Source organism: Psychrobacter sp. WY6, assembly GCF_018448495.1.
GTDB lineage: Bacteria > Pseudomonadota > Gammaproteobacteria > Pseudomonadales > Moraxellaceae > Psychrobacter.
Genome location: NZ_CP049902.1, coordinates 1,384,116 through 1,499,458 on the forward strand (window position 1 = coordinate 1,384,116; position 115,343 = coordinate 1,499,458).

At 42.7% G+C, this 115,343-nt stretch carries 109 protein-coding genes, 2 tRNA genes, 30 pseudogenes and 1 other annotated feature (1 of these 142 only partly in view); of the genes and pseudogenes, 105 read left to right on the top strand and 36 right to left on the bottom strand.

The features are described 5' to 3' along the window. Positions 1-368: 368 nt before the first annotated feature. From G7Y90_RS06865 to G7Y90_RS06890, 6 genes and pseudogenes are all read left to right on the top strand, one after another. Positions 369-1,000 (top strand): annotated as a pseudogene (locus G7Y90_RS06865) (LemA family protein). Positions 1,001-1,260: 260 nt separating this feature from the next. Beyond that, complete coding sequence (locus G7Y90_RS06870; RefSeq protein ID WP_250163748.1) at positions 1,261-1,479, top strand: hypothetical protein; 219 nt, start codon at positions 1,261-1,263, stop codon at positions 1,477-1,479. 325 nt (positions 1,480-1,804) lie between these two features. Beyond that, positions 1,805-2,092 carry a TPM domain-containing protein gene (locus G7Y90_RS06875; RefSeq protein ID WP_250163749.1) on the top strand — a complete coding sequence of 96 codons (288 nt, stop codon included), beginning with the start codon at positions 1,805-1,807 and terminating at the stop codon, positions 2,090-2,092. Between the two features lie 109 nt (positions 2,093-2,201). Next, the gene (locus G7Y90_RS06880) at positions 2,202-2,414 is read left to right on the top strand and encodes a hypothetical protein (protein ID WP_250163750.1); all 213 of its coding nucleotides are present in this window, start codon (positions 2,202-2,204) and stop codon (positions 2,412-2,414) included. 181 nt (positions 2,415-2,595) lie between these two features. After that, complete coding sequence (locus G7Y90_RS06885; RefSeq protein ID WP_250163751.1) at positions 2,596-2,901, top strand: TPM domain-containing protein; 306 nt, start codon at positions 2,596-2,598, stop codon at positions 2,899-2,901. Between the two features lie 303 nt (positions 2,902-3,204). Further along, a pseudogene (locus G7Y90_RS06890) lies at positions 3,205-4,202 on the top strand (adenosine deaminase). Between the two features lie 127 nt (positions 4,203-4,329). On the opposite strand, the gene G7Y90_RS06895 reads toward G7Y90_RS06890, so the two are convergent. Then, on the bottom strand, positions 4,330-4,887 hold the full coding sequence (locus G7Y90_RS06895) for an SIR2 family NAD-dependent protein deacylase (RefSeq protein WP_284143846.1): 558 nt from the start codon (positions 4,885-4,887) through the stop codon (positions 4,330-4,332). Further along, entirely contained in the window at positions 4,874-5,071 is a 198-nt protein-coding gene (locus tag G7Y90_RS17785; RefSeq protein ID WP_284143847.1) for a Sir2 family NAD-dependent protein deacetylase, read from the bottom strand. The genes G7Y90_RS06895 and G7Y90_RS17785 overlap by 14 nt, the downstream gene beginning before the upstream one ends. Positions 5,072-5,161: 90 nt before the next feature. Here G7Y90_RS17785 and G7Y90_RS17790 point away from each other — a divergent pair, with 90 nt between their 5' ends. Next, positions 5,162-5,284 (top strand): hypothetical protein, encoded by a 123-nt coding sequence (locus G7Y90_RS17790; protein ID WP_284143848.1) that lies wholly within the window; start codon positions 5,162-5,164, stop codon positions 5,282-5,284. Beyond that, positions 5,281-5,529, top strand: coding sequence for a hypothetical protein (locus tag G7Y90_RS06900; RefSeq protein ID WP_250163752.1), 249 nt, complete (start codon positions 5,281-5,283; stop codon positions 5,527-5,529). Before G7Y90_RS17790 ends, G7Y90_RS06900 begins: the two co-directional genes overlap by 4 nt. 137 nt (positions 5,530-5,666) lie before the next feature. Here the strand turns inward: G7Y90_RS06900 and G7Y90_RS06905 are convergent. Further along, a tRNA-Arg gene (locus G7Y90_RS06905) sits at positions 5,667-5,743 on the bottom strand. A gap of 358 nt (positions 5,744-6,101) precedes the next feature. Between G7Y90_RS06905 and G7Y90_RS06910 the strand changes: the two genes are divergently transcribed. The 10 genes and pseudogenes from G7Y90_RS06910 to G7Y90_RS06955 all read left to right on the top strand — a co-directional run bounded on the left by G7Y90_RS06910 (position 6,102) and on the right by G7Y90_RS06955 (position 12,800). Next, positions 6,102-6,734, top strand: a complete 633-nt coding sequence (locus G7Y90_RS06910) for a c-type cytochrome (protein ID WP_201540400.1) — start codon at positions 6,102-6,104, stop codon at positions 6,732-6,734. Positions 6,735-6,966: 232 nt separating this feature from the next. Then, positions 6,967-7,928, top strand: a pseudogene (locus G7Y90_RS06915) (ABC transporter ATP-binding protein). Between the two features lie 29 nt (positions 7,929-7,957). Next, positions 7,958-8,729, top strand: a pseudogene (locus G7Y90_RS06920) (ABC transporter permease). Between the two features lie 116 nt (positions 8,730-8,845). Then, the gene (locus tag G7Y90_RS06925) at positions 8,846-9,310 is read left to right on the top strand and encodes a hypothetical protein (protein ID WP_250163753.1); all 465 of its coding nucleotides are present in this window, start codon (positions 8,846-8,848) and stop codon (positions 9,308-9,310) included. Between the two features lies 1 nt (position 9,311). Beyond that, positions 9,312-9,650, top strand: a complete 339-nt coding sequence (locus tag G7Y90_RS06930; RefSeq protein WP_250163754.1) for a hypothetical protein — start codon at positions 9,312-9,314, stop codon at positions 9,648-9,650. 340 nt (positions 9,651-9,990) lie between these two features. Then, positions 9,991-10,530 (top strand): hypothetical protein, encoded by a 540-nt coding sequence (locus tag G7Y90_RS06935; RefSeq protein ID WP_250163755.1) that lies wholly within the window; start codon positions 9,991-9,993, stop codon positions 10,528-10,530. Positions 10,531-10,609: 79 nt separating this feature from the next. Further along, positions 10,610-10,993: a hypothetical protein gene (locus tag G7Y90_RS06940; RefSeq protein WP_250163756.1), complete on the top strand. Its 384-nt coding sequence runs from the start codon at positions 10,610-10,612 to the stop codon at positions 10,991-10,993. After that, the gene (locus G7Y90_RS06945) at positions 10,953-11,366 is read left to right on the top strand and encodes a hypothetical protein (RefSeq protein WP_250163757.1); all 414 of its coding nucleotides are present in this window, start codon (positions 10,953-10,955) and stop codon (positions 11,364-11,366) included. Before G7Y90_RS06940 ends, G7Y90_RS06945 begins: the two co-directional genes overlap by 41 nt. Positions 11,367-11,429: 63 nt before the next feature. Further along, positions 11,430-12,314, top strand: a complete 885-nt coding sequence (gene queF, locus G7Y90_RS06950) for an NADPH-dependent 7-cyano-7-deazaguanine reductase QueF (RefSeq protein ID WP_250163758.1) — start codon at positions 11,430-11,432, stop codon at positions 12,312-12,314. Between the two features lie 84 nt (positions 12,315-12,398). Then, complete coding sequence (locus tag G7Y90_RS06955) at positions 12,399-12,800, top strand: lysozyme inhibitor LprI family protein (protein ID WP_250163759.1); 402 nt, start codon at positions 12,399-12,401, stop codon at positions 12,798-12,800. 86 nt (positions 12,801-12,886) lie between these two features. Here G7Y90_RS06955 and G7Y90_RS06960 read toward each other — a convergent pair whose 3' ends face one another. Continuing rightward, positions 12,887-14,605: a proline--tRNA ligase gene (locus G7Y90_RS06960; RefSeq protein ID WP_250163760.1), complete on the bottom strand. Its 1,719-nt coding sequence runs from the start codon at positions 14,603-14,605 to the stop codon at positions 12,887-12,889. A gap of 569 nt (positions 14,606-15,174) precedes the next feature. Between G7Y90_RS06960 and G7Y90_RS06965 the strand changes: the two genes are divergently transcribed. Both G7Y90_RS06965 and G7Y90_RS06970 read left to right on the top strand, forming a co-directional pair. Next, on the top strand, positions 15,175-15,798 hold the full coding sequence (locus G7Y90_RS06965) for a DUF4230 domain-containing protein (protein WP_250163761.1): 624 nt from the start codon (positions 15,175-15,177) through the stop codon (positions 15,796-15,798). A 279-nt stretch (positions 15,799-16,077) separates the two neighbouring features. After that, positions 16,078-16,239 (top strand): hypothetical protein, encoded by a 162-nt coding sequence (locus G7Y90_RS06970; RefSeq protein ID WP_201540393.1) that lies wholly within the window; start codon positions 16,078-16,080, stop codon positions 16,237-16,239. Positions 16,240-16,354: 115 nt separating this feature from the next. Here the strand turns inward: G7Y90_RS06970 and G7Y90_RS06975 are convergent, their stop codons facing one another. After that, positions 16,355-18,052, bottom strand: coding sequence for a cryptochrome/photolyase family protein (locus G7Y90_RS06975; protein WP_250163762.1), 1,698 nt, complete (start codon positions 18,050-18,052; stop codon positions 16,355-16,357). A 210-nt stretch (positions 18,053-18,262) separates the two neighbouring features. Here G7Y90_RS06975 and G7Y90_RS06980 point away from each other — a divergent pair, with 210 nt between their 5' ends. The 10 genes and pseudogenes from G7Y90_RS06980 (at position 18,263) to G7Y90_RS07040 (ending at position 27,507) form a co-directional block, all read left to right on the top strand. Continuing rightward, entirely contained in the window at positions 18,263-18,946 is a 684-nt protein-coding gene (locus G7Y90_RS06980) for a phosphoribosylanthranilate isomerase (protein WP_250163763.1), read from the top strand. A 102-nt stretch (positions 18,947-19,048) separates the two neighbouring features. Beyond that, positions 19,049-20,323 carry a tryptophan synthase subunit beta gene (trpB, locus tag G7Y90_RS06985; RefSeq protein ID WP_250163764.1) on the top strand — a complete coding sequence of 425 codons (1,275 nt, stop codon included), beginning with the start codon at positions 19,049-19,051 and terminating at the stop codon, positions 20,321-20,323. Between the two features lie 129 nt (positions 20,324-20,452). After that, entirely contained in the window at positions 20,453-20,941 is a 489-nt protein-coding gene (locus tag G7Y90_RS06990; protein ID WP_250163765.1) for an HNH endonuclease, read from the top strand. A gap of 23 nt (positions 20,942-20,964) precedes the next feature. Beyond that, the gene (trpA, locus tag G7Y90_RS06995) at positions 20,965-21,789 is read left to right on the top strand and encodes a tryptophan synthase subunit alpha (RefSeq protein WP_250163766.1); all 825 of its coding nucleotides are present in this window, start codon (positions 20,965-20,967) and stop codon (positions 21,787-21,789) included. A gap of 269 nt (positions 21,790-22,058) precedes the next feature. Next, positions 22,059-23,021, top strand: a complete 963-nt coding sequence (accD, locus tag G7Y90_RS07000; protein WP_250163948.1) for an acetyl-CoA carboxylase, carboxyltransferase subunit beta — start codon at positions 22,059-22,061, stop codon at positions 23,019-23,021. 231 nt (positions 23,022-23,252) lie between these two features. Continuing rightward, positions 23,253-24,651: pseudogene (locus tag G7Y90_RS18440) on the top strand (bifunctional folylpolyglutamate synthase/dihydrofolate synthase). A 258-nt stretch (positions 24,652-24,909) separates the two neighbouring features. Next, positions 24,910-26,084 (top strand): annotated as a pseudogene (locus tag G7Y90_RS07025) (SPOR and LysM peptidoglycan-binding domain-containing protein). Between the two features lie 295 nt (positions 26,085-26,379). Further along, positions 26,380-26,703 (top strand): hypothetical protein, encoded by a 324-nt coding sequence (locus G7Y90_RS07030; RefSeq protein ID WP_250163772.1) that lies wholly within the window; start codon positions 26,380-26,382, stop codon positions 26,701-26,703. After that, positions 26,625-26,813: a PDDEXK family nuclease gene (locus tag G7Y90_RS07035; RefSeq protein ID WP_250163949.1), complete on the top strand. Its 189-nt coding sequence runs from the start codon at positions 26,625-26,627 to the stop codon at positions 26,811-26,813. The genes G7Y90_RS07030 and G7Y90_RS07035 overlap by 79 nt, the downstream gene beginning before the upstream one ends. A 340-nt stretch (positions 26,814-27,153) precedes the next feature. Then, the gene (locus G7Y90_RS07040) at positions 27,154-27,507 is read left to right on the top strand and encodes a hypothetical protein (protein ID WP_250163773.1); all 354 of its coding nucleotides are present in this window, start codon (positions 27,154-27,156) and stop codon (positions 27,505-27,507) included. Here G7Y90_RS07040 and G7Y90_RS07045 read toward each other — a convergent pair. Beyond that, positions 27,471-28,686: pseudogene (locus G7Y90_RS07045) on the bottom strand (IS3 family transposase). The gene G7Y90_RS07040 and the pseudogene G7Y90_RS07045 sit on opposite strands and share 37 nt — an antisense overlap. After that, positions 28,295-28,411 (bottom strand) — a sequence feature (AL1L pseudoknot). It overlaps the preceding pseudogene by 117 nt. A gap of 176 nt (positions 28,687-28,862) precedes the next feature. Here G7Y90_RS07045 and G7Y90_RS07050 point away from each other — a divergent pair. From G7Y90_RS07050 to G7Y90_RS07070, 5 genes are all read left to right on the top strand, one after another. Beyond that, positions 28,863-29,240: a hypothetical protein gene (locus tag G7Y90_RS07050; RefSeq protein ID WP_250163774.1), complete on the top strand. Its 378-nt coding sequence runs from the start codon at positions 28,863-28,865 to the stop codon at positions 29,238-29,240. A 176-nt stretch (positions 29,241-29,416) separates the two neighbouring features. Beyond that, complete coding sequence (locus G7Y90_RS07055) at positions 29,417-29,647, top strand: hypothetical protein (RefSeq protein ID WP_250163775.1); 231 nt, start codon at positions 29,417-29,419, stop codon at positions 29,645-29,647. A 57-nt stretch (positions 29,648-29,704) separates the two neighbouring features. Continuing rightward, positions 29,705-29,902, top strand: coding sequence for a hypothetical protein (locus G7Y90_RS07060; protein WP_250163776.1), 198 nt, complete (start codon positions 29,705-29,707; stop codon positions 29,900-29,902). A 115-nt stretch (positions 29,903-30,017) separates the two neighbouring features. After that, on the top strand, positions 30,018-30,359 hold the full coding sequence (locus G7Y90_RS07065; protein WP_250163777.1) for a hypothetical protein: 342 nt from the start codon (positions 30,018-30,020) through the stop codon (positions 30,357-30,359). Next, a complete protein-coding gene (locus G7Y90_RS07070; RefSeq protein WP_250163778.1) occupies positions 30,313-31,272 on the top strand; it encodes a DUF5723 family protein in 960 nt (319 codons plus the stop codon). The genes G7Y90_RS07065 and G7Y90_RS07070 overlap by 47 nt, the downstream gene beginning before the upstream one ends. A gap of 67 nt (positions 31,273-31,339) precedes the next feature. Here G7Y90_RS07070 and G7Y90_RS07075 read toward each other — a convergent pair whose 3' ends face one another. The 3 genes from G7Y90_RS07075 to G7Y90_RS07080 are packed head-to-tail and all read right to left on the bottom strand — an operon-like array spanning position 31,340 to position 32,327. Further along, positions 31,340-31,636: a hypothetical protein gene (locus G7Y90_RS07075; protein WP_250163779.1), complete on the bottom strand. Its 297-nt coding sequence runs from the start codon at positions 31,634-31,636 to the stop codon at positions 31,340-31,342. Further along, entirely contained in the window at positions 31,594-31,812 is a 219-nt protein-coding gene (locus G7Y90_RS17795; RefSeq protein WP_284143849.1) for a hypothetical protein, read from the bottom strand. Before G7Y90_RS17795 ends, G7Y90_RS07075 begins: the two co-directional genes overlap by 43 nt. Then, positions 31,740-32,327, bottom strand: coding sequence for a DUF1853 family protein (locus G7Y90_RS07080; RefSeq protein ID WP_502937420.1), 588 nt, complete (start codon positions 32,325-32,327; stop codon positions 31,740-31,742). The genes G7Y90_RS17795 and G7Y90_RS07080 overlap by 73 nt, the downstream gene beginning before the upstream one ends. A gap of 113 nt (positions 32,328-32,440) precedes the next feature. Here G7Y90_RS07080 and G7Y90_RS07085 point away from each other — a divergent pair, with 113 nt between their 5' ends. Next, positions 32,441-32,743, top strand: a complete 303-nt coding sequence (locus G7Y90_RS07085; protein WP_238049739.1) for a monooxygenase — start codon at positions 32,441-32,443, stop codon at positions 32,741-32,743. A gap of 389 nt (positions 32,744-33,132) precedes the next feature. Here G7Y90_RS07085 and G7Y90_RS07090 read toward each other — a convergent pair whose 3' ends face one another. After that, complete coding sequence (locus tag G7Y90_RS07090; protein ID WP_250163780.1) at positions 33,133-34,194, bottom strand: hypothetical protein; 1,062 nt, start codon at positions 34,192-34,194, stop codon at positions 33,133-33,135. A gap of 338 nt (positions 34,195-34,532) precedes the next feature. Between G7Y90_RS07090 and G7Y90_RS07095 the strand changes: the two are divergent. Together G7Y90_RS07095 and G7Y90_RS07100 are read left to right on the top strand one after the other, a co-directional pair. Continuing rightward, a pseudogene (locus G7Y90_RS07095) lies at positions 34,533-35,280 on the top strand (IS5 family transposase). A 233-nt stretch (positions 35,281-35,513) separates the two neighbouring features. Next, positions 35,514-35,888 carry a hypothetical protein gene (locus G7Y90_RS07100; protein ID WP_250163781.1) on the top strand — a complete coding sequence of 125 codons (375 nt, stop codon included), beginning with the start codon at positions 35,514-35,516 and terminating at the stop codon, positions 35,886-35,888. A gap of 1,511 nt (positions 35,889-37,399) precedes the next feature. On the opposite strand, the pseudogene G7Y90_RS18920 reads toward G7Y90_RS07100, so the two are convergent. The 13 genes and pseudogenes from G7Y90_RS18920 to gatC all read right to left on the bottom strand — a co-directional run bounded on the left by G7Y90_RS18920 (position 37,400) and on the right by gatC (position 48,399). Beyond that, positions 37,400-39,942: pseudogene (locus G7Y90_RS18920) on the bottom strand (DUF927 domain-containing protein). 234 nt (positions 39,943-40,176) lie between these two features. Further along, positions 40,177-40,650, bottom strand: coding sequence for a hypothetical protein (locus G7Y90_RS07115; protein ID WP_250163783.1), 474 nt, complete (start codon positions 40,648-40,650; stop codon positions 40,177-40,179). Further along, on the bottom strand, positions 40,643-41,179 hold the full coding sequence (locus G7Y90_RS07120) for a hypothetical protein (protein WP_250163784.1): 537 nt from the start codon (positions 41,177-41,179) through the stop codon (positions 40,643-40,645). Before G7Y90_RS07120 ends, G7Y90_RS07115 begins: the two co-directional genes overlap by 8 nt. Then, complete coding sequence (locus tag G7Y90_RS07125; RefSeq protein WP_250163785.1) at positions 41,166-41,441, bottom strand: hypothetical protein; 276 nt, start codon at positions 41,439-41,441, stop codon at positions 41,166-41,168. The genes G7Y90_RS07120 and G7Y90_RS07125 overlap by 14 nt, the downstream gene beginning before the upstream one ends. Further along, complete coding sequence (locus G7Y90_RS07130) at positions 41,434-41,709, bottom strand: hypothetical protein (RefSeq protein ID WP_250163786.1); 276 nt, start codon at positions 41,707-41,709, stop codon at positions 41,434-41,436. Before G7Y90_RS07130 ends, G7Y90_RS07125 begins: the two co-directional genes overlap by 8 nt. Then, positions 41,710-41,997, bottom strand: coding sequence for a helix-turn-helix domain-containing protein (locus G7Y90_RS07135; protein ID WP_250163787.1), 288 nt, complete (start codon positions 41,995-41,997; stop codon positions 41,710-41,712). It abuts the gene before it with no gap. After that, complete coding sequence (locus G7Y90_RS07140) at positions 41,994-42,296, bottom strand: helix-turn-helix transcriptional regulator (protein WP_250163788.1); 303 nt, start codon at positions 42,294-42,296, stop codon at positions 41,994-41,996. The genes G7Y90_RS07135 and G7Y90_RS07140 overlap by 4 nt, the downstream gene beginning before the upstream one ends. A gap of 251 nt (positions 42,297-42,547) precedes the next feature. Then, a complete protein-coding gene (locus G7Y90_RS07145) occupies positions 42,548-43,282 on the bottom strand; it encodes a hypothetical protein (RefSeq protein ID WP_250163789.1) in 735 nt (244 codons plus the stop codon). A gap of 117 nt (positions 43,283-43,399) precedes the next feature. After that, positions 43,400-44,641, bottom strand: a complete 1,242-nt coding sequence (locus G7Y90_RS07150; protein ID WP_250163790.1) for a tyrosine-type recombinase/integrase — start codon at positions 44,639-44,641, stop codon at positions 43,400-43,402. 162 nt (positions 44,642-44,803) lie between these two features. Next, positions 44,804-44,880: transfer RNA gene (locus tag G7Y90_RS07155), tRNA-Pro, on the bottom strand. Between the two features lie 114 nt (positions 44,881-44,994). Then, positions 44,995-46,522: pseudogene (gene gatB / locus G7Y90_RS07160) on the bottom strand (Asp-tRNA(Asn)/Glu-tRNA(Gln) amidotransferase subunit GatB). Further along, complete coding sequence (gatA, locus tag G7Y90_RS07165; RefSeq protein WP_250163791.1) at positions 46,522-48,018, bottom strand: Asp-tRNA(Asn)/Glu-tRNA(Gln) amidotransferase subunit GatA; 1,497 nt, start codon at positions 48,016-48,018, stop codon at positions 46,522-46,524. The pseudogene gatB and the gene gatA overlap by 1 nt, the downstream one beginning before the upstream one ends. A gap of 68 nt (positions 48,019-48,086) precedes the next feature. After that, a pseudogene (gene gatC, locus G7Y90_RS07170) lies at positions 48,087-48,399 on the bottom strand (Asp-tRNA(Asn)/Glu-tRNA(Gln) amidotransferase subunit GatC). A gap of 633 nt (positions 48,400-49,032) precedes the next feature. On the opposite strand from gatC, the pseudogene G7Y90_RS07175 reads away from it, so the two are divergent. The 33 genes and pseudogenes from G7Y90_RS07175 to rplQ all read left to right on the top strand — a co-directional run bounded on the left by G7Y90_RS07175 (position 49,033) and on the right by rplQ (position 68,883). Beyond that, positions 49,033-50,068, top strand: a pseudogene (locus G7Y90_RS07175) (rod shape-determining protein). Between the two features lie 189 nt (positions 50,069-50,257). After that, positions 50,258-51,096 (top strand): annotated as a pseudogene (gene mreC, locus G7Y90_RS07180) (rod shape-determining protein MreC). Between the two features lie 178 nt (positions 51,097-51,274). Further along, positions 51,275-51,760, top strand: coding sequence for a rod shape-determining protein MreD (mreD, locus tag G7Y90_RS07185; RefSeq protein ID WP_045446600.1), 486 nt, complete (start codon positions 51,275-51,277; stop codon positions 51,758-51,760). A gap of 131 nt (positions 51,761-51,891) precedes the next feature. Continuing rightward, positions 51,892-52,557, top strand: a complete 666-nt coding sequence (locus G7Y90_RS07190) for a Maf family protein (protein WP_201603769.1) — start codon at positions 51,892-51,894, stop codon at positions 52,555-52,557. A 178-nt stretch (positions 52,558-52,735) separates the two neighbouring features. Continuing rightward, entirely contained in the window at positions 52,736-54,346 is a 1,611-nt protein-coding gene (locus tag G7Y90_RS07195) for an Rne/Rng family ribonuclease (protein WP_201603771.1), read from the top strand. 436 nt (positions 54,347-54,782) lie between these two features. Next, positions 54,783-55,094, top strand: a complete 312-nt coding sequence (gene rpsJ, locus G7Y90_RS07200) for a 30S ribosomal protein S10 (RefSeq protein ID WP_010196670.1) — start codon at positions 54,783-54,785, stop codon at positions 55,092-55,094. 48 nt (positions 55,095-55,142) lie between these two features. Next, a pseudogene (gene rplC, locus G7Y90_RS07205) lies at positions 55,143-55,780 on the top strand (50S ribosomal protein L3). 14 nt (positions 55,781-55,794) lie between these two features. Continuing rightward, positions 55,795-56,395: pseudogene (gene rplD, locus G7Y90_RS07210) on the top strand (50S ribosomal protein L4). After that, positions 56,392-56,742, top strand: a complete 351-nt coding sequence (gene rplW, locus G7Y90_RS07215) for a 50S ribosomal protein L23 (protein ID WP_010196677.1) — start codon at positions 56,392-56,394, stop codon at positions 56,740-56,742. The pseudogene rplD and the gene rplW overlap by 4 nt, the downstream one beginning before the upstream one ends. An 11-nt stretch (positions 56,743-56,753) precedes the next feature. Next, a complete protein-coding gene (gene rplB, locus G7Y90_RS07220) occupies positions 56,754-57,578 on the top strand; it encodes a 50S ribosomal protein L2 (protein WP_250163792.1) in 825 nt (274 codons plus the stop codon). Positions 57,579-57,590: 12 nt separating this feature from the next. Beyond that, a complete protein-coding gene (gene rpsS, locus G7Y90_RS07225; protein WP_010196682.1) occupies positions 57,591-57,866 on the top strand; it encodes a 30S ribosomal protein S19 in 276 nt (91 codons plus the stop codon). A 10-nt stretch (positions 57,867-57,876) separates the two neighbouring features. After that, positions 57,877-58,206: a 50S ribosomal protein L22 gene (gene rplV, locus G7Y90_RS07230; protein ID WP_045446615.1), complete on the top strand. Its 330-nt coding sequence runs from the start codon at positions 57,877-57,879 to the stop codon at positions 58,204-58,206. Between the two features lie 3 nt (positions 58,207-58,209). Beyond that, the gene (gene rpsC, locus G7Y90_RS07235; RefSeq protein ID WP_045446618.1) at positions 58,210-58,938 is read left to right on the top strand and encodes a 30S ribosomal protein S3; all 729 of its coding nucleotides are present in this window, start codon (positions 58,210-58,212) and stop codon (positions 58,936-58,938) included. A gap of 3 nt (positions 58,939-58,941) precedes the next feature. Beyond that, entirely contained in the window at positions 58,942-59,355 is a 414-nt protein-coding gene (gene rplP, locus G7Y90_RS07240; RefSeq protein ID WP_055125273.1) for a 50S ribosomal protein L16, read from the top strand. After that, the gene (gene rpmC, locus G7Y90_RS07245) at positions 59,355-59,552 is read left to right on the top strand and encodes a 50S ribosomal protein L29 (RefSeq protein ID WP_011279794.1); all 198 of its coding nucleotides are present in this window, start codon (positions 59,355-59,357) and stop codon (positions 59,550-59,552) included. Before rplP ends, rpmC begins: the two co-directional genes overlap by 1 nt. Next, positions 59,549-59,821, top strand: coding sequence for a 30S ribosomal protein S17 (gene rpsQ / locus G7Y90_RS07250; protein ID WP_045446623.1), 273 nt, complete (start codon positions 59,549-59,551; stop codon positions 59,819-59,821). The genes rpmC and rpsQ overlap by 4 nt, the downstream gene beginning before the upstream one ends. A 181-nt stretch (positions 59,822-60,002) precedes the next feature. Then, positions 60,003-60,371 (top strand): 50S ribosomal protein L14, encoded by a 369-nt coding sequence (gene rplN, locus G7Y90_RS07255; RefSeq protein WP_010196702.1) that lies wholly within the window; start codon positions 60,003-60,005, stop codon positions 60,369-60,371. 8 nt (positions 60,372-60,379) lie between these two features. Further along, a pseudogene (rplX, locus tag G7Y90_RS07260) lies at positions 60,380-60,696 on the top strand (50S ribosomal protein L24). Positions 60,697-60,717: 21 nt separating this feature from the next. After that, a complete protein-coding gene (gene rplE / locus G7Y90_RS07265) occupies positions 60,718-61,254 on the top strand; it encodes a 50S ribosomal protein L5 (protein WP_011512858.1) in 537 nt (178 codons plus the stop codon). A gap of 12 nt (positions 61,255-61,266) precedes the next feature. After that, the gene (rpsN, locus tag G7Y90_RS07270; RefSeq protein ID WP_021813378.1) at positions 61,267-61,572 is read left to right on the top strand and encodes a 30S ribosomal protein S14; all 306 of its coding nucleotides are present in this window, start codon (positions 61,267-61,269) and stop codon (positions 61,570-61,572) included. Positions 61,573-61,583: 11 nt separating this feature from the next. Continuing rightward, a complete protein-coding gene (gene rpsH, locus G7Y90_RS07275; RefSeq protein ID WP_250163793.1) occupies positions 61,584-61,982 on the top strand; it encodes a 30S ribosomal protein S8 in 399 nt (132 codons plus the stop codon). A 175-nt stretch (positions 61,983-62,157) separates the two neighbouring features. Further along, positions 62,158-62,691 (top strand): 50S ribosomal protein L6, encoded by a 534-nt coding sequence (gene rplF, locus G7Y90_RS07280; RefSeq protein WP_045446634.1) that lies wholly within the window; start codon positions 62,158-62,160, stop codon positions 62,689-62,691. A gap of 11 nt (positions 62,692-62,702) precedes the next feature. Continuing rightward, positions 62,703-63,051, top strand: a pseudogene (gene rplR / locus G7Y90_RS07285) (50S ribosomal protein L18). 2 nt (positions 63,052-63,053) lie between these two features. Then, positions 63,054-63,569: a 30S ribosomal protein S5 gene (gene rpsE / locus G7Y90_RS07290; RefSeq protein WP_010196711.1), complete on the top strand. Its 516-nt coding sequence runs from the start codon at positions 63,054-63,056 to the stop codon at positions 63,567-63,569. A 20-nt stretch (positions 63,570-63,589) separates the two neighbouring features. Then, entirely contained in the window at positions 63,590-63,769 is a 180-nt protein-coding gene (gene rpmD / locus G7Y90_RS07295) for a 50S ribosomal protein L30 (protein ID WP_010196714.1), read from the top strand. Further along, entirely contained in the window at positions 63,769-64,209 is a 441-nt protein-coding gene (rplO, locus tag G7Y90_RS07300) for a 50S ribosomal protein L15 (protein WP_045446637.1), read from the top strand. Before rpmD ends, rplO begins: the two co-directional genes overlap by 1 nt. Positions 64,210-64,228: 19 nt before the next feature. Then, positions 64,229-65,559 (top strand): annotated as a pseudogene (secY, locus tag G7Y90_RS07305) (preprotein translocase subunit SecY). Positions 65,560-65,591: 32 nt separating this feature from the next. Then, complete coding sequence (gene rpmJ, locus G7Y90_RS07310; RefSeq protein ID WP_010196721.1) at positions 65,592-65,708, top strand: 50S ribosomal protein L36; 117 nt, start codon at positions 65,592-65,594, stop codon at positions 65,706-65,708. A gap of 253 nt (positions 65,709-65,961) precedes the next feature. Further along, on the top strand, positions 65,962-66,318 hold the full coding sequence (gene rpsM, locus G7Y90_RS07315) for a 30S ribosomal protein S13 (RefSeq protein WP_021813384.1): 357 nt from the start codon (positions 65,962-65,964) through the stop codon (positions 66,316-66,318). A 20-nt stretch (positions 66,319-66,338) separates the two neighbouring features. After that, positions 66,339-66,728 (top strand): 30S ribosomal protein S11, encoded by a 390-nt coding sequence (gene rpsK / locus G7Y90_RS07320; protein ID WP_045454458.1) that lies wholly within the window; start codon positions 66,339-66,341, stop codon positions 66,726-66,728. 48 nt (positions 66,729-66,776) lie between these two features. Continuing rightward, a pseudogene (gene rpsD, locus G7Y90_RS07325) lies at positions 66,777-67,416 on the top strand (30S ribosomal protein S4). An 80-nt stretch (positions 67,417-67,496) separates the two neighbouring features. Continuing rightward, positions 67,497-68,504: a DNA-directed RNA polymerase subunit alpha gene (locus G7Y90_RS07330; protein ID WP_045446643.1), complete on the top strand. Its 1,008-nt coding sequence runs from the start codon at positions 67,497-67,499 to the stop codon at positions 68,502-68,504. 19 nt (positions 68,505-68,523) lie between these two features. Continuing rightward, a complete protein-coding gene (gene rplQ, locus G7Y90_RS07335) occupies positions 68,524-68,883 on the top strand; it encodes a 50S ribosomal protein L17 (RefSeq protein WP_021813387.1) in 360 nt (119 codons plus the stop codon). Positions 68,884-68,961: 78 nt separating this feature from the next. Here the strand turns inward: rplQ and G7Y90_RS07340 are convergent, their stop codons facing one another. Beyond that, positions 68,962-69,582 carry an L-threonylcarbamoyladenylate synthase gene (locus G7Y90_RS07340; RefSeq protein ID WP_201553310.1) on the bottom strand — a complete coding sequence of 207 codons (621 nt, stop codon included), beginning with the start codon at positions 69,580-69,582 and terminating at the stop codon, positions 68,962-68,964. Positions 69,583-69,800: 218 nt separating this feature from the next. Beyond that, positions 69,801-70,533 (bottom strand): annotated as a pseudogene (locus G7Y90_RS07345) (elongation factor P hydroxylase). Between the two features lie 185 nt (positions 70,534-70,718). Between G7Y90_RS07345 and G7Y90_RS07350 the strand changes: the two are divergent. From G7Y90_RS07350 to lysM, 6 genes and pseudogenes are all read left to right on the top strand, one after another. Beyond that, a complete protein-coding gene (locus tag G7Y90_RS07350) occupies positions 70,719-71,312 on the top strand; it encodes a YceD family protein (RefSeq protein ID WP_201553341.1) in 594 nt (197 codons plus the stop codon). Positions 71,313-71,649: 337 nt separating this feature from the next. Beyond that, positions 71,650-71,830 (top strand): annotated as a pseudogene (rpmF, locus tag G7Y90_RS07355) (50S ribosomal protein L32). 436 nt (positions 71,831-72,266) lie between these two features. Then, a complete protein-coding gene (gene fabD / locus G7Y90_RS07360; protein ID WP_201553358.1) occupies positions 72,267-73,235 on the top strand; it encodes an ACP S-malonyltransferase in 969 nt (322 codons plus the stop codon). Further along, a pseudogene (gene fabG, locus G7Y90_RS07365) lies at positions 73,232-73,958 on the top strand (3-oxoacyl-ACP reductase FabG). The gene fabD and the pseudogene fabG overlap by 4 nt, the downstream one beginning before the upstream one ends. A gap of 281 nt (positions 73,959-74,239) precedes the next feature. Continuing rightward, positions 74,240-74,476, top strand: coding sequence for an acyl carrier protein (gene acpP / locus G7Y90_RS07370; protein ID WP_025652201.1), 237 nt, complete (start codon positions 74,240-74,242; stop codon positions 74,474-74,476). A 301-nt stretch (positions 74,477-74,777) separates the two neighbouring features. Further along, positions 74,778-75,287 carry a peptidoglycan-binding protein LysM gene (gene lysM, locus G7Y90_RS07375; RefSeq protein WP_055125278.1) on the top strand — a complete coding sequence of 170 codons (510 nt, stop codon included), beginning with the start codon at positions 74,778-74,780 and terminating at the stop codon, positions 75,285-75,287. Between the two features lie 101 nt (positions 75,288-75,388). On the opposite strand, the pseudogene queG reads toward lysM, so the two are convergent. Beyond that, positions 75,389-76,619: pseudogene (queG, locus tag G7Y90_RS07380) on the bottom strand (tRNA epoxyqueuosine(34) reductase QueG). Between the two features lie 189 nt (positions 76,620-76,808). Here queG and G7Y90_RS07385 point away from each other — a divergent pair. Then, positions 76,809-78,548 carry an NAD(P)H-hydrate dehydratase gene (locus G7Y90_RS07385; RefSeq protein WP_250163794.1) on the top strand — a complete coding sequence of 580 codons (1,740 nt, stop codon included), beginning with the start codon at positions 76,809-76,811 and terminating at the stop codon, positions 78,546-78,548. An 8-nt stretch (positions 78,549-78,556) separates the two neighbouring features. Here the strand turns inward: G7Y90_RS07385 and G7Y90_RS07390 are convergent, their stop codons facing one another. Beyond that, positions 78,557-79,054, bottom strand: coding sequence for a DUF4124 domain-containing protein (locus G7Y90_RS07390; RefSeq protein ID WP_045446657.1), 498 nt, complete (start codon positions 79,052-79,054; stop codon positions 78,557-78,559). A 978-nt stretch (positions 79,055-80,032) separates the two neighbouring features. On the opposite strand from G7Y90_RS07390, the pseudogene G7Y90_RS07395 reads away from it, so the two are divergent. The 9 genes and pseudogenes from G7Y90_RS07395 (at position 80,033) to G7Y90_RS07435 (ending at position 87,771) form a co-directional block, all read left to right on the top strand. Then, a pseudogene (locus G7Y90_RS07395) lies at positions 80,033-81,741 on the top strand (acetolactate synthase 3 large subunit). Beyond that, positions 81,741-82,235: an acetolactate synthase small subunit gene (ilvN, locus tag G7Y90_RS07400; RefSeq protein WP_250163795.1), complete on the top strand. Its 495-nt coding sequence runs from the start codon at positions 81,741-81,743 to the stop codon at positions 82,233-82,235. The pseudogene G7Y90_RS07395 and the gene ilvN overlap by 1 nt, the downstream one beginning before the upstream one ends. Positions 82,236-82,381: 146 nt before the next feature. Further along, positions 82,382-83,397, top strand: a pseudogene (gene ilvC, locus G7Y90_RS07405) (ketol-acid reductoisomerase). Between the two features lie 258 nt (positions 83,398-83,655). Next, positions 83,656-83,943, top strand: a complete 288-nt coding sequence (locus G7Y90_RS07410; protein ID WP_349773403.1) for a hypothetical protein — start codon at positions 83,656-83,658, stop codon at positions 83,941-83,943. 519 nt (positions 83,944-84,462) lie between these two features. Beyond that, positions 84,463-84,675 carry a cold-shock protein gene (locus G7Y90_RS07415; protein WP_010196799.1) on the top strand — a complete coding sequence of 71 codons (213 nt, stop codon included), beginning with the start codon at positions 84,463-84,465 and terminating at the stop codon, positions 84,673-84,675. Between the two features lie 253 nt (positions 84,676-84,928). Then, positions 84,929-85,279 (top strand): DUF421 domain-containing protein, encoded by a 351-nt coding sequence (locus tag G7Y90_RS07420; protein ID WP_250163796.1) that lies wholly within the window; start codon positions 84,929-84,931, stop codon positions 85,277-85,279. Beyond that, the gene (locus tag G7Y90_RS07425) at positions 85,246-85,494 is read left to right on the top strand and encodes a YetF domain-containing protein (RefSeq protein WP_250163797.1); all 249 of its coding nucleotides are present in this window, start codon (positions 85,246-85,248) and stop codon (positions 85,492-85,494) included. The genes G7Y90_RS07420 and G7Y90_RS07425 overlap by 34 nt, the downstream gene beginning before the upstream one ends. Before the next feature lie 443 nt (positions 85,495-85,937). Beyond that, a pseudogene (locus G7Y90_RS07430) lies at positions 85,938-86,686 on the top strand (electron transfer flavoprotein subunit beta/FixA family protein). A gap of 154 nt (positions 86,687-86,840) precedes the next feature. Then, positions 86,841-87,771, top strand: a pseudogene (locus tag G7Y90_RS07435) (electron transfer flavoprotein subunit alpha/FixB family protein). Between the two features lie 95 nt (positions 87,772-87,866). On the opposite strand, the gene G7Y90_RS07440 reads toward G7Y90_RS07435, so the two are convergent. Both G7Y90_RS07440 and G7Y90_RS07445 read right to left on the bottom strand, forming a co-directional pair. Further along, on the bottom strand, positions 87,867-88,661 hold the full coding sequence (locus G7Y90_RS07440; RefSeq protein ID WP_250163798.1) for a TrmH family RNA methyltransferase: 795 nt from the start codon (positions 88,659-88,661) through the stop codon (positions 87,867-87,869). A gap of 104 nt (positions 88,662-88,765) precedes the next feature. Beyond that, entirely contained in the window at positions 88,766-89,749 is a 984-nt protein-coding gene (locus G7Y90_RS07445) for a class 1 fructose-bisphosphatase (protein WP_250163799.1), read from the bottom strand. A 412-nt stretch (positions 89,750-90,161) separates the two neighbouring features. On the opposite strand from G7Y90_RS07445, the gene G7Y90_RS07450 reads away from it, so the two are divergent. From G7Y90_RS07450 to G7Y90_RS17800, 4 genes and pseudogenes are all read left to right on the top strand, one after another. Continuing rightward, the gene (locus G7Y90_RS07450; protein ID WP_250163800.1) at positions 90,162-91,235 is read left to right on the top strand and encodes an aspartate carbamoyltransferase catalytic subunit; all 1,074 of its coding nucleotides are present in this window, start codon (positions 90,162-90,164) and stop codon (positions 91,233-91,235) included. Positions 91,236-91,295: 60 nt separating this feature from the next. Beyond that, positions 91,296-92,508: pseudogene (locus G7Y90_RS07455) on the top strand (dihydroorotase). Next, positions 92,501-92,935, top strand: coding sequence for a DUF2127 domain-containing protein (locus tag G7Y90_RS07460; protein ID WP_284143851.1), 435 nt, complete (start codon positions 92,501-92,503; stop codon positions 92,933-92,935). The pseudogene G7Y90_RS07455 and the gene G7Y90_RS07460 overlap by 8 nt, the downstream one beginning before the upstream one ends. Beyond that, complete coding sequence (locus tag G7Y90_RS17800) at positions 92,859-93,050, top strand: DUF2127 domain-containing protein (protein ID WP_284143852.1); 192 nt, start codon at positions 92,859-92,861, stop codon at positions 93,048-93,050. Before G7Y90_RS07460 ends, G7Y90_RS17800 begins: the two co-directional genes overlap by 77 nt. Before the next feature lie 118 nt (positions 93,051-93,168). Here the strand turns inward: G7Y90_RS17800 and G7Y90_RS07465 are convergent, their stop codons facing one another. The 4 genes from G7Y90_RS07465 to G7Y90_RS07480 all read right to left on the bottom strand — a co-directional run bounded on the left by G7Y90_RS07465 (position 93,169) and on the right by G7Y90_RS07480 (position 101,039). Further along, a complete protein-coding gene (locus G7Y90_RS07465) occupies positions 93,169-94,413 on the bottom strand; it encodes a cation:proton antiporter (RefSeq protein WP_250163801.1) in 1,245 nt (414 codons plus the stop codon). 133 nt (positions 94,414-94,546) lie between these two features. Continuing rightward, positions 94,547-96,121 (bottom strand): DUF2254 domain-containing protein, encoded by a 1,575-nt coding sequence (locus G7Y90_RS07470; RefSeq protein WP_250163802.1) that lies wholly within the window; start codon positions 96,119-96,121, stop codon positions 94,547-94,549. 185 nt (positions 96,122-96,306) lie between these two features. Further along, positions 96,307-99,333 carry a M66 family metalloprotease gene (locus tag G7Y90_RS07475; RefSeq protein ID WP_502937421.1) on the bottom strand — a complete coding sequence of 1,009 codons (3,027 nt, stop codon included), beginning with the start codon at positions 99,331-99,333 and terminating at the stop codon, positions 96,307-96,309. A gap of 164 nt (positions 99,334-99,497) precedes the next feature. Then, positions 99,498-101,039, bottom strand: coding sequence for a YihY family inner membrane protein (locus G7Y90_RS07480; protein ID WP_250163803.1), 1,542 nt, complete (start codon positions 101,037-101,039; stop codon positions 99,498-99,500). Between the two features lie 422 nt (positions 101,040-101,461). On the opposite strand from G7Y90_RS07480, the gene wrbA reads away from it, so the two are divergent. Together wrbA and G7Y90_RS07490 are read left to right on the top strand one after the other, a co-directional pair. Beyond that, on the top strand, positions 101,462-102,079 hold the full coding sequence (gene wrbA / locus G7Y90_RS07485; RefSeq protein ID WP_250163804.1) for an NAD(P)H:quinone oxidoreductase: 618 nt from the start codon (positions 101,462-101,464) through the stop codon (positions 102,077-102,079). 60 nt (positions 102,080-102,139) lie between these two features. Further along, positions 102,140-102,616 (top strand): hypothetical protein, encoded by a 477-nt coding sequence (locus G7Y90_RS07490; RefSeq protein ID WP_055125291.1) that lies wholly within the window; start codon positions 102,140-102,142, stop codon positions 102,614-102,616. Between the two features lie 85 nt (positions 102,617-102,701). On the opposite strand, the gene G7Y90_RS07495 is transcribed toward G7Y90_RS07490, so the two are convergent. Then, complete coding sequence (locus tag G7Y90_RS07495) at positions 102,702-103,472, bottom strand: DUF3108 domain-containing protein (protein WP_250163805.1); 771 nt, start codon at positions 103,470-103,472, stop codon at positions 102,702-102,704. A 562-nt stretch (positions 103,473-104,034) separates the two neighbouring features. Between G7Y90_RS07495 and G7Y90_RS07500 the strand changes: the two genes are divergently transcribed. The 5 genes from G7Y90_RS07500 to G7Y90_RS07520 all read left to right on the top strand — a co-directional run bounded on the left by G7Y90_RS07500 (position 104,035) and on the right by G7Y90_RS07520 (position 108,285). After that, positions 104,035-104,328: a co-chaperone GroES gene (locus G7Y90_RS07500; RefSeq protein WP_041757514.1), complete on the top strand. Its 294-nt coding sequence runs from the start codon at positions 104,035-104,037 to the stop codon at positions 104,326-104,328. 105 nt (positions 104,329-104,433) lie between these two features. Next, the gene (gene groL / locus G7Y90_RS07505; protein WP_250163806.1) at positions 104,434-106,083 is read left to right on the top strand and encodes a chaperonin GroEL; all 1,650 of its coding nucleotides are present in this window, start codon (positions 104,434-104,436) and stop codon (positions 106,081-106,083) included. 547 nt (positions 106,084-106,630) lie between these two features. Continuing rightward, the gene (locus tag G7Y90_RS07510) at positions 106,631-107,056 is read left to right on the top strand and encodes a hypothetical protein (RefSeq protein ID WP_250163807.1); all 426 of its coding nucleotides are present in this window, start codon (positions 106,631-106,633) and stop codon (positions 107,054-107,056) included. Between the two features lie 82 nt (positions 107,057-107,138). Then, positions 107,139-108,020 carry a glucosamine inositolphosphorylceramide transferase family protein gene (locus G7Y90_RS07515; RefSeq protein WP_250163808.1) on the top strand — a complete coding sequence of 294 codons (882 nt, stop codon included), beginning with the start codon at positions 107,139-107,141 and terminating at the stop codon, positions 108,018-108,020. Between the two features lies 1 nt (position 108,021). After that, positions 108,022-108,285, top strand: a complete 264-nt coding sequence (locus tag G7Y90_RS07520; protein WP_045446690.1) for a glucosamine inositolphosphorylceramide transferase family protein — start codon at positions 108,022-108,024, stop codon at positions 108,283-108,285. Positions 108,286-108,388: 103 nt separating this feature from the next. Here the strand turns inward: G7Y90_RS07520 and yaaA are convergent, their stop codons facing one another. Beyond that, positions 108,389-109,189 carry a peroxide stress protein YaaA gene (gene yaaA, locus G7Y90_RS07525; RefSeq protein ID WP_250163809.1) on the bottom strand — a complete coding sequence of 267 codons (801 nt, stop codon included), beginning with the start codon at positions 109,187-109,189 and terminating at the stop codon, positions 108,389-108,391. A 480-nt stretch (positions 109,190-109,669) separates the two neighbouring features. Between yaaA and G7Y90_RS07530 the strand changes: the two genes are divergently transcribed. From G7Y90_RS07530 to G7Y90_RS07560, 7 genes and pseudogenes are all read left to right on the top strand, one after another. Further along, the gene (locus G7Y90_RS07530) at positions 109,670-110,839 is read left to right on the top strand and encodes an NAD(P) transhydrogenase subunit alpha (protein WP_250163810.1); all 1,170 of its coding nucleotides are present in this window, start codon (positions 109,670-109,672) and stop codon (positions 110,837-110,839) included. Between the two features lie 115 nt (positions 110,840-110,954). Next, a complete protein-coding gene (locus G7Y90_RS07535; RefSeq protein WP_250163951.1) occupies positions 110,955-111,302 on the top strand; it encodes a proton-translocating transhydrogenase family protein in 348 nt (115 codons plus the stop codon). Next, positions 111,299-112,698 (top strand): annotated as a pseudogene (locus G7Y90_RS07540) (NAD(P)(+) transhydrogenase (Re/Si-specific) subunit beta). Before G7Y90_RS07535 ends, G7Y90_RS07540 begins: the two are co-directional and overlap by 4 nt. Before the next feature lie 204 nt (positions 112,699-112,902). Then, positions 112,903-113,439: an acyl-CoA thioesterase gene (locus G7Y90_RS07545; RefSeq protein WP_250163811.1), complete on the top strand. Its 537-nt coding sequence runs from the start codon at positions 112,903-112,905 to the stop codon at positions 113,437-113,439. Between the two features lie 130 nt (positions 113,440-113,569). After that, positions 113,570-113,779, top strand: coding sequence for a Fe-S cluster assembly protein IscX (gene iscX / locus G7Y90_RS07550; RefSeq protein WP_021812734.1), 210 nt, complete (start codon positions 113,570-113,572; stop codon positions 113,777-113,779). 72 nt (positions 113,780-113,851) lie between these two features. Further along, positions 113,852-114,037: a GyrI-like domain-containing protein gene (locus G7Y90_RS07555; RefSeq protein ID WP_250163812.1), complete on the top strand. Its 186-nt coding sequence runs from the start codon at positions 113,852-113,854 to the stop codon at positions 114,035-114,037. After that, positions 114,018-114,350 (top strand): GyrI-like domain-containing protein, encoded by a 333-nt coding sequence (locus G7Y90_RS07560; protein ID WP_250163813.1) that lies wholly within the window; start codon positions 114,018-114,020, stop codon positions 114,348-114,350. Before G7Y90_RS07555 ends, G7Y90_RS07560 begins: the two co-directional genes overlap by 20 nt. 90 nt (positions 114,351-114,440) lie before the next feature. Here G7Y90_RS07560 and dapE read toward each other — a convergent pair. Then, positions 114,441-115,343 (bottom strand): annotated as a pseudogene (gene dapE / locus G7Y90_RS07565) (succinyl-diaminopimelate desuccinylase); it runs 309 nt beyond the window's last position.

Below are 115,343 nucleotides of genomic sequence, written 5' to 3' on the forward strand. Positions count from 1 at the left end.
ATAAAAACGAGCAATAGTCATGGGATAGCAGTGTGGTTTTGCGGTTGTGTTTTGGTAACGGCTAATTGTAAAAATAATGAGATAGCGCCATCATTGTGTAAGATATCTTATCCTATAGTTTCGTTTCGTTGATAAGACGAGATCATAGGGCGGCATACGATTGCTATCGTAATCATTAACTGCTGTTTTTTGTTTAGTGTGGCTTTAATATAAGTGATTTGCCTTTATTATAAAAAATATACGGCTTCAATATAAATAGACATACATTTGCATGACCTCATTTATCAGCTTCAAAACACAAGCTTTAAAAAATTATTAAAAAAGTGTTACTGGCTATTTATTATTTACCATTATTAGGAGAAACAATGATGACGCGTCAATCAATTGTAAAACCCATATTGCTCGCGGCCGTGTTAGCGACGTCTACCGTTGGTCTAAGCGGTTGTGGCTACAACAACCTGCAAGCTCAAGATGAGCAAGTTACCGCATCGTGGTCAGAAGTGTGAACCAATATCAACGCCCGCGCTGATTTGGTGCCAAACTTATCAAAGTCGTGCAGCAGTATGCTGAGCAAGAACAAGAAGTGTTTACTCAAGTAGCTGAGGCACGCTCTCGTGCTAGTAGCATTACGGTGACGCCAGAAGTACTGAATGATCCAGAAGCGATGGAGCGTTATGCAGCTGCACAGGAACAGATGACAGGTGCACTATCACGTTTGATGGCTGTCTCTGAACGTTATCCTGAGTTAAAGTCAGATGCTTTGTTCCAAGACTTACAAGCCCAGCTCGAAGGCACTGAAAACCGTATTGCCGTCGCTCGTAACCGTTATATTCAAGAAGTGCAAAGCTATAATACGACGGTGCGCCAGTTCCCAACCAACATTACAGCAAAAGTATTTGGTATGAATGCCAAGCCAAACTTTAGCGTGGCGAATGAAGACGCTATTTCAACCGCACCAAGTGTTGACTTCGGTGATGATAAGTCAGCGACAGCTGAGTAGTGGTGATTAAATAGATGAAAACAGAGCGGGATTTGCCGCTCTGTTTGTTTGCATTTTTATCGTTTAGCTTAGTTAGCCACTAGTTTGCTTAGCCACATTTTTAAAGGTATTGATGGATATGAATGCCTATTAAACTTAATACCAAATCCAAAAAGTACGATTAGCTATGTCAAATTTGGTTTTTTTGCTATGCTAATTTTTGTGAATGGTATCACGTAGATTCACTCAGTACAGATGTCACTTGAGGTGGTATAGATTAGATGAACAATTCAAAAGCAATCCTATCAGTATTACTGTTCACACTCAGCATCAATAGTGCGCCTGTGTTGTATGCTGCGCCTAATGAAGCCATTGATAGCACCTCAGACATGCAAAGTCGTAGTGTTGAGGACTTGGTAGCGATTGCCAAGCGGGCGAGTCTAATGAAGCGATCAATGACGCTGTATTGGGTAATGATGCAATCAATGATGCCTTTTTAGGTAATGAGGCGATCAACCCTAATGTGGCTAATAATGAGGCAACAGTTGGGTCAACAGCCGCAAATCCTTCTCCTATACAGTCGAATGCACCAGTGTCGATGCCAATAAACTTATATTAAATAATCCTGTCGTTGATCAGGCATATTTTAAATCCGCAAGAAAAACAGCGTCTAGAGGCGCAGCTTAGAATATTTATCAGCAAGGTCTTGCGCAAGCAGCGGTGGTTATCGTTCCTACGACCAATGGTGTTCCTATCTTTGACTATGCTCTACAAAGTAGCTGAGAAGTGGCAGCTGGGCAATAAAGACATGATGATGGCTTACTCATGGTAGTCGCCGTCAATGACCGTGATATGTACATTTTGACGGGTTACGGACTAGAGGGTGTTTTACCAGATGCTGCCGTCAATCGTATTATTCGTGAAGATATCACGCCGTTATTTAAGAAAAATAACTATGGCGCTGGGATAATAGCTGGCGTTGACGCGCTCAAAACGCGGCTGACTGCTGATCCTGAGGTATTGGCCCGTGCTGATGCGCAAGCAGCGAGCGTAGTGCACAACAAGGTTCAGACGAGCTACCATCACCCATATTTTTATTTATTATGGCAATGATTTGGAAGCTTTTATTACATATTTTGGTCGTGTATTTGGTTCTATTATTACTGCTGGTGGTTTTTTTGCGGGATCGTTAGCCTTAGGCGGTGGTTTTTTATGACCGTTTATGGCTATCTTCTTATGGCTATTTTTGATTTCACGAGGTGGTGGCGGTGGTGGTAAAGGTGGATCTGGCGGCGGTCGTAGAGGCGGCGGCATGGTATTCCTACCCGGTATGGGCGGCGGCTCTGGAGGTGGGGTTTTGGCGGCGGCGGCTTCGGGGTGGTGGCGGCGGTTTTGGTGGCGGCGGTGCTGGTGGCTCGTGGTAGACGCTTGGTAGATGCTAAGTAAAAACAGATACTAAACGACCGTCAGCAATGACGTATTTGAGGAAATAGTAAAATGTCAGAAAACAACGCGTCAAATCCCAGTTTGCCCGCTGGTGGCGTCAAGTCTTATTTATTCCTATATTGCATAGTAAATGGTTAACAGCAGCAGCCAAAGCACGTTTGACAGACGAGGTGACCCGTGCAGAGCGAGGGCATCGGGGTGAGGTGTTTTTGATTGTAGAAAACCATCTGCCGATTCAAGAGGCGTACTATATTGGCTGTCGCGAACGTGCGATTGAGCTGTTTAGTGAGTATCGAGTTTGGGATACTGAAGAGAATACGGGCGTCTTGGTGTATGTCAATATTTGCGAGCATCAGTTAGAGATCGTAGCTGATCGTGGTATCAGTGCTCATGTCAGCCCCACCGTTTGGCGGGCGATGTGTGATAAAGGCCGTGTCAGGTATTGCCAATCAAAAAAACCGAAGAAAGCTTGCTGAATTGTTAGATGAAGTGGGCAAGTGCTGCGTCAGTATATCATTTGGAGCAGGATCCAGCGGGTAACGAGTTGTCTGATACGTGGTGTTTTTGAAGTAACGTAGATGAGGGAATCTGATGGCTTGTTATTTTGCTAGCATCGTGTCTTTTATGGGGTTCGGCATCAATTACAATATAATAGCGCCTCTAGAAATCGAGGGTGACTGATATATTGCTCAAGCGCTATACGGCTTTGCATTATAAAGGCACTTCTCAAAAGCACTTCTCAAAAGTACTCTACTACAAAAAGCCGTCACTGGAATCCTATGATTGATTTAATAAAGAAATTACCAAAAGCTGAGCTGCATTTACATATGAAGGCTCACTAGAACCTGAGCTGATGTTTAGATTGGCCAAAAAGAACCAGATAGAGATTCCCTATAAAAACATAGAAGATGTGCGCAATGCCTACAACTTTACCAACTTGCAAACCTTTTTAGATATCTACTATGCAGGCGCAAATGTCCTGATCACTAAAGATGATTTTTATGATTTAACGTGGGAATATATACTTAAGTGTGTTGAAGACAACGTCATTCACACAGAGATATTTTTTGACCCGCAGACGCATACTGAACGAGGCATATCTTTTGAAGTGGTGATAACAGGCATCAAAGAAGCGCTTGCAGATGCCAAAGAAAAATATGGTATTACCTCTTGTATTATCATGTGTTTCCTAAGGCATTTATCACAAGAAGAAGCGTTTGAGACGTTGGAGCAAGCACTGGCATTCAAAGATGACATCATCGGTGTCGGTCTTGATTCGTCGGAGCTGGGCAATCCACCATCGAAATTCAAAGATGTCTTCAAAAAAGCTAAAGAAGCAGGTTTTAAGCTGGTCGCCCATGCTGGTGAAGAGGCAGATTTTTCGTACATTTACGAAGCACTGGACTTATTAAATATCAATAGAATCGATCATGGTGTGCAATCGATAAAAAGCCCAGAGTTGATGCAAAGACTGAAAGATGAGCAAATGCCGCTGACCGTTTGCCCGAACTCAAATATTGAGCTAAAAGTCTTTGATAATTACACAGAACACAATATCAAAGAGCTGCTAGATTATGGTCTAAATATCACCATAAACTCAGACGACCCAGCCTATTTCAAAGGTTACATGAATCAGAACTTTATAAATATATGCGCAAATTTACCGCTGACAGAAGATGATGTTGTTACTTTGGTAAAGAACTCCTTTAATGCCTCATTTATTAGTGATGAATTAAAAGCAGCATATTTGGCGAAAGTTGATCTGGCGCTAAAGTAAATCAACTATGACTAGGTTTTAGATCCGAGGCTTAACGGTTGATATCAATCGTTAAGCCTTTTCTTTTTTATACGGTATGCTTTTTAAGTTCAAGCGACTTAGGTTCAGGCGACTTAGGTTCAGGCGACTAGAGCGCAGTGATTTTCTGGATTAATAACGGCATAATCACACCAGCTTTTTCTGCTAAGATGATATCCACAATAGTATTCGGCGTTGGATTGGGATTTATCTCAATAATTTTGGCACCATTTTGCTTCGCTAACTGTGCGAGTCCAGCGGCAGGATAGACGAGACTGGAGGTGCCAATACTGATAAATACCTCGCAGTTCGCCGCCGTATCTTCTGCCGTTTGCCATGCTTGTACTGGTAATGCTTCGCCAAACCAAACGATATCTGGTCTGATATAGCCATCGCAATGGCGACAGGTCATCAGTGTGTCATCAAAATTGATTGTATCCTCGCTATGATACGAACCCCTCGATTGACTTTGGTAGACTGTCTCGCATTGACTACAGCGGTTATGCCACAGATTGCCATGCAAATGAGTTACCGTACTGCCAGCTTGCTCATGTAAATCATCAACATTTTGAGTGATAAGCGTTAATGATTGATTGGACGACTGAGTATGGTATTGCCACTGCGCTAAGGCAAAATGTGCAGGATTCGGTTTTTTATCTGCGACCAATTGCCTGCGCCATTGATACCATGACCACACCAGTTGGATCACGAGTGAAAGCCTCAGGTGTCGCCAAGTCTTCCACACCATAGTTTTCCCACAAGCCTGTTTGCTTATCTCGAAAAGTTGGAATGCCACTTTCGGCTGAAATCCCTGCACCCGTTAAGATGCAAATATGCTGTTTGGATGTCAATAATTTAGCAGCAAGTTCTACTTCTGCTATTAACGCTGGATAATTCTGCTAACATGAGCCAACCCTTGCTAATAATGGATATCTCTTCTAATGATAGATGGAATTTGGTGGCTTGTCATATTGTTTGCCGTTATTGCCGCTTTATGGTTGTTGGCAAAGTCACGCGGCGTAAAAGTGGGTGAGACAATTCATATAAATCGTCTAAAAGCGTGAAAAAACCTATTAATGACGACCTGCAAAAAACCTCCGTGCTGATCAAACAGTATTTTCCTGATTATCGAGTCACACGCAAGACCAATCACTTATTGCTCAGTAAACAAGATAGGAAAATTGCAATGATTACGATGGATAAGAAAATTGCTTCAGGTCAGCGCCTGTTGGGTAACGTGCCTGTGATTAATTATCATCGTGTGCCTAACCGTGCCCAGCTAGCAGCTAATTTGCAGCAAGCAGAATAGGCGAGTGTTATAGGTGAGAGATTCTGAAATCTATAGGCACAGAAAAGCCGCAAATATTTTGAGCGCGGGGTTGATGTATATTTGAGATTTAGGTTAATACTAAGGAAGGATGAAACAAAGATTATAAATACGTTGATTGGTGCGCTCGGCGGGAATCGAACCCACGACCCTCGGCTTCGGAGACCGATACTCTATCCAACTGAGCTACGAGCGCATAATAACAATGGCGTACGGTATTATCAACATCATGCCTAAACGAGCGTTATGAGCAGTAAAGATGTCGAAAAATAAAGACCGCTTAGTCTAACAAATAAAATCCATAAAGCCAATGAATGAAGACAGTGATTGATGTTTTTTAAGAAAAAACAGGATAGTCATTAAACAGGCATGGCAATCTACCTGCCTTTTCCCTTATAATGACAGGGAGAATTCATATTTATAATCACCGATTACAAGTGTGCTAGTACGCGGGATGGCTGTTTGCTATTGATAACTATTTGGTTGTCAAAGGAGGACAAGCAGAATGTCTGAGCCGTATGAGCCTTTGTATATGTAATAAGAGAACGTGACGAATGAGAAAAGTAGTTATGTTATCGGCAGCTGCCATTCTAGGAATCGCTAGTATCGCGGTGAGCCAAGCTGAAAGTGTTGTAGACACTCCTGTAACTGTTTCTGATGTAGCAGCGGCGCAGGAAGTGGTAGCAAATGCGCCTGAGCAGTTGGGTGATGATACCCAAGCTGCTGCAGATACGACTGATGGCGATGCACCTGCCGCAGAAACTGCCGCTGCCGCACCTGCGGTTGATGAAGAGCCTATTCCGCAAGATACGCCGCAAGTGCAAAAGCTGATTGCTTTGTATCCTAACTTAATTGCTCGCATTCAGCCAGTTGCTAAAGTGTGCTTTGAAGACGATGAAGTTTGTGATGTGACGGCACGTGCCGCTGGCCCATCAGCTGGTGATGGTCCTCGTGATGGCAAAGCAGTATACAATGCTGTATGTCAGACTTGTCATGCGGCAGGTCTACTTGGCTCACCAATCTTAGGTGACGCTGGTGCATGGGGACCACGTATCTCCAAAGGTAAAGAAACATTATATACTCATGCTATCAATGGTTTTAACGCCATGCCTGCTAAAGGTGGCGCTGATATCCCTGATGAAGAAGTTCAAAACGCTGTCGATTATATGGTTGGTGAAGCAAGCTAATAGTATTGAATATCTGGCTAAGCCTTTTACCCTATATATCAGTGGAGCGCCTATTTCATTAAATGAGATAGGCGCTTTTTTAATGATGAGTATTATCAATACGGTACTTCTAAGGCATTACAGTTGAAATTCATCGACACTAGCCTCACTTTATGACACTACACAGTATCTTCTGTCTGTTTATATTCTAAAAACATTTTTACATAAATTTATAACCAATAAAGAGGTTTTCATGTCTGAGGTACCAGCACTTGCTATCCAGAATTTATCCAAAACCTATAGCAATGGGTTTTCGGCACTCAAAGATGTCAGTTTAACCGTCCCGCAAGGAGGTTTTTTTGCGTTGCTGGGGCCAAATGGTGCTGGTAAATCAACCATGATTGGTATTATTAGCTCGCTTTTTAAACCAACCACTGGCAGCGTAAAGATCTTTGGCACCGACTTACTAGAGAATCCGTCTGTCGCTAAACAGTATCTTGGTATCGTCCCACAAGAGTTTAATTTTAATATGTTCGAAAAAGTCGAAGATTTTTGATTACACAGGCCGGTTACTTTGGCATTCCTGCCAAAGAAGCACGCCCACGGGCAAAACGATTATTAATGGCGCTAGGTCTATGGGACAAGCGCAATAGCAAGTCACGTGAGCTATCAGGTGGTATGAAGCGCCGGTTGATGATTGCAAGGGCGCTGATTCATAAGCCAAAATTATTGATTTTGGATGAGCCAACCGCTGGGGTAGATATCGAGTTACGCCGCTCTATGTGGGAGTTTATGCAGCAGATTAATATCGAAGAAAACACCACGATTATTCTGACGACTCATTATCTTGAAGAAGCGGAGCAGCTGTGCAAACGCATTGCGATTTTGGATCATGGTGAGATTCGTATTAATACTGAGATGAAGGACTTGCTAGCGCAGCTATCGGTTGAGACCTTTGTGTTTGATTTGGAGACACCGCTTACGCGTCAATTGGTTTTGGCAGGAGTGACAGACACATCGCAGCCTGATGATCAGACGCTTGAAGTCACACTGACTGAAGGCGAATCGTTGAATGGTGTTTTTGACCAGTTATCTGAGCAAGGTATCACGGTAGCCAGTATGCGTAATAAAGCCAATCGACTAGAAGAGCTATTTATGCGCTTAGTAGACAAAAATATCCAAAGTGCAGACAGCATGAAGGAGGCAGGATTGTGAGTCAAGAAATGATAGATCCTAATAAAACCATGTCATGGAATAAAAAGTGGATTGCTTTTCGCACCATTTTGTTAAAAGAGGTTCGCCGAATTCTGCGTATTTGGCCACAGACCTTGCTGCCACCAGTGATTACGATGAGTCTCTATTTTGTCATCTTCGGTAAGATGATTGGCTCGCGTGTCGGTGAAATGGGCGGCGTACCATACATGCAGTTTATCGTGCCTGGCCTCATTATGATGTCGATTATTACCAACAGTTACTCCAATGTGGTATCAAGCTTCTTTAGTGCTAAGTTCACCTCCAGTATCGAGGAGCTATTGGTCTCTCCCGTATCCAAACATGCGATTTTGATGGGCTATATTAGTGGGGGTATCTTTCGTGGACTGGCCATTGGTATCATCGTTTCGATAGTCGCACTATTTTTTACCGACCTTGGCATTGAGCATTTATTTGTGACGGTATTTACGGTACTGGGTACGTCTATCTTATTTTCACTTGGTGGCTTTATAAACGCCGTGTTTGCTCGCTCATTTGATGATATCTCTATCATTCCAAGTTTTGTGCTTACGCCATTGACATATCTTGGCGGTGTGTTTTACTCGATGGAAAACTTGTCACCATTTTGGCAAAATATCTCGCTATTAAATCCTATCGTTTATATGGTGAACTCATTCCGTTACGGTATTCTTGGTTATTCTGATGTGAATGTCTGGTATTCAATGGCCGCTTTTTGTCTTCTGTGCGGTATTCTATACCATCGCCTATCGTTTACTCAGTAATGGCTCACGTGTGCGCTTGTAGATTAGTTTGTAAAATGTAGCTTGTCACCTTATTATAAGAGTCCAACATTGTTGGGCTTTTTTTATGAAAATTTTTTTGTCGTCAGAAGTATGAGTAAGGCTTTTACAGCCACTTTATTGAGTACAATCACGAGCATTGCCATCGCAGCACCATTTGCGGCAATGGATGATTATGATTGGGTCGTCATGGAGACGCCTGTAGATCCTGCAACGTATAAGTATGATTGCCATAATGACTACAAATATGAAACTTATGATGCGCTACAAAACTGTCTGTATAACTTGAGGGAAGATGCAGATAATGCGCTTAGTAAGCAATGGAATATCAGCGATAAAGTCTTTAGAGAGAGAAATGCCATTTATATCAAAGTCGCTAATCGGAAAAATCCACTAGTATTTGTTGACTACTCGAGCCCTTATGAGGAGGATTTCAATCCTTATTATTCGCTACAAGACTACGATAAATCACGGAAATTACTGACAATACATCAAAGATTTTATGAAGGAGAGAGCTTGACGCTAGTCAATTTGGCTACTGGGTTTTGGCAAGATTTTAGTCTCAAAGCTAAGTATCTCTCCTGATATGAGATATATAGTCGGTTTTGAAAGTGAAATGGGAGCGACGGAACACGTCAATATTTTGGAGCGACAAGATAGCGGTTACTATGAAGGCTACTATAAACAAGTCTATAGCAGTAGTGACGATTCAAAAAACTACGACAATCATAAAAAGTTTTATCAAGCAGATAAAGCACAGCAGGTTTATGATAGCGAAATCTTTACTTGGGTAAATGGTGATAAGTTTTATGCAGATTCTTTTTATAAGTTGAATGAAGCGGATTCAGCGGCTTTTAGAGTACGATATACCTTTATTAAAAATGCCTCAACGGATAAGTGGCAACTGTATGAAGGTAGTAGGTAAATGATCGCTATCTCTCATTGTATAACGGTGTTGACTGTCGCAGACTATTTATATTGACCACAATAGCATCCTTAGATGCACAGGCAGCGCCTTTAGCTTTAGAGCCATCGACAAATGAAGAGGTATGGATAAAAGTCCCTGCGCCTGTAGCCATAGACTGATATGAAGACAGCTGTCGATACAATCATACTGAATATCGAACGTTTAAAGATTATGAAAACTGTATTTTTAAATCGTTAGCCCAAGCTGATAATTTTCAAAGCCGAAAATGGGGCTTGAGTGACCGCGTTATTCGAGAAAAAGATACCATTTATATAATACACCCAACCATAAGCAGTCATTGGTATTTAAGGATTATCTTGAACCGTTTGAAGAGGAACATAGCGCTCACTATGAATTGCAGTACTACGATAAAGTGCATCATTTATTACAGTTACTACATACTATGTATGAGACTCAAGCGACTGTCATTGTCGATTTAAACACGGGGAGCTGGCAAGAGCTATATGCGACCAATCTTAAGTTTTCTGACGATATGACTCAAGTGGTAGGGTTTAATGGTAGGCAAGGTATGACCAAAGATATCATGATATGGGAGCGTCAAAAAGGGAATAATGACGGACGCTATGCAACGATATTTGCTAGTAATGAATTATATGAACAAAATGATGATAATAAAAAGCATGAGGTATATGAAGCGCGAGATATCAGTTGGACAAGCGATAATAAAGTTAACGTTGATTTTTATTACAGAGTCAATCCCACTGACACGGTAGCATTTCGCGTGCGCTATATTTATGCGGCTGATAATAAGAGGGTGAATGGCAGAGAGTTTTACCTGATGTTAATACCAACGATTAAAAAAAATAAAAAGGTCTAGCTCTCATATGCAAGTAACTCTACCAGTAGTTAATTCAATTCGCATCTGTATGACGAGTGCAATACTGCTAATGCTATCAATGCCAGCACAAGCAGACCTGCCCCAAGCGACGACGGATGACTATGTTTGGAAAGTACTAGACCCAGCCAGAAAATCAGATTACTTTGATAATGAGTGTGAATACGACAGTCTGGTCTCTTATAGGAAATGCCTTGAGATCAGCTTAGAGAAACATGATAACAAGCTTAGCGGAAAATGGGGATTGAGCAATCGCGTTTCGAGAGAAAAAGATACGATATATATTCAAGTACCCAATCGAAGCTTACCGTTGGTTTTTCGTGATGAGATGTTTGCTCCTGACGGCCAATCCCACTCTTATTTTTCGTTGTATGATCATGACGAAAAGACAACTGCTGTACTTGTTGAGAAGTTTTCCCGAAATAGAAAGTACTGTACTTATTAATCTCAAAACTGGATTTAGTCAAGAATTTGATGGTATCGATTTAAGTGTGTCACCCAACAAAGAACGTATTATTACAGTAGAGCGTTATATAGATGAAGAAAATATTACGATTTGGCAAAAGCAGAAGGAGGGCGACTATCAGATTGTTTACGAGAGTGACCCCAGCGAATTAAAAGCGCATTTGGATTCTTATCAAAATCGAGACCAAAGACATAGTTTTGAAAATGTAGATATTGAATGGCGAAGTAAGAATAGTGTTTTAATCGATTTTTATTATCTTATCAATGAAACAGATGATGTCGGCTATCGAGTACGTTTTAGCTTGGTCAAAAATGCTAGTTCATCAGAGTGGCAAATGATTCCCATAAAATAGCCCATTGCTGTAAAATGACTGGTTTTTATTTCATTATATTTAAGCATGAAAGGTAAGTAACTTATGAGTATTCACGGTATCTTGGGTGAGCAAACCACTGACTATCCAACCGAGTATAGTCCCGAGACTTTATATCCTATCGCTCGCAGTATGGGTCGCGATGTCATTGGCTGGCAAGACGATAAGTTAATGGTTGGCATCGATTGGTGGCAGGCATTTGAGATGTCTTGGTTAAATCAACAGGGTATCTCGCAGGTTGCGATAGCACGCTTTGGTATTCAAGCCAGCTCGCCATTTATCGTTGAGTCAAAGTCACTTAAGCTCTATCTAAACAGTATCAACTTTACTGAATTCGCTAGTTGGAATGATGTGCAAGCGCTGATTGCTAAAGACTTATCAGCCTGTGTACAAGCAGAAGTACAAGTTGAGTTGTTTGGCTTAAATGACGACTTGCATAATAAGACATCAGGATTATTGGTGGCTCAACCTGAGGGTGTTTGTATTGATGACGCGCTTGCTAATAGTAGCGAAAAAGTCGCATTGTGTGAGCATCCTGATGCATCATTGCTAAGTAGTGATAAAGATTTAAACAGTAGCTCTATTTTAGAAAATACTGGCACTGAGCCTTATATTTTCTATTCTAATTTACTACGCAGTAATTGTCCGGTGACCAATCAGCCAGATTGGGGGACGTTGGCGGTTTTGATGACCAGTAATAAAACAGTCGATGAGGTTGGAATGCTGCGTTATATCTTAAGTTTTCGTCAGCATAATGGTTTTCATGAGCAATGTGTGGAGCAAATATTTGCTGATTTGAGTCAATACTATGAGCCAAGTGAGCTGATGGTTCGCGCTTGGTATACACGCCGAGGCGGTATCGATATCAACCCTTGTCGCGTCAGTGATATCCGCTTAATGCCACAGCCAAGCCGCTTGATTCGGCAGTAAATAAATATTAATTTTTAGCTTTCATTGATGCGCGTTCTTTCTTATACTCAATAAACCTTATTTTATGAATATTGAGATGCAGTTATGAAGTTAAAAACCAGCTTTTTAACCGCTCTAGGGACTGCTACTTTGTCTCTAGCTACCTTGCAGTTGGCACAGGCTGCATTTGTGGAAAATCAATATAACTGTGAAGACGCTTATATGGAAGTGGCTTATGATTGTGGTAACGATGCGATTGTAGTCGAAAAAAATCGTCTTAATAAAATCTATATGAGTGCTTATCGTACTTTGAATACGACACAACAACAGCAGTTGGATAAAGAACAGCGTATATGGTTAAAGGATCGTAATGATAAGTGTGACTTTGAATACGAAGGTCCAATGAATAATTCTGTGGTATACGCCCAGATTAGCGCTAATGTTTGCACCGCTAATGAGACACAGAAACGCAGTAAGGTCATTGCTAAAAGATATAATGTTAAGTAGTTTTTTTTAGCTATATTACACGCGAAAAAGCGCCTATCTCATTTAATGAGATAGGCGCTTCTTATGGCATAGTTTTTATTGAAAAACTATTTGCCGCTTACTTTTGCCATGACTTCTTCACGGCTGAGCATTTGCTTTTCTGCTTCACGGCGATTGACGTATTCGTACTTACCTTCAGCAAGGTTGCGGTCAGAAACCACGATACGATGAGGAATACCAATCAATTCAAGATCAGCAAACTTAACGCCGGGACGCTCGTTACGATCATCAAGAAGTACATTGATGCCTTGAGCCTTTAGCTCTTCGTACAGTGCTGTTGCCGTTTCCATTACCGTCTCTTCTTTTGACTTCATCGGTATGATAGCGATTTCAAAAGGAGCGATTGAATCATTAACCGTTGGCGTCTGTGGCCACATGATACCGTTTTCGTCGTTGTTCTGTTCGATAGCAGCGGCAATGATACGGCTCACACCAATACCGTAGCAGCCCATCATTAGGGTCACAGGCTTACCATCTTCACCAGATACGGTAGCATTTAACGCTTGCGAGTACTTATCACCCAACTGGAAGATATGACCGACCTCGATACCACGTTTGATTTTTAGGCTGCCTTTACCATCAGGAGAAGGATCGCCTTCCTGCACATTGCGTACATCAACGACACGAGTAATGCTCGCATCACGCGCCCAGTTCATACCAGTGGTGTGTTTATTGACTTCATTGGCACCGCATACAAAGTCTGACAGAGTTGCTGCCGAACGATCAACAAAGACAGGCATATCCAAATTAACGCCAATATAGCCTTTATGCAGACCAGCAGCTTTCAGTTCTTCGTCAGAAGCCATTGTCAGCGGCACATTGGCCTCTTCGATTTTCTCGGCTTTGATCGTATTTAGCTGATGATCACCGCGTAATACGATAGCGATAAGCTGTGGCTCATCATTTTCGGTATGACCATGGACGATTAACGTTTTGACCGTCGTTTCTAATGGTAAGCCTAAATGTTCAGCAACCATTTTACAGCTGGTCATATTTTCCGTCAGGACGTCTTCGCGTTCCATTTTCGGTGGCTGACGCTCAGCGGTGCTCACTGATTCGGCAAGCTCAACATTGGCTGCATAATCAGAAGAATCAGAGAAGGCAATATCATCTTCGCCGCTGTCTGCCAAGACATGAAATTCATGTGAAGCAAACCCACCAATAGAACCAGTATCCGCTTGTACCGCACGGAAATCTAAGCCCAAACGGGTAAAGATACGCGTATAAGCGTCATACATGTCATGGTAAGTTTTTGCCAACGATGCTTGATCAACGTGGAACGAGTAAGCATCTTTCATGGTAAATTCGCGTGCGCGCATCACACCGAAACGTGGACGAATCTCATCACGGAATTTATTCTGAATTTGGAAAAAGGTGATTGGTAGTTGTTTATAACTACGCAGCTCGCCTTGCGCCAGATTGGTGATGACTTCTTCATGCGTCGGACCAAGCACAAAGTCGCGATCATGACGGTCTTTGAAGCGCAACAGCTCAGGACCATAATCGTTAAAGCGTCCGGTCGTTTGCCAAAGCTCGGCAGGCTGGGTCATCGGCATGAGTACTTCTTGTGCACCAACTTCTTGCATCTCTTCACGAACAATACGTTCGACTTTTTGCAAGATGCGTAGCCCCATGGGCAACCAAATATATAACCCAGAAGCAATCTTTCGAATAAGACCGGCACGCACCATCAATTGGCTTGAGGCGATATCGGCATCACTTGGGGTTTCTTTTAGAGTGGCAAATAAAAATTGACTGGCTTTCATAAATAAAGCGTAACCTTATCAACGATAAAATAAATAAGAAATAGTAGGATGTTGAGCGTGTGCTTTGATGGCCGACGCAAGCTTACCTTTGTATCACTTGGTAATAGTCTAGGACATGCCTAGCTAAAAAGTACTGCGACAAACAGTACATGAATAGAAAGTGCGTTCATAAAACGCCTTACAAAAAGGCTGGAACTTTTCATTTTGTATTAAAACGTTGATGTTGGCAGCGTCATACTTTACGCATAAAGACCAGAAAAATAGATGTACGCCAACATTTTGCTTATACAATCTGACTATGTTAGGTAAAGTTAGCCTAAGACGCAATGACTTTTTGTTTTTTCAGACAGAACGTGACTTAAACGTGACTTAAACGAGCAAATGAGGTCACTACAACTCGATTGTTTGCCAGTTTTTAGGGTATTTATAGTAAATGGTAGCGCTAGTCATTGTGTAGCGTATTGGTAGTTATTACTTGAAGTTGCTGCTCAAAAGTAGCATTTATCATTTAGACAGTTATTTGTTATACGTTTAATAAAAATAAATGATAAAACTCTGAGGGTGTTTATATGAATAATCCTGACAATCGATCTCCTGTTAATAATGATGCGACTCATTCACAAGCGAAAAAACCCATTGCGATGATGTCGTGGATGATATTGCTCATCGGTTTAGCAGCTATCGTTTTTGCTATTTATAGTGTGCAGAATATAACCAAGGAAGAGCCGATAGAAACCATTACTCGTGAAGGCGTGGTCACACAAATCCAAAAATTGAATCGTTTGGAAACGGTGGCGTTTAGTGTCGATACCGTCATTACTAGCCAGCGCCCTGGCAGTTGGATGAAGCTGTGGCAAGATGAGCAAAAGGGTTTGTTTATCGCGCGCGGACGAGTGGAGGCGGGGATTGATTTAAGTGCACTTACCCCTGAGATGGTACAAGTGGTGCAGCCTGAAATTAACGTCGATGAGGTACAAGAAGCGGATGCCAATACGCCAGTCTCAGTGATGCCGCAAATCAATATTACCATCCCACCATCAGAGATATTTTCGGTTTATCTAGACGATATCGAGATTTATGATTGGCAGACTGGTGCTTTTGGCATGATGCAAGTCGATCCAAAATATTGCAACAAGCGCAAAGTATGGCAAAAAAAGAAGTGCTCGAACGCGCTTGTCGCGGTGATGTCATGAATATGGCACTAGAAAATGCGCAAACCCAACTGCAACAGTTATTTTCGTTAACTGGTGCAGTAGTGACGGTGACGACTCAAGGTGCAGGCGCGTGCCAGATGCCAGTAAAATAACGCATACATAATTTTATTAGAGCCATAGACTAGATAGTCATACGTTAGTTTATTAATTGGAAACACTTAAAGTAACGCCATTTATATTGTATAGTAGAGCTTATCTATTATTCATTATCAACTTATGAATTTCGTTGGTAATATAACCCTATAAAAGGTGGCGTATATGACAACTCTTAATAATAAACCGTCTTCTGACTCTGAAGATCAGCTTAATAAGCGCCCTAAAGCGAAGGAATCGCTTTCTTTTGCGACATGGGTGCTGTTAATTATAAGCTTCACTCTACTAGCCTATGCCCTATACATTATCCAAACTCGTATCTTGTAAACTCTAGCTGATACTAGGGCGTGTCCTCAATTCAATCGATTACTTTCTAAATGGGCTAAAAATAGCTAATGAAATTCTTAGTAAATTGAGGTTTTAGTGTTGATGTAATGCGTCGCTATTTTTTAAATTCAGCAATCGCTAATTGGCGAGCCGCTTTATGTTCGACCATCGGTAATGGGTAATCAATGTCAGCAAATTTACCTCCCTTTGCCAGTGCTTGACGCATTTTATCCTCGCTATGCAAGATGGTGGCAGGAACAGCTTTTAGCTCAGGCAGCCACGTCTTGATAAATTCGCCATCGGTATCGTGGGTTTTGGCTTGGCTAAAAGGGTTCATAATGCGAAAGTAAGGTGCAGAGTCGGTGCCAGTCGATGCGCTCCATTGCCAACCCCCATTATTGGAGGCAAAGTCACCATCTATCAGCTGCTGCATAAAGTAGCGCTCACCTAAGCGCCAATCAATCAATAAATCCTTGGTTAAAAACATTGCCGTGACCATCCGCAAGCGATTGTGCATAAAGCCCGTCGCATTCAGGCAGCGCATTGCCGCATCGACTAACGGCACGCCAGTTTTACCTATGCACCATGCCTCAAAATTGTCTTGATTATATGACCAGTTAATTTTGACATCAGTCTCATGTTTATAAGCTTGATGGCGAATCAGCTCGGGCTTATAGTCTAAAACATGGCGATAGAAATCTCGCCAAGCCAGCTCGCTTATCCAGTGGTTAATGTCGTTATTATCAGTGTTGTCAAAGCTATCCTCGCTATCTAAGGCGTCACCGTCACCTTCATTCTCATGTAATTCTCCCAGTGCTTTGCTTAATTGTAGGGTAGCTTGTAAGTAGCAAAGTCTGGGGCTGATTGCGCCAATAGTCAGGTAGGCAGATAGCTGACTGGTGGCATTTAAACTGGGTACATCGCGACTGATATCGTAGTTATCAATATCCTCAGCGATGAAGTCCTCTAAACGCTGGCACGCCGCCGCTTCGCCAGCAGGGTAGGCTGCCCGAGCGTGCTCAAGCTGTACGTCTATATCCATGGGCTCTAATAAACCAGCATTTTGCAGTGCCTTTTGATAATCTTCGACTACTTCTTTACTTACTCTTTCTATATCTTCGATAGTAGCACTGGCGTTCGAGACTTCTAGTTTGACTTTAGTGTTGCCATTTATGGCGGATGCCTCATGCATTTGTATGGTACTGATATCCAAGGTATGCCGCCATTTTTTATAAAATGGGGTAAACACCTGATACATGCTGTCATCGTTCGTGGTGATGGTTTGTGGTGGCAAGATACATTGATCATGCCAGCGGATAAATTCTATATCGTTGTTTGCAAGCTTTTTGGTTAATTGTTCATCACGCTTAATCTCATTGCCTTCGTACTCGTGATTTGCCATCACAGTGCTGATCTGGTTCGCGCTACAGATATCTAGCATCGCCTCAACACAGTCAGTAAAGCTTGGACAGAGCTGTATTGTTAAGTGGATGTTTAATTGTGTTTGCAGAGATTTGGCTAGGATAGGCAAGGTGCGAGCGATATGGTCGAGCTGTGTCAGCGACATGTCATGTGCCTGCCATTGTTCAGGAGTCACGAAGTAAATAGCGCTTACTGAGGCGTTATCCGCATTTGCCTGCTCGCAAAGCGCAGCTAGCGCGGTATTATCATGAACTCGCAGGTCACGACGAAACCACATTAAATAATGTGCTGGGTTTACGCTAGTGGCATCGTCGCTATTGTTGACGTTGCTTGTTTCGGTGTTATCTATGCTATCTGTGCTATGAGACGTTTCCGCCGCCGTTTTAGACATTCAACTATCCCTCTATTAATCAATCGCAATCATAAAAAAAACTGGTAATAAAAGTATGCTAGGATAAGTTTTTGGATGCAATGGATTTACCATTCAATTAACAAATCCTCATATTTACGCTTTAGCGTTGGCAATTGACGTTTACTTGCCGTCAATGTAGCGAAGACAGTCTAATAGTGTCGCACTAAGTGTTATATCTAAGGTCACATCATGCACGTTAAGTTTTGCGGATTTACCCAGCCTAATGATATTAAAATTGCCGCCCAGTTGGGTGTTGATGCGGTTGGCTTGGTATTTTATCCGCCCAGTCCACGCGCTGTCACTATCGAGCAGGCGCAATCGTTAAGTGCGTCTTTGCCAGCTTTTATAAGTATAATGGCTCTAGTGGTGAATATGCCGCGCGCAGAGCTGATAGAATTAGCGAATCAGGTCGCTTTTGATATCATTCAATTCCATGGTGATGAAACACCGGAGCAATGTGCGCAGCTGGCCAGTGCGGTCAATAAACGCTGGATAAAAGCGCTGCGTATCAATGCTGACCAACACACTGCCGCTAGCGTAAGCGCCGAGATTAATGAGTTTGCTGCCGCTGGCGCGAACAGTATCTTATTGGATGCTTACCATCCCCATAAATATGGCGGCACAGGGGCACGTTTTGATTGGAATCTGCTACCGAAAGACAGCTCGCTACCTATTATTTTAGCGGGCGGACTGGATGCCGATAATGTCGCTGCCACTTTAGACTTGCCTATTTATGCGGTCGATGTCAGCGGTGGGATTGAGTCTGACAAAGGCAAAAAAGACGCTGCCAAAATGCGTGCCTTTATGAAAGCGGTAAAACGCGACCGATGGCAAAATGAGACGCTTGGCGAACCTTCGAATATCAGTAACTAGTTTTTTAGCCGTGAACTTTTTATCCGTTACATAGCTAATTACTTGGAAAATTTTCCCCCTTATTTATTTTAAAAAATACCACTTATTATAGTAGGAATTATCATGAGTCATGTCGCGAGCAAAGATGTATCTACCACTGCTAAAGCTATTAATACCTTCACCAATCCAGAAAACGTACAAGATTTCAATCAATATCCTGATGCCCGTGGACATTTCGGCGTGCATGGCGGTCGCTTTGTCTCTGAAACCTTGATGGCAGCACTAGAAGAGCTAGAAACGTTATATAACACAGTAAAAAAAGACCCTGCGTTTTGGGAAGAATATCACAATGATTTGGTCAACTATGTCGGCCGTCCAACGCCTTTATATCATGCCAAGCGATTGAGCGATGAGATTGGTGGTGCGCAAATTTATTTTAAACGTGAAGACTTAAACCATACTGGCGCCCATAAGGTTAATAACACCATTGGGCAGGCGCTACTTGCCAAGATGAGTGGTAAAAAACGCATTATTGCGGAAACTGGCGCAGGGCAACATGGTGTCGCGACGGCGACGATTGCCGCGCGTTTGGGGCTTGAGTGTATCGTTTATATGGGTGCTGATGATGTCGAGCGTCAAAAGATGAACGTCTATCGTATGCGTTTGCTCGGTGCGACGGTTGTGCCAGTGACTTCAGGCTCACGTACCCTAAAAGATGCCATGAATGAAGCGATGCGTGATTGGGTTACTAATGTCGATAGCACCTATTACATCATCGGTACGGTTGCCGGTCCGCATCCTTATCCGTTATTGGTACGCGATTTCCAAGCGATTATCGGCAAAGAAGCACGTATTCAGCATCTGCAAATGACGGGTAAATTACCAGATGCATTAGTCGCTTGTGTGGGTGGTGGCTCAAACGCCATTGGCTTGTTCTTTGATTTCTTAAACGATACTGACGTTAAAATGTATGGCGTTGAAGCAACGGGTGACGGTATCGAAACGGGTCGCCATTCGGCACCATTAGCCGCTGGTCGTATCGGTGTACTGCATGGTAACCGTACCTATCTTATGGCGGATGATGACGGTCAAATTCAAGAGACGCATTCTATCTCAGCAGGTCTTGATTATCCTGGCGTTGGTCCTGAGCACAGCTTCTTAAAAGACATGAAGCGTGTTGAATATGTCGGCTGTACTGATAAAGAATCGCTAGAAGGCTTCCATGAAGTGACGCGTAAAGAAGGTATTATCCCTGCGCTCGAATCTGCGCATGCCGTTGCTTATGCATTGAAGCTAGCTAAGACGATGACCCCTGATCAAACCATTATCGTTAATATGTCTGGTCGTGGGGATAAAGATTTGCATTCAGTGATGAAGGCGGAAGGGATTGAGCTTTAGAGTCATTTTCTGGCTTAAAAATTATTGATGTTTTTTTAATAAGATTGATATGCCCTCTATTAAGCTTAATAGAGGGTTCGCAATATAAATTCATATTATTTAATTTTGAAAGAGCAGAGAATTAGTAAGATGTCAAAAGTCACCCCCTCTATGGCAAAAAATCAGATTAAGCGTAGCCTATTACAAGTTATAGATACTCATCCTAATAAAGCTCAGAAGCAGCAAGTTTGGAACTACTTTGATAATAAATGCGCTTACTGCGAGATAGTCATTGATCCTAACAGTCGCAAAGGTCATCTTGACCACTTGCAAGCTGTAAAAGATGGCGGTACTAATGAAATTTATAACTTTGTGCTGGCATGCAATATTTGTAATGGTGATGAAAAAAGAGAAATGCCTTGGCGAGAATTCTTAGTCAATAAATGCCAGAACCTACCTAATTCGATGTATATAGAACGCTTAGAACGTATTGAGACTTGGCATCAGAAATCTCTTATCAGTCAGTTAGATGCTAACGTAGTGTCTCAAATCGCAGCCATTATAGAAACTGCCCAAGCGAATTTTGACAATTCTATTAAACAGATGCGTGCCTTACGCGATTCAATGACAATGAATTAATTTTAAAATTATAAGAGACCAATATGACCCGAATTGAAAGCACTTTTGAAACTTTAAAATCACAAAACAAAAAAGCCCTGATTCCTTATGTGATGGCAGGTGACCCCAATCCAAGCAACTTCGTTGGTTTGCTTCATGATTTGGTTAAGCATGGCGCGGATATGATCGAAGTTGGCTTGCCGTTCTCTGATCCGATGGCAGATGGCCCAGTCGTCGCTTTAGCTGGAGAGCGTGCATTAGCCGCAGGTACGAGTACACGTGATGCCCTAAAAATGGTCGCGGAATTCCGTCAGCAAGACACGCAGACGCCCATTATTTTGATGGGCTATCTCAATCCCGTTGAAATCATCGGCTATGACAACTTTGTCGCGCTATGTGAGCAGTCAGGTGTCGATGGTATTTTGATGGTTGATTTGCCGCCAAGCGAGGCGGGCAGCTTTACCCAGCATTTGACTGAACATTCGATGAATGAAATTTTCTTATTGTCACCAACCACTTTACCTGAGCGCCGTGAGCAAGTATTGACCCATTGCGGTGGTTATATTTATTATGTGTCATTAAAAGGCGTGACGGGTTCGGCAACACTTGATACTGATGATGTTGCGACTCAAGTGCAAGCGATTAAAGCAGCAACTGATTTGCCAGTATGTGTGGGTTTTGGTATTCGTGATGCGGCTTCTGCTAAAGCGATTGGAGCGCATGCGGATGGTATTATTGTCGGTAGTGCCTTGGTGCAGAATTTTGCTGATATAGATGCCAATGATAGCACTGCGGTTGCCGCCGCTCAGCAAAAAATCATGGCAAAAATGGATGAGCTACGCGGTGCACTTGATAGTTTGAGTGCCTGAGTGAAATAAAGTTAAATTATCGTCACTTAAGTCGTCATGGCAATATGAATAACAATGTTTATAAAGACAGGGTTAAATGACTTTGCTAAAGTTAGTTTACGTGTGTAAACTAACATCACATATAAATTGTTACAGTTTCACGAAAGCGTGCCTTATAACTGCGCTTTATAACTGCGAAAGTTATGAGAATATGTGACGATTAAACTGATCCTTATAAATCGATTCTTAGGGACAAGCGCATGAGCCAGCTTGTCGATAAGCCTTTGATAATGGCGAATAATATGACTGATACGATAATAAAACCTGATATGAAGACTCCGAACCATACTGAAAAAAGTAACGCTGAGCCAAACGGTAATACTGCTGGGCAATCGTGGTTTAATCGCCCGATACCGGGTATCAAGCAGCAATTGACAGCGCCTTTGACAGCAGTAGAGACTGAACCGTCAACCAAGTGCAGTAATTGTCATTCGATGATTACCAATACGGCGCTTATTTTTAACTGCTATGTTTGCCCGCATTGTGATCATCATTTACCGATGAGTGCTCGTGAGCGCTTAAACTGGTTGCTCGATCAAGTAGACGGTGAGCTAGGACAACAATTTACTGCCAAAGATCCATTGAGCTTTGTGGATAGTAAGCCGTATCCGCAGCGTATGATAGAAGCACAGGACAAAACCGGCGAGTCTGAGGCGCTGATTGTGCTGTATGGTAAGCTGCGCAATCTTGATGTAGTGACTTGTGCCTTTGATTTCCGCTTTATGGGCGGTTCTATGGGCTCTGTAGTTGGTGACCGTTTCGTAGAGGCGGCTGAGAAAGCGCTGGCAGACAACGTGCCCTTAGTCTGCTTTGCTGCCTCTGGCGGCGCACGTATGCAAGAAGGTTTACTGTCTTTGATGCAGATGGCACGAACGGCTGCTGCAATTGAGCGTTTGAGAATTGCTGGCGTGCCGTATATCGTGATATTGACCAATCCTGTTTATGGCGGTGTGACTGCGTCGCTCGCTATGTTAGGTGATATTCATTTAGCAGAACCAAAAGCCATGATCGGCTTTGCTGGTAAGCGCGTGATTGAGCAAACGGTTCGTGAGACGCTAGAAGAGCCGTTCCAGCGTGCCGAGTTTTTGTTAGAGCACGGTGTGGTCGATGAAGTGGTACATCGTCATCAAATGATTGATACTATTTATCGTCTGTTGGCAAAGTTAAGCCGCATGCCTAATGTTGATGCCTAGCTTGCTCATCGGCTTGACTAACGGATAACTGAGTTTAATATTCCGCATGACTTATGCTTAGTAGCATGCTCAATTTCTCTGACTAAGTAAGATCAATCAATAGCATTTATCGTCAACAGCGGTAAATGCTTTTTGCTTTTTGGACAGGTAGTTATATACTGTCTGTACTTTCTTAATGAATGCTTTCTCATTGACCATTTTTATTCAAATATTTCAATATAGGCTGTGTCCATGTCCGACTCTCTACTTTTTAACGCTAACACTCCCAACAAGCATTCTAGCTTGACCGAATGGCTCGATTATATGCAGCAGATTCATGTATCGGCAATAGACATGGGGTTGTCGCGAGTTTTGCCAATTGCCGAGGCGTTAGGCGTGGTACAGTCAGCCAAAGACGATGCTTATGTATTTACGGTGGCAGGCACCAATGGTAAAGGCTCAACGACGGCTGTCATCGCGCAGATGTGCCAAGCAGCAGGCTATAAAACGGCTCTGTATCAATCACCGCATCTAAGTTTATTTAATGAGCGCGTGCGTATCAATGGCGAGATGGTCAGTGACGAGACGTTAATTGAAGCCTTTAGCAAGGTAGAAGCAGCGCGATTAGCGTGTGAGCTGACCTTGTCATTTTTTGAGATGACCACACTTGCCGCATTATTAATATTTGCCGAAGCGGACTGTGATGTCTGGGTGTTGGAAGTCGGGCTGGGTGGGCGCTTAGATGTGGTCAATATCATTGATCCTGATATGGCAGTGATTACCAATATCGCTATCGATCATGTCGATTGGCTGGGTGACAATGTGGAAGATATGGCCGTGAGAAAGCAGGTATCTTACGTGATGGTATCAGCGTGGTTTATGGTGCTACTGCAATGCCAGTCAGTGTGCAGCAAGCGATTGATAAGCATCAAGCAACTTGTTATCAAGTTGGGCGAGATTTTGATTATCGTGAGTGGGTGCAAGCGCTTGGCAATATAGCAATGCTGCGGTCACTATGCAGTTACCGTGCCCAGCACTGTCATTGACCAATATGCCACTGCGTTATCAGCAGTGCTCGCAAGTTCGTTAAATGTCGATAGCACTGCTATCGAGCAGGCGCTGCAAACGGTCAGGCTCGCTGGCCGCTTTGATTATCGTGAGATCCACAATCGCCATTGGCTGTTTGATGTGGCGCATAACGAGCAAGGCGTTGAGTTTTTATTGGCGCAATTATTACCGCTTTGGCAACAGCATCTAGCCAATCAAAATAGCTTTGATGCTCTCAATCAAAGCAGTAATCCAAATAGTAAATATCAGTAAAGCTATAGGAAAACCTGCCAGCATTAAAATGCTGTTTTCTATGTTGGGTGATAAAGATATCAATAAAGTCGTGCAGCATTTGACGATAGCGGGCTTACCGATTAGCGATTGGTATATCGCTGAGATTGATTATCCACGTGCTGCGAGCACTGAGCACTTGCAAGGTATCCTATCGAGCTATGTCGACAATGCTCAAATACACGAATTTAAACGTTTATCAGAAGCGACCGATGCGGTTATCAATGCCAGTCAACCGCAAGACCTTATCGTGGTATGTGGCTCCTTTCATACGATCGGCGAGGCACTGGCAGCACTGGCGGTTGATAATTAACATTAAAATGGTGCTTATTTAATGTTAATCTTAGCAGTAGCATGATGGCAGACAGTATGAAAAATATGCTTTATAATCAAAGTGATTTGGCAAGTTGCTCTATAATGGCATTAAACGCTTGGCATAACATTTAAAAACGGATGGACGCAACTGGTGGCAATGACACCTATCAAGGCTATTAAAACTATCTAAACACAGTTTTGAGACGGCAGTTGCGCCGCTCAATCAACCTTATTACCAACTAAGAGACGTAAACGGATGAACTTTTCGAGACAAGCCTTATTGGGCATTGGGATGATTATCGGCGGTAGCGTGATGCTATACGCCATGGTGCAACAGATTGGTGATAGTAATGAACCACAACCAGCGTCAGCAATGGTAGATAAGCCAAGCCCTGAGCAAGAGTCTCCTCAGCCGCTGACGACGGATATCGAGACTGAAAAACGTATCTTGGCAGAAAAACAAAAAGAGCGCGCTGCTCGTGTGCTGAACAAGAAAAACGTGCCCAGCAGTTAACTGAACAGGAAGCCGCTGAGGCGGAAGCATTGGCAAAAGCCCGTGCAGAAAGTCAGCAGTATATGGCCAGTAGTGCGGCAGCTGCTGAAGAGAGTGACAAATCCAAATCCGACGCGGAAAAAGATGCCGCTACAACGCCAATAAAAAAGACTAGCGCTGCTGCGTCAGCTGAAAGTGAGACAAACACTGGCAACCAGCAAAAAGCTGCCCAAGCGCAACAAGAAGCTCAAAGGCAAGCGGCGATTAAAGAGCAGGCTGCTGCAAAGAAACTAGCAGACAGTAAAAAAGAAGCGGATGCTAAGAAACAAGCGGATGCTGCGGCTGAGAAAAAACAAGCGGCAGCCGAAGCGGCTAAAAATGAGCCACCAAAATCGCCTTCTGATTATCAAGTTAAAAGAGGAGATGGGCTGATTAAACTGGCGCGGCAATACAATATGCCAGTAGAAGTATTGGCACAAGCGAATGATCTGTCACCGTCGACATCGCTACAACTGGGTCAAAACATCACCATTCCATCACGTAAGCAAGTAGAGCGATTAGCACGTGAAGCGGCAGCGGCTGAGCAGGCACGCGAAGACAAGCGTCAGAAAGAAGAGGCTTTAGCCAAAAAATCAGCGGATGCTAAACGTGAAGCACAGCAGAAACTCAGCGAAGCCCGTAAAGAAGTCAAAGAAACCGACGCCAAAGGCAGCTTTGGGGTGCAAGTAGCATTGGCAAACGATCAAGCCAAAGCTGACGAACTAGCAAAGAAATTTAAATCCGCAGGCTACCAAGTTAAGACCAGTCCTACCAGCCGCGGGGTTCGCGTCATCGTCGGTCCTGAGCGCGGTAAAGTGGCGGCGTTAGCGTTAAAAGATAAAATCAATAGCGATCCTAAGGTCAGTACGACCAGTGCTTGGGTTTTATACTGGCGCTAAAATAGTGTGAAAATCACTATAATCGGATGACTGTTATTGCTAAATAAACAGCAGAGTCTTGGTTAGTTTATTGTTTTATCTGAGTTTTATTCAAACACGACATTTATTGTCGTGTTTTTGTTTTAGTGTTTGCTGATTGGCGTAAGCTTAGCTACGATGTGCGCCGATTGTCCCTGATTTTTTCTGTATAACGGGTCAGCCTATAAGGGCTGCCCTGTCGCAGTTGAGTATATATGTCACTTTATGGAAGTCGTCATACATATTTGGCTGCCTTAATCATGTATAAGGTAAAACCATGTCATTTGGTGTTATATTTTTAATATTGGCCGTTGGGTTTTTAGGGCTGATTACCGTACCAAAGCTGTTGAAAAGACCTCCAGTTGTTGAGCCTGATCCAAAGCCAGTACGCGGTGATGAGTTGGCTATTTGGCCGTTTGCGCCGATGCCGATTATGACGGATACGGAAGTCATTTTCTTTAATAAGCTAAAAAGTGCGTTGCCGGATATCATATTTTCGTTCAAGTTCAACTGTCACGCATTATCGAAGGCAATAGCAGTGAGGCGTCCGAGCGTAGCTTTTGGTTCAATCGTATCTGTCGTCAAAGCGTCGATTATGTGATTGTGGACATTGATGCGCAGACCACGCTGGTTGCTATCGAGCTTGATGATGGACACATACGAGTAAAGCGCGTCAAAAGGCGGATGACAAAAAGACAAAGCCCTTGCTAGTGCCGGTATTGCTATTGTGCGCTTTCACGCTGAGCGCATGCCAAGCGTAGATATGCTCAGGTACGAGCTGATGCAAGTGATTGAAAATTATTGATAAAGTATCTTTGGTAGACAGTTAAGATTAGTCGCAACAACGGCATTTATTTTTTGTGTAACATTGCTGTTATATCCGTTTACTTTATAGATAAGTTGTTTAAATAAGAGTATTATTATTTATTTTAAAGCAAACTTAAGTTTTCTAAATTAAGAGGCGCTTTTCTGAATTGAGGCATTATTTGCTTAATTAGATAAAGATTTTGGTGCTTCTCGTTTTTAAAATCATTCTATAAAGGACTGTGTTATGAAATTTTTTAAATTGAGCGCATTAGCGTTAGCCAGCACGTTAGCGTTAGCAGGCTGTGGTGATGACAATAATAATAGCTCTTCTGGTAATGGTACTAATACGCCAGATGTGCCAGTTAAGCCGCCTGTCGATAATAGTTTGTCTGAGATCGAGCAAGCGAAAGAGATGATTCGTACCGCCAAGCTATTTGTCAGTGACAATAAAGCGGTTACAGATGCTTACGAAGATGTAAGTGATATCCTTACAGAAAAGCAAGATACGCGACTTGGTTATACTGAACCGCCCCGACTATATCGGAGAGTGATTTACTTGAGTCAGGCAGCCATGCCTGACAGGATTAAATTATCATAATACCGCTTTTCAAACTCAAAGGGTGACACATAACCAATCGTGCTATGCAGTCGTATTTTATTAAACCAATCCACCCATTCAAGGGTTGCCAGTTCAACATCATTGATACCAGTCCAGTTCTCCTTTAAATAGTCAATTACCTCAGATTTATAGAGTCCATTGACCGTTTCAGCCAGTGCATTATCGTATGAATCACCAGTCGTGCCGACAGAAGCGATGATACCAGAGTCACACATTTTGTCAGTATAGCGAATGGATAAGTACTGAACCCCTCGATCGCTGTGATGAATCACATCTTTGGGATGGTTCCTATCTGCTATCGCCTGATTTAGCGCAGCCATAACCATATCGGTATTCATGCGATTAGATACTTTCCAGCCCACAATAGCGCGAGCAAATACATCAATAATAAAAGCGGTATATACCCAGCCGCTAGTTGTTTTTATATAGGTGAAGTCAGCTACCCAAAGCTGATTGGGTTGACGTGCATTAAAGTTACGATTGACTAGGTCATCAGCGCGCTTTTGGTCGTCACGGCTGTTGGTGGTAATCTTGCTTTTGCCACGCCAGACACCTTGCATACCATACTGCTTCATTAAACGCTCTACGGTACACCGAGCAACCTTTAACCCGTCAGCATCTGCTGCCAGACTTTGCGCGCACCGTAACGGCACTTGCTGTCCCGCCAAATACGTTTAATCTCACCGATGTAATAGGCGTCATGCTGACTGCGCAGTGAACGCTTGTGTGGGTTGTCGCTTAAGGCTTGAACACGATAATAAGTTGACGGGGCAATCGGTAGGACTCTACAGATCAGCTCGACCCCATAAAGGTGTTTATTGTCGTCGATGAAGTGAATCATGATTTTAGTCAGCGGTCGAGCTCCGCCTGGGCGAAAAAAGCCGCAGCCTTCCTGATGATTTCATTAGCTTGCTTAAGTTCTTTATTCTCGCGTTCAAGCTCTTTGATGCGTTCTTTATCACTTTGCGCTTGTACTGAGGCAGGAATAGTTTGATCGATGTGCTTTTTATGCCAGGATCGCAGGGTCTCAGGTGTGCAGCCAATCTTAGGGGCGATGGCTTGAATCGCTGACCAGGTAGAGGGGTAGTCGCCTGCCGCTTCAATGAGCATGCGAACGGCGCGTTCTTTAATCTCAGGAGTATAATGTCGTGTTTTCATTGTCGTATTCTCTCAGAATATTAGGTCTCCGACAATCCCGGGGCGGTTCATACCTTCGATATCCCAAGTGATCTAAAATACTATATGGAAGAGAATGATGTATCACAGCTCACTGCAGCTGACATTATTGCACTGGCTAATGATGAAGAGTTTGAAACAGCATTGGGAATATAGTCTTGACCCCAGAAAAAGACTTTTTAGCGACGCTAAATGCTGATGGGAAGTTTACCTTAACTGGTAGCACCAAGGTTGATATTGAAGAATACGATTATGTGTATAACCCACAAACAGGTTTGTACGGACCTGTTGTCGTCAATCAAGACAGTTTTAAGGTAGCATTTGATGGCTTTGAAGATGCGTTAAGCTCAAACACCAGTACAGATAACTTTAACGGCAGCTTGGGTTTCAAGAGTATTAAAATTGGTACTGGCACTGATATCGTTGCCCTCAACTCAAGTACTAAAGGCGCAACAGTCAGTGGTCAATTCAGTGATAAAGTCGTGGTCAATGATGAGTTTGACATCAATGATGCAATAAAGAAGGCATCACGCTAGAAAAGGCAGTCATCAAATTAAGCAGCCTGAAGTTGACGGCTAATGATAGCGTGATTGAAGCAAAGATTTTGAATTTGCTGCGCTGGATGTCAGCAGAAAGCTAGCAGATAACAGTCTGGTGGTTAGAACAATCCCTTATAAGTTTGCTATAACGGGCAAGATGACCAAGCAAACCGATGACTGATGTAGAGATTACACTGAATGCGACTGCCAATGACGCTGATATAAAGAAATTTATCATAATCGATGAAGTTGGTGATATCGAAGAGGCCGCCAATTACGTAGGTATGGAAATAGTATTGGCGATTAAAGGAACAAGGAGAATACAACGACGATTCCGCTTGATTTCCAAGCCAATCTTAAACGTACTGCTCGTAATGTTATTGAGCTACAAGGTTGACTGCTAGCGTAGAGGGTAAGAAGCTATTTGTAACAGGTAAGTCAAGCTTAGATAATAACATGATGTGGTTAGCACCCAGTTTACCGTTGAGCAAAATAAAGCGTCGATCAAGTTAAAGGTTGATGCCAAGGGTGATTTTATCAAAGATAAAATGGGTAAGCTTGGCGATATCATGGTTAACGGTAAAGACTACGGTGATTTAATGGATAATGATGGCAAAGTTACTGCCAAATTTACTGATGATAGTTTAATTATTCTATAATCAAATCATGTGTCACATCGACTCTCAACCGTTGTTAGTAGCGATTGAGGTATAGCAACAAAAAAAGAGACAGATTCCTGTCTTTTTTATGCTCTCTAATAAACGTGAGAAATTTATGCCATATAACGTTTCAAGTCTCTATGGTTTTTTACCTAAAAGCTTAGCATCGCATTTATACAGCCGTACGTTAATCACTACGCCAGCGATTGCCGCTATGATGATATCCAGCGCTGCGGTTGCTGATAGTGCAGATATACCAGCTGCTGACACGAATTTTTACTTCTACCCCCAAGCGACAGGCTTGCTGGACAGTCATATTACTCAGTCAGACGCGCAGATAGAGTGGAGTGTGATGGCAACGGCTCATAGTCCAACACAGCCTATCTCAGAATTTTTAGACGATTGCTCCTTTGGATTCAGGAGATCATGCTTATGCCCAAGGTCGGACGTCGCTTGAGATTCGTCCTGCGGGCAGTGCGATTAGCTACGGTCTAGGTTGGCGTTATGATTATTTAATGACGTTTAGCAAAGAGACTGCCGAAGTTTATTGGCAGTATGAAAATAAAAAGCCCTCAAGTACCAGTCAAACTTATCCGTTATTTTTAGAAGCCAAGCACAATGAAAGATTCGGTGCTAATATTGGCCTGACGCAGCAGCTCATGCCCAACTGGCAATTGACGACTCGTGCCAATCTCTGGCAAGGACTGCATGCATTAGAAGGTAAGATAGTTGGCGATTTAAGCACCAAAGTGTTGCCAAATAATGAGCTGACAGACATACGAGACAGTTTGGATAAAACCAACGCTTACATCGATTATTACTATGATGCACCAGCTTTAGGGGAGGAAAACCTAAACTGGAACCCCGCGAAACCTTCGGGATATGGTTATTCGCTCGATTTGCAGCTCACAGGTCAGTTGTCTGATAGTACGCAGTTGTCTCTGAGTGGCTACGATATCCTTGGACGTATGCACTGGAAAGACATGCCAAGCACTCGTTATGCATTGGATTATGACGTCAACGGCAGACCTCTCTATACGATTGAAGGGCAGCTTAGCACTGATGATGTCACACAGACATTGCCATGGCGAGTGGAAGGTAGCCTTCAGCATCAGCTAGACAGTCAATGGCAGCTCGGTCTACATGGTCAAGTGAATGACATTCAAGACTTATATCAATTATCCGCAGGCTACCAAACGTCCAACGATGCTTTCCCCATTACGGTGACGGGCTTGATAGAGCCGCAAACGCAAGCATTGGGTCTTGCTGTAGACAGTCGTTATGCTGGCATCAAATTGCTGACCGACAGTCTCGATTCAGAAAAAGCCAAACGCAGTGAGATTAGCTTGTATGGACGCTATGCTTGGTAGCTTCATTGCATTGCATTAAAAAGCAGATGGCTAAAGCGTCGATGTGCATATAATGCGGTGGACGTTACTAAAATTTATCATGCGTTTTGTCGCGCTGTTCAGGATAAATGACGATCGGACTATGACCTTCGAAGTATAGTCCTGTCGTAGGCATAGGCATTGCGTCGTTTGACCAAGCTACCTGCGGCTGTCGTCCATCATAGCAGTCGCGCCTAGTAAACCATTCGATATAATGGGCAGCTCGTAATGCCCTTATATCAAGCGTCGCAAGATTAGTCATATCGGTGTTATCGCACCATTTATGTATAGGAAAGCTTGGTGCTAACCAAGATGGATAATTAAAGTTAGTGGTATTAATTGGCAAAAAGAGCGTCCTTTAATCACGCCATAACGCTTATCAATGTTAACTTGTCCATGCTTTTCGGTATTTACCCATACGGTACGAAACTGTTTGGTTTGCATATGGGTCATTTTACGCTGTAGATTGTCCTTGGAATTAATCCCAACCCAGTTCTCAGGAGCAAACGGTGCTGAGCCCATAAAAAACTTAATCGCCAGCTCCCAATGCTCGACCAGATTTTCTCCATGATATATAAGATTAAATCCAGCTCACCAGTCGTCTGCTTACCATTATACAACTGGACGTTACTGGCTAGGGTCTCATACGGATGTAGCTTGCGCGCAAAGCCATCCTCTAACCAAAATGACAGTAACCCCTCAAAGTGAAATCCCAGTCGATTGGGACTTGGGCGCTTGAGTAAATAGCGGGTCAGCGCCTGATACGCATTGGTGTTATCTAGCTCTTCCAAACGCTGCTGATACGCTGCAAACTGCTGTTGCCAGAAGTGTGCGCTATGTACCGACACGGTATGTGTATTCTGATGTGGCGCAAAGTCTAGCCATTCGGTCAAGACGTTAGGGCAGGCAAGCACATACGCCAAATCACGCACATAAGGTCGCTGGTATGCGTCCCAAGGTGCGTCATCTATAAGGTAATTCGAGAGGGGCTGAGCGATAACCTCAGACATAGGTTGAACCTTTATAAAGTGGTACATTTACCCTAGCTGCTCGCTTGCCAAAAGTCTATAGTCAATCTTACTATGTTAAGATTGAAAGTATCTGGCAGCATATACTTTGCCAATCATTCAATAATAATGAGGATTCAATAATGAAATATCTTTTGCAAATCGACTTTCCTTATAGCGGACCTTTTGGTGACCAATTCTTTGAGTCTATGAAAGAGTTGGCTGAAGACATCGCAAACGAGAGCGGTCTGGTCTACAAGCTATGGACAGAAAACGAAGCAACGCAAGAAGCGGGCGGTATTTATGTGTTTGATAACTTAGAGGATGCCAACAGATATTTAGAGAAGCATACCCAGAGACTGACCTCATTTGGCTTTACGGATATTAAGTCTAAAGTATTTATCATCAATGAAGCGCTAAGTGCGATTACTAAAGCGTCTCTGTAATACTTAATGAAGAGTAATAAACATAAAAAGGCCAGTCATTGGGTTCAATGGCTGGTTTTTTTATGTGGATTTTCAACTTAAAATAGGATGTTAATGGTATAAAAATTAAGCTGAATATCTGGTGCATTTGATAATAGCGGTACTAGGATAACGATCAAAAATTTCAATATAGTAAACGACCATTTGGGTGGCTTGTTAAATAGCTTTTGGACTGTTGATTTTGTATGGTTAAGACTCTAGCTTTTTCTAAGTGTTTCATCTGATAGCTCCATATTTACCGTAACTTGATTGATACGGCTTATGGTTGCTATTTTATGGGTTGGAGTTGATTAAGAAAATCCCCTAAACCTATGTCTATATAGATTAACTTAGGTTGAGATACATTTAAATTATGATTGTGGTCTGCCTGCTTCACTTGCATATTGAGGTATCGAGCTAAGCCAGCTCTTTAAAGTAGCTGTTCTTTCAGGAAGCATTTCACCATGCCCTGTATCAATTAGGTAGCTCCATATAAGCTCACACATTTCACCAATTCTTATTTTTTTATCATGGTCTTTCGACCATAAGTATTGCGCATGTGTATCAGCTACTAATTTTGCCTTGAGTAATTTTGGGCTAACTCCCTTTTTCTTAAAAACAATTTCTGTTTTTTCAATCGCTGGCTTGTTCTCGATAATAAGCTCTATTAACAGCTCTAAATCTTTATGTAAAATCAAAATATCATCAGGCGTTGCTTCTAGGTTAAGTGCGTACGTTTCTTTGTTATTAAAGAGACTATTAACCCCTTCGTAATGTTCTATTTGATAATCTTCTAAATGATAGTGATCTAAACCCCATATTAATTCTTGATAGTGCTTTTTCAAGTCCGTACTCTTCGATGCTCTTTTGGGTAATATCGGCTGATACCTGCTTTCTACTACTTTAATTTTATCAAAGTTATAATCTTGACCTTTATATGTGCTAGGCCTGTCACTAGGCAAAAGAAACTCTTCTACGTCTTTTGGATTAGCGTTTAGTCTATTGTGTGGTAATAAGCCCTCAATATCTGCCCATTCGTCACTAATTTCAGTTCGTTCCAATAGAAGTAAGTTGCTAATCATTCTGTGGCTTAGCTGGATAAAAACGCCTAATTCTTTACAAGTTAACGAGGGCTTTACGTCGCAGAAAAATAAATATGCATCTATTTGCGTTGTATAGATTTGATAGTCTTCACCGTCTTTGTCTAAATCATCTAAAAAGTCTAACTTGTCTTCATCAAGATAATGACTTCCCATTAAATAAAACCCTCTACCATAAATGTAAGCGTCTAAATCAAACTCATAAATTCTTTTAAGTAGTTTTTTTGGCGATATGTTATCGGTTTCAAATTTTCTGTTTAAGTAGTCGCAAGCTTCTTGTAGATTATAATATTCTGCGGTATCAAAGCTTAATGCTATATCATTATTACTCATGTTCACACCTTTACACACCCTTAGCTTTAAATATAGTCAAGGAATTTTAGAATCGCTACAAGGCGACCGACCACAGATAGTACACTGAGTACATCTAGGGCGGGTAACACCGTAGCGGTTTAAAAGTGCTCTGACTATAGGTGCAAGGCGCTGGCATCGTTTGAGGTGGTAAAAATGCCGTTCGGGTAATTAGCCCTAGCCTTACAGGATTTTTTATTATTTATCTGCTTAATGCATCATACAATCAACAGTTAAATTTAGGGCGTGTCATCAATTAGCATAGATATTTCAGAATAAGCTATACTTAGATCGTATTTAGGAATTTGAGCTCAATGACTATGACAAGACGACATGCCCTACGTGATGACCAATGGGAGAGAATTAAAGACATTCTACCTGGTAAACCAAGTGACGTTGGTATTACTGCAAAGGATAACCGCTTGTTCGTAGAAGCGGTTCTGTACCGTTACAAGACCGGCATACCTTGGCGTGACCTACCTGAACGCTTTGGCGACTTCAGAGTGATTCATACTCGTTTTAGTCGCTGGTCAAAAAAGGCGTATGGGAGCAGGTTTTTAATCAACTCTCTGAACAATCCGATGACGAATATGCCATGCTAGATGCCACGATTGTTAAAGCCCACCAGCACAGTGCTGGAAAAAAAGGGATCAAGCCATTGGACGCAGCAAAGGTGGACTGACGACTAAAATACATACTCGTACAGATGCGCTAGGCAATCCTACTGGCTTTTATCTAACAGGTGGCGCAGCTCATGACCTGTGTGGCTCAGATGAATTGCTTGATGTCAGTATTAGCCAAACGTGGCTTGCCGATAAAGCTTACGATGCTGATGCCCGCGTTATTGAACCGATTAAAGCAGTGCAAGGTAATGCAGTTATACCATCTAAGTGTCATCGGCTGCAGCCAAGAGACTTCGATAAAGAGCTTTATAAAGCACGGCACCTAATAGAGAACTTCTTTGCCAAGATTAAGCAGTATCGTGCGATTGCCACTCGCTATGACAAGTTAGCCTGTCATTTCTTAAGTGCGGTTCATCTAGTTTCTTGTGTCGTTTGGCTTAATTGATGACACGCCCTAGCACAAAAAAAGCCAACCATTAAAAACAATGATTGGCTTTTCTCTTTACTACTATGTTTGGTCGGAACGGCAGGAAGTAAAGTAGGGTCTGCATGCCTTTATTTATATAGGTTTTATGTTTTTTAATTATGATGATACCAACAATAATACCAACAATCGTTTTTAATAACGCCCTTTTTTGGCTGTTTGAGACTCAATTAAGTATTATGTAATTAATGGTCATGATACTATCAAAAAATGTTTTGAGTATTGGTGACATTATTATGAATAAGCTTTTTATTTTACTTACTGCAATATTTTTTACTGCATGCAGTGATTCCAATAGTAAACCTGAATATGGCTCAGATTCTAACTTACCTGTTAATTGTCGTGCTTATATAGAGGAAGCTATAAGCTACTATGAGCGTGAGACTGAGCCTTACGAATATGAAACACTAGATACAAACTATTATTGCTCACCTGATGACTGGTATAGCAGCTTGTGCCAAGAACATATAGATAATGTAGGAGAGGCTTTAGAGGTAAAGACCGAACAAGTCAAAATATTAAAAGATTCTCTAAGAGGTCATTGCGGCTTAGGGGGTGATTTATGGTGAGGTGAAATCAGCTATTAGGCATGTTCTATTTATTTGCTTGCCTAATTACTACCTATCCAATACTTTTTTATACTTGCTACTTTCTTTCATGGGGTTGAATTGCTAATCACTGCACGCGCTCAATAATGGCGCTTAAATGCGTGCGTTTTTCGTGCGTTTATAATGCGTTTTATTGCATCTGTACTATTTAGCCCATTGGGAATTATTCCAATTCTTGCTTCCTAAAATATATCTGCTTCCATCTCTATGCGTTTACTGTACTGACTTGGCGGTAAATGGGAATAATAGAAAATGCGCTGTTTTACTTCCTATTTTCCTTGCTTCCATACCCCAGTTTTGGGGGCATCTGTCTAGTAGGTTTTTACGCATTATAAAAAGGCGTTTACCTGTCCGAAAAGTCCCTTTTGCTGCTCACGATACCTGTTAAGAAACTACCTATCATGGGCAGAATGTGCCCCGTGCGCGTACTGTTCCATAAACTCGCTCTAACGTGTCCAACAATTCATTTTTAGCCCCTCTTATGATGTCCGAAAACCAACCCTTTTTATGGACTCGCAAAACTCCCTTCTATGGACTCCGAAAATTAGGTAACGGCAAGATTACGGCAAGGATCAAGCCAGCATTGCGCGGTGTGTGCTTTGGTTTTCAATGTAAGGTTTTGGCATTGGCTAATTCGCGTTTGAATAACAGGTTTTGACAGGTTCTAGCCTTGGGGTAATCTTGGGGTTCGCTATCATGGCTAGGGTGTAAAGTTCTTAACCTCCAGTTTTGGACAGTGGATTATTTGCAAGTCATTCACCATCATTTGAATGTTGGGTTTTGCTAGGTTCTAACGTGTCCGAAAACTAACCGTAATCTTACCGTTATTCCTACCCTTTGATATGCGATATAACCAAAATAGGATTTATCTATAATCCGCTACAGCCCCTTGCTAATTTAGCCCTAAAACTGCCTTATAGCCCATGATTGGTAAGTGTTTGCGCTCCATTCACTTTTTGGCAGTTCGTAGCGGAATAGTTAACTTAAACCACGCTCAATACGCGCAAGATTGCTCATATCTTTTGTTTGACGGCTCTATCTTGTTTTGGTGGCATCATGACTCTGTAGGCTAATGACAGTAAGGTATCACGCTAACAGTTACCCCATTGGGGGCTGGTGATCGGTAAAACGTGGTAAAAGTAATTGCACTGTTTAGCTGTGTGGTGATCTTCTCCATAAAGGTTTTAAACCTTAACATAACTTAACATGCTGGCAGTCGGCAAACTGGTTTGAATGTTAACAAATGACAACATGCTGCCCGTGATTTTCAAGTAAACATTGAGCGCCTAACCTTAGGTTTCCCCTAGGTTTTTGCAGTCCATAAAAAAGGCAGACGATAAACGGCTGCCTTTGATTGTTTTTGTCTGCATCTGTTTTTTGCTTGGGACACTTGGGACAACGGGACAACGCCCGTGGTTATTGGCTTGTAGCTGTCCCAGCCCCTTTTTTGCCCTTGGGACACTTGGGACAGATTAACAAATTGAGCTACTTTGTCCCAGCTGTCCCAGTGGTGTTTTATTGCTTGGGACAGTGCCTAGCCCTTGCGGTGTATGGGTTGTCCCAGTTGTCCCAGCTGTCCCAGTGCTTTTTGTAGTTTCACAACTTAATATCTCACTTTTGACCGCATAAACACGTTGACGGTTCTTTTTAAATGGTAAAGGCACTCTACACGTTTTACGGTCATTCTCAGTCACGTTCAATAATCCAGCTTCATCTAACACTTGCAATACTTTGCTTTTGTTAAATGGTGAACAGACATCATCAAAGGTACTGGTAGAGAAATAATATTCCCCTGTGTCGTAATTGTGATAGCCAACGCGGTTATTGATTTTAGGTTCAAAATCTTGGTACGTGTGAATGTGGCAAGGCTGAAAACGACTTGATCCATGCTGTTCAATAAATGCCTTAATATGCTCTATGATTTGGCGCTGCTCATGCTCACCATCACGCCCATAGTTATCAAGCCAATTATCTAAGCATGTCATAACGGCTGTGGTTGCTTGTCCTACTTGCCAGCCTGTAATAGCTGCCAGTGTTGCTATCTCACCAGCTGCTGCCACCATAGCGAACCGTTTAGCCACTCTATGCGCTTGTGCTGTCAGGTCGCTATACTTACTCATAAAGCTACTGACAAGCTGCCCAGCGTTGGCGGTGGTCGCTGTCTTGTCACTGGTGATATGTTCTAGCCATGCTATGCCAGCTGATCCATAGTAAGCGTGTGATAACTCGTTGATCGTATCGGCTTGGGCTTCACTGGTGTCTGCCAGTACCAAACTATCAAACGTCTTTAAGCCTTTGCCAGCATCAGCATCAATATGCGCTACTCGAACCTCAATACCTGCATTGGTTTTCTGTCCTGCTTGTGCCATGAAATTTTGTAGCGACTCCTCACCATTAGACAAAAAGATAATGCGCCATGTTTTGGCTATGCGATTGTGTCCCGTGGTGGTGCTACGCCCTTTACCTTGACCATTAGCCAGCATGTAAACGGTTTTACCTACTATTTTGGGATCACATTCGCTGATTTCATCAAGTGGCAGAAAACTGTCGTTGTGCTCGCTTGCTGTGCCCTCTAGTGCGTTATCAGTGCTGCGCCATGTCTTAACATACCTGTCAGGGTTGCCCCATACACTAGCAGCCAATTTAAGCGATAATGACTTACCCATGCTTGATGAACCTAAAAGGTGAAAACCGCCCCCGTCATACTCCAATAGCTCCAGTAATTGACCTGCAAAAGCGCAAGCAATAGAGAAAACAAAACGGCTTTGTTCTGCTAGTGGTTTGCATAAGTTATCACGCCACTGGGCTAATGTGCCTTGCTGGGCTAAGGTGCTGTTTATGGCGTTGGCAGATTGATAGACGATAAGCTGCTTACTATCACTGCCTATTGCCCTGTCAGGTAATATGTATTGCTGCTCATGCCAGCCTAACCTATCTACGCATAACGCCCGTTTGTGAACGGGGTAGTTTTGATATAGGGGTCTAAGTAGCTGCGCTGTTTGCTATTGGTGGTAATGTTCAATCCTTGACTGGCAAGCTCCTTGCGGTATTCCTTTGCATCACCTTGTAGCAGTGATAACGGCATTGACCATTGATGCTTGATATTATCATCATCACGCCATTGCAATAGCCGCCCCCATGTACCGCTGCTTGTGTCCCTAGTCTTAGCGATAATCTCAATCGGTGAACAAACAAACGCCTTAAACTTAAAGGTTATGTTTGCTGGGTCGTCATCGTTATACTTCACAAAAAACAGTCCGTCATGGTATAGCTCAAAACGCCCATCAGCATAAATCATCGGCTCATTCAGCTGTGGATCATCGCGCCATTCAGGATAGTAAGCGGTGTCTTTTAGGTTAATGATTTGAGTTTCATCAGCTGCCAGTATTGCCTCATAACTATTGTTAGCATGTAGCATTGTGAGAATATCAGCTATGGTAACCAATGCCCTAGCATTCACACCTGCCAATAGATTTATCATGCCTTTGTTATCTATGGTCATTGGTACGGTTAGCAGTGATCCGCCGCTCCAATGCTGCACCATCTTTTTAAAGCATTGCTTTGTTTTTTGAGGGCTGATAATAAAAGTTATTTTGTCGTCTGCCATACACTGATAGGCATCAATGCCATATTCTGCATCATCAAAAGCAATTATCTCATTGGCTTTGTTTGGCTCACCAATGACGATAGCGCCATACCCTGTAGGATCAATGACAATAGGCTTTGCTTTGCTGTTTGGTGTGTAGAATACTGCGCCTACAATATCACCCTGTTTATCGGTCAATCTTAGGGCTATCGTGCCAGCGGTCGGTACTAATACCGCGTCATCTGTAGTAAGATTGTCGGTGATACTTAGCAAGCTGTCAGGCGGTAATAGCTCGATTAGCTTTGTCAAAGTAGGATCATCTGCTAGCCCTTGCCGTGTGGCTGCATCAAAGCTATTTATTACTACTGTAAAGCCTGTGCTAAATGCACGGGCTTTTTCATGAGCGGCTGTTTGTGGTGTAGTGGTCATTTAGTCCCCCTTGCTTGTGACTGGTTCGGCTTACGCGCTGCTCTATTTTTTGTAGTAGCTTTTGCGCTTGGCGTACTTACGGCTTTGCTTTGGTGGGTAGGTTTTCATTATTTACCCTCCTTGCCGTAACGGGTCATAGCTAGGGTGTCATTGATACTGCCTAACTGGTCATGAAGTAGGTTTGACCACGTACAAGTGGCATCATGGGCTAGGCGTGCCATTGCTGGTACGGCTTCACCCTCTCTTTCTATAGTGAATAAGCCCTAGTAAATAACCAGTATCGTCAATGACATTGATAGCGCCTTGAATATCACAAGCGATATGCGATAAATCATGTGACGATATTAATATCACTTCGTCATCATCTGCTTTTGTAGTGTCGATAACTTTGCGCTGGTTTGATTGGTTGCCACTGTATAGCGTATTAATCGCTTGCTGATTGGCTGGGGTATTTTGGTATAGGCTTGGCTGAAAGTCGTCTGTTTCGTTTTGGCTGGCACGTACGAAATAACCGTTACCATCATAGTAAAAATAACTGCCTTCAAATTCTAGCGCCAAATTATTACGCTTGCCGTATGGGTCATTTATTAGCACAAAAGGGCTATTGCTTAATGACGGGCATAGCACGCTGTCACCTGCCTTGAATGTGGCTGGTGTGCTGCTTGTAGTGGTTTGAGTGTTTGAGGTCGTACGGATTGATTTACCCATGATGGATAACTCCTTGCGTTGTTTTTTGAGTGAATGCCACGCTATACGGTAAAAGTATAGGGTGACGGGTCTTACTCTCGGTCACGCAAGCAACCGCCCTGCATATTCGCCTTACGGCTATTTTATTTTGCAGCGTCAACCCGTCATAGTCGGTTAGCAAATAATTTGCTATAGATATGATGGTTTGCCCCCTTGTGGCGCTTAGGTGCGCTTGTGGGGCTGTGCTTGAATGGATAGTGACAGCTTGAGAGGCTGCGCTATTATCAGGCACAAAAAAAGCCAATGGATAACGGTATGGCTTACCGCTTGCGTGTTTTCTTGAGAGGTCTATATAGTAACCATTGTTGGTATTGGTTGCAATCTGTTTTGCACTGGCTGGCTGGCACGCTACCAATGACAGTAGCAAGCCAATACCTACTACCCATGCCATAAAGATAGTAAAGCTAAGTAATAAGCCACGCTTACGGGGCTGGCTGTCGCTGTGCTGCCCGTGGTTGGCTTTTAGATTGATTTTGTTATCGTTGGTCATCTCTTACGTCCTCCACGTTGAAAGCGATTTCTGCTATGTTTTTCGATAGCTCTTTGAGCGACTCCACTTGTCGGCTGCCTGTCGGTAGCAAGCTGCCTAACATTGTGGTTTCTAATTCGGCTATTTGGGTCATGGTATTAATAAGGGTCACATTAGCGTGTAAGGTGGTGATAAGCTGATCTATAAAATCATCAGCTATCATCAAAAACCCTTCATCTTTTAGCCTGTCCATGACTTCGCTTACTAGGTCGTCATTACTCATGATCTGTTACCTCCAACTCAGGCAGTAAGATAAGCCCGTCCATCTGTTCGCTTAAAATGGTTGCCAGCTCACTATTAGCGAGTAGGGCAGACCTTACAGCGACTATTACGCCCTTACTGGTATCATCATCGGTGCTGATCGCGCTAAGTGCCATTGCTAGGTGTTCGCTATCGTTTGATAGGTCTTGTATGCGGTCATTGATGACAGATAGATAATAGCTATCTACTGCCACTAGGCGCGGTTCTAATATGTCGTTTGATTGGCTCACTTAGTTCACCTCACTGTTAGATAGTTCGCTTTCAAGCAAGGTCTGCTCATCAAGCCAATAGACCGAAAACCGCTTGTCATTGTGCGTGACTATCTCGCTTTGAATGGTTAGCCCTGCGGTTCTCAGGTCATGTATGCGCTGTGCTAAGCATGTGATTTGATAAAGGCGGTAAGCGTCCCATGTGGTGATCGTTGCGCCTGTCATCAGGTGCGCTCTGACAATATCAATCTGTGTCTTAGGTGCTGGCTGGTTGGTCACTGGGGCGGTGGCGGTTGCTGTAGTAGTCATGGCTTACACCTCGCTAGTGGTGAGGTGTGAGAGTTAAGCCATTCGTGAACGTCTGCATAGCTCCATGCGGTCATCGTTGGTGATAGCTTTCTGCCAGCTGGGAAACGTCCATCTTTTGACCATTCAAACAAGGTGGTTTTGCTAAAAGGTAGAAATGGCAGAATATCTTTAGCCCTGCCCATGCCTGTAGTAGGCAGTTGCATAGCTGGACTGTTTGCGGTGGTTGGTTCGGTATCGTGCGAGGTGTTATCAGTAAAAGGAATTACTGGGGTGTTTTGAGTGGCTTGTTGCTGTGTCATGTTCATAGCTCCATGTAGCGTATTGAGGCGATACAGTGTGTATCGGACATACTCATAATGGCACTAAAGACAAGGGGGTAATAGATAGCAAACTACCCCTAAACATATAGCCATGTTTAGGGGTAGTTATAAGTAATTATTTATATATTTCTATAAAAGCATTGAGTTTAAAGGTCTAGAAAGGTATATCACCATTGTCCTTTTCCTCGGGTTTTGGTTCTAAAAATTCTATAAGTTCAGGCAAAAAACTATCATCTTTTACTTGCAGTAGCTTTATTCGGCATTTGGCTATAATCATTAGGTATGTTGTCCCTAAGGTATGGGAATGTTGACTTATTACCTCCCTTTGAGTTCCAGTTACATATAGTAGCTAGGTTTTCTACCATAGTATCACTGCTACTTAAGCCGTATTCTTTTGCATGGTCTCTTATGTAATCTTGCAACCATAGCCCTACTGCTACGTTATCAGGCAAGTATTGGCTTGATTGCCACGCCCTTATACATAGTGCGAGCTTTGGAACATATCTGTCGTGCTCTTTATTTAGATAATCAGCGTTATCATTCTCGCTATCAGTGAACAAGGAGGGGGGCTTTACGTCATGGCTTAATAGCCAATGCTTTAATTTAGAACGTTGAATAAATGTGTTGTTTATATCAATGTTAGCAGTTGTAAACCAATCTCCGCTTAAGTCATCTTGATATAGATATGAGGGATTGCTGAAATTGTTATATTGAATAAGAGCACGGGGTTCATAAGCAATAGTAGCTTCTAGCGAGCCAAACTTTACAGCGTGCGTAATAGCTTCTAAAACATCGCTAAACTTCTCAGCCGTCTGATAATCATTGTGCATATAGGGGAGTTGCGATTGATTATCATCATTTTTATAAATGGTAGCAGGAGAAACTCCTACTATAAGACTAGCAGCTTGAATGATATTTAAATGTTGCATCAATTTAGCTACATCTATGTCTGAAATAATATTCATAACACACCTTTACACACCCTTAATTCAAAGTAGGTGCAAGGCAGTGCCAGCCTAAAGGTGTGTGAACGGCTGGCTTTCGGGTAATTAGTCCTAGCCTTGCATAGTTGGTGCTAAGCCTTAGCCTAGCTTTTGTTTTTGTCCTTTAAAGTCTGCACGGATCACGTTGTCCAGCTTGCCAGCGTAAGCATTATCAATGAAGTTTGCCCATTCATTCATCATCTTGGTTCTATAGGGTAAATGCTGCGCCCCGTTATAGGCTTTGCTGATTTTGTTCTCTTTCTCATGTGCCAGCTGTAGCTCTATCGCTTCGTGCATGTATTCCTGTTCGTGTAGGGTAGTGCTGGCAAGTCCACGGAAACCGTGCCCCGTCATTCTGCCCTTATAACCCATGCGCCATAGGGCAGTGATAAAAGCATTGGTACTGTATGGCTTACGGGTTGATGGATTAAAGAAAACGTATTGATCGGAAAACCCTAGCGCCTTGATCTGCTTTAAGATTGCCATTGTTTGAGGGGCAAGCGGTACTAAGTGAGGTCTATCCATTTTCATTTTTTCGGCTGGTATGCGCCATAACTTAGCTTTGTAGTCTATCTCGCTCCATTCCATAAAGCGCAATTCTTGAGTACGCACAAACGTATAGCACATAAACCATAAGCCCAGCTTCACCAATAGATCACCCTCATAGGCGTTAATATCTTGTAGTAGCTTTGGTAATTGCTGGCTAGTGATACGGCTATGATGCTTCACCTTATGCGGTTTTAATGCTTCGGTTAGGTCGTTGGCTGGGTTGAGGTTGGTTAAGCCCTCACGTATGGCTTGTTTGAATATCTGCCCCGTTTGACGCATTGCACGCCTTGCCATATCACTAGCGCCCCTCGCTTCGATAGCTTTACCAATGGCTAAAACATCAGGCGCGGTTATGTCCTCTATGTTCATGTGTCCAATGACGGGCTTAATATCGCGCTGGTACTGTGAATAGTCACGGCTATAGGTGGTAGGGGCTATGTGTGCTTTGCGGTCATCGTGCCAACGCTGGGCTATAGTATCGAACGCCCTTGATCCGTCATTGTCTGCTTGTGTCTTTTTCTTATCGTCTTTTGGGTTGATACCATCAGCTATGAGTCTTTTGATCTCAATATTGCGCTGGCGTGCATTCTGTAGGCTCATTACTGGATAAGTGCCAATAGTGAGGGTTTGCTGCTTACCTTGCCAGCGGTAGGCGCTGATCCATGACTTCACGCCTGTATAACGCACCCATAATTGCAGCCCGTTACCGTCACTGTGTTTATCAGGTCGTTTTGTATCAATAGAGGTGCTACTGGGCTGTAGCTTGTTGATACCTGTATGGGTTAGGGGCATGGGTCTATCCTTTGTTGGTATTGTCCATGTTGGTATTGCTCGATACCAACAATAATACCAACATTCTATATGAAACGCCATACACCTATAAGGTAGTGAAAACCTGAAAAACGCCCAAAATAAAGGGCATACGGTCTGTGACGGTATGCCCTAATATTGTGTTGGTCGGAACGGCAGGATTTGAACCTGCGACCACTACACCCCCAGTGTAGTGCGCTACCAGACTGCGCTACGCCCCGAATGACTGACTATTTTACGCAAAATTATGCATATTGCAAGAGCTATTTATTTTAGTCAAACTCTATAACCTTAATTTACGTATCACAGTCAGCATAACCAATCAGCAATTATCCTTAACCGAGTAGCTCTTTTAGGATTTGGTTCACTTGCTGCGGGTTGGCACTACCACGACTGGCTTTCATGACTTGACCGACCAGACCATTAAAGGCTTTTTCTTTACCGCCACGATATTCTTCAACCATGGCTGCATTCTTAGCGATGACTTCTTCAACGATGGCTTTGATAGCACCCGTATCGGTTTCTTGCTTAAGCCCTTTTTCTTCGATGATTTTGTCAGCTGCGTCATCAGCATCTCCGCCTTCGCGCTCGTATAGGGCGCTAAAGACTTTCTTCGCCAATTTGCCAGACAAGGTGTCGTCTTTGATACGCGCTAGCATACCAGCCAATTGCTTGGCGCTGATAGGGGAGTCAGTAATTTCTTTATCATCTTTATTTAGCGCACCGAGTAGGTCACCCATCACCCAGTTGCCAGCCATTTTGGCATCTGCTTGCCCAATTTCTGCGACCACAGCTTCAAAGTAATCTGCAATTTGACGACTACCAGTCAAGATACGAGCATCATATTCTGATAGACCCAGCGCTGCTTCAAAACGCGCACGACGAGCAACTGGTAGCTCAGGCATTGCTGCACGAATGCTATCGACAGTATGCTGTTCGATACGCACAGGCAGCAAGTCAGGTCAGGGAAGTAACGATAATCGTTGGCGTCTTCTTTGGTACGCATCACACGAGTTTCGTCGCGCTCAGGATCATAAACATCGTTGCCTGCATACTTGGCCACCGTCCCTCTAAAATATCAATTTGACGCTCGATTTCGCGATTGATAGCGCGTTCGATAAAGCGGAACGAGTTGAGGTTTTTTAGCTCAGTGCGCGTACCCAATTCAGCACCAGGCTTACGGATAGAGACGTTACAATCACAGCGGAATGAGCCTTCAGCCATCACTGCGTCTGAGATACCAAGCCACGTGACCAGCTGATGAATGGCTTTGATATAGGCAAGTGCTTCATGAGCTGAGCGCATGTCTGGCTCAGAGACGATTTCGATTAGTGGCGTACCAGCACGGTTCAAATCTACACCAGTCATACCATCGACTGCGTCATGGACAGATTTACCTGCATCTTCTTCTAGATGCGCGCGAGTGATACCCATACGTTTCGGATATTCGTTCTTTTCACCTTCATTGACGACAACATCGATGTAGCCTTCACCCACGATAGGATTGGCCATCTGAGTGATTTGATAGCCTTTAGGCAAATCAGGGTAAAAGTAGTTTTTACGGTCAAACGTATTAAACAGACCCAGCTCAGCATTGACACCGATACCGAATTTTAATGCGCGATCGACCACACCAGCATTTAACACTGGCAATACACCAGGTAGACCCAAATCGACGATGCTAGCTTGGCTGTTTGGCTCATGACCAAAGTCAGTCGGCGCACTTGAGAAGATCTTACTTTCCGTATTTAGCTGGCAGTGAATCTCGATACCGATGACCACTTCATAACCATCGACGAAAAGCTCTTTACGCACGGCATGCTCGCGGACGGCATTGTTATCAGTAGTAGTTGCTGTGTTCATTATACCGTCTCCTTTGCGATGGTAGAGTGTTGTAAATGATGGTCGGTATGCTGCTGGAATAGATGAGCAGTCGTGAGCAATTGGCTCTCTTGCCAATGCTTACCGATGAGTTGTAAGCCAACAGGCAAACCTTCTGAGGTTAGACCAACTGGCTGACTGAGTGCAGGTAGACCCGCTAAGTTGACCGCGATGGTATAAACATCGCCTAAGTACATGGTCGCAGGGTCAAGGTTGTCGCTTAATTTATAGGCAGCGGTTGGTGCAGTTGGACTGGCAATCACGTCACAGCTAGCAAACGCCTCATCGAAATCTTTGACGATTAAGCGGCGGATTTTTTGTGCTTTAGTATAGTAAGCATCAAAGTAACCTGCCGAGAGCGCATAAGTACCGGTCAAGATACGGCGTTGTACTTCAGGACCAAAGCCTTCAGAGCGTGAACGCGTGTATAAATCTAGCAGATCGGTTGGATTCTCACAGCGATAGCCAAAGCGTACGCCATCGAAGCGTGATAGGTTAGATGATGCTTCTGCAGGCGCTAGCATGTAATAAGTGGCAAGCGTAATTTCAGGGTCAGTGATGTTCACTTCTACAATCGTTGCGCCCAGCTCTTCATATTTTTTCAGAGCAGCACGTACGGTTGTTTCTACCTCAGCGTCTAGTCCCGCACTAAAGTATTCTTTTGCCACACCAATGCGCAAGCCAGCAAATGGCTTATCACCAGCCGCGGCTTCTGCATCATTGATGTCTTGTACGTAGTCAGGCATATCGTATTTGATAGAAGTCGCATCGCGTGGATCGTGACCAATCATTGGCTGTAGCAGATAGGCACAATCTTTAGCGCTGCGACCCATGCTACCAGCTTGATCCAGACTTGAAGCGTAGGCAATCATACCAAAGCGAGAGACGCGACCATAGGTTGGCTTGATACCGGTTAGTCCACAAAATGAGGCAGGCTGACGAATAGAGCCGCCAGTATCACTACCCGTTGCGACTGGGACAAAACCTGCGGCAACGGCGGCAGCACTACCACCTGATGAACCACCAGGGACGCGCTCTAGGTTCCAAGGGTTCTGCACAGTGCCATAGTAAGAGCTACTGTTGTCTGAGCCCATCGCAAACTCATCCATATTGAGCTTGCCCAAGCTAATCATGCCTGCTTTGTCGATATTAGAAACGATGGTAGCATCATAAGGTGAGATAAAATTATGCAGCATCTTAGAGCCACAAGTCGTTAGTACACCTTGAGTACAAAAAATGTCTTTGTGCGCCATCGGTACACCAAGTAGTGGACGCTGATCGCCCTGAGCACGCATCTCATCTGCTGCCTTTGCTTGCGCGCGTGCTGTCTCAGAAGTATGAGTGATAAAGCTGTTAATCTTATTGTCTAGCGCGTCTATACGTTTGATGTAGTGTTCTGTCAGCTCAAGGCTGCTAAATTGTTTGTCTTGCAAGCCCGTAATAAGCTGCTGGGTACTTAATAAATGAAGTTCTGACATAAGGTGTCGTCCGTCAAAATGTGAATAGCATAAAGTAAAATAGGGTAGCGATTAAAGCAGCGCGCTGCTTATTCAATCACTTGTGGAACCAAATATAAGCCATCTTCAACAGCTGGGGCGACTGACTGATTGCGCGCGCGGTTGATATCGTGTTTGGCCACATCCCCGCAATTCTTGGCAAGCTTCATGAATGTTTGCTAAGGGTTTGATGCCTGTGGTATCCACGTTAGATAGCGTATTCATAAGTTTTAATACTTTACTAATATCGTCGGCATAGCTATCGGCTGTGCTTTCATCGACACCCAAACGTGCAAGGTTGGCAACTTCTAGGATTTCTTCACGGCTGACGTTGCTGTCAGACGTTGCTGGTTGTTGTGACATAGTTTCTCCAGTGAAGGACAGTTTTTGTTAGAGTAGAATGCGGCTAAAATAGACAAGCATTAGATATAGATAATTATTAACACAAACTAAAACAAGGGGTTTATCTTAAGATGTATATATAGTGGCTTTATTATAAAGCATCTGGCTTAAGTTTACAGAGCATGACGCTTGATTGATGCACAATATCAACCAAGATGGCGTGATTTGCAAAATTGACCGTATAATTCACGATTGATTCTCAATTGCTTACCCATTACGTTCTGAAATACGTTACAGTATGCACCTGTGCTGCTAAGAAAAATTACCGTTTGCCTGTAGAGCCTTGTTAGTTATTGAATTAAATGATGTTTCATTAAGTCGAATGGTATTTACTGCTATTTTAAACTTTGTAACAACTTTTAGCGTTTAAGACTAAAATCCTGACTTACTGATGCAAATATCTGTGTTTTTTTTGAGCCAAATCGGTATAATTTAGCTCAGTTTTTCCATTGCATCATTATTGCTTAGGTTTGACTTGTTGCGAGGTTCAAATTTCGCCATAAGTGATGTCTAACGACGACCTGCTCAACGCTGACGAGTAACGCCTCAGTCAATCTCATTCGCCTCATTCGCCTCATTTGTAATACGCTGGAAATATTAGTCATGAACCTGTTTGGATTTTTATCAAATAATATCGCTATCGACCTCGGTACTGCGAACACTCTCATTTTTATTCCTAATAAAGGCGTCGTACTTGACGAGCCTACGGTGGTTGCGTTACGAAGTAATCGTACACAAAACCCTACCGTTGCGGCTGTTGGTATTGATGCCAAGCAGATGCTTGGTCGTACACCTGCCAATATTACAGCGATTCGCCCATTAAAAGACGGCGTGATTGCTGACTTTGAAGTGACGCAAAAAATGCTCAAGCATTTCATCATGAAGGTAAAAGCCAAGCGTTTTATGGCGCAGCCTAACGTGGTGGTTTGTGCCTTGTAAGTCTACTCTGGTTGAGCGTAAAGCGATTCGTGAAGCGGTCTCATCAGCGGGCGCAAGTAAAGTGCTACTATTAGAAGAACCAATGGCGGCAGCGATTGGCGCAGGCTTGCCAGTTCATGAAGCCAGCGGTTCGATGGTGGTTGATATTGGTGGCGGCACGACGGAGATTGCCGTTATCGCTTTATCTGGTTGCGTTTATGCCGAGTCGATTCGTATCGGTGGTGATATGTTTGATGACGCTATTATCACCCATGTGCGCCGTACCCATGGTTGTGTGATTGGTGAGACGACAGCTGAGCGTATTAAGCACGAAGTTGGCTCTGCTTTGAATGAAGACAGTCAGTTAGAAGTCGAAGTTCGCGGTCGTAGCATGGCAGAAGGCGTGCCAAAAACCTTTACTGTCAACTCAGAAGAAGTACAAAAAGCCCTAAGTGATCCGCTGAGCGGTATCGTTAGCGCGGTGAAAGCGGCACTTGAGCAGACGCCACCTGAGCTGTCATCAGATATCGCAGAGCGTGGTATTGTTTTGACGGGCGGCGGTGCGCTGTTACGTGATTTGGACAAATTAATTTCAAGAGAGACAGGTCTACCTGTGACCGTTGCTGAAGATCCATTGACTTGTGTTAGCCGCGGCGGTGGTATTGCGCTTGACTTTATCAATAACAAAAGCTTGAACATGATTTTTGTTTAGATTGCTTTAGTTAAGCACTGCGGTATTGATAAATCATCTTCGTCGTGCTTGATGATAGCTTGCGTAAAAATAGTGGGTCAAAACAGTATAAAATTAAAGGTAGCCAGTTGCGCTGCCTTTAATTGCATTCATTAACTAGAACCCAGTACTGGCTACTGCTTATTTTATAACTCCTGAGTTAGACGACTTATGACCCCAAGTATTTTTGCGCGCCAGCCGTTAGCACTTCGTAAGACTGCCATTGTATTAATAGCAGCTCTAATACTGATGTGGTTCGATAGCAAAAATTCAGAATGGTTTAATCCAGTACGTAGTACCAGTCATGCCGCTATGCAGCCTATTTATGAGCTGTCACTGTTACCGAGTTATGCCAAGCATTGGGCAGGTGGCAGCTTACAGTCTAAAGAAGCGCTGCGCCGCGAAAACATGCAATTGAAGTCTCAGCTTATCCATGCGCAAGCCAAGTTACAGCAGCAAGATTATATTTTGGCACAAAATGCGCGCCTGCAAGGTATTTTATCAACGACCAAGCCTGAACAATTTGATCTTAATTTGGCACAGGTAATCGGTACAGACACCAACTTACTCAGACAAATCGTGGTGCTCAATAAAGGTGTTCAAGACGGGGTTCAAGTTGGACAGACAGTGATTGATGAAGACGGTATTTTAGGGCAGATTATTTGTCTATCCCAATACCAGTCGCCTACTATTGATTACTGATGAGCAGCAATCGGTTGCAGTTACAGTCAAGCGCACAGGTCAACGCGCTATCGTGACAGGGCAAGGTATACCAACCTCATTAAGCCTTGACTATGTGTTCAAAACATCAGACGTGCGTGTGGGTGATGAGCTGGTGTCATCAGGATTGGGGGGCGTATTCCAGCAGGTATCGTGTCGGCCGTATCGCCCATATTAAAGATACTCAAGCCGATAACTTTAGAAGTATAGAAGTGACCCCAGCGGCGAACTTTATCGATAATGCATATGTATTAGTCCTGCAAGATAAGCTGGTGAATAAAATAATATGACTCTCAATGACCGTTAAGAAGTTAGGCGCTCAATACGTAAGCACCAATCAGATAATGGCTGGCATCTATTTATTAACTGGTCTGTTTGTCGATACATTTTTAGCCATGGTTTTTATCCCATCAATGCCCACTCATGCTTTAACAGCAGCCATCAATACATTCGTTAAGGTAAGTACCCATGTCGTATCCTGATTCTGAGAATGCAACGGTACTACTGATTGCTACCATCATTCTAAGTTTTGTTATTGCGTCATCGCTTAATGTCTATCCGTTAAGTCCTAGTATGGCTACCTTACGCCCTATGGTCATGATCATGGTGCTGATTTTTTGGTTATTATTTCAGCCACGCTATGTTGGTATTTTTACAGCATTTACCATCGGTCTCATTGCTGACTTACTCATGGATACCCATTTGGGACAGCAAGCCTTTGCCGCCGTGGCAGTCGCCTTCTTCATAAAAATAACCAGTATTTATATTAGGCAACTAAATACCATCAGTGCATGGTTATTAGCGAGCTTAGGATTGGTTGTTTTTCAATTATGTTTATGGATATTGCAGATGTTTATCCAAAATGTCTTTGTCGCACAATCTGCCTTATCACTGTTGATGAGTATCATCAGCTGGCCATTGGTACTACTGGCTTTGCGTAAATTTGCGTCATAAGAAAAATTCTGCTGATAACCAATAAGATTTTAGCGCTGGTGTTTATTAATCCTGACTAACTAATATTAATGCACTAAGAGGCAGCAGTTTTCGGTAGTAGGCAGATAAATTCAGATATAAAGAGAGTAGCGATGGATATTATTTTAGCTTCTGGTTCGCCGCGCCGTCGTGAGCTGTTAGAAAGAGCACAACTAGAATTTAGCACATTGAGTGTAGATGTTGATGAAACACAGCATGATGAGGAGTCACCCACAGACTATATCGAGCGCATGGTCGCCACTAAAGCTGAGGCTGCCATACAGCAACTAGCATCACGCTTGAAAACGGATAAAAGCTGTTTTTCTGACTCACTTATCATTTTAACGTCTGATACCATCGGTGTGCTGGCAGATGGTCAAACAGTTCTGGTCAAGCCAGTCGATCGTGAGCACGCTTATAGCATGTGGCAACAGATGTCTGATAATGTCCATGAAGTATGGACAGCGGTTCAAGCAACTTATATATCATTATCTTCTAAAGTGGCTAACAGCTCAACTCATGAGCCAGTATTTCAAATCATTAATCAGCAACGAATCACTGAGCGTACCGAAGTGACCTTTATAGCGCTCACTGCGGAGATGATGAGTAACTATTGGGAAAGTGGCGAGCCTGCTGATAAAGCGGGTGGTTATGGTATACAAGGCTTAGGTGCTATTTGGGTCAGCCGTATCAATGGTAGCTATACCAATGTCGTGGGTTTACCACTTCCACAAACGCTGGCGTTAATTAAAAACGTCACGGATATTGGTATCAAGTAAAATACGAGACAGAACCTGATGGAGATTATTGGTCTCTCAGAGATTGGTTGTCACTCTAACCTGCTGCACATAATAACACGCTAGAGTAATGGGCGAGAGCCAGCTGCATTTGTTACACTATAAAGATAATAGACGATGAACGTCTAACAAGAAAGCTGAGAGATAAGAGAAAAACATTATGTCCGAAGAGCTGCTGATTAATATTAGTCCAATGGAATCCCGTGTCGCAGTTTTAGACAATGGCATCTTGGGCGAAATTTATATTGAACGTCATCATAAATTGGGTCTGGTCGGCAATATCTATCTGGGTACAGTCGTACGCGTTTTACCTGGTATGCAGGCAGCATTCGTTGATATCGGGCAGTCGCGGACAGCATTTTTACATGTCAATGATATGCAGCGTGAGCCGCGTCCAGTAGCAGAAAATAAAAGTAAAGCGGCTGACAATAGCGATAAAAACTCGGATAGCAATATAGAAGATGCTGTGGTAGAAAATAGTACTGATAACTTGGCTGTCACGCCACCGGTGATTAGTATACAAAATACCGAAGTCATCCCTGTTTCTAAAACGTTGATTCAACATCGCTTGCATGAAAGCCAACGTATTTTAGTGCAAGTAACCAAAGATCAGTTGGGCAGTAAAGGCGCTCGCTTGACCACCAATATATCCTTGCCATCTCGCTATTTGGTGTATCTGCCCTCAAGCGAACACATTGGTATCTCTCAGCGCATTGATGGGGAAGAGGAGCGCACCCGTCTTAAAACTGAGTTGTCTAGTTTGATGCAAACGGTCAATCTAAAAGGCGGTCTCATCGCTCGTACCGCTGCTGAACGTGTCCCTGTCGATAAGCTTGAAGAAGACATTTATTATCTATTGCAACTGTGGCGTACCATCTGCGCGCGTCGCCAAGAGATGAAACAACATCAAAGTTCTGAGCTTATTTATCAAGAGCTATCATTACCGCTGCGCTCTATCCGTGATTTGGTACACGCGGATACCGAGAAAGTCATCATTGATAATGCACAAATTTACGCACAAGTCAGATCCTTTGCCAAAGAGTTTGTGCCTTTTGTCTATGACCGCATTGTACATTATACCGCTGAGCCATCCTTGTTTGATGTCCATCGTGTCGAAGATGATTTGCGTGATGCTTTAAAACGCCGCGTAGATTTAAAATCAGGTGGCTATCTCATTATCGACCAAACAGAAGCGATGACCACAATCGATGTCAATACGGGATCATTCGTAGGCGGGCGTTCGTTAGAAGATACGGTTTATAAAACCAATCTTGAGGCAACTCATGCAATCGCCCGTCAGCTGCGTTTGCGTAATCTAGGCGGTATTATCATCCTAGACTTTATTGACATGCTTGAACAGCAGCATAAAGATGATGTGTTAGAGAGTCTGCAATCACAGCTAGTACAAGACTATGCCAAAACTAAGATTACTCAGGTCAGTGAGCTTGGGTTAGTAGAGATGACGCGTAAACGTACGCGTGAGTCGCTCGGGCAGCAGCTATGTGAGCCGTGCTCGACCTGCCAAGGACGCGGCTTTGTTAAAACGGCTGAAACCGTGTGCTTTGAGATATTCCGTGAAATCATGCGTTGTGCTCGTACTTATAACTCTCCCAAGAAATTTACGGTCGTTGCCCATGCCGCAGTGATTGATTTACTTCTCACTTCAGAGTCAGACACGGTGGCAGATTTAGAGTATTTACTTGGTAGAGTGATTACCTTTGATGTCGAAAATCTCTATACTCAAGAGCAATATGACATTGTTTTGGATTGATGTTTCATAGCTTTAGATTAACAGTGCATAGTTATCAATTCATATAAGCGTGATTATTAAGCACAGATACGGTTGTTTACATATTACTGTTTATAAAGGGTATATCAAGTCGCTACAGATATTACCCTTGCAATGACTGAAATACTATGTATAATATACACCACTGAATTATATGCGCCGCCAATCAAACAGCGGGCGCTATGACAGCTAGAGCATCGTTTCTAGCACTATTTCATTATGCCTTTGCTGACATCCTATAATGGAAGGGTCGGCGGGGCTTTAAACTATTTTGCTTTTGGCACGCTACAAGTTCGGATAAAGAACTCATTCTGGTTAAGAACAGAAGGCCGCTTTAAGTGAATATTTAACCAAACGGCTTTTGATCATATCTTTGCAAAGCAAAAATGACAAAAGCACATATTAGGAGCTTGCTGGCATGGCTAACCAGAGAATCCGTATCCGTCTTAAGTCTTTTGATCATCGTCTGATTGATCAATCTGCACAAGAGATTGTTGATACTGCAAAGCGCACCGGTGCGCAAGTTTGTGGTCCTGTACCGTTGCCGACTCGCATTGAGCGCTTCAACGTTCTAACTTCACCACACGTAAACAAAGACGCTCGTGATCAGTACGAAATCCGTACTCATAAGCGTATGGTTGACATCGTTCAACCTACCGACAAAACTGTGGATGCGCTAATGAAGCTTGACTTGGCGGCGGGTGTTGACGTTCAAATTGCTTTGGGTTAATGCACATAAACACCCAACCCATTAATATAAGATATAAAGAGGTCTAAAATGGCGATCGGTTTAGTCGGTAAAAAATGCGGCATGACCCGTGTCTTCACTGAAGCAGGCGCATCTATCCCTGTAACAGTGGTTGAGATCAGTGCTAATCGCATTACTCAAGTAAAAAATACTGATGTAGATGGCTATCAAGCCATCCAAGTTACCACAGGTACCCGTCGTGACAGCCGCGTAGCAGCAGCTCAAAAGGTCACTTCGCTAAAGCTGGCGTTGCCGCTGGTCGTGGTGTTTGGGAATTTCGTGCCAATGATAGCGATCTTGAAGGTCGTGAAATTGGTGGTGAGATCCTAGCTGACTTGTTCGAACAAGGTCAGATGGTTGATGTCACAGGTAACAGTAAAGGTAAAGGCTTTCAAGGCGGCGTGAAGCGTCACAACTTCAGCATGCAAGATGCCACTCATGGTAACTCAGTATCTCACCGTGCCATTGGTTCAACTGGTCAAAACCAGTCACCAGGTAAAGTCTTCAAAGGCAAAAAAATGCCAGGTCAGATGGGTAACAAACGCGTTACCGTTCAGGGCCTAGAAGTGATATCGGTTGATGTTGAAAAAGGGTTACTTGTCATCAAGGGTGCTATCCCAGGTGCCACCGGTGGCGATGTCATCGTACGTCCGTCAGTCAAAGCCTAAGCAAGGGGATTAACGTGGATTTAAAAACAGTTACAGGGGCGGCAGTTGAGCTTTCTGATACGGCTTTCGGTCGTGAATTCAACGAAGCACTAGTGCATCAAGTCGTCACCGCATATCTTGCTGGTGCTCGTCAAGGTACACGCGCTCAAAAAACCCGTGCCGAAGTTTCTGGTGGTGGCATTAAGCCATGCGCCAAAAAGGTACTGGTCGGCTCGTGCAGGTTCTATTCGTAGCCCAATCTGGCGTGGGGGCGGTCGTGCATTCGCGGCTAAACCACAAGATTGGTCACAGAAAGTTAACCGTAAAATGTATCGCGGTGCTATGCAGTGTATCTTAGCCGAATTGATTCGCCAAGAGCGTTTGATTTTGGTCGAAGAACTAAGCGTTTCTGGACCTAAGACTAAAGAGTTGATTGCAAAGTTAGGTGAGTTAAATGCATCACGTGCATTAATCGTCACTAAAGAAGTTGACGAAAACTTATACTTAGCTGCTCGCAACATCCCACATGTCAATGTACTTGATACAAGTGAAGTGGATCCAGTGAGTTTGATCGCTTTTGATAAAGTGATCATGACAGTCGAAGCTGCGAAACAATTTGAGGAAGCACTAGCATGAATAACGCAAGACTTTATCAGATCCTAAGAGGACCTGTATTCTCAGAAAAATCTCAAATGCTTGGCGACTCACTTGGTGTGCAGGTATTTAAAATTGACTCTAACGCTACTAAGCTTGAAGTCAAAAAAGCGGTTGAGATGATGTTTGAAGGTGTTGAAGTTTTAAAAGTAAACACTTTGAATGTTAAAGGTAAGACAAAGCGTTTTGGTAAAAGTATCGGCCGTCGTAATGACTACAAAAAAGCCTACGTTACCTTAAAAGCTGGTCAAGATGTACAAATGGCTGATGCTGGTGAAGAGGTCGCGAATACGACTGCTTCTACTAGTGAAACAGCGAACAACGAATAAGGATTACACTCATGCCTATCGTAAAAGCAAAGCCAACATCACCAGGCCGTCGTTTTGTTGAAAAAGTGGTGCATCCACACCTTTATAAAGGTCGTCCGTTTGCAGCGCTTCTCGAATCAAAAAGTAAAACTGGTGGTCGTAACAATAATGGTCGCATAACGACTCGTCATATTGGCGGTGGTCATAAGCAGCATTATCGTATTATCGATTTCAAACGTACTAAAGACAATATCCCAGCCACGGTAGAGCGTATTGAATACGATCCTAACCGTACTGCGCACATTGCTTTACTTAAGTACGCTGATGGCGAACGTCGCTATATCATTGCTGCTAAAAAACAAGCAGTTGGCGATACAGTAATGTCAGGTGAGCTATCACCAATTCGTCCAGGTAACTGTTTACCGCTAAAAAACATCCCATTGGGTACTGTGATCCATAATATCGAACTTAAAATCGGTAAAGGCGCACAGATGGCTCGTGCGGGTGCTAGCGTTCAGTTGTTAGGTCGTGAAGGTATTTATGCTATTCTACGTATGCGCTCTGGCGAAACTCGCCGTGTACACGTGAACTGCCGTGCCGTTATTGGTGAAGTTTCTAACACTGAAAACAACTTGAAATCACTTGGTAAAGCCGGTGCTTCACGTTGGCGTGGTGTTCGTCCTTCTGTTCGTGGTGTTGCTATGAACCCGGTTGATCACCCACATGGTGGTGGTGAAGGTCGTAATAAAGGTCGCCATCCAACCAGCCCTTGGGGTCAGAAGTCTAAAGGACTTAAAACGCGTAGTAATAAGCGTACTGACAATATGATCATCCGCCGTCGCGCCAAGAAGAAATAAAGGAAGAATTTCATGCCTCGTTCATTGAAAAAAGGTCCATTCATAGACGCGCATTTGTTTGCCAAAGTTGAGAATGCATTAGACACCAACTCACGCAAGCCAATTAAGACTTGGTCGCGCCGCTCGATGATCCTACCACAAATGGTTGGCTTAACCTTGTCTGTTCACAATGGCCGTACTCATGTACCGGTTATCGTGAGTGAACAGATGGTTGGTCATAAACTAGGTGAATTTGCCCCGACTCGTACGTATCGTGGTCATGGCATTGACAAAAAAGCTAAGAGATAAGGTGCTTACCATGGAAGTAACTGCAAAATTACGCGGTGCCGCCATATCGGCACAAAAAGTTAGACTCGTTGCCGATGAAGTTCGTGGCAAATCTATCGAGCGTGCTTTGGATATCCTAACGTATAGTAATAAAAAAGGCGCTGTATTTGTTAAGAAATGTCTTAACTCAGCCATCGCCAATGCCGAACACAACAACGGTCTAGATATTGATACCCTTAAAGTATCAACCATCTACGTTGATGAAGGCATTACGCTAAAACGTATCCTACCACGTGCTAAAGGTCGCGCTGATCGTATCAGTAAGCGTACCTGTCACATCACTATAAAGGTAGGAGAATAAGTTATGGGTCAAAAAGTACATCCAATCGGAATTCGTCTTGGTGTTGTAAAGAAGCATAACGCAAACTGGTATGCTAACCCTAAACAATACTCAGAATACCTAATCAACGACATTCAAGTTCGTGAATATCTGCGCAAAAAGCTTGATAGTGCTATGATTAGCAAAATCATGATTGAGCGTCCTACCGGTGCTGCTAAGATTACCATCGCCACTGCGCGTCCTGGTATCGTTATCGGTAAGAAAGGCGAAGACATCGAAAGACTTCAAAAAGAATTGACCAAAATTATGGGCGTACCTGCTCAGGTCAACATTGAAGAAATCACCTCGCCTGATCTTGATGCTCATCTAGTAGCGGAAGGTATCGCAAGTCAGCTTGAGCGTCGTGTTATGTTCCGCCGTGCTATGAAGCGCGCCGTACAGAACAGCATGCGTTCTGGTGCTAAAGGTATTAAAGTTGAGCTGTCTGGCCGTCTTGGCGGTGCTGAGATTGCTCGTACTGAATGGTACCGTGAAGGTCGTGTGCCATTGCATACACTACGCGCTGATATCGACTATTCGTCAGTACGTGCGGAAACTACTTACGGCACCATCGGTGTAAAAGTTTGGATCTTCCGTGGCGAAATCCTTGACGGTATGAACAGTGTATACAATCCCGTTAAAGAAGAGCAGACTCGTGCGCCAAAACGCCGTGGTCGTGGAAACGGAAACCGTCGAAACACAGACAGAGGTTAAACTATGTTACAGCCAAAACGTACCAAGTTTCGTAAAATGCACAAAGGTCGTAACACTGGGCTAGCTCATCGTGGAAGCACCGTTGCATTCGGACAAATTGGTCTAAAATCGTTGACTCGTGGTCGTATGACTGCCCGTCAAATTGAAGCAGCACGTCGTACCATCACTCGTAAAATTAAGCGTGGTGGTAAGATTTGGATTCGTGTATTCCCAGACAAACCAATTACCAATAAACCACTAGAAGTACGTATGGGTAAAGGTAAAGGTCCTGTAGAATATTGGGTATGCGAAATCAAACCTGGTAAAGTGCTATATGAACTCGAAGGGGTTTCAGAAGAACTTGCTCGCGAAGCGTTCACGCTTGCTGCAGCAAAACTGCCCTTTAAAACTACCATTGTTAAGCGGACGATAATGTAATGAAGATCAGTGAATTACGTGATAAATCATTAGAAGAACTGACTCAGTTACTTGATGAAAAGCAACTTGATGCTTTCCGTATTCGTATGGCTAAAGCAACTGGTCAGTTGGGTAATACCCATGAAGTACGTGTTAATCGTCGTGCGATTGCTCAGCTTCAGACTTTGATTAACGAGAAACAACGAGGCGACTCATGAGCGATAACAATCAAACAGCTAATGCTAGCGTATTGACAGGACGAGTTGTCAGTGACAAGATGGACAAGTCCATCACAGTTTTGATTGAGCGTCTGGTTCGTCATCCTTTGTATGGCAAGCAGCTTCGTCGTTCTACAAAAATCAAAGCCCATGATGAGAATAATGTTTGCCAACAAGGCGACCTTGTCCGCATCAAAGAAACGCGTCCAATCTCTAAAACCAAGTCTTGGACTTTGGTTGAAGTGGTTGAAAAAGTAGAAAAAATCTAAGTAAATTGCATTAAAAGCCAGAAGCTGTTAAAATAGCCGCCTTTTTAAGGATGCTGATTGCGCCGAGCGTATATCACTCACATTAAGAGTAGCAGCGGTTATTTTTATTAAAATGCCGACTACTCATACTGTGCTAGCGGCAGCAACTGGTTTTTATTGCTCATACGTGTGGAGTAACGCTATGATTCAGGTTGAATCGATGCTGGAAGTTGCAGATAATAGCGGTGCAAGACGAGTTCAGTGCATTAAAGTACTGGGTGGCTCTCATCGTCGTTATGCATCAGTTGGCGACATTATTAAAGTAACGGTTAAAGAAGCCATTCCTCGCGGTCGTGTTAAAAAAGGCGACGTGATGAATGCTGTAGTTGTACGCACCAAAAAAGGCGTTCGTCGTCCTGATGGTTCTGTTCTGCGTTTTGACGACAATGCTGCGGTATTGTTGAACCAAAATAAAGCACCGATTGCAACTCGTATTTTTGGACCGGTAACTCGTGAACTACGTGGTGATCAGTTTATGAAAATTGTATCACTAGCACCAGAAGTATTGTGAGGTAATCCATGTCAAAATTACGTAAAGGCGATACAGTTATCGTGATTGCTGGGAAAGACAAAGGCAAGCAAGGTACTGTACAAGCTGTAAAAAATGATCGTATTAAAGTTGAAGGCATTAATATTGTCACTAAACATCAGAAGCCAAATCAGGCAACTGGCGTTGAAGGTGGCATTCTTAAGAAAGAGCTTTTCTACATATCTCAAATGTCGCAATATTAAATGCGCAAACCCAAAAAGCTGATCGTATTACTTATCAGTTCGGCGAAGACGGCAAGAAACAACGCGTCTATCGTTCGAACGGTGAAGTAGTGGCGACTGCGTAAGACACTAAGGGTGTAATGGTAATGGCAAGATTAAAATCTTTATATAACGAAGAATTAAAGCAGCAAATCAAAGAAGAGCTTGGTTTGGCTAATGTGATGCAAGTGCCTAAAATCACTAAAATCACACTTAACATGGGTGTAGGCGGCGCGTCTCAAGACAAGAAATTGCTTGAAGGTGCAGTAGCTGACATGACCGCTATCGCTGGTCAAAAACCTGTCGTCACCAAAGCGCGTAAATCAGTTGCTGGCTTTAAAATTCGTGAAGAATGGCCAATTGGCTGCAAAGTAACGCTACGCGGTGAGCAAATGTACGAATTTTTAGATCGTCTCATTGCCATTGCAATTCCTCGTATTCGTGATTTCCGCGGTTTTTCACCTAAAGCCTTTGACGGACGTGGTAACTACTCATTGGGTATCAAAGAACAGATCGTATTCCCAGAAGTAGATTTTGACAAGATTGATCGTATCCGCGGTATGGATGTGACAATCACCACGTCAGCTCAATCTGATGAAGAAGGTCGCGCGTTGCTTAAAGCATTCGGCTTCCCATTTAAATAAGGTAAAGACGTTATGGCAAAGAAGAGCATGATTAACCGCGAATTAAAGCGCGAAAAAATGGTTGCTAAGTACGCTGATAAGCGTATCAAGCTAAAAGAAACTATCAGTGATATGACTGCAAGTGACGAAACTCGTATGGAAGCGATGCTAGAGCTACAAGCTCTTCCACGCAATTCATCGCCAGTACGTCTACGCAATCGTTGTGCTATCACCGGTCGTCCTCACGGTTACTTCCGCAAGTTTGGCTTATCACGCAATATGCTGCGTGAGCGTGTCATGCAAGGCGATGTGCCTGGTGTTCGTAAAGCAAGCTGGTAAGGGGTAACTATATGAGTATGCAAGATACCGTTGGGGATATGCTAACCCGTATTCGTAACGCACAAATGGCTAACAAAGTATCGGTAGCAATGCCGAGCTCTAAATTACGTAAATCAATAGCTGATTTGCTAGTTAGCGAAGGTTATGTGGCGAGCGCTGTTGTTACTGAAGAAGCGAACAATAAAGCAAGCCTATCTATCGAATTGAAATACTTCGAAGGCCGCGCTGTCATCGAAACGATTCAACGTTTTAGCCGTCCTGGTTTACGCCAGTTCCGCGGTAAAGACGCTATCCCTACTGTTAAGCAAGGTATGGGTGTTGCTATCGTATCAACTAGCCAAGGCATCATGAGTGATCGTGCTGCACGCGCTGCTGGTATCGGTGGTGAAATCGTCGCATTTGTAGCGTAAGCTACACGACGATAAAGTCTATTTGATGATTGTTAGATTTCTATTGATTGAGTAATAATGAATTATCTCAAATTGATAGGTGTCTAACGCAGTCAACTATGCTAAACTAACACGCTTTTTAGCCTGTTAGTTTTTTCGCTAATATAAAGAAGTTAATTTTTTAAGGAATATTCCTATGTCTCGTGTGGCTAAAGCCCCAGTGACACTGCCAAACGGCGTAAGTGTTACTTTGAACGATCGGCAGGTCGAAGTGAAAGGCAAGAACGGCATTTTGTCTTTACGCCTGCATGAATTGGTCGAGCTGAAACAGGAAGATGATGCGATCATTTTCTCACCTACAGTCGATTCAAAAGAAGCTATGATGCACACTGGCACCATGCGCGCTCTCGTTAACAACTATGTTAAAGGCGTGAATGAAGGCTTTGAAAAGCGCCTTCAGTTAATTGGTGTTGGTTATCGCGCACAAGTTGCTGGTAACAAGGTAACTTTGAACGTTGGTTACTCTCATCCAGTAGAATATACGTTGCCTGAAGGTGTGTCAGCTGAAACCCCAACGCAAACTGAAATTGTTTTGAAATCAAACAATAAACAGCAGCTTGGTCAAGCAGCGGCTAATATCCGCGGTTTCCGCCCACCTGAGCCTTATAAAGGTAAAGGTATTCGTTATAGTGACGAGCATGTGATTCGCAAAGAAGCCAAGAAAAAATAAGGTGAGTTGAAATGTTTGATAAAAAAGCAGCTCGTCTGCGTCGAGCTAAGAAAACCCGCGCATATCCGTTTCTTAGGCGTTCATCGCTTAACGGTTACTCGCACGCCAAAACATATTTATGCCCAGATTATCTCTCCTACCGGTGGTGAAGTGATTGCTCAGGCATCTACCTTAGACGGCAGCTTGCGCTCAGGCGCGACTGGCAATGCTGATGCAGCAACGTCTGTGGGCCAAATGATCGCAGAACGCGCAAAAGCAGCTGGTATCACTAAAGTTGCCTTTGACCGTAGTGGTTTTAAATATCATGGTCGAGTTAAAGCTTTAGCAGAAGCAGCTCGCGAAAACGGATTGGAGTTTTAATCATGGCTAGAAATGATAAAAATGATAAAAATGAACAGACTGACGGTCTAGTAGAACGCTTAGTTACCGTTGATCGCGTTGCAAAAGTTGTTAAAGGTGGTCGTATTTTCTCTTTCACTGCATTGACTGTAGTGGGCGATGGCAATGGTCGTGTTGGTTTTGGTCGCGGTAAAGCACGTGAAGTGCCAGCTGCTATCCAAAAAGCACTAGAAGCTGCCAAACGTAATATGATTACTGTTGAGCTTAATGATGCAACTTTGTATCATCCGATCAAAGCACGTCATGGTGCTAGTAAAGTTTATATGCAGCCTGCGTCTGAAGGTACTGGCGTAATCGCTGGTGGCGCAATGCGTGCTGTATTAGAAGTTGCTGGTGTCAAAGATGTTTTGACTAAATGTTATGGTTCTACCAATACTGCTAACGTTGTTCGCGCAACGTTTAACGGTTTACGTGATATGTCAACTCCAGAGAAGATGGCAGCAAAACGTGGTAAATCTGTAGACGAAATCTTGGGTTAACTTAGACTAGGTGAGTTACGATGAAAAAAATGAAAGTCACTCAATTTAAATCGGGTGCCCATCGCCTAAAGAGCCACAAAGCGAGCTTGAAAGGATTGGGTTTACGCCGTATTAATCATACTGTTGAAGTAGAAGATACACCTTCAACACGTGGTATGGTCAATCGCGTTAACTACATGGTAAAAGTGGAGGAAGCGTAATGGGTCTTAGATTAAATGAATTATCACCAGGTGTTGGTGCAAAGAAAACTGCCCAACGTCGTGGTCGTGGTATCGGTTCAGGTCTTGGTAAGACTGGTGGTCGTGGTGTAAAAGGTCAGAAATCTCGTTCAGGTTCTAGCATACGCTCAGGATTTGAAGGTGGACAAATGCCTTTATATCGTCGTCTACCTAAATTTGGTTTTACCAGTAAAATGGCAATGAAGACGGCTGAAGTACGTCTTTCTGAACTAAATAAAATTGATGGCGATGTGGTTAGCCTTGAAACACTTAAAGCTGCTAACCTAATCCGTCACGACATGAAGCGTGCCCGTATTATGTTGTCAGGCGAAGTCACTAAAGCTTATACCTTTAAAGGTATCAAAGTGACTAAGGGCGCTAAGCTAGCAATCGAAGCTGCTGGTGGTAGCATCGAGGAGTAGTAACGTGTCAAAACAATCAATGTCATCGACTGGTATACCGCTCAATCCATTTGCATTCATACGCAAGTATGATGAATTATGGACGCGTTTATTATTCTTAATCGGCGCATTGGTTGTTTATCGTTTAGGGTCACATATTCCAGTACCGGGTATCAATCCGGTCAACTTGGCTGATCTGTTTTCGCGCAACGAAAACACCATTTTGAGTATGTTTAACATGTTCTCAGGTGGTGCACTAGAGCGTATGTCTATTATGGCGCTCGGCATTATGCCGTATATTTCAGCATCGATTATTGTACAGATGATGTCTGCAGTATTACCATCGCTTGAAGCCCTCAAAAAAGAAGGCGAAGCGGGACGACGTAAGTTGAACAAGTATACCCGTCAAGGGACACTTGCTTTAGCCCTAGTACAGTCATTAGGAATGTGTGCTGGCTTAATCAGTCAAAATCTTACTTTATCTTCTGGTCTGACCTTCTATATTCCAGCGGTTACCTCATTGGTAGCGGGCGCTATGTTCTTGATGTGGCTTGGTGAGCAGATTACAGAGCGCGGCGTAGGTAATGGTATCTCAATGCTCATTTTTGCGAGTATTGTGGCTGGTACGCCAGGTATGATTTCGCAGTCTATTGAGCAGGTCAATCAAGGACAAATGAACTTGATTGTACTGTTTATTTTTGTGCTACTAGGCATCGCGGTTACTGCTGGTATCGTTTATATTGAACGTGCTCAGCGCCGTGTTCCAGTGAACTATGCACAGAAGCAGCAACAAGGTCGCAAAATATATGCTCAGCAGCAGTCACATTTGCCGCTGAAGCTTAATATGGCAGGGGTTATCCCAGCCATTTTTGCTAGCTCGTTGTTGTTTTTCCAGCAAGTTTAGGGCAGTGGGTCGGTCAATCAACTGATCCTACCCTTACACAAAAGATACTACAGAATATGGCATTGGTGTTGTCTCCAGGACAGCCGCTATATTTGGTTCTGTTTGGCGCGATGATTATTTTCTTCTGTTACTTCTATACGGCATTGGTATTTAGCCCACGTGAAGTAGCTGAAAACCTTAAACGTAGTGGTGCGTATATCCCAGGTATTCGCCCCGGACAACAAACTCAGCGTTACCTAGATCATGTATTAAACCGACTGACCTTTATTGGCGCGATGTATATGACGGTTATTTGTTTAATGCCAATGGTCGTCCAGTCATCGTTTGGTGTGCCGTTTCAACTCGGTGGTACGTCTTTACTGATTATGGTGGTTGTGGTAATGGACTTCATTTCGCAAATCCAAGCGCATTTGATGACCCATCAATATCATGATCAGACGTTAATTCAATCGCCCACTCAACCTTAAATGAGCGGTACGATATCTCAAAGGAGCATGCTATGAAAGTTCAAGCATCAGTTAAAAAGATTTGTGGTAGCTGTAAAGTTGTACGCCGTAAAGGCCGTGTACATATCATCTGTACAGCAGAACCTCGCCACAAGCAACGTCAAGGTTAATATTTAGTATTATAAAGTCTCAGACTTTTGTTACTATCTCAATTAATACTTGAAAAATGACGGCGGATGGGATATCATCCGCCACTTGCCGTAGTTTATGCAAAAACTTTTATAAGACCGTCAATGAATAGGCTTGTAATCAAGTCAAAGCAGCGATAATAATTATAAAAGCTTTAGTATTGACAGCAACAAATCTGAAAAATAAAGCCTTATTGATAAATAACGCTTATTTTTCTTTAATGGAGAGAAATCAATGGCTCGTATTGCCGGCGTAAACATTCCGGATAATAAGCATGCTGTTATTTCACTAACTTACATCTTTGGTGTAGGTCGTACCACTGCTCAGAAAATCTTAGAAGCAGTTGGCATTGCCCCTACTACTAAAGTTAGTCAGTTAGATGATACACAGTTAGATGCTATCCGTGCACAAGTTGCAAATTACATGACTGAAGGTGATCTTCGTCGTGAAGTGTCAATGAATATTAAGCGTTTAGTTGATCTTGGTTGTTACCGTGGCATCCGCCATCGTCGTAACCTACCAGTTAGAGGTCAGAATACTAAGAACAACGCTCGTACTCGTAAGGGTCCGACACGCCCTCTCAAAAGATAATTAACTTAGGAAGCTAAAAGATGGCTAAAGACACTCGTAGTCGCAAGAAAGTGACTCGTCGTTCAGTATCGGAGGGCATTGCCCATATCCATGCGTCTTTTAATAACACCATTGTTACGATTACCGATCGTCAAGGTAATGCACTGGCTTGGGCCACTTCAGGTGGACAAGGCTTCCGTGGTTCACGTAAATCTACACCATTTGCAGCTCAGGTTGCAGCTGAGGTCGCTGGTAAAGCGGCTCAAGAATATGGTGTTAAGAATATCGACGTTTTGGTCAAAGGACCAGGACCGGGTCGTGAGTCTGCGGTAAGAGCACTAGGTGCATTGGGTTATAAAGTTAACAGCATCTCTGATGTAACCCCAATCCCACACAATGGTTGCCGTGCGCCTAAAAAGCGCCGCGTCTAATATTAAAGACGAAGCTTTTTATCCCAAAAGCTTATAGGAGACATAACAATGGCCCGCTATATTGGACCAAAACTCAAATTATCACGTCGTGAAGGCACGGACTTAGGTCTTAAGTCTGGCGTTAAACCATACGACGTAAAAGAAAAAAGCTGGTCGTCCACCAGGTCAACACGGTGTAAGCCGTAACAAGACCTCAGAATATGCTTTACAGCTGCGTGAAAAGCAGAAAGTTAAGCGTATTTATGGTGTACTAGAGCGTCAGTTTGCTAATTACTATAAAGAAGCTGCTCGTAAGCGCGGTGCTACTGGTGAAAACCTGTTAGCCATGCTTGAGAGCCGTCTAGATAACGTTGTTTATCGCATGGGCTTTGGCTCAACTCGCGCTGAAGCACGTCAGCTAGTCAGTCATCGTACTGTTATGGTAAAAAAAGCTGGCCGTGATGAGTTTGTTCGTGTGAACATTCCATCAATTCAGTTGCAAGATGGTGATGTCATCGCTATCCAAGAGAAGTCTCGCGAGCAATTACGTATTAAAAACGCAATTGAGCTGGCTACCCAACGTGGTATTCCAGAATGGCTAGATGTTGACCACAGCAAATTACAAGGCACGTTTAAACAAGCGCCTGATCGTATTGATCTACCTGCTGAAATCAACGAAAGCTTGATCGTTGAGCTATACTCTAAGTAATGACGTACTGCTCGATGTCGTGAAAACGGCATTGAGCAATTAACGTTAATTAAACCAGTTTAATAAATCGAGGTGACATCATGATGCTAAATGCAACTGAGTTTCTAACGCCGAATGCCATTAATGTGGATACGGTTAATGAAACGATTGCGAAAGTCACGCTCGAACCGTTAGAACGCGGCTTTGGGCATACCCTTGGTAATGCCTTACGTCGCATCTTGTTATCTTCATTACCTGGTGCTGCAGTCATTGAAGCTGAGATTGATGGTGTTGACCATGAATACTCAACGCTTGAAGGGCTACAAGAAGATGTACTTGACTTGCTTTTGAATCTAAAAGGCTTGGCTATTACGCTTCATGACCAAAATGAAGTATTTTTGACCTTGGATAAACAAGGTCCAGGCACTATTACTGCTGCAGACATCGCGTTACCGCATAATGTAGACATCGTCAATCCAGAATTGGTGTTGGGTACATTGAGTGATCGTGGTCATCTTAAGATGCGTTTGCGTGTAGTAATGGGTCGTGGATATGAGCCAGCAAACCAGCGCCGTGAAGATGGTGATACTAAAGCAATCGGACGTTTAAAGCTTGATGCAAGTTTTAGTCCTGTGCTTCGTGTTGCTTATCAGGTTGAGAACGCTCGTGTAGAGCAGCGTACTGATCTTGATCGTCTTATCATTGAGCTTGAAACTAATGGCACTATAGATCCAGAAGAAGCAATTCGTAAAGCAGCCACTATTTTACAACAACAGATTTCTATCTTTGTTGACCTAGAAGCTGAAGAAGCGCCTGAGCCTGTGAAAGAGAAAGAAGAGGTTGATCCGGTGCTATTACGCCCTGTGGACGATCTTGAACTAACGGTTCGCTCAGCCAACTGCTTGAAAGCTGAAAACATTTACTATATCGGTGATTTGGTACAACGTTCAGAGACTGAACTTCTAAAAACCCCAAATCTTGGTAAGAAATCATTAACGGAAATCAAAGACGTACTAGCGTCTAAAGATTTAGAGCTCGGTATGCGCCTAGATAACTGGCCACCAGCTGACCTTCGTGTTGATGATCGCTTTTCTTATCGTAGCCGTTAAACTTTAAGGATTTTTGACTATGCGCCATCGTAAGAGTGGAGTCAAGCTGGGTCGTACCGGCAGTCATCGTAAGGCAATGTTTCAGAACATGACTAACTCATTATTTGAGCATGAACTGATCAAAACAACTTTACCAAAAGCAAAAGAGTTACGTCGCGTTGCCGAGCCATTAATCACTATGGCTAAAGAAGACAGCGTTGCTAACCGTCGTTTGGCATTTAGCCGTATGCGTAGCAAAGCTATGGTAGGTAAACTATTTGGCACGTTAGGTCCTCGTTACCAGACCCGTCCAGGTGGATATTTGCGTATCGTAAAATGTGGTTACCGTGATGGTGACAATGCGCCAATGGCATATGTAGAATTGGTTGATCGCGACTAATTTTACAATAAGCAAAAGATGTATATAAAAAAGCTCCAATTCAATTGGAGCTTTTTTTGTGTTTGATGCTTTAGTTTATTACCGTAGTAGTGAATCTACATCCGCGGCACCTTGTCTGATAATTTCAGGCTGGCTACCAGTCATATCAACAATCGTAGTTAGTTTAGTGGTCTTTACACCTGCATTTATCAAACCGTCGATTTGATTGCCTAATAAATCCTCAATCTCAAAGGGATCATCTAGTATGTCATCACGGTTAGGTAGTATTAATGAACTGGTTAAGATAGGTTCATCCATGGCCTCTAAAAGCGCTTGCGCAATGGGGTTGCTAGGTACTCGAATACCGATGGTTTTTTTCTTCGCATGTGCCAATTTTTTTGGTACGTCTTTTGTGGCATTGAGGATAAAGGTGATGGGCGCAGGAGTAAGCGCTTTGAGCTGTTTAAATTGTATATTGTCCACTGCAGCATAGTTGGCAATTTCGCTTAAGTCACGGCACAGTAAAGTAAACTGGTGTTTATCATCAAGTTCACGAATTTGTTTGAGCTTATCGAGTGCATCCTTTGCCCCTAAGCGACAGCCAAAAGCATAGCTGGTATCGGTAGGGTAGATAATGAGCTGGTCTTTACGTAACAGATCCGCCACTTGCTCAATCAGACGTGGCTGTGGATTTTCTGGATGAATATAAAATACTTGCATAGCAGTTCCTTATTTTATAATTATGGGTTTTTAAATGTGAGGTTTTTGACTAAGTAGAATATCGGTGGCGCGCATGCTTCTTTCACTCAGTTTACTAAAAAAGCATCACTGCCTTCCTAGTATAGCGCAAAGCCAATATAAGTTTGATTGCAAGCCGTTACTATGCGTAGACAATCGTTAACATAAAAATACCGCACCTTTACGCTGATATGCTGCTGTTACTCTAGATCAGCTATAGAGACACTGAGTAAGGCGTGTAATAAAGTTTTAGCATCAGGTGGCAATATATTCGGCTTAGCGATGTATTGTTGCACTTGTCGGTAGACGTCATTTGCGAATGTACTATTGCTCGTATCAAAGTCAGCAAACAAATTATCTTGTGACACACTCAAATGATCGTTCACAAGCGAGAGTAAATAAACACTCTAACGCTTGTGGTTTAATCTCTACGCGCTCAAATGCTTGCTGCTGAGCGGCGGTACGCCCATCTGGTGCGTACCAGTAGCCAAAGTCAGGTAAACGTCTACGAGCCTCTCCAGCCACACACCAATGGCTCAGCTCATGCAATGCGCTAGCAAAAAATCCATGAGCGAATTCAATTTTTGCGGGTTCGTTATTTTGTGCCGGAAAGTACTCTGGTTCTCCTTGTCCACGAACCAATGTAACGTTTTGATGAGTGAATAAATTATTGAATAATTGGATGAGCCAATCAGTAGCCGCTTGCTCGTATTTATTAACCAATGATGGAGTGCTATCTAAGCCTTTGATAGCAGCTAACCTTTGCCATTCACTTTTTACATCCTCTAAGCACTGATTGTTGTTAAGGTTCCACGAGTCAGTGGAAGAGGCATTCACATTATTGGTTAACGTAGTGAGACGTTGCAATAGTATTTTTGCTTCAAGTGCAGAAAGTAGGTTCGAGAAGTCAGGTTTATCATTAAACACATTCATAGGTAAAACACTGGTCAAATAAAAGATGAAAAGAAGAACTATCTTTGAATATAAATAGGAGAAATAAAGAGATGAAAATAGAGCTTATATCAAATAAATTTAACATACTAGCGCTAGCGTCGCTCAATGCTTTCCGTTAGTATGGCAGGCAATATTATACACCGTTTTGATGAATGAGGTCGCGCATGTCAAGCACTCCAAAAAGTAAACCGTCAGCAGGTTATGCTGATAATAAAAAAGCGCCTTTATCTACTAGTATGCCTGAATCTATTTCTTTGGATAAATGGGCAGATACTGGTTATGAATGGACAGGAGAGGTAGAGCCAAGCGCTTTCAAACGTCTTGCTGCTACCTTAGCCACCGAACATGAACAAGCAGACATCTCGCTTAATGCCAATCTGTATCGACGCAATAATGTCTTACATTTGGCATTCACACTGACGGGTGAAGTTTGGTTAACCTGTCAACGTTGCCTACAGCCAGTGGCTATCGATTTGTCTGATGATTATAATATTGCGCTACTAGAAGATGAGAGCCAAGCACGTTCAATCAATGATGAACAAGACTATTTATTACTTGATGAAATTATTACTGAGCCTGCACCAGAGCTTTTATTGCCATTCAAAAAATTGGTAGAAGATGAGATATTACTGAAGACGCCGATGTCGCCAAAACATGACGACTGTGAAATGACGGTAGAGCAATTTGGTGAGATCCCAGAAGAGGAAGAAAGCGAAAATCCTTTTGCTGCTTTAGCCTCGCTAAAAGGCAAGTTGTAATCTTATTAAGAGACAAGTCATATATCAATGTACTACTTAATAAATTTATGATACCTTTCATCAGCTTTCTACCAAAGAGTGAGAAGCAGGGCTTTATTAATCCGCTAAACATGCGTATAATGTCCCGTTTATTGCATTCTAGCAATCTGCTACTGGCAGATAGATGCTGATCTTGCAGACTAACTATAGATTTTAGACGTAATCAACACTTTAATACGTGGCAATCTATTTAACTAATGATGCGTAAGACTTAGGTTGTTGTGATTATATAGCCTCTGTCAGTGTCGATTAAAGCTGAATTTCAAGCTTATCCCCTTTTAAGTATAGGAGCTATATCATGGCCGTTCAAAAAAGTCGTAAAAGTCGTTCTCGTCGTGACATGCGCCGTTCACATCATCGTATGGAAATCGCTGAGATAAGCGTAGATGCTACCACTGGTGAAAAACATCGTCGTCATCACGACTAAAGATGGTTTCTACCGTGGTCGCCAGTTGTTTAAAGTTAGTCAAGACGCTTAAATTATTGGCTATTCAATAGCTGATTGTAAAAATAATGATAGTACTGGTGACTGTCATTATTTTTGCAACGCTGTTATTAGGTAATATGCTTTGAGCTGAAGAAAGCCAAGTTATTTCGCTATCATATATTATGGGCTAGATAACTTGGCTTTTTGCTATTGGCTTTTATGGTAGGTATTTGAACAACCTTTTACCATGTGCCTTTAGAAAATATGAAAATGAACCGATATACTCTACCATTTTAATTTGAATGGTATCTTTTACTATACGTGTTTCAGTAGCATCCACTATGATAATAGTGTGCGTCAGTGTATAGTTTATCGATAATCCGTTTTTTTAGACAAATACTAAAGCAACGGCTTTATATCGCCTCTAATAATATAATAAACCCCAATTGTTTTTAGGGATATTTCCAATTAAATAAGGAATATTGGTTATGGCCTCTGTACCCGATATGGTAAAAAAGCCGCCGACACGTATTGCGGTAATTTTTCCTGGTCAAGGATCGCAAGTAGTCGGGATGACTAGTGAGCTTGCTGAAATCTATCCAGAGATTCTCGATACCTTTACTGAAGCTAGCGCCGCGCTTGGTGAAGACTTATGGGCAATCTGTCAAAATGAAGAAAAACTCAACCAAACACAGTATACTCAGCCAGCATTACTGACGGCGAGCATTGCCATTTGGCGTATCTTAAAACAAAAAATAAATACAGCGCCTTGTTATTTAGCGGGTCATTCTCTAGGTGAGTACAGTGCGCTTTGTGCGGCTGAAGTCATATCGCTTGCTGATGCGGTTAAATTGGTACATAAGCGCGGTCAGTTGATGCAAGAAGCCGTTGTAGGTGTCGATACTGCCATGGCAGCAGTGTTAGGGCTTGAGGACAATCGAGTAGAAAACTTGTGTGAGCAAGCGACTGAACATGTCGAAGGTGCCATTGTAGGTGCAGCCAACTTTAATAGTCCAGGACAAGTGGTGATATCGGGTAATGCTGCTGGTGTGAATGCCGTTATTGATAAAGTGCAAAACACTGGCAAAAAATCTATCCCGCTAAAGGTCAGCGTACCATCACATTGCGCGCTTATGGAGCCAGCCAGTAGTGCATTGGCTGAGATTCTGGCAGAAATAAAATTTGATCAAGCGACGATTCCTGTTATCCAAAATCGACATGCGCGTGTCGAGAGCAGTGCGGTCGGTATCAAGCAGGCATTAACGGAGCAATTAAGCCAACCAGTATTATGGTCAAAAACCATGCAAGAGCTGGCTGACAAGCAAATTAATATTTTAATCGAATGTGGCAGTGGTAATGTATTGAGCAACTTGGCGAAGCGCCAAGCACAGCCAATTACGAGCTATCCTACTGACAAGCCCGCTCGTCTTGATAAATTAATGGAGGTGTTATCATGAGTCGTACGATTACTCTAGTGACAGGTGCTAGCCGTGGTATTGGTAAAGCCGTTGCCAAACGTTTCGCCAAAGAAGGACATTTTGTTATTGGTACAGCCACTACGGAAAAAGGTGCTGAGCTGATTGATGGTTATCTCCACGATAGTGGCGGTATTGGACGTGTTTTAGACGTGCGTGATACCGCACAAATTGATAAGCTGTTTGAAGAGATTGAGAGCGTCTACGGCGCAGTACAAGTCTTGGTCAATAATGCAGGTATCACCCAAGATGGTCTGCTGATGCGTATGAAAGATGACGACTGGGAAAATGTTATCGATACCAATTTGACGTCGGTATACCGTATGAGTAAACGTGCTGTGCGCGGTATGATGAAAGCACGCCGTGGTCGCATCATCAATATAACCTCTGTCGTTGCGCAAATGGGTAATGCAGGTCAGTCTAACTATGCGGCGACCAAAGCAGGTGTTGAAGGGTTCAGCCGTACGCTCGCGCGTGAAATTGGCTCACGACAAGTGACGATCAATTGCGTAGCCCCTGGTTTGATCGAAACGGATATGACGGACGAGCTTGATGAGCGCCTATTGAACTCTATGCTAGACGCTGTACCTATCAGTCGCCTTGGACAGCCAGAAGACATTGCCGCCGCCGTACATTTCTTAGCCAGCGATGAGGCCAGTTATCACAGGCGCAGTTATTCCTGTCAATGGTGGTATGTATATGTAGGTGATAAATAAGTGTTACACAGTTATAATAAAAAACTCTGTGCACGAGTGTAAACTATAATAAAGGGTGTTATAATGACGGATACTTTTATGTCAAAGCCCTGTATTATAGCAGGGCTTTACTAGACATCCGTCAAAACGTATAACCAGCTATAAATAAGTTACAAAGTACTCAGATAGCTGTGCTAATCTGAAGATATGATTTTATATACAATTCTGTAGAGCCTAATGATAGGACTATGGTGATTTGCCAAAATAATAGATCAAAAAGGAGAAATCTACATGAGTAATGATACCGAGCTAAGAGTTAAAGCTGCAGTAGCTGAGCAATTGGGTATGAATGTTGAAGATATCAACAATGATGCATCATTTATGGAAGACTTAGGTGCAGATTCGTTAGACCTAGTCGAATTGGTTATGTCATTTGAAAGTGACTTTGGCATTACCATTCCTGATGAAGATTCAGCAGAATTAACGACTGTTCAAAAAGCGATTGATTATGTACAAGCGCAGCTATAATTAGCTAGTGGCTTAGCGAGTTATTTTAGCCGCCTATCTGTAGAGATAGGCGGTTTTTTTATGTTCTTAATTTGCCATGGCGACAGGTAGTTATGTGACTAATCAATACGTTAACATAAGCTACGCCAAATCAACATTACTCAACATACTATTACTATCTACCTCACCTATCTTTGTCTATACTCACAATGGTAAGCAGTAACAAAGTGTAGTTATATATAAAGTGTGGTTATATACGAATGTATATGCCATTAAAAAATAATGATCAATAATAAATAACAATATTTAAGGGAGTATGTAAATGGGTATGTTCAGTTTTGCAAAAGATATCGGTGATAAAATTTTCAATCGTGATGACGCCAAACACGATGCCAAGTCAGAAACTAAAGCAGACGCCAATACGCCAGTACAGAGTAGCGAACCTTCTGCGCAATCAGTTGCCAATATTTTACTTCGTCGTATTCAACAGCAGAATCTTAATATTAGCGATTTGAAAATCAAGTATAACGGCTCAACAGATACTGCAGAAATCAGCGGTAAAGCTAAAACGCAAGCAGACCGCGAAAAAGCGATTATCGCCATTGGTAATGTACAAAACGTGGCCAAGGTAATCGATAATATTGATATCGAAGAAGATGCGCCTGAGTCAACGATGTATACAGTGAAATCTGGTGATAGCTTGTCTAAGATCGCAAAAGAGGTTTATGGTTCAGCGGATGATTATATGAAAATCTTTGAAGCCAATAAGCCGATGCTATCTAGCCCTGATAAGATTTATCCTGGTCAAGTACTGCGTATTCCTAAGCCATAATAGGCTTTTGAACTGTCAGAGATATGTGCGAAAAAAATAAAGAATGCCTCTTACTATAATAAGAGGCATTTTTTTGGCATATAGAAATATAAACTTAAGATTTAGAGATTTTTTAACTTCTCGTACTGTTCAGCTATGGCCCAATTGATATGTACATCGAGCATTTCGTTATGTACGCCCAACTTTGATTGTAACTGAGTAATGGTTTCTTCATTACCATTAGCATTTCCAAGACCAATCGCGATATTACGCAAAAAGTTCACATAGCCTGTGCGTCTAAGCGGGCTGCCTTCAGTTTTTTTCATAAATTCAGCTTCTTGCCATTGCCACAGCTCAAGCAAACTGCTGCTATCAAGGTTATGCCGTGGTGCGAAATCCTCTACAGGTGTAAGATTGGCGTAGCGATTCCAAGGACAGATAAGTTGACAGTCGTCACAGCCAAAGATGCGATTACCAATCGCGCGGCGGTATTTTATATCAATAATACCGTCGTGCTCGATAGTAAGGTAGGAGATACAAGCTGAAGCATTGAGCTCATAGGGCGACAATCGCTTGAGTAGGACAGATGTCGATACAAGCGCTACAACTGCCGCAATGCTCTTTGACCGGTTTGTCATCAGGTAATTCGAGGCTAATAAATAGCTCACCCAATACAAAAAATGAACCCGCTTGCTTGTTGATTAATAAGGTATGCTTTCCTGTCCAGCCAAGACCAGCAGCATCGGCAATGGGTCGCTCGAAAATAGGAGCAGAGTCGCTAAAAGGCCTAAAAATAAAATCTTGCTCTGAACCTATATTGAGGTGTTGCCACTCAGGAAGCATGGCTTCTATCTTTAGTGCCAATTGCTTCAAACGACTGCGCATCGTTTTATGATAGTCGCGTCCTCTGGCATAACGAGCGATGATGCCTTGATTGGGGTAGTCATTGTCAGTGATCGTACGTGGAGTTGGTGCTTGAGTCAGGTAATCCATACGGACACTGATGATGGTTTTTGCTCCTTCTACCAGTTGGTCAGGATTTGCCCGCAGTTCATGGTTGTTATGCATAAACTGCAGTTGTCCCTCATAGCCTTTATCGAGCCATTGTTGCAATTGTACAATCTGCTTAGCAAATAAAGGGTGATGCACCGATAAAAACCCACAGTCGGCAAACCCTAAAGCCTGTGCTTGGTCTTTAATCCATTGTTTGACATCTGCTGTGGTGGTAAATGTTGGGCTATTATTCACATTAATTTTTTTTTCGGACGCAGGCTTAGGTTCAGAAGAGATTTTCTTAGCTGATTTCTGCTGGGTTGAAGAGATAGGCAAGTTTACTTTAGGAAGATTATTCATGTGTGACAGTAGGCGATAGAGTGAATATCGATATAATAAGCCAGTGAGCTAAGAGCGCAAGTATAAAAGCAAATAATTTCACATTCATATTGATACATACGTTGATGTAAGCGTTTGCTCTGATGCTAAATGATAGTAATCATATCTCAATAAAATAAAAAATCAGCAAAAAATACTCAAGGATTAGTTATGAAAAATCAGACCAATTTATTACCTATAAAAAGTACAAAACCTATCCCGTTATATAGCAGTGAACAACTCTATGCGATGGAGCAAGCATGGTTTGTAGAGGGGCATGATAGTTTTGGGTTGATGAAACAAGCAGCCTGGCAAATGGCGCAACACATAGAGCAATTATATGAACAAAAACAATTAAACATATATCCATCAGCCACTACTTATGTGCCTCGTCGTCATATGCGCCAGCATCGAGTGAGCATTTGGGTTGGAAAGGGTAATAATGGTGGCGACGGTTGGCTCATTGCTTATTACTTACAGCAAATGGGTTGGCAGGTACAAGTGGTGACAGTTGGTTTTGAGAGTGATGATTTTGATACCAATGACACAACTGTATTCTCCGACGCACAAAAAGCCCTAAAAGAGGCGCTATTGGCTAATTGCCCTTATCAACGCTTTGAAAATAGTGCTTGTGAGCTAGAAGAAGGAGTAGATGGTAATCTGCAAGCCGATGTTTATATTGATGCACTGTTTGGTATTGGACTGGATCGTGCGCCTACAGGTGTTTATAAAACAGCCATTAGCACTTTTAATAAGTTATCTGAACGAAATAGTACCTTGGCCATTGCGGTTGATATTCCAAGTGGTTTGGTGGCTTCGACTGGCGAAGTGTTTGAGCATGTGGCTATACAGGCTGATATAACGCTATGCTTAATTACACGGAAATTCGGTTTGCATACCAAAGATGGTATGGATCATAGCGGCAAGGTAGTTGATATACCGCTGATACCTTATGCAATAAACGATAAAAGATTCATGCCAGTAGCAAAACTGATTACTACTGCATATGGTCTAAGTCCTCGCCGTCAAAATAGCTACAAAGGGAGCTATGGTCATGTACTGATTATTGGCGGTAATCGTATCGATGGCTCACAAGGTATGGGCGGCGCTGCGATATTGTCTGCTTCGAGCTCGATGGCGGCAGGAGCGGGTAAAATTACAGTTGCTTGCCATGAGGCTTTTCATAGCGCCCTATTAACTTCGCTACCAGATGCAATGACGATCAATTTGCATGATGTGGATGGAGTGCAGGAGTTAATTAAGTCAGCCACTGCGATTGCGATTGGTATGGGGCTTGGTCGTGATGAAAAAGCAAAAGTGTTATTTATAAAGTATCTACAAACTGCGATGACAGCTAAAAAGGCAATAGTGATTGATGCTGATGGACTTTATCATTTGGCATCATTGCAATTAGAGCATCATGAATTGGTCAGTCAGCTGCGAGAATATAGCGTTAATCATCAAGTTTGTTTGACACCGCACAGTGGCGAAACTGCTAGATTACTGAATAAGAGAATCAGTGAGGTGGAAAGCGATAGACTACAAGCGATAAAACAGTGCGCTATAACTTATGGTGGTGAATGGGTGCTAAAAGGCGCAGGTTCTTTGATATTAGAGCAGGGCTTAGATGAGCACCACGTTTATGTTTGTGCTGCCGGTAATGCGGGTATGGCGACGGCTGGCATGGGTGATGTGTTATCCGGTGTCATTGCTGGTCTGCTAGCACAACAAGATTTATCATCAGGAATGCAAAGCTTGCATCAAGCGGTTGTTATACATGGATTAGCAGGGGATACGCTGGTCAATCAAAGTAATAATACGTTATTGGTTGGACAACGAGGACTACAAGCTCAGGATATGCTAGCAGCCATTCGTCATGTGATGCAGCTATTGATTAACGTCTATAATTAGCATTAAGCCTAGGTAGTTGAGTTACCACAATACTGATCAATTGCCTGCTGTACGCGTTCACGTTTGAGCTCAATTTCACGACCATCTAAATATTGACGCTTGCCATTTGCATCCATCTCATAAATACGTCCGCCGACATTCAAGTTGGTCAAATTATTGCGGAGTGACTGGCAACGCTGTGCATTGGCTTGTGCTTCTTGTTCTTTAATCCGTGCTTCAAGCGCTGCAACTCTTTGCTCTTCTACGCTTTGAGTATTAGTACTTTGATTGGCATCTGTTTTGCCAGCCAATTGTCCTGCATTGCTTTGTCTGCCATCACTACGAAATTCAATCAGCTCAATGTTTTTACCATTTTGCGGCGCATGTTGGCTGTATTTGACTTCACCATGTGCACCAACAGATTTGTAAACTTGAATAGCATGACTGGCATTCATCGACAGCATTAGCACATACGCAGTACTCATGAGCAGTTTGGTAGCAGTATTTATTTTAGACGCATATGCCATAGTAGCAATCCTCTCAAGGGGTAAAAAACAGATGTGTATATATGTGTCAATATAACATTTAAGTGTTGGAATGGTACTAAAAATGTACCAGCTTTCGATTCTAACAAATAATCCTTATGAATGTATATTTAATAACTAATAGTTAGGGATGGGCTTTAGAAGTTTTTCTTGACAATAGCTCACAAACCATCGAATATAATAGCAGTTGATTGGTCAGTGAGCGGCTTTTATGATATTGCCGTGGCACTTGAAAATGAGGACGATAGGTTACTTATCAGTGGCTTACGCAGTTTTCGTTTCTTTGTGACAATGATATTGCAAAGATAGTAATCATAACGATTGTTATCGATGACTTTATGTATTGTCTCCGGACTTATCTGTCTACAATGACTAAGATAAACTTATTATTTGAAATGCGCTAAGCGTGACTCTAGCGGTTGTATTAAACATGGAAAAATATTCAGCAATTAAATCTTTTTAATAAGCCTATCGTAAAATCTAACCATTTTACAAATTAGTATTGGCTGTGAGAGTGATTTAAATTGTGAATATCAATGCCTCTGTATAAATCAATCTGTTGTAAATGCTATCTGCTATTTATCAATAATAAGCTTCTTTTATAGATGCACGCGCATCTTGTCACTGTACATCGATAGACTCCTGCCATAAAACTGACCCTACTATATTGCTGTGTTTGAGTAGCCTGCTGTCTTATAAAACAGCGTTACTTAGAGATAGTGGGCACACATTCTTGATATGGATAAGGATTTGCAGCCATTTCTATAAGACGAACCATCTTGTGTAAATAGCGTGGTTTTCTCTTATAAATGAACGCCAATTCTTGACAAAAAAAAGGTGATGACAGTGACGCAAACCACGCAAAGTCCGAATATGACGGGACATACCCAAACGGGGAATGCCGCCAAAAATTTTGAAGAAAAGCAACAACGCCTCGCTGAGGGTAATGAGCAACCTATAATGCTATCTGGTGCTGAGATGTTGGTGCAATCACTGACTGATGAGGGCGTCAAATATATTTTGGCTATCCAGGTGGTGCGGTTCTTCATATCTATGATGCTTTGTTTCAACAAGAGAATATCGAGCATGTTTTAGTACGTCATGAGCAAGCAGCCGGTCACATGGCAGATGCTTATTCGCGAGTCACAGGGCAGACGGTGTAGTATTAGCGACGTCAGGTCCAGGTGCTACTAATACCGTAACGGCTATCGCAACAGCGTTTATGGATTCTGTGCCGATGGTGGTTATCGCAGGTCAGGTACCTAGCAGCCTAATTGGGGAAGATGCCTTCCAAGAAACAGATATGGTCGGTGTATCACGTCCTATCGTGAAGCATAGCTTTCAAGTGCGCCACGCTAGCGAAATCCCAATGATTGTCAAAAAAGCCTTTTATATTGCTCAGTCTGGACGCCCAGGTCCTGTAGTGATTGATGTGCCAAAAGATATGACTGCGCCAAGTGAAAAGTTTGCTTACGCTTATCCAGAAGAAGTGTTTATACGTTCGTATCAGCCGTCATTAAAAGGCCATAGTGGTCAGATTAAAAAAGCGGTTGAAACGCTGCTTGCTGCAAAGCGTCCGATTGTTTACTCTGGTGGTGGTGTTGTGTTAGGCAATGCGCATAAAGAGCTTACTAATCTTGCGCACCGTTTAAATTTACCAGTAACCAATACATTAATGGGCTTGGGTGCGTTCCCTGGTTCTGATAGTCAGTTCTTGGGTATGCTCGGTATGCATGGCACTTATGAAGCCAATATGACCATGCATCATGCCGACGTCATCTTGGCAGTTGGCGCACGTTTTGATGACCGTGTCACTAATAATGTCAAAAAATTCTGTCCAAATGCGACGATTATTCATATTGATATTGATCCTACCTCTATTTCAAAAACGATTAATGCGCATATTCCGATCGTGGGTGATGTCAAATCTGTCCTGACCGATATACTAGAGATTATCGGTGAAGATAAAGAGTTAGATCAACCAGCATTGTTGGATTGGTGGTCACAGATTAATGAGTGGCGTAAGCGTCATGGCCTGCGTTATGACACCAGCACCGATAACGGCATTAAGCCCCAAGCGGTCGTTCAAGCTTTAGATAAAGTGACGAATAGTAACGCTATTATCACGAGTGACGTCGGTCAGCATCAGATGTTTGCAGCGCTTTATTATACCTATAATGAGCCGCGCCAATGGCTAAACTCAGGTGGTTTAGGAACGATGGGTGTTGGCTTGCCGTATGCGATGGCAGCCAAACTTGCTAACCCTGAGCGTGACGTGGTTTGTATTACGGGTGAAGGCTCTATTCAGATGAATATTCAAGAGCTCTCAACCTGCTTACAATATAATTTGCCAGTTAAAATCTTAAATCTAAATAACGCCCAATTAGGCATGGTGAAGCAGTGGCAAGATATGCTGTATGAAGGTCGTCATGCCCATTCTTATATGAATTCACTACCACTTTGTCAAGCTCGCTGAAAGCTATGGTCACGTCGGCATCAAGATTACTGATCCTGCGACCATGGAAGCCCAGTTGGCGGAAGCCATGGCAATAACAGATAGATTGGTATTTATTGACGTTTATGTCGATCGTAACGAGCATGTATATCCAATGCAAATCGCTGGACAAGCGATGCGTGATATGTGGTTAACAAAAGGGGAGCGTACCTAATGCAACAACATCTGATTTCGGTATTGATGGAAAACGAAGCGGGTTCGTTGTCGCGAGTGGTCGGTTTGTTCTCTCAACGTGGCTACAACATCGAAACTTTGAACGTTGCGCCAACAGACGATTCGAGTATTTCTCGCTTAACATTGACCACTATTACATCACCTGAAAAAATAGAACAAATCACCAAGCAATTGCATAAATTGATTGAAGTGGTTAAAGTGCTTAATCTATCAGATACCGTACACGTCGAACGTGAGTTGATGCTTATAAAAGTACGGGCGACGGGTGGCGTACGTGAAGAGATTAAACGCAGTGCCGATATTTTCCGTGCACAAATCGTTGATGTAAACGCTAATCTATATACCATTCAAATCGTTGGTGACAAAGCCAAACTTGACGGCTTTATTGATGTGATTGGTCGTGAACGTATTATGGAAGTGGTGCGTTCGGGTGTGATTGGTATTGCACGCGGCGAAAAAACGCTCAGTTTATAATGGGTGCTTACTGTACTATTGTAGGTCAAATTATTTATTCAAACATTAACATAGCGCTTATCTCACCTATCACTTCGATAAGGTGATTATAATTTAAGTGTTTATTTATCCATGGCAAGCCATGATTTAGGAAAAGGACTCTGTTTATGAACGTTTATTATGATAAAGATTGTGATCTATCAATCATCCAAGGCAAAAAAGTTGCCATCATTGGTTATGGTTCACAAGGCCATGCACACGCGCTTAACCTACAAGATTCAGACGTTGATGTGACCGTTGGTCTACGTGCTAACTCTGGCTCATGGAAAAAAGCAGAAAACGCAGGTCTAAAAGTAGCTGAAGTAGAAGAAGCCGTAAAAGCTGCTGATGTCATCATGATTTGACGCCTGATGAGTTCCAAAAAGAGCTTTATAACGACGTGATTGAGCCTAACATCAAAGAGGGCGCGACCCTAGCCTTTGCTCATGGTTTTGCGATTCATTATAACCAAGTCGTACCACGTGATGATCTTGATGTCATTATGGTTGCACCAAAAGCACCAGGTCATACGGTACGTTCAGAGTTTGCCAAAGGCGGCGGTATCCCTGATCTTATCGCTATCTACCAAGATGCTTCAGGTCAAGCCAAACAATTGGCATTGTCTTATGCTGCTGGTGTTGGTGGTGGTCGTTCAGGTATCATCGAAACAACCTTTAAAGATGAAACTGAAACTGACCTATTTGGTGAGCAAGCGGTACTTTGCGGCGGTGCAGTAGAGCTAGTGAAAATGGGCTTTGAAACCCTAACTGAAGCTGGCTATGCCCCAGAAATGGCTTACTTTGAGTGCTTACATGAGTTAAAGCTTATTGTAGACCTCATGTATGAAGGCGGTATCGCTGATATGAACTACTCAATCAGTAACAACGCTGAATATGGCGAATACGTAACTGGTCCTGAAGTCATCAATGAGCAATCACGTGAAGCCATGCGTAATGCCCTAAAACGCATTCAGTCTGGTGAGTACGCGAAGATGTTTATCTCTGAAGGCGCAACCAACTATCCATCAATGACTGCTCGTCGTCGTAACAATGCAGAGCATCAAATCGAAATCACTGGCGCTAAGCTACGTGGCATGATGCCTTGGATCGGTGGTAATAAAATCATCGATAAAGAAAAAAACTAATTCAGTATTAAGAGATTAATCGCTGATATAGATCTAAGAGCCCATGCTATTACTTAATAGTGTGGGCTTTTTTAGTTTGCACTACTTTAGTGAAATTTTAACCACAATCGTTTTGGTGTTGGTTGAAAACGACCAATCGATGCCTCATATATCTAGCCTTCATTGATTTTTTTGAATATTCTTAGTGCAACCAATTGCTGGTTATCAAGACGATTGAGTTGCGCGTTCTCATTTTTTATAAATTATAGGTTGTGTGTTGTGCAAATATCTTATCCAGACTGGCTAACGCCGCAATTCGTATATATTACTCTTAGCGCTGTGGTAGCTGTTTTAATATGGATAGAAGGGGAGATGCTCAAAAAAACCGATGGCAAATTGCCTAAGTCTAAGTTTTTTCAAATCAGCTCACTTTTAGATACTTTGTGGTTCTTTATTTCCGTTGTCATATTATATGTGATTGACTTGACGCCACTAGCCATTACGGTACCTGCTGCTTATGGCATCTATACTACTACTTTGGATGGATATACGGGACGCGTTTACTAAAACGTAAAGGTATTCCTGATTCTCCTAAAGACTTGGTGATACCTGCTAAATATATCGCCTATAGTCAGTCATTTTCGCTGATATTTTTTGCGCTTTGTTTGTTAGTATTAAGTTCACCGTGGTTACCGATATCTCAATGAAGCATATGCTGACTTATCACCTATTTATTATTTGAGATAATGCTGTCACCAACTTAAATGACACCTTTACGTTAGAATGATAGATAGTAAATAATATAAAACATCTTTCTTATCAATGTATTAGATAGTATTTATTGGCTGTTGTGACTTTTCAAAACGGATTATCGTTATTTACAAAAATCATCAATTTAACCTGTTGCGATTATAAAAAGCTGCTATAATCAGCCTGTACTCAAAAGATTTTAGGTCGTAATTTCAAGCTATCTAACGATATTTTGATCGTATTGACTGTTGCATTTAGCAGAAAATAGTTTGGGTATATATCAATTAATCGGTGATGACACACGTCTCGCCAACAGTTAAAGAGTTAGGAAAATTTATGTCAGATAAAGTTGAAGGCACTGTAAAGTGGTTTAATGAAGCTAAAGGTTTTGGTTTTATCGCTCAAGACAATGGCGGACAAGACGTATTCGCTCACTACAGCGCTATCCAAGGTGGTGGTTTCAAAACTCTAGCCGAAGGCCAAAAAGTGTCTTTCATCTTAGGTGATGGCAAAAAAGGCCCACAAGCCGAGCAAATCGAAGCTATCTAATCTCATTTGACATCTGGTAAGCTGATTAGTCAGTAAGCTTGATGACAGTAAGATTATCAATATGCATTGATGCCTTTGTTTGTTAAAACAATAAAAATACTGTTTCAACTCTAAAAAAAAGCAACCTCTTATCAGGTTGCTTTTTTTATGCCATTTTTCTCGCTATAAGCGTAAAATCATCAAAAGCATACTGATATTAGCTGTCAGTCATCAGCACTGACTCAAAAAAGATCTAACAAAATAAGGTTGTTTTATGAAGTGGGAGGCATGGTTTTCAATCGATTGGCAGCAAGTTTTGGGTATTTCTCTATCTGCAATTGGTTTTTATTTAGGATTAATGTTATTTACAAGATTGATGGGGTTGCGAAGTTTCTCCAAGCTCTCAAGCCATGATTTTGCGATGACTGTCGGTATTGGCAGTATACTCGCTTCAACGGTGCTATCAGACACACCGTCATTAATGCAAGGGCTGTTTGCTGTCGCGGTATTATTTGTGATTCAAGGGGTTATCTCATTTATCAGGCGTAAATTCAAACCTTTAAAATCTCTGATAGACAATCGAGCCATTATATGGCCCATGGCGAGTATTTTAGTGGAAATTTAAAAGAGGCCAATCTTAGTACCAGTGATGTTCAACAGGTTTTACGCAAGAATGGGATCAAGTCTAAAACGGAAGTATTTGCTGTCATTATGGAAACTACAGGGGATATGAGTGTCATCAAAAATAATGCGGTTACGCCTGACTGGTCATTATTCGATGATATACGCGACAGTGAGTTGCTGATTGGTTCCAGTAAAACAGCAAATCGTAGATTTTGAGTTTTTGATTGTTGTTCTCGATTGATGCCAACGAGATAGATCACAACAATCCATTAAGTAACTATCGTGTTGACAGTGCTAAAAACAGGTGAAATATTGAGAATGTAGGTTAAAGAAGGCTGTAAAATTGTGCACTTATAAACTATTTATTATAGAATGGTGACAAATTTATGACGCATTATTCACGGCGTTGTCTTGACCTTATGCCTGTGGTCACGCAAGATACAGGGGTCTGATTAACGGTTGGCTTAGCTTTAGCAGATTTTATCAATGAGTAGTGTGATACTAATACCATTTTCGGTATTGTTTCTTCTTGCTTAATTAACTACTATCTGTTGACGCAGTAACAATCCTAAGTAGTATTTTGAACGACAGTTTAAAAAATGAACCTTTGGTTCTTAACTGACAATTTTTAATTCATAACATTAATAAACGAGGAACGTATGAAAGCATTAGTAGCGGTCAAGCGTGTCATTGATTACAACGTAAAAGTTCGTGTAAAAGCTGACAACTCTGGCGTTGATTTATCAAACACTAAGATGTCAATCAACCCTTTTGATGAGATTGCAGTAGAAGAAGCGGTTCGTCTAAAAGAAGCGGGTGTGATTGATGAAATCATTGTTGCTTCAATCGGTCCAAAAGAATCACAAGAGCAAATTCGTGCAGCGTTAGCATTGGGCGCTGATCGTGGTGTTTTAGTGTTGACTGATGACAAGCCGTATCCATTACAAATTGCTAAGATCCTCAAAAATATCGCCGAGAGTGAAGGCACTGATATTATCTTATTGGGTAAGCAAGCCATTGATGATGATAACAATCAGACTGGTCAGATGCTAGCGGCATTGATGGGTATTGGTCAGGGTACGTTTGCATCAGAAGTAAAAGTTGAAGGCGATAAAGTAAACGTGACTCGTGAAATCGACGGTGGTTTACAGACGCTAGCACTTGAGCTACCAGCGGTTATACCACTGATTTACGTTTGAATGAGCCTCGTTATGCTAAATTGCCTAACATCATGAAAGCGAAGAAAAAGCCACTTGACGAAAAAACGCCGGCTGATTTTGGTGTTGATATGGCCTCTAAGCAAGAGATCATTAAAGTTGTGCCACCTGCTGAACGTAAAGCTGGCATCAAAGTGGGTTCAGTGGATGAGTTGGTCGATAAGCTAAGAAACGAAGCAAAAATCATTTAATGTTTCAATGATTGGATACTTCGCTACGGCATATCCTGTACAAGGCTATAGATTTAACTGATTTATTTTATATAAAATAATAGTTGTTCAAACAGCTTTGTACACAACAACCGCATGAATAGATGCGATTGATCGACAACAAAGGATTAAAATCATGGCAATTTTGGTATATGCAGAACATGACAATGCCAGTCTAAAAAAGGCAACTTTGAATACCATCGCTGCTGCTAAGCAAATGGGTGATGATATCCATGTGTTGGTTGCAGGTAGTGGTGCTCAAGCTGTCGCTGACCAAGCAGCTAAAGCAGAAGGCGTGACTAAAGTATTATTAGCGGATAACGCTGCCTATGAGCATCAATTAGCGGGTAACGTCGCGCTATTGGTTGCTGATATCGCTGGTGATTACAGCCATATCCTTGCACCTGCTACCACCACTGGTAAAAACTTTATGCCACGCGTTGCCGCTTTACTTGACGTAAGCATGCTATCAGAAATCTCAGCCGTCGTAGATGCGCAAACGTTTGAGCGTCCTATCTATGCTGGTAACGCAACAGCAACTGTTAAGACCACAGAAGATAAAGTCGTCATGACAGTACGTACCACGGCTTTTGACCCAGTAGCAAGCGAAGGTGGTTCAGCTACTGTTGAGACAATCGACAACGTGCAAGAAACTGGCAAAGCAAGCTTCGTTAATGAAGAGATGGCGAAATCTGACCGTCCTGAATTGACTTCAGCAGGCATTGTGGTTTCTGGTGGTCGTGCATTGGCAAATGGTGAAAACTTCACCAAATATATCGAACCATTGGCTGATAAACTTGGCGCTGCTGTTGGCGCATCACGTGCCGCTGTTGACGCAGGGTATGTGCCAAACGATATGCAGGTCGGTCAAACGGGTAAAATCGTTGCACCAGACTTATATATCGCAGCGGGCATTCAGGTGCGATCAGCATTTAGCGGGTATGAAAGATTCTAAAGTTATTGTTGCTATCAACAATGACCCAGAAGCACCTATCGCTAGCATTGCTGATTACTTCTTAGAAGCGGATTTATTTACAGCATTACCTGAGCTTACTAGCAAGATTTAATCGTTATTTAGTGATTAGTTAAGTAGAAAACCCGCTATTATTTATAGCGGGTTTTTCGTATTTGAGAGGTATTTTTTTGATTCAGTCAAACAACATTAGTTATAGTTTCTTTGACGCAGCGTCTCATATAAGCACAATGAGCCTGCAATGGCGACATTCAAACTTTCTTGACCATTAGGCTGTGGTAGAGCGATAGGGGTGGCGCACTGCATCAGCTCATCACAAACACCTTGTCCCTCATGCCCCATAATCCAAGCGATAGGTTTTTTTAAGTCATGTTGATAAATGACTGTATCAGTATGGGAGCTGGTAGCAAATAGCGGTGTTTGCACATGCTCCAAAATATCTTGCACATTTAGACCTTCATAAATAGTCAGAGCAAACTGAGCGCCCATGCCTGCTCGTAATGTCTTAGGAGACCACACTTGTGCTGTCGCACTGGTACAGAGTATATTTTTGATGCCAACCGCTGCTGCGGTGCGTAATAGCGTGCCCACATTGCCGCTGTCTTGCACATCATTTAAAATCAAGCAGTCATCATTAATCATCGATAAACTAGGCGTTGGTACCTTAATGATTGCCATGATATCGATACCAGTACCTAAGCTACGAATGCTCTCATACAGCGAATTTGATAAGGTTAAAGTAGGCGTATAAGTAGGCAAGCGCGTCAAAATTTGCTGAACCTCAGGATGGTTGTGCGCAGACTCTGCGAGTAGGATTTGGACAAACGGGTAGTCGCTACGCAGCGCCGCATCGATGAGATGCACGCCCTCAATCAACGTTTGACCTTGCTTCTTCCGCTGCCGCGCTTGCGTTAACAAGGATTTGACAAGTTTAACGGTCGTGTTTTTATCTGAGGTAATAAGCTCGGTGGGATTTGCTACCATAGTAGATCGCTTAGAAAAAAATATAGAAAAATTAAACAATCAGTATAAAGTATTACAAATGCTCTGGCTTTATACTGATTATTATCAAAGTAACGTTAAAGTGCTTATTTATCAGCGTAAGTTACATGCAGATTTTTAACATAATCGACTTCATTTTTACTGCCTAGTACCACGGGAACGCGTTGGTGAATATCGGTTGGCTCTATGTCTAAAATGCGATTGACTGCATCAGTAGCAGCGCCACCCGCACGCTCAATCAATAAGCTCATTGGATTGGCTTCATACATCAAGCGTAATTTGCCCGCTTTATTGGCATATTTGGTATCGAACGGATAAGTGAAGAGACCACCACGACATAAAATACGATGCACATCACCGACCATGGCCGCCACCCAGCGTGTATTGAAATCGCGACCACGGACACCCGTTTCGCCAGCAATTAACTCATCGATATACTGCTGCATGGGTGCGCGCCAGTAGCGGTAGTTTGAAGCATTGATGGCATATTCGCTGGTATTGATATCGATTTGCACGTTTTCTTGTATTAATACATAATCGTTAGTGTCAGGATCTAGGCTAAACATCACGACATGATCGGCGATAGTTAGCGCTAGTACGGTAGAGGTGCCATAAAGCAAATAACCGGCGGCTAACTGTTGATTGCCTGCTTGTAAAAAATCAGCATTCTCACTGATTTGACCTTGGCGCTGGTACGGTAAAACGGAAAAGATAGTGCCAACGGCCATATTAATATCGATGTTTGATGAACCATCAAGCGGGTCGAACAATACCAACAAACTGCCATCTGCATTGGCAGGGGTAGCATCGTCAAGCTCTTCTGAGGCCACGCCTGCACAATGGGTATTTTTCGCCAAAGCATCTAACAATAAGTCATTGGCCAGTACGTCCAGTTTCTTTTGATCTTCACCTTGGACGTTTTGGTTGCCAGCTTCGCCTAGAATGTCTGCTAGTGCCCCTTTTCTCAATAATTGTGAGATGGTTTTACCCACGTCGGTGACAGTCGTAATAACGTCACTCAGTGCAGGATTGGGTGAATAATCATTGAGATAGTCTGTAAGGGTTGTCATAAGGCTTCCTAATAAATGCTGTTAAAATAAAGGCTACTGAAACTAAGGATTAAATAAGGGGTTGAAAAATCGGTTGGGTCGCACGTTACAGACCTAAATCTGGCAAATTTTTAAATACCTCGCACGGCATCTTTGTCCTGACCACAAAATCAGCTACACTATCATTATATTTATTTATCGTTTGGCTAAGCGGATTTTTGATGATGGTTTTGACAGGTCTATGGCTACTGCCCAAGAGGATGACAATGGCTGTTTTTTACGGCGCTATGTCTCTCACTGCCACTGGGGTAAATTGTAGCAAATAAGTGCCAAAATGTCCTTGTCTCTGTGCTTATCGTCGACTATAAATCGCCAAAAAACGCATAAATAATGATTATTAAATCATATAAACCAACAATAAAGACCTGCCATTATGCCAAATTCTATCGATAGCCGCTCAACTCAGACAGTCTCGCCAACGGATTATGCCAAATTCGACCCTGATACCATTCATGAGAAACTTGATGCGTCGTTAAGTCGTCCGCAGCTTAATAGCGATGGCAGTATTCGCCATTTTTTGGGGGTAGAAGGTCTTAATAAAGCGCAGCTGCAAGCGATTATTGCCAAAGCAGAGACGTTTTTTGATGATAATGGACAGCTCATTAACCGTCCTGAGCTCGAAGGCTATACGGTGATGAATTTGTTTTTTGAACCGTCAACGCGTACCCGTACGACCTTTGAAGTAGCCGAAAAGCGTCTCGGTGCCAATGTGCTCAATATCGATATCGAGCGCTCTAGTACCAAAAAAGGTGAAAGCTTGCGCGATACGCTGTGGAATCTACAAGCCATGACGGCAGATATCTTTGTGATACGGCATTCAGCATCAGGTGCTGCCCATTTTATGGCAACAGAGGTGACACCCGATATTGCTATTATTAATGGCGGTGATGGCTGGCATGCGCATCCAACGCAAGGGATGCTTGATATGCTCACTATTCATCGTGAAGCGCCGCGCCCATTTGAGGAATTGTCAGTGGCTATCGTTGGCGATATCAAGCATTCGCGAGTGGCGCGCTCAGACATTAGTGCTCTGCAAACTTTAGGCGTCAAAGACATCCGTGTCTGTGCGCCGCGTACCTTATTACCGAAAGGCATTGAACGTTTTGGGGTACAAGTCTATGAAGATATGAATGACTGTGTCACGGACTGTGATGTCATTATGGGATTAAGAATACAAAACGAACGTATCGGCTCGCCACTATTGGCATCATCGAGTGAATATTATAAACACTACGGTATTACACCAGAGCGCATGGCATTGGCCAAGCCCGATGCGTTGGTCATGCATCCAGGGCCGATGAACCGCGGTGTTGAGATTGCATCAAGCGTTGCCGATGGCGACCAGTCAGTGATTTTAAAACAGGTGAATAACGGCATCGCTATTCGTATGGCAGTACTGTCATTAGCTATGGAAGGTCAGCGCGCTCACCAAGCTGCGAGCAAATAATTCTTTGCCTCGCTGTTTTATATTTATTTATCCCATTTTATTGATACGGTAATAACGCTCATGACAACTATGTTAAATACGGATGCACCGATACTTAACCATCTTCCTCAATCATTTAAAGACTCACTATCAAGTGCTGCGACAGATAAGTTGGCGTCACTCGAAGCTGGGCGTGAAATGTGGCTACTGCCGCCTTTGGTGGATCTGTGCGCCCGCCTACGTGAACCAGGTCAACAACAACATGGCACTTTGGAGTCAGAAGGGCGCGCTGCTCGCGCTAATGGTTTTTTGCATGTGGTCATTCCTCCTGATACCAATCCTATCTTAGAGAACGGTTCATTATTAAAAGGCTTACGTGAGCGCGCGCTTGGTGATGGCGGCATATATTTGCATATTTTGGGTGCATTGACTGCTGGTTTAGAAGGCGAGCGTCCATCAAATATCGCTGGGCTTAAAAAAGGCGGTTGCATAGCCGTTTCTAATGCGCGCCGCCCTTTTCGCAATGATTTAGTATTACTGCGTACACTGGAATACGCCGCGACTTTTAATATGAAAGTATTCTTTTATCCTGATGAACCAAGTCTATCTGGTGATGGCGTGGCGCATGAAGGTTATATCGCGTCATATCACGGCTTGCAAGGGATTCCTTGGATCGCTGAAACGGTTGCCTTGTCAACGCAGTTGCTAATGGTTGGAAGAAACGGGCATCGCTGCTCACTTTAGTCAATTATCCTGTAAATCTTCAATCGAATTGATGCGCTGGGCAAAAGATAAAGGCTTGCCCGTGACTTGTGATGTGGCGATGCATCAGTTGTATTTGACCGATGATAATTTAGAGGGTTTTAACGCCCAAGCCTATGTATTACCACCCCTGCGTAGTAATACCGATCAGCAAGCCATCCGCCGTGGTCTAAAAGATGGCACCATTGATGCGATATGTAGCCATCATGAACCCTTGAACAGTACCGCTAAAAAAGCCCCATTTGCTGAGAGCACACCAGGCATCTCAAATTTTGATACCTTTATGGCGCTGGCTTGTCAGCTAGTCAATGATGAGGTGTTAACCTTAGAGCAACTTGTCGATAAAATCTGTCTCAATCCGGCGAAAATCGCTGGTATTAGTGAGCAATATGAAAAAATCGGCGGCGCAGTACTGGTGGATCCTAATTTGGAGTGGCAAGTGACCGCCCAATCCATGCTGTCCAATGGTAAAAACACGCCATTCTTTAATCAGCAGTTGCAAGGCCGCGTTGTGGAGACTTTCTTTGGCTAATTTGCCTAGGCAGGATGATAGTCTGCAACCATCCTCGAAGGATAACGATCATCACTTGCACAACCAAACCATCAAGTCGCACAGTACTGCCAGTGAGTCTATCAAAGCGGTGGCAATCTATGAGGTGGTTAAAGGGATCGGTGCACTATTAGGGGCGGCTTTATGGTCATGGCATACTGACCTTGAGCATTGGCTGACGACAGCGACTGCTTCTTGGCAACAGACTTTTGGACAGCTACTGGCACCGCAAGTTGACAGTGCAGTACGGATTGCCCAGCAGGCAAGTAAAAACTGGCCATTATTCTTGTTATTAATCTTTGCTTACGCCAGTTTGCGTTTCCTTGAGGCTTATGGCTTATGGCAAGATAAAACATGGGCGTATTGGTTTGGTTGGTGTGCTGGGTTATGGGGTGTTTATTCCTATTGAGCTTTACTATCTAATCGTTAGCCCATTTGATTGGTTTAAGCTTGGGATATTAGTCTCGAATCTTCTTATTGTGGTCGTGGTCTATCGTAATATGAAGCGTAAAGGCTTGATATAAAAAGGGCTTATATAGCGGCGATCCAAAAAACTGAATGTGTATGAAAAAGCCAGCACAAGATACTGTCTTATGCTGGCTTTTCTGTTGCTAAAACGATGGGCTTAAAACTGGTTATAAATTATGGCTTTGCTGTACTTTTATCAGTACGAATGCTTTTGGCGACTTTGCCAATACTCAAACCTTGCACCAAGATAGAGAATATCACCACTGCATAAGTGAGCGCCAACAAGATATCGCGTTCGGTTCCCAGCGGTAGCTGCAACACTAAAGCAACCGAAATACCCCCACGTAATCCGCCCCATGTCAGCACTTTCCATGCACCAGTCGGTAAATCGAGCTGACGATGAAAGGTTTTGGTCGTCATACCTACAACGATAAAACGTGCAACTAGGGCAATGACAATCGTCAGGCCAGCGGCGATAAATAAATTACCCGAATAAGCAATCATCACTACTTCTAAACCGATGAGTACGAATAAAATAGCGTTGAGAATTTCATCGATTAATTCCCAAAATAGATCAATATAATGCCGCGTTTTATCGCTCATCGCCAATGCTCGTCCGCGATTACCAACCATCAACCCCATCATCACCATGGCGAGTGGTCCTGATAAATGCCAATGGCTGGCGAGTGCATAACCACCTATCACACCAGCAAGCGTTAATAACACTTCTTCTTGATAGCTATCGATACTTTTCAGCATGTAATACAAAATCGCCCCAAGTACTAAGCCAAAAATAATGCCGCCACCGGCTTCAACCGCTAAGGTATGCGCCACATAATTGGCGGTTGGGATATCACCACTGGATAAAATACCTAGCAGCAATACAAAGATGACGACGCCGATACCATCGTTAAATAAAGACTCACCCGCGATGACCGTCTCTATACTTTTTGGCGCGCCAGCCGATGAAAGGATGCCCATCACGGCAATGGGGTCGGTCGGTGATATTAGAGCACCGAATAGCAAACACCAAAGAAACGGCAAACCGAAACCAAGCAGCGGCAGCATAAAATAAAGCGCCGTGGCGATAAGCATCGCAGAGACAATGGTACCGACGCAAGCAAGGATGCCAATAGGCAGCTTATAACGTTTTAAATCGCTGATATTGACGTGCAGCGCTCCTGCGAACAGTAGCATAGAGAGCATGCCGTCTAATAAAACTTCGGTAAAATCAAGCTGCTCTAATAAGCTTACTTCATAATCAATCAGCTGATCAAATCCCAAAAATCCCAAAAATATGGCGCCAATAGATAATAAAATGGAGATAACCATCACGCCAATCGTGGTCGGTAGACCAATAAAACGATGGTTAACATAAGTTAATAGGGGTGATGGATAAAAATATGGCGCTGATTTCAAGTATGGTTAGGCTACTGGTAGGGGCCATGAAAAAATTCTCAAGTGAGTTTAAAATTGTCATAAGCTTAGCGCTTACAAACACTAAATAGGTTTTGATTTAGTTATCGTTTGTCTTTTTATTTTGATTGCGTTTTTAATGCTGATGGATATGGGTGTCAAACGCGCTAACATAGTTAAAATACTGATGATGAGCATCGTTACTAAGTATAAATTGTGGGCTTGTGGCTTCGCGGTATCTTCTTGTAGTAGGCTGTCTCCTCGCGCTCTCAATCAGTTTTATCTCATGCAATAGGGTTTGCTGCTGTGCGTTATTTACGCGAGCATAACTTAGATTGACCATCGCCTGACACAGCGCTTTTAAGACCATCAAATCTGCTGCTGCATACCGACGTATCTCGCCTAGTGATGTATTGATAAAATCAGATATTTTGGGAGTATGAGTAACTATGGCTAATATAGCCAAGCGTCGCTGTTTAACTTCGGCTTTCGATGAATCATCGTTTTGTGCCGGTGTATAAAAATGATAGGGACTGGGCGGCTGACGACGCATCATAATACTTAAGCAACTGGTCAGTGATTGTACGCAGTTGACCGCTGTTTTTGGATCATTGATACCTGGAGACAATGCTCGTACGGCGATTTCAGTCATTTGTCCCAAGCTATAAGCAATATCGTTAGAATGAGTCAATCGTTGTTCGATACGTATACAGCCGGCAAAACGTTGCCAAAAAATTCCGTCAGGCGCGCGCGGCACAACAGCTAAAGATGGCGTCGCTGTTTTTTGTCGATTATTTGGATGACCTGCTGGACGCTGGTAAAAGTAGCCGATGACGTTTTTGTCAGTGACATAATCGCCAAGATTAATACGCATTTGCACCACGCCGCCATAGTCTTGTGTCAGTGTAATCAGCGACTCAAGGTAAAATTGTTGGACATAACCTGAGCTTGGTGGATAAATGGGCATCGCTGACCAATGATGAAACTGTTCAATGTCATGATGTTCTATATCGCGTTGATGCTGGATATCGCAATGATCACGATACCAATAGTGAATATTATTAATCGCATCATTGCTGGCGTTTTGAATCACATGTGAGGCTTGAATGGCATGTACCATATGCTGTACAAAGTACACCAGCAACAGCGCACATATAATTGCCATGATAATCGCAAAAGTCACTGCGAGCTGTGGCACACCAAAAGCCACGTCATATTTATGGATAGATTTTAACACCAATAAACTATAACTAAAGGTGCCAATGAACGCCCCCAATACAAACTGGTTAGGCGTATCGGTCAAAAAATTGCGCAATAGCCGTGGGCCAAATTGCGAAGAGGCCATCGACAGCACGGCGATTGTAATGGAAAAGGTCGTGCCTGCTACGCCTAATACTGCGCCTGCGATGGCAGTCATGATAGCGCGCGCCGCATCGTCGTCACCGGTAAAAGCAAAGGTAATCTCTCTGACGGTTTCGCGGTCAAAGTGTTGATCGATAGTGACCAATAAAGGCGCAAGCAATATTCCAACGATGACGCATGCCGTTGGGATAAACCAATAAGAGCCGATAAGCTGCTGCCATAGGTTTCTTAGTCGATCAGGCATATCGGTCAGTGTCTGTAGCGACCATAACTGGGCGAACTGCTTTAGTCTGTGCGTTATTGTCAGCAATGCAGGGTTAAACCAGCCACTTTCAGGGTGTTTATTCAATATTATATGCTCCACAAGTGACCTAAAAAGCGACCCATTTTTTATTACTAAGCTACGATTTTGTTTGGCTAATAAAAACTCTTAAAAGTAAATTACCTTACCATATAAGCCACAAAGATTAAAAATTTAGTAAAAAAATAAGCCCCTATCATAGGAGCTTATTTTTAGCATGATGGATTGTTCTGTTAATTGACTAGATTGTCAATCCAATTGCTTATCGCAGTGCTTACTTTTGCTAATACTGAAGGCTCTTCTGTATTATCTGTATTCAATGACCTTGTTTGCATATTATCCATCGTTTGCATATTATCCATCGTCACTGCTTGTTTTTGCATACTATCCACAATTAATGGTAGGTTGTTACCAGCGGTTGCTAAGATAAAGCTTGGGTTTTTAGTCAGCGTCGTCCATTTCTGATTCCAGCCACCACTACAATTGTAAGTAATTAAGCTTCCGCGATTATCTACTAAGTTACCAGTACGCAAATCAAAGCATTTGCCACCTTGTTTGATTTGGTCGGCACCGTTCATCTCCCAAACTTGCGCTGGCGAGTCCAAACTACAAGCGCCTAAAACGACCCAAGAACCTTGTTCCGTTAAGCACTGATCTAATGCCATTTTGCTGTGAATTTTGCCTTTGAGATCGTAAATCCACTGTTCAGAGTCATCACCAGCACAGCCACTTGGGCCGCTAATAAAGCTATTTAACTTACCATCTTCTAAGGTTTCAACTTTAAGGCAGTTGTTGCCATTACGGATAGTAGTCACATTATCTAAAGTTTTGTCATCTTGTAAATCTAACAATTCGACAAATCCCTGAAATGCAGTGAGTGCTTTAGGCTCTTTTTTGATTAAATCCGTACGATAGACATTGACCCAGCGGTTTAGACGATTTAGAGTTTCTTGCTGCTTCTCATAACGCTCTAATGTTTGGAGTGCTAAAGGGCTAAGCTCATCACGATACTCTTTATAAGAATCATATAATAACTGACCGTTGGCGTCTAAACTAATAGTCGAATGTTCTGCTTGAGCAAGAAGTTTCTGCTCTAAGATTGGCAATTCTATCTTTCTTAGTGCCGTATAGCCCTGTTCTTTACCAAAGGTAACCGCGGGTTTAATCGCATCACTATATTGACGAATATCAATGGTTGAGAGCTGTACTTGTGCTTCATTGGCTTTTTTACAGTACAAATCTACTTTTTTCGGGTTGTCTGCAATCGCTAAATTAACATGGAACTTATTGGCGTTACTGGTCATCCGATTAGGAGCCAACGCAATATCATTAATCGTGTTATTACTATAAGTAACGCTTAACCAGCAGCTTGCTGATTCAAGCGAGTTATGGGGTGTCGGTAGCTCAAAAACGTTGCCCCAGTTACCACGTGCTTCTGGATAAATGATGCCTTTTTGCGTGACAGGGTCATAACCGCCTAAAATGGTAAAGACTGGCACGCCTTGTAAGCGTGGTTTTAAGTAATTACCGTCGGCACTGTTATACCAAACGTTTTTGGATTCTTTCCACACTTTAGGCTGGATGACTTCCATCTTTCTGAGCTTAGCATTCCACTTCTTATAGCCAGTTGGTGAATCAGTGTCAAATACAGCCCGATCAAACGCTGGCTGTATCTTAATTTTTGTACTATAACCTGTATAATGAGTGTAACTTGAATAAGCGCCACTCTGTGATCCACCAGACATCGCATCGCGACCATAGCCATAGGTGGCTAAGAAAAGAGGTTTACCAGTGAGACCATCACCCTCGACCTGTCGTGGCCAGTCTAAGTTGCTGCGCATTTTGTTTCTGACGCCATTATAGCCCCAGCCACTATTGGCATGATGCTCGGCCCAAAAGAAATCGCCGTTCTGTTCACCAGGATAATGACCCAAGCCATAATGATGACCGATTTCATGGCTGAACTCATTACCTTGAGAGTCGATTAGGGTCAACATACCATTACCGCCGCTTAAGCCGTGGTTATATTCACCATTCTTATATTTACCGCGAGCGTGATGCGCATTGACGTTCTGGGTCAATTGCGGTTGCTCTTGACTTTGCATTGACGCACTGGTGACGCCCCAATTGGCTAAATTAATGCCAACACCAAAGGTTGATTTCGCGGTGTTTTCGCGCATATCACCAGCATAAACGCCAGCATCATTTGAGTCACTGACTGAGTCATAAATAGTGCCATTGGCGACTATTACTCGTTCGAGCTTCATGTCATCATAGCTAGCAACGGTCATTTGTGCTGCTGGAATGGTCTGGAAGTAGTCTGAACCTGCTCTTTCTGGATCGCGTAGCATATAATGACCCCAAGATTGAGGTGCATCCGTTAACATGCCCAGACGGATATTGGTCAATACCAACTCACCAGGGGCGGCAAAATCTATGTTATCTTCTGACAATTCACCGCTACGATTTTGGTCATCCACAATGCGAATTTTGAGACCACCTTGTACCTCATCCCAGTTGAGTTTGGTTGACCATGCGCGCTTACTGTAAGCAACGCGAGGACGTTGGTCAGTGTTAGTCTGATCCGTGTCTGGGATTTGAGTCGGATCGGCTAAATTGACAGTTCGTAATAAAACCCCATCTTGATAAATCTCTACAACTAGCTCATCAATGTCACCCATTTCAAGCGTAGGTGTCACTAATAACAGCGCCTCTTTTTCTGCCGTCAGGCGCGGCATGTTTTTTGCTTCGTTACCCTGTGGATCAACGGTATGATTCTGCCCAAACTGTATCATCGCTTGAAAGTCGCCAACCAAGTCTGGACGAATAGCACGAATTTCTCCCGCTCTACCATCGTGGTCAAAAAACCCTAATAAATAAAAATCAGCAATATCCTTTTTTGGTTCTGGATATTTAATAGGCGTACTTGGTTCAATTGGCGTAGCAGGAATACTCGTTACTGGTGGCTTAATAGGCGTACTTGGCCCAAGTGGCGTAGCAGGAATGCTCGTTATTGGTGGCTTAATAGGTGTACTTGGTTCAAGTGGCGTAGCAGGAATACTCGTTATTGGTGGCTTAATAGGTGTACTTGGTTCAAGTGGCGTAGCAGGAATACTCGTTACTGGTGGTTTAACAGGCGGCGTTTCTACTGGTAGATTAACTGTTGGTGCAGGTGATGATGTGCTGCCATCACCTTCACCACAAGCAGAAAGCATAATGGATACGACACAAATGCTTAGCGCTTTTACTGGGAATGCTATTGTGTTTTTCAATTTATTGCCCTAATAAAGTTTAAGGCAATATAACAGCTGTGTTAGTATCTCGTACGACTTTTGTTCTATAGATAATAATAAGTTCTATTACAAACTCTAGTGAAAATTAATTTTTATTATTCAATATACCTCATTCATTACTAACGCTTTTCTTAATTCGTCTTTGGGTTATCTGATTCAGTAATGATTTCGTCTTTATAATTAAAGAGATTACCATTGGTTTTAATTTGAGAGTCATTCAAATCTTTAGGAATAAGAATCTCATTGTCCCGCTCATCGCATTCAATATCACTGTCTTTATCATAAGCTATTGGGTCAAAGTGTGGGGTGTCTTTGATCGGCTCATTCTTGTCTAATGCTGCAGTGGTTGCCGAGGTTTTTCTAAATAAATTTGATTGACCGCCTTTGATGCCTTTCCCATTAGAATCAGCTTTCTTACGTGGCTCACTATTGGCAAAAATAGCATTTAACGGTAGATCTAACTGTTGCTTGGCATAAGCTTCCGTATTTTCAAAACGGTTGACTAGCAAGCTAAGCCAAGGTTTTTGATCCTCTGGCCCCATCTCATCCAGCTCATCTTTGATAGGCAAGGGGTAAGGTAGCGTGCGATAAAAATCCCATAATGTCATTTTGCTCAAATCTCTCTTGAGCACATAATCATTATCTTCAGTCATGGTGATTAAATTGCTGTCTTGCAGATAATTAATATAGGTATACCATTTTGGTAGCTCTTTGCGTCCTAGCACGTTACGTAGCGCTTGTTCGCTTACCGCTTCCCCTTTTAAATGATGGGTATAAACGAGGTTTAGCATATCGAGCAAACTTAGGAGTGGGTGGCGTGGATAGACCTCTTCAGTCTCAAAAATCGTCAAGGTATAGCTAATCTCAACACCTAATAGAATTAAGTTCCAAGACAAATATATCCATAATAAGAAGATGGGCAGTGCCGCAAAAGCCCCGTAAATCGCTTCATAACTGGTGAAATTTGCCATTACTGTACCAAACAGGTGCTTCATCAGCTCGAATACGATAGCGACGAAGAGACCAGCAATGGCTGCATTTTTTGCGGGTACGCGTGCTTTTGGGATAAACCAGTACATACCAATAAAGCCTGCGACAGTGATGCCAATGGATACGGCTTGTACCCAAAAAGACCAGTCAATGCCATAACCAGCGATTTGTCGATTTAAAAAACTCAGACTTTGTACCGCGCTTGAAGCAAGAAATGCCGTACCAAGTACTAACGGTCCTAAAGTGACGATGGTCCAATAGCGCAGCATACTTTTCATACCGCCAGAGCGATTTTCTACCCGCCAGATTTGGTTAAATGCGCGCTCGATGGTTGTTAACGTCATAATGGTCGTAAAAAATAACACCATTGCCCCAATGATGGTTAGATTTGAGGATTTTTCAGCGAAGCTATTGATATACTCACTGACCTGCATGCTTGATTGTGGTAGCAAGTTACTATAAATCACTTCATATATCTGTGCTCTAACGGACGCAAGTGCGGGTACAGAAGATAGGATCATCAATAGGACGGTTAGGACGGGTACAATTGACAACATAGTCGTGTAGGTCAGCGATGCCGCTTTTTGCTGGCAATTGTCTTCAAAAAAGTGCCGAGTCAAGAATCGTAAAAATTGAAACCAGCGTTGATGTAAAAACGGGATTTTTTTTGATAAATTTTCCATATCGACCATTTAGCAGGTGTTTGAGTGACAGTAGTGTAACAAAGATATGCTGTTATCATCTGCGGTTTAATTGTGTCAAAATGCACAGCAGTAACCCCTCTAGCAGGTTATTAGCGACAATGTGTACCAAGGCTGTTTGCATGTCGGTGAATGACTGGGGCATAATATATGCCTATATTGCAGTATCTGTCACAGATTATGTATAGTCATTCCACTATAAAATTATTACAGCGTTAACCTCGCTTGAAGTATTAAATATACATCTACACTCGGTTGCCTTGTACTAGTACTATTTTTAAATTGAATCGACTATAGCTACATAATCAATAAGGTTTTATGCTAGAGAAATAGACTGCATAGAAGCTGTTGTAGGTGATTAAAATCAACAATAACATTAATGGTTTTATGAGGAAGTATTGCTAATGAGTCAGACCGCCCCTTATGTTTTGGTGCTCTATTATTCAAATTACGGTACGACTAAGACATTGGCTTATGCTATCGCTCAAGGTATTGAGGATGCTGGTATGACAGCCCGTATCCGTACTGTACCAACGGTTGCACCAGAGACCACGTCGAGCAAGCCTGCGATACCTGATGAAGGTGACTTATATTGCACTATGGACGATCTAAAAGACTGTATGGGTTTGGCGCTTGGTAGCCCGACGCACTTCGGTAATATGGCTGCTCCCATGAAATATTTTTGGGACAATACGGTCACTATTTGGCTGGCAGGTAATTTACAGAACAAACCTGCTGCTGTATTTACTGCGACCGGCTCGATGCACGGCGGTCAAGAGACGACATTGCTGACCATGATGTTGCCGTTGATGCATCACGGCATGATTCTTGTTGGTGTGCCTTATGCTGAGCCTGCGCTTAATCGTACTCATCATGGTGGCTCGCCTTATGGTGCCAGCCACGTGAGTGGGGCGTTACATGATCAACCCGTCTCAGCTGATGAGCGCGAGTTGGCTATCGCCCAAGGTCGCCGCTTGGCTATTAGTGCTACTGCATTGGCGCAAGCTAACTGGACTCGCTAAGCGGATTTTTAGCATGCAAGGTCTTATATAACGCTATTAATTAGGAAGTAAATATATCTAATGGTTACAAACCGCTCCGATAGTGAGATAAGCGCACCAGCCAAAAAATCTGCCAAAGCTGCTAAACTTAAAAAGCCAATTACGCCCATTCGTCAGCGCTTGATGGTGACTTGGCTGATTTGGTTGGTTTATAGACTGCTTGGGCTACCTATTTTTATCAATGTTTTTAATCCCAGTAGTCCTGATGTCATTGGCGGTATCGCCTGGCAAGCATTATGGCTAGTGCCAGCATTTATTTTGACGCCCGCGATACTACGGGGTCGTTCGCCGTATGTGCTATTGATAGGTAGTATGCTTACCTTGGTTTATTTGGGGGCGAGTGGTGTGGTGCTGTTTACCCGCGTTTACGGCAGCAGTTGGGCAGAGATAGTGGTTTATCTGCTTGATTTTGTCTTATTACTGGCAATCAATATTTGGTTATTTATTCTACTAAAGCGTCTTCCTTCAATGAACAACGTCGTTAAGCAGCCGCGTTAGTTGATTTAGCGAAGTGTAAGACAAAAAAAGCGGCGCTCTATTTAGAGCGCCGCTTTTTTATGCTATTTCTGTTTATTTAAAAAGCTTAATTTACTTTGGTTAATTCTAAATCCATCTTTTTGCCATCATTAATTTGGCTAACTTTTACTGGTAGGTAATTTAAGCTTGGTGCGAGCCAAAAACTGGTAGAACGACTATTGTCATCGTGGATACGGTCGACACGTACGGTATCAAATGTGCCAGCTGGAACGGTAATCTTGGTGTTACCAGATTTTTTAAAAGGGGTTTTCTCTATTTTGTCTTTTTTCGCCATGTAATAGTTGCCAGAGAATTTACCGTTCAATAAATCTTGGCGAATTTGTACTTCCAAACTTAAATCATCAAAAGCTTGTTGTGCCATGTTCATGGTCGTCGATTTGCCTTTATAGTTACTCACCACCTTCTTACTGCTTGGATTGAAGTCTAATTTGTGCGTACGACCAACGCCTAATAGCTTATAAGTGGTGCTGGCTTGAGTCGGAATGACATTATTACCGTTGATGGTAAAAGTACTGTTTTGCGAAGCGCTTGCGACACCTGCCACCCGAGCATTGACATTATATTTCCAAGTATTGCCAGATTTGTTAAGCGTGCGAGTAGCCGTACCTTTATATTTGTCCTCAACCGTAAAGCTGTAGTTGGCGCTTGAAGGTTCGATATTCTTTGCGCTGGCAAGGGTTGGTGCAGTCATACTTATCGCTCCAATCGTAGCAATACTGGCCCCAGTGGTTAGGGCGGTTAAAAACTTAGACTTGCTACGTTTAGTATTATTAGTATCGGTTGTTAATGACTTTTGATCGTTTGATAAAAAACTCATGGACATTCCTTAATCGCTATTTATGGCATTGCTTATAACTATTGTTATTTTCTCAAGGACTATAATGGTCATGTCCTGCTATCTTTTCAAGAGTGCCAGCTGTCCCTGTGGTGTTGCTATTGTAGCCAAGGTTGCTGGCATCGAGCGCGATATCATCAGGCGTCACTTGCTGTAACTTGAGTAAGCAGGAGTAAGTTAATCGGTCAGTTGTAAATGATATGCTGTAACTTATCGGTGTTGAAATTTAGCACTCATATGGCGGCTTTTAAAATCATGCTAAGGCCTTTAATACGGTGCAATCCAATCAAATGACTGTTCATAAACGTCATTACCAACTAAATCATAAACGTCATTACCAACTAAATAATCCACGATATGCAAAATTCTTGTAAATTTTTGGGCTTTACACTTGAAGCTAACTCACTTTGCCCCCACTTTTTGATACAAGCTCAAAGCTTATCTTTAGAATGCTGTTTTAAGCAGTAGTGCCTATAGATATTGGTATTGAGACCATTAATTCAAATAAACCCTTATTGCAAATAACCAAATTATTGGAGACATATTGATGAATATTCGTCCTTTACATGATCGCATCGTTGTCCGCCGCATAGAAGAAGAAACAAAAACGGCTGGTGGTATCTTGCTTCCTGGTTCTGCTCAAGAAAAACCTTCACAAGGTGAAGTGCTAGCAACTGGTAACGGTCAGATTCGTGACAACGGCGAAACTCGCGCGTTAGATGTAAAAACTGGCGACAAAGTCTTGTTCGGTCAATATGCTGGTCAAACCGTGAAAGTTGACGGCGAAGAACTATTGATTATGAAAGAATCTGATGTATTGGGTGTGTTAGAAGGCTAGTCCTTTTTGAGTATTTTTATACTCAGCGCATTTTGACAACATTATTGAAAAATCATTGAAACATTTAATTGCATTCTCATACTTATAATAGTGGAGTAATTTAACATGGCAAAAGACGTAAAATTCGGCATTGATGCCCGTAAACAAATGATGGATGGCGTAAACATCCTAGCAAATGCAGTACGCGTAACCCTAGGCCCTAAAGGTCGTAACGTGGTTATCGATAAGTCATTTGGCGCGCCTACCATCACTAAAGATGGTGTTTCGGTTGCCAAAGAAATCGAGCTTGAAAACAAATTCGAAAACATGGGCGCACAGTTGGTCCGTGAAGTGGCTAGCCGCACAAATGATGTTGCTGGTGATGGCACGACTACTGCGACCGTATTGGCGCAATCTATCTTGCAAGAAGGCATGAAATCAGTTGCCGCTGGCATGAACCCAATGGATCTAAAACGCGGTATCGATAAAGCGGTTCGCGCTGCTGTTGAGCAAATTCATTTGCTGGCTACACCAGCTGACGATTCAAAAGCGATTGCCCAAGTTGGTTCTATCTCTGCCAACTCAGACACCAAAATCGGTGAGCTAATTGCTCAAGCGATGGAAAAAGTCGGTAAGCAAGGCGTTATCACCGTTGAAGAAGGTTCAAGCTTTGAAGATACCTTAGAAGTTGTCGAAGGTATGCAGTTTGACCGTGGTTATATCAGCCCGTACTTTGCGAACAAGCAAGACAGCCTAACCGCTGAATTTGAAAACCCATATATCTTGTTGGTTGATAAAAAAATCAGCAATATTCGTGAAATAGTGCCATTACTTGAGCAAGTGATGCAGCAGAGCAAGCCATTGCTAATCATTGCTGAAGACGTTGAAAACGAAGCATTGGCGACATTGGTTGTCAACAACATGCGTGGCGGCTTGAAAACTTGTGCCGTAAAAGCACCAGGTTTCGGCGATCGTCGTAAAGCCATGCTTGAAGATATCGCAACGCTAACTGGCGGTACGGTTATCTCTGAAGAGATTGGTCTAAGCCTAGAGACTGCTACTTTAGAGCAATTAGGTACGGCGAAAAAAGTCACTGTTGGTAAAGAAAACACCGTTATCGTTGATGGCGCTGGTAACTCTGCTGACATCGAAAATCGCGTTGAATCTATTAAACGTCAAGTAGAAGAATCAACGTCTGACTACGATAAAGAAAAGCTTCAAGAGCGTATGGCGAAACTGGCTGGCGGCGTTGCCGTTATCAAAGTTGGCGCGGCGACTGAAACTGAAATGAAAGAGAAGAAAGACCGTGTTGATGATGCGCTACATGCGACTCGTGCAGCGGTTGAAGAAGGCGTTGTACCTGGCGGCGGTGTTGCCTTAGTTCGTGCAATGAATGCATTGTCTGAGCTACGTGGCGATAACGATGACCAAAACGCGGGTATCAATATCTTACGTCGCGCAATGGAAGCACCATTACGTCAAATCGTTACCAACGCTGGCGAAGAAGCATCAGTAGTAGTGAAACGAAGTGAAGAGTGGCAGCGGTACTATGGTTACAACGCAGCTTCTAGCGAATACGGCGATATGCTAGAGATGGGTATTCTTGATCCAGCCAAAGTAGCTCGTTCAGCGCTAGAAAATGCAGCATCTGTTGCAGGCCTAATGCTAACGACCGAAGTCATGATTACTGATTTGCCACAAGGTGATGACGGTATGGCTGGCATGGGCGGTGCTGGTGGAATGGGCGGTATGGGTGGAATGGGCGGCATGATGTAATTTATGCCTCGACTAAATTTGTACGACGTTGTTAACCTCGCTCGATGTACTATTAGTACAATCTTCACTTGGTCGCCTAGTCGTACTGCTTTAGTCAATCCATAAAGCGCTTTTCGCTAGAAGTATGATTTTGTCATAAAGTTTATTTGATCATTAGAGGCTCTGTTATCGGAAGATAGCAGGGCTTTTTTTGCCTAATTTTTATAGCGCTACTCATTGGTATATGAGGTATTCACGGTTTTATATACATTCATTCGATAGTGCTGGATAAGTGTTTTATGCTTGGAAAGGTTGCCAATTGACAGACATAGTGAGAGCGTTGCTATTTCCCAGACTCAGTGGTGACACTCTATCTATTATTTACTCATGATCTTTGATGTATTTCTAAAAACTTCAACAAGTAAATACCAATTAGATCAACAAAATCGATCTGACATTATCAAAAGTATTGAATATATAAAGTTTTTTTATATATGTTATTATTTAAATGTAATTAATAAATAATCAATGGACTGATACTTTATCAAAGGACAATTGAACATGTGTTATGGCTGCCCAGCCACAAACTCTTGTGCAATTCAAGGTGATGATGATGAAAAAAATTAGGCTTGGAATTCTGGTAGAAGAGGAAACATTGCCATGGCATAAGTTCAAACCATTAAAATCTCTCGTCGATGAAGGCAAGGTTGAGGTTTGTATTGCTGTCCAACGAGATAAAAAACAAGCGTCTCACATGTCTCGTCTATCCAAAGTTATTCCTTCCATTAATCAAAAGTTATTTTCTTTTCTTTCTCGAAATAAGAGTAATACCAAGCGTTATTCTATTCATGACTTGGTGGCTAATGGTACGATGCCCATCGTAATATCAGTCGCAAATCAGGATAAGATTTATGATGAGATTGAGGATTCAGTAATTGAGAAACTTGAAGCCGCCAATCTAGATTATCTAGTCAAATTTGTTTTCGAACCTTAGCAGGGAGAATTCTGAGTGTTTCAAAAAAGGTATTCTGTTATTTCGTTACGGCGATGAAACCAAACAAAGGCACGGATCAGCATTGTATTGGCAGTTTGCCGAACAATGGGAGAATAGCGTAGTCACGCTACATCTGTTAAATGAGCGTCTTAATGGTGATAAAGTCGTTGGGAGAGGATATGGTTCTTTATTTTACTGGGACTATAATTTAACCGAGCATAAATTAAATGGTGTCACAGCATCGATATTGTATTGGTATTTCCATAAAAATAAAATTGGCGTCAAAAGTAGAAATTCGACGAATTCAATGCTTGACGATGCAATTTATGAAGAACCCCAGCAACTGACTGCCATACGGCATTTGATGAGTTTTTTTAAAAACTATACGATAAAGACTTTCTATAAAAGTCTTTATCACAATAACTGGAGTATTTTGATTGGTTCTATTGATCAGTCGATGCAAACATACACTGAGCTATTGCCTGAAAAAGGATGTTTTTGGGCTGACCCTTTTTATATTGAGCGAGATTCAAGGCGTTATATATTTTTTGAGAGCTTAAATTACAAAGAAGGTATCGGCCGTATAGAGTGGGTGGAACTGGATGAGCACCATCAAGTTATCAATTCTGGACCAGTCGATTTAGGTATTCGCTCTCATTTAAGCTTTCCTAATGTATTCGAGCATGAAAACGCTGTATATATGATTCCAGAAGCCGCCAAGACCAATTGTATTAACCTATTAAAAGCGACGGATTTTCCGCAGAAGTGGGAAAAAGTTCATGAGTTGGTGTCTGGGGTTCAGGCAGCAGATAGTGCCGTTATTGAGCACAATGGCTTATGGTATCTTTTTACCACGCATGGTTCAATTTCAGTCCTTACGATGGATTTAGAATTGCATATTTATACGTCTGATAAGTTGGAGTCAGATAACTGGAGCATTCATCCCTCGGCCTTTAAAAATTGATGTGCGTGGATCACGATTAGCAGGTGCATTATTCCGAAAAAATGGTCAGCTGTTTCGTACGGCTCAAGATGGCACTATTAGGTATGGACGTAGAGTGGCTTTGTATCTGGTAGAAGAGTTGACACCGACATCTTACAAAGAAACCTTTGTGCGTTATATCGAACCCAATTGGGAAAACGAGATCGATCGTCTTCATACCTATAACGTATATGATCAAACTGTCGTACTTGATGTCTCAAGAGATAAATTGCGTTTTACCGTATAATCATTGAGAGGCTTTACGGCAATTGGTGATAATATTCTGTCGAAAAACCCCGATAGGCTGAGCTTATCGGGGTTTATTTATACAAATTAGATTTTTTTTAAAATTACTGACTGGCTGCATCCCGACGAAAAGTCCAAGTCTTATCATCAGAAGCCTCTTCACAGTAATAATATCCCGCCAAATCAAACTGCTTTAGCTGCTCAGTATTGGTCAGCTTATTATCAGCAGCATACTTCACCATCAGTCCACGTGCTTTTTTAGCATAAAAGCTAATGACTTTGTATTGACCATTCTTTTCATCTTCAAATCGTGGTGTGATAACTTCCGCATTCAGCGCTTTCTTATTGACCACTTTGAAATATTCATTTGACGCCAGATTAATCAAAATCTTATCATCACTATCCGCCATACGTGCATTAATAATGGCAGTTACTTCCTCGCCCCAAAATTCATAAAGGTTATCACCACGTTCATTTTTCAGTTTGGTACCCATCTCTAAACGATATGGCTGAATTAAATCGAGCGGTTTCAATACGCCATATAATCCAGACAAGATACCCAGATGATTATTGACGTAAATGGCGCTGTCTTTATCCATATGATACATATCAAGTCCCGTATAAACATCGCCATCGAATAAATAACCTGCAGGTTTGGCATTGTCTAAAGTAAAGGGCTTATCGTTGCTCCAACGCCACTCTTGATTGCGCTTGGCATTGAGCTGTGCCAAATCATCAGAGATGCCCATCAGTTCTTGTAAATCAATCGGTTCTTTTGATTTTAAGTTTTTCATCAATGCTTGCGCATGTTCGATGAGCTCTGGTTGACTATAATATTTGTCTAAGTTCACTGGCACCGCATCTTTCTCATTTAAAGATTTGGCAGGGGAAAGTAAAAAATACATCCATTCCTTATTATAGTGAGTCAATGGGTATTCTATTTATGTATCAAGTTTTCTTATTATACGATATGCAGTATTGTATCTTGACCTACCCGTCGTTATTTCGTGTTTTTTAACGTTACCCTTAAAAAGGACAGATATTTGAGTGATATAAGCCGATAGCTTGTTAAGTCTAGCGTTTAATTGAAAAGGAAAAATTTTTAATATAACAATAAAAGTTATGCAGATGGTGTAAATGCCTAACTTTTTTTTTACTTGTGGGTCATCATTAGGCAATGAAAGTTGGCAGATGATGTCTCTATAATAAAAAGGCATGATGGCAAAGTAGTCATCATTTATTAAATTGATAGTCTTTGGTCTTAAGTGTTAACCAACCATGACCAAAGGTTTTTTCGTCCCCTGTGCTTTTTAAATGTGCGTTGAGGGTGTTAAAGGTAGTCGTGAGACGTAAGTATAGTCATTAGACGTAAGTAAGGAGACGGTATGAAAATCGGAAGTGTAATCAGTGCAGATATCGCGAGCGAGAGCCGTATAGCGATAACCCCAGACGCAGTCAAAAAATTGCGTAAGCTTGGCTTTGAAGTCGTCATACAGTCAGGTGCAGGTCAAGCGGCATATTATGCGGATGAGTTGTATCAGGCTGCAGGTGCCGATATTGCCAGCAGCAGCGCCGAGGTCATTACACAGTCTCGAATTATTACCACCGTCAATGACTTGCCTGCTGCAGCTATTGAAGGATTAACGTCAGGTCAGATTGTCATTGGCATGCTCGACCCTTATCGTAATACTCAGATTGACACTTATGCGACCAAAGGTGTCACTGCCTTTGCGATGGAACTTTTACCTCGCACATTGTCACGCGCACAGAATATGGATGTCTTGTCATCGCAAGCCAACCTTGCTGGTTACAAAGCAGTATTGCTAGCGGCAAATGAATACTCGCGTCCTTTCCCGATGTTTATGACCTCAGCCGGTACGGTTAAGCCTGCCAAAGTGGTGATCTTGGGCGTCGGGGTTGCAGGTTTGCAGGCTATTGCGACGGCGAAGCGTTTAGGCGCTGTCGTTGAAGCCAGTGATTTACGTCCGACTGCTCGTGAGCAAGTGGAATCACTCGGTGGTAAATGGCTGGATGTGCCGATGAGTGCAGAGGAGGCTGAGACAGCTAAGTCTACAGGTGGTTATGCTTGGACGCCATCAGAGCAATATGTCAAAGATCAAGCTGCTGTCGTGGATAAAGCCTTGAGCAACGCGGATATCGTCATTACCACAGCGCAGATTCCTGGTCGTAACGCTCCTCGTCTGGTGCACGGCGCAACCCTTGCTAAAATGAAGGCGGGTTCCGTATTGATCGATATGGCTGCTGGCACAGGTGGCAACGTCGAAGGCAGCGTGCCTAACGAAACCATCACTACAGACAATGGTGTGCGTATCGTTGGTGCCGCCAACATCCCATCGATGCTCGCCGCGCAGTCTTCAGATTTGTATGCCAACAATTTGGTTAACTTTATCACCACATTAATTGCGCCTGCTAGCGATGACGCTTCAGCAAATGACGCATCAGCTAATTTGGCACTTAAATTAGACATGGAAGACGAGATTCAAGGCGCACTGGCAGTGACACATGACAGTCAGGTACGACTAGCCAAACGCTAGTTTTAACGGTCTATCACCATATGCTTTGTCACTACACATTTGCCAGACACGAATAAATTTTTAGGAGGATTAGATGATTGCCACTATTTTAGCGGCAGCGCCAGCTGGTGCTGCCATGAGTAGCACACCATTCGTAGCGATTTTTACCGTATTTGTACTCGCTATTTTTGTCGGATATTACGTCGTTTGGGGCGTCACGCCTGCATTGCACACACCATTAATGGCTGTCACCAACGCACTATCAAGTATCGTCATCGTCGGTGCCATGCTACAGACCGTCACCATTGATGGTTCTATCTTTACACCGACCAGTATCCTTGGTGCTTTTGCCGTATTTTTAGCCAGTATCAATATCTTTGGTGGTTTTGCCGTGACCGAACGTATGCTTGCGATGTTCAAACCTAAAGTGAAAAAAGCACCCGCTCTTGAAACTGGGACAACAGAAACTGGAGGCGACGCATGAATGATTTCTCAACAATGATTGCGGCAAATGCTGATTGGTTTTATTTAGTAGGCGCTATCCTCTTTGTATTGACCTTGCGTGGTTTGTCTAGCCCTAAGACGGCTATCCGTGGTAACCGCTTTGGTATGGTAGCGATGGCGATTGCGGTCGTCACGACATTCTTCTTAGCAGAAGGCCCTGTGCTGTGGTTAATTATCGGTGCGATGATTTTGGGTGCCCTCGTCGGCATGTGGAAAGCGAAAACAGTCGCGATGACGCAAATGCCAGAAACCGTGGCTTTGATGCATTCGTTCGTCGGTTTGGCAGCGGTCGCCATTGCATTGGCAACCGTATTGCATACTGAACAACAGCATGGTGCAGTGGCGCGAGTTGAGCTATTTATCGGTTGTTTCATCGGTGCGATTACCTTTTCAGCATCCGTCTTTGCCTTTGGTAAATTGGCAGCTAAAAGCTGGGCTAAAACGTTGGTTGGCGGCTGGGTAAAACCTGTCCAAGCGTTATTATTCATTGCAATGATTGGTTTCGGTGGCGTTTATTTCGTTACTGACTCATTACCAGCATTTTATGCGATGGCAGTGATTGCCGTTATCTTTGGTTGGATGTGGATTGCGCCAATCGGTGGTGGTGATATGCCAGTGGTGGTCTCGCTATTGAACTCGTTCTCTGGTTGGGCAGCAGCAGGCATTGGTTTCACCCTTGGTAACTCAATGCTGATTATTGCAGGGTCGCTCGTTGGTTCATCAGGTGCGATCTTGTCTTACATCATGTGTAAAGCCATGAACCGCTCATTACTCAACGTCTTATTTGGCGGTATGGGTACAGGCGCTGTAGCAGCGGGCGGCGATGATGGCGCACCGAAGAACTACAAAGCTGGTTCGGCAGAAGATGCGGGTTTCTTAATGGCCAATGCAAGCAGTGTTGTGATCGTACCGGGATATGGTATGGCACAGGGCCGTGCACAGAATGCGGTAAAAGAGTTGTATGAGCTGCTAAAGAAGAAGGTGTGAATGTGCGTTTTGCGATTCATCCGGTTGCGGGTCGTATGCCAGGTCACATGAACGTTCTATTGGCTGAAGCCGATGTCCCTTATGATGATATTTTAGAGATGGATGAGATTAACTCGGACTTCGCAAGTACCGATGTGGTGTTGGTCATCGGTGCGAACGACGTGGTAAACCCCTCTGCGAAAGATGATCCAACTTCACCAATCTTTGGTATGCCAATTCTAGAAGTGACCAAAGCGCAAACGGTCATGGTCATCAAGCGTTCAATGAACACAGGTTATGCAGGTCTTGATAACAGTCTGTTCTATATGGACAAAACCATGATGATCTTTGGTGATGCCAAGAAGATGGTCGAAGAGATGGTTCGTAGTATCAATGGCGCAGGTCATTAATCATTAAAATATGTGTTTAACGGTTAGCTTTTGCCTATAAATTTTTAAGTAAAGAAAGTCACTGAGGTGGCTTTTTTTGCGTTAAGGTACGCTGCATTTATAGCCAGTCGCTGTTATATTATTATACAATAATTTTATACCCAATAAATTTACAAAAATAAGCGTAAGAGAGTCATTTATGAATATGTTGATACGTTTTTTATTATGGTCAGCTTGCTAAAACAACAACTTAAGCAGCAATCAGTAAGCGAGCGCCTTAGTATTGAGCTCTTGATTGCACCGACAGTTCGTCATTATCGAGTGTTGCCGCATGATATGGGCTTTCGGAATCATCTGCCTAATTATCGTTATTTGTCTTTTATCGAGCTAAACATTACTCGCTGGCTGATGGCGTGCTGTCATCAAAAAGGTATTAAACCATTAAATTGGGTTATCGCCATGCAAGAAATGGTTTATCTGAAAGAAATTAAATTTTTAGATAAGATGACGGTAAGTAGCACGCTTGTTGGCTGGGATAAAAAATACGTTTATTTTGAAACGCGCTTTTTTGTAAAAAACCAGCTGATGGGCGTTGGTATGACTAAGTTTGTATTGACCAATAAAAAAGGCAAATGTGCGCCAGAGATATTGGATATGATAGGTGAGCGGTTGAATGAGGTCATTGATTCTTGGAATCAGCATCAAGTGGCGATTAAATCTGCCAAATCTGCTGAAACGAGTAAAACAACAAGTGCGGCATAACGAACTTGTCTATAATCAGCAGGCGAATTTTGGTAGGATAGCGGTTATTAAGTTGCCAATCAAATCACCAGTCAAATTGACTACTGATTTGATGAGGTGTATAAAAATGATTAAAAGTTAAGGAGCTATCATGACCCCGCAAAAATTAAAATGGACAGACAGCTTAGATATCGCTATTGAGCTGTATGAGAAGTTTCCAGAGACCGACCCGCAGTACATCCGTTTTACTGATTTACATCGCTGGGTGACTGAGCTTGAAGGTTTTGATGATGATCCACAAAAATCAAATGAAGGCATCTTGGAAGCGATTCAAATGAATTGGATTGATGAAGCAGATTAGATATACCCTGAAGCGCTATTTTTAATACTATCTCAAATAGAAAACTGAATAAATATATAGGACTTACAGATCATGACGTCACAAATTAAAGAGTTACCTGAAGCAATAACTTGTAAAGGTATTAGCGTTCGTACGACCAATAACGCTGAGATTAGCGAAGACACGGCGAAACTGGGTCGTTTATGGCAAAAGTTTTACCAAAACCATGCCAGTGATCTTCCTAAAGGTGAAGACATCTATGGTGTCTATCAACTATGAGAGTGAGGATTTGGTCGGCGCTTTTGACGTGGTTGCCAGTTGGAAAGTAGCCAGTGAGCAAGAGTCAACAGACGATAACAATACCGCTAAAGTTGCAAACCTAGTAACAGTAGATATTCCTGCAGGAAAGTATTTGGTATTCTCTGAGCAGGGTAGAATGCCATACACGGTGATGAATGCTTGGGAAAAGGCTTGGACCTACTTTAATGATCGCAGCTGTGAGCACACGCGAACTTTTGATGTCGATTTTGAGCATTATATCGGTGGTAATCTAGAGTATGGTCAAGTTGATCTCTATATTGGTATTGAGTAAAATTAGTATTGAATAAATCAGTCAAAATAATAAAAAAGCGCCAAGTCTGCTATCAGACTTGGCGCTTTCTTTGCTTACTTCAACGAATGATTAATCTAACAGTAAATTCTCTAAAATTCCCTCATAAATTTGGGCGAGCTTGCCTAAGTCATCGACTTCTACCTTTTCATCAACTTGGTGAATCGTCGCATTTCTTACACCAAGCTCAACGACTTGTGCACCCGTTGGCGCAATAAAGCGTCCGTCAGAAGTACCACCTGATGTAGATAGTGTCGTATCAGTATCGGTTACCTTTTTGATCGCTTTTTGACAGGCAGAAACCAACTTACCTTCAGGGGTCAAAAACGGCTGACCAGATAATTTCCAATGGATATCATAACTGGCCTTACTATTAGTAAAGTGTTTGTCAAAGATAGCATGCGTTTTTGCCTTCAGCTCATCTTCAGTCGTTTCCGTAGAAAAGCGGAAGTTGAAGATAACTCTTAACGTCTCAGGAATGACGTTGGTGGCGCCTGTACCGCTTGATATTAGAGATTTGCAGGGAAGTCGCAGGGAAGTAGTCATTGCCATTATCCCAAGTAGCGGCAGTCAGTTCCGCCAAAGCTGCCATCGTTGCATGAATAGGGTTGCAAGCTAAATGCGGGTAAGCAACATGACCTTGTTTGCCAGTGACCGTAAGTTCCCACCCAATGAGCCGCGGCGACCGTTTTTAATGATATCGCCGAGCGTATCTGTGCTCGATGGTTCGCCAACCAAGCAATAGGTGATTTTTTCATTGCGGGCTTCTAAGGCCTCAATGACTTTGACCGTACCATTGATGGAAGGACCTTCTTCATCGGAAGTGATTAAAAAGGCAATAGAGCCATTGTGCTCAGGGTGATTTTTGACAAAACGTTCAGATGCGATGGTAAAGGCGGCAATACCTGTTTTCATGTCAGCTGCACCGCGAGCCCATAGGTAACCATCAGCGATGGTTGGCGTAAATGGCGGATA

Coding starts and splice junctions, on each gene's coding strand:
- G7Y90_RS06870 (WP_250163748.1), top strand. CDS start 1,261: ATGAACAATTCAAAAGCAATCCTATCAGTATTACTGTTCACACTCAGC.
- G7Y90_RS06875 (WP_250163749.1), top strand. CDS start 1,805: ATGGTAGTCGCCGTCAATGACCGTGATATGTACATTTTGACGGGTTAC.
- G7Y90_RS06880 (WP_250163750.1), top strand. CDS start 2,202: ATGGCTATCTTCTTATGGCTATTTTTGATTTCACGAGGTGGTGGCGGT.
- G7Y90_RS17790 (WP_284143848.1), top strand. CDS start 5,162: ATGATAGATGGAATTTGGTGGCTTGTCATATTGTTTGCCGTTATTGCC.
- G7Y90_RS06910 (WP_201540400.1), top strand. CDS start 6,102: ATGAGAAAAGTAGTTATGTTATCGGCAGCTGCCATTCTAGGAATCGCT.
- G7Y90_RS06930 (WP_250163754.1), top strand. CDS start 9,312: ATGAGATATATAGTCGGTTTTGAAAGTGAAATGGGAGCGACGGAACAC.
- G7Y90_RS06940 (WP_250163756.1), top strand. CDS start 10,610: ATGCCAGCACAAGCAGACCTGCCCCAAGCGACGACGGATGACTATGTT.
- queF (WP_250163758.1), top strand. CDS start 11,430: ATGAGTATTCACGGTATCTTGGGTGAGCAAACCACTGACTATCCAACC.
- G7Y90_RS06955 (WP_250163759.1), top strand. CDS start 12,399: ATGAAGTTAAAAACCAGCTTTTTAACCGCTCTAGGGACTGCTACTTTG.
- G7Y90_RS06960 (WP_250163760.1), bottom strand. CDS start 14,605: ATGAAAGCCAGTCAATTTTTATTTGCCACTCTAAAAGAAACCCCAAGT.
- G7Y90_RS06965 (WP_250163761.1), top strand. CDS start 15,175: ATGAATAATCCTGACAATCGATCTCCTGTTAATAATGATGCGACTCAT.
- G7Y90_RS06970 (WP_201540393.1), top strand. CDS start 16,078: ATGACAACTCTTAATAATAAACCGTCTTCTGACTCTGAAGATCAGCTT.
- G7Y90_RS06975 (WP_250163762.1), bottom strand. CDS start 18,052: ATGTCTAAAACGGCGGCGGAAACGTCTCATAGCACAGATAGCATAGAT.
- G7Y90_RS06980 (WP_250163763.1), top strand. CDS start 18,263: ATGCACGTTAAGTTTTGCGGATTTACCCAGCCTAATGATATTAAAATT.
- trpB (WP_250163764.1), top strand. CDS start 19,049: ATGAGTCATGTCGCGAGCAAAGATGTATCTACCACTGCTAAAGCTATT.
- G7Y90_RS06990 (WP_250163765.1), top strand. CDS start 20,453: ATGTCAAAAGTCACCCCCTCTATGGCAAAAAATCAGATTAAGCGTAGC.
- trpA (WP_250163766.1), top strand. CDS start 20,965: ATGACCCGAATTGAAAGCACTTTTGAAACTTTAAAATCACAAAACAAA.
- accD (WP_250163948.1), top strand. CDS start 22,059: ATGGCGAATAATATGACTGATACGATAATAAAACCTGATATGAAGACT.
- G7Y90_RS07030 (WP_250163772.1), top strand. CDS start 26,380: ATGTCATTTGGTGTTATATTTTTAATATTGGCCGTTGGGTTTTTAGGG.
- G7Y90_RS07040 (WP_250163773.1), top strand. CDS start 27,154: ATGAAATTTTTTAAATTGAGCGCATTAGCGTTAGCCAGCACGTTAGCG.
- G7Y90_RS07055 (WP_250163775.1), top strand. CDS start 29,417: ATGACTGATGTAGAGATTACACTGAATGCGACTGCCAATGACGCTGAT.
- G7Y90_RS07065 (WP_250163777.1), top strand. CDS start 30,018: ATGCCATATAACGTTTCAAGTCTCTATGGTTTTTTACCTAAAAGCTTA.
- G7Y90_RS17795 (WP_284143849.1), bottom strand. CDS start 31,812: ATGGGCTCAGCACCGTTTGCTCCTGAGAACTGGGTTGGGATTAATTCC.
- G7Y90_RS07080 (WP_502937420.1), bottom strand. CDS start 32,327: ATGTACCACTTTATAAAGGTTCAACCTATGTCTGAGGTTATCGCTCAG.
- G7Y90_RS07085 (WP_238049739.1), top strand. CDS start 32,441: ATGAAATATCTTTTGCAAATCGACTTTCCTTATAGCGGACCTTTTGGT.
- G7Y90_RS07090 (WP_250163780.1), bottom strand. CDS start 34,194: ATGAGTAATAATGATATAGCATTAAGCTTTGATACCGCAGAATATTAT.
- G7Y90_RS07100 (WP_250163781.1), top strand. CDS start 35,514: ATGATACTATCAAAAAATGTTTTGAGTATTGGTGACATTATTATGAAT.
- G7Y90_RS07115 (WP_250163783.1), bottom strand. CDS start 40,650: ATGGGTAAATCAATCCGTACGACCTCAAACACTCAAACCACTACAAGC.
- G7Y90_RS07120 (WP_250163784.1), bottom strand. CDS start 41,179: ATGACCAACGATAACAAAATCAATCTAAAAGCCAACCACGGGCAGCAC.
- G7Y90_RS07125 (WP_250163785.1), bottom strand. CDS start 41,441: ATGAGTAATGACGACCTAGTAAGCGAAGTCATGGACAGGCTAAAAGAT.
- G7Y90_RS07135 (WP_250163787.1), bottom strand. CDS start 41,997: ATGACTACTACAGCAACCGCCACCGCCCCAGTGACCAACCAGCCAGCA.
- G7Y90_RS07140 (WP_250163788.1), bottom strand. CDS start 42,296: ATGACACAGCAACAAGCCACTCAAAACACCCCAGTAATTCCTTTTACT.
- G7Y90_RS07145 (WP_250163789.1), bottom strand. CDS start 43,282: ATGAATATTATTTCAGACATAGATGTAGCTAAATTGATGCAACATTTA.
- G7Y90_RS07150 (WP_250163790.1), bottom strand. CDS start 44,641: ATGCCCCTAACCCATACAGGTATCAACAAGCTACAGCCCAGTAGCACC.
- gatA (WP_250163791.1), bottom strand. CDS start 48,018: ATGTCAGAACTTCATTTATTAAGTACCCAGCAGCTTATTACGGGCTTG.
- mreD (WP_045446600.1), top strand. CDS start 51,275: ATGTCGTATCCTGATTCTGAGAATGCAACGGTACTACTGATTGCTACC.
- G7Y90_RS07190 (WP_201603769.1), top strand. CDS start 51,892: ATGGATATTATTTTAGCTTCTGGTTCGCCGCGCCGTCGTGAGCTGTTA.
- G7Y90_RS07195 (WP_201603771.1), top strand. CDS start 52,736: ATGTCCGAAGAGCTGCTGATTAATATTAGTCCAATGGAATCCCGTGTC.
- rpsJ (WP_010196670.1), top strand. CDS start 54,783: ATGGCTAACCAGAGAATCCGTATCCGTCTTAAGTCTTTTGATCATCGT.
- rplW (WP_010196677.1), top strand. CDS start 56,392: ATGAATAACGCAAGACTTTATCAGATCCTAAGAGGACCTGTATTCTCA.
- rplB (WP_250163792.1), top strand. CDS start 56,754: ATGCCTATCGTAAAAGCAAAGCCAACATCACCAGGCCGTCGTTTTGTT.
- rpsS (WP_010196682.1), top strand. CDS start 57,591: ATGCCTCGTTCATTGAAAAAAGGTCCATTCATAGACGCGCATTTGTTT.
- rplV (WP_045446615.1), top strand. CDS start 57,877: ATGGAAGTAACTGCAAAATTACGCGGTGCCGCCATATCGGCACAAAAA.
- rpsC (WP_045446618.1), top strand. CDS start 58,210: ATGGGTCAAAAAGTACATCCAATCGGAATTCGTCTTGGTGTTGTAAAG.
- rplP (WP_055125273.1), top strand. CDS start 58,942: ATGTTACAGCCAAAACGTACCAAGTTTCGTAAAATGCACAAAGGTCGT.
- rpmC (WP_011279794.1), top strand. CDS start 59,355: ATGAAGATCAGTGAATTACGTGATAAATCATTAGAAGAACTGACTCAG.
- rpsQ (WP_045446623.1), top strand. CDS start 59,549: ATGAGCGATAACAATCAAACAGCTAATGCTAGCGTATTGACAGGACGA.
- rplN (WP_010196702.1), top strand. CDS start 60,003: ATGATTCAGGTTGAATCGATGCTGGAAGTTGCAGATAATAGCGGTGCA.
- rplE (WP_011512858.1), top strand. CDS start 60,718: ATGGCAAGATTAAAATCTTTATATAACGAAGAATTAAAGCAGCAAATC.
- rpsN (WP_021813378.1), top strand. CDS start 61,267: ATGGCAAAGAAGAGCATGATTAACCGCGAATTAAAGCGCGAAAAAATG.
- rpsH (WP_250163793.1), top strand. CDS start 61,584: ATGAGTATGCAAGATACCGTTGGGGATATGCTAACCCGTATTCGTAAC.
- rplF (WP_045446634.1), top strand. CDS start 62,158: ATGTCTCGTGTGGCTAAAGCCCCAGTGACACTGCCAAACGGCGTAAGT.
- rpsE (WP_010196711.1), top strand. CDS start 63,054: ATGGCTAGAAATGATAAAAATGATAAAAATGAACAGACTGACGGTCTA.
- rpmD (WP_010196714.1), top strand. CDS start 63,590: ATGAAAAAAATGAAAGTCACTCAATTTAAATCGGGTGCCCATCGCCTA.
- rplO (WP_045446637.1), top strand. CDS start 63,769: ATGGGTCTTAGATTAAATGAATTATCACCAGGTGTTGGTGCAAAGAAA.
- rpmJ (WP_010196721.1), top strand. CDS start 65,592: ATGAAAGTTCAAGCATCAGTTAAAAAGATTTGTGGTAGCTGTAAAGTT.
- rpsM (WP_021813384.1), top strand. CDS start 65,962: ATGGCTCGTATTGCCGGCGTAAACATTCCGGATAATAAGCATGCTGTT.
- rpsK (WP_045454458.1), top strand. CDS start 66,339: ATGGCTAAAGACACTCGTAGTCGCAAGAAAGTGACTCGTCGTTCAGTA.
- G7Y90_RS07330 (WP_045446643.1), top strand. CDS start 67,497: ATGATGCTAAATGCAACTGAGTTTCTAACGCCGAATGCCATTAATGTG.
- rplQ (WP_021813387.1), top strand. CDS start 68,524: ATGCGCCATCGTAAGAGTGGAGTCAAGCTGGGTCGTACCGGCAGTCAT.
- G7Y90_RS07340 (WP_201553310.1), bottom strand. CDS start 69,582: ATGCAAGTATTTTATATTCATCCAGAAAATCCACAGCCACGTCTGATT.
- G7Y90_RS07350 (WP_201553341.1), top strand. CDS start 70,719: ATGTCAAGCACTCCAAAAAGTAAACCGTCAGCAGGTTATGCTGATAAT.
- fabD (WP_201553358.1), top strand. CDS start 72,267: ATGGCCTCTGTACCCGATATGGTAAAAAAGCCGCCGACACGTATTGCG.
- acpP (WP_025652201.1), top strand. CDS start 74,240: ATGAGTAATGATACCGAGCTAAGAGTTAAAGCTGCAGTAGCTGAGCAA.
- lysM (WP_055125278.1), top strand. CDS start 74,778: ATGGGTATGTTCAGTTTTGCAAAAGATATCGGTGATAAAATTTTCAAT.
- G7Y90_RS07385 (WP_250163794.1), top strand. CDS start 76,809: ATGAAAAATCAGACCAATTTATTACCTATAAAAAGTACAAAACCTATC.
- G7Y90_RS07390 (WP_045446657.1), bottom strand. CDS start 79,054: ATGGCATATGCGTCTAAAATAAATACTGCTACCAAACTGCTCATGAGT.
- ilvN (WP_250163795.1), top strand. CDS start 81,741: ATGCAACAACATCTGATTTCGGTATTGATGGAAAACGAAGCGGGTTCG.
- G7Y90_RS07415 (WP_010196799.1), top strand. CDS start 84,463: ATGTCAGATAAAGTTGAAGGCACTGTAAAGTGGTTTAATGAAGCTAAA.
- G7Y90_RS07420 (WP_250163796.1), top strand. CDS start 84,929: ATGAAGTGGGAGGCATGGTTTTCAATCGATTGGCAGCAAGTTTTGGGT.
- G7Y90_RS07425 (WP_250163797.1), top strand. CDS start 85,246: ATGGCCCATGGCGAGTATTTTAGTGGAAATTTAAAAGAGGCCAATCTT.
- G7Y90_RS07440 (WP_250163798.1), bottom strand. CDS start 88,661: ATGGTAGCAAATCCCACCGAGCTTATTACCTCAGATAAAAACACGACC.
- G7Y90_RS07445 (WP_250163799.1), bottom strand. CDS start 89,749: ATGACAACCCTTACAGACTATCTCAATGATTATTCACCCAATCCTGCA.
- G7Y90_RS07450 (WP_250163800.1), top strand. CDS start 90,162: ATGCCAAATTCTATCGATAGCCGCTCAACTCAGACAGTCTCGCCAACG.
- G7Y90_RS17800 (WP_284143852.1), top strand. CDS start 92,859: ATGGCTTATGGCAAGATAAAACATGGGCGTATTGGTTTGGTTGGTGTG.
- G7Y90_RS07480 (WP_250163803.1), bottom strand. CDS start 101,039: ATGGAAAATTTATCAAAAAAAATCCCGTTTTTACATCAACGCTGGTTT.
- wrbA (WP_250163804.1), top strand. CDS start 101,462: ATGAGTCAGACCGCCCCTTATGTTTTGGTGCTCTATTATTCAAATTAC.
- G7Y90_RS07490 (WP_055125291.1), top strand. CDS start 102,140: ATGGTTACAAACCGCTCCGATAGTGAGATAAGCGCACCAGCCAAAAAA.
- G7Y90_RS07495 (WP_250163805.1), bottom strand. CDS start 103,472: ATGAGTTTTTTATCAAACGATCAAAAGTCATTAACAACCGATACTAAT.
- groL (WP_250163806.1), top strand. CDS start 104,434: ATGGCAAAAGACGTAAAATTCGGCATTGATGCCCGTAAACAAATGATG.
- G7Y90_RS07510 (WP_250163807.1), top strand. CDS start 106,631: ATGGCTGCCCAGCCACAAACTCTTGTGCAATTCAAGGTGATGATGATG.
- yaaA (WP_250163809.1), bottom strand. CDS start 109,189: ATGTATTTTTTACTTTCCCCTGCCAAATCTTTAAATGAGAAAGATGCG.
- G7Y90_RS07530 (WP_250163810.1), top strand. CDS start 109,670: ATGAAAATCGGAAGTGTAATCAGTGCAGATATCGCGAGCGAGAGCCGT.
- G7Y90_RS07535 (WP_250163951.1), top strand. CDS start 110,955: ATGAGTAGCACACCATTCGTAGCGATTTTTACCGTATTTGTACTCGCT.
- G7Y90_RS07545 (WP_250163811.1), top strand. CDS start 112,903: ATGGTCAGCTTGCTAAAACAACAACTTAAGCAGCAATCAGTAAGCGAG.
- iscX (WP_021812734.1), top strand. CDS start 113,570: ATGACCCCGCAAAAATTAAAATGGACAGACAGCTTAGATATCGCTATT.
- G7Y90_RS07555 (WP_250163812.1), top strand. CDS start 113,852: ATGACGTCACAAATTAAAGAGTTACCTGAAGCAATAACTTGTAAAGGT.
- G7Y90_RS07560 (WP_250163813.1), top strand. CDS start 114,018: ATGGTGTCTATCAACTATGAGAGTGAGGATTTGGTCGGCGCTTTTGAC.